Annotated in this window: 115 protein-coding genes and 2 tRNA genes (1 of these 117 cut by a window edge); 49 read left to right on the top strand and 68 right to left on the bottom strand. The window is 70.1% G+C overall.

Translation table 11 applies throughout. The features are described 5' to 3' along the window. The 7 genes from JJQ90_RS07505 to JJQ90_RS07475 form a co-directional block, all read left to right on the top strand. Positions 1–476 carry the final stretch of a zinc-binding dehydrogenase gene (locus JJQ90_RS07505; protein ID WP_216874025.1) on the top strand. 547 nt of this gene lie to the left of the window's left edge, so only the last 476 of its 1,023 coding nucleotides appear in the window; the start codon falls outside the window, past its left edge; it ends in the stop codon at positions 474–476. Positions 477–492: 16 nt separating this feature from the next. Next, positions 493–1,395 (top strand): lipid A biosynthesis lauroyl acyltransferase, encoded by a 903-nt coding sequence (locus JJQ90_RS07500; protein ID WP_216874023.1) that lies wholly within the window; start codon positions 493–495, stop codon positions 1,393–1,395. A gap of 86 nt (positions 1,396–1,481) precedes the next feature. After that, positions 1,482–2,087 (top strand): 2-hydroxychromene-2-carboxylate isomerase, encoded by a 606-nt coding sequence (locus JJQ90_RS07495; RefSeq protein WP_216874021.1) that lies wholly within the window; start codon positions 1,482–1,484, stop codon positions 2,085–2,087. Next, complete coding sequence (locus tag JJQ90_RS07490; protein ID WP_216874019.1) at positions 2,084–3,097, top strand: ABC transporter substrate-binding protein; 1,014 nt, start codon at positions 2,084–2,086, stop codon at positions 3,095–3,097. The genes JJQ90_RS07495 and JJQ90_RS07490 overlap by 4 nt, the downstream gene beginning before the upstream one ends. A 3-nt stretch (positions 3,098–3,100) precedes the next feature. After that, on the top strand, positions 3,101–3,892 hold the full coding sequence (locus JJQ90_RS07485; protein WP_230410475.1) for an ABC transporter ATP-binding protein: 792 nt from the start codon (positions 3,101–3,103) through the stop codon (positions 3,890–3,892). Further along, on the top strand, positions 3,889–4,782 hold the full coding sequence (locus tag JJQ90_RS07480; protein ID WP_216874018.1) for an ABC transporter permease: 894 nt from the start codon (positions 3,889–3,891) through the stop codon (positions 4,780–4,782). Before JJQ90_RS07485 ends, JJQ90_RS07480 begins: the two co-directional genes overlap by 4 nt. 46 nt (positions 4,783–4,828) lie before the next feature. After that, entirely contained in the window at positions 4,829–5,347 is a 519-nt protein-coding gene (locus JJQ90_RS07475) for an ArsR/SmtB family transcription factor (RefSeq protein WP_329959400.1), read from the top strand. Here JJQ90_RS07475 and JJQ90_RS07470 read toward each other — a convergent pair whose 3' ends face one another. The 8 genes from JJQ90_RS07470 to JJQ90_RS07435 all read right to left on the bottom strand — a co-directional run bounded on the left by JJQ90_RS07470 (position 5,348) and on the right by JJQ90_RS07435 (position 12,765). Further along, entirely contained in the window at positions 5,348–6,454 is a 1,107-nt protein-coding gene (locus tag JJQ90_RS07470; protein WP_216874017.1) for a THUMP domain-containing class I SAM-dependent RNA methyltransferase, read from the bottom strand. It abuts the gene before it with no gap. A gap of 153 nt (positions 6,455–6,607) precedes the next feature. Further along, entirely contained in the window at positions 6,608–7,702 is a 1,095-nt protein-coding gene (ychF, locus tag JJQ90_RS07465; RefSeq protein WP_216874016.1) for a redox-regulated ATPase YchF, read from the bottom strand. A 14-nt stretch (positions 7,703–7,716) separates the two neighbouring features. After that, a complete protein-coding gene (locus JJQ90_RS07460) occupies positions 7,717–8,196 on the bottom strand; it encodes a hypothetical protein (protein ID WP_216874015.1) in 480 nt (159 codons plus the stop codon). A gap of 5 nt (positions 8,197–8,201) precedes the next feature. Continuing rightward, entirely contained in the window at positions 8,202–8,771 is a 570-nt protein-coding gene (pth, locus tag JJQ90_RS07455) for an aminoacyl-tRNA hydrolase (RefSeq protein WP_216875166.1), read from the bottom strand. 74 nt (positions 8,772–8,845) lie between these two features. Next, the gene (locus JJQ90_RS07450) at positions 8,846–9,541 is read right to left on the bottom strand and encodes a 50S ribosomal protein L25/general stress protein Ctc (RefSeq protein ID WP_216874014.1); all 696 of its coding nucleotides are present in this window, start codon (positions 9,539–9,541) and stop codon (positions 8,846–8,848) included. Positions 9,542–9,705: 164 nt separating this feature from the next. Continuing rightward, the gene (locus JJQ90_RS07445) at positions 9,706–10,686 is read right to left on the bottom strand and encodes a Tim44 domain-containing protein (RefSeq protein WP_216874013.1); all 981 of its coding nucleotides are present in this window, start codon (positions 10,684–10,686) and stop codon (positions 9,706–9,708) included. Positions 10,687–10,786: 100 nt separating this feature from the next. Beyond that, the gene (locus tag JJQ90_RS07440; RefSeq protein WP_230410536.1) at positions 10,787–11,941 is read right to left on the bottom strand and encodes a sensor histidine kinase; all 1,155 of its coding nucleotides are present in this window, start codon (positions 11,939–11,941) and stop codon (positions 10,787–10,789) included. Positions 11,942–11,943: 2 nt separating this feature from the next. Continuing rightward, positions 11,944–12,765, bottom strand: coding sequence for an alpha/beta fold hydrolase (locus JJQ90_RS07435; protein ID WP_216874009.1), 822 nt, complete (start codon positions 12,763–12,765; stop codon positions 11,944–11,946). Between the two features lie 152 nt (positions 12,766–12,917). Between JJQ90_RS07435 and JJQ90_RS07430 the strand changes: the two genes are divergently transcribed. Beyond that, positions 12,918–14,537: an ABC transporter substrate-binding protein gene (locus JJQ90_RS07430; RefSeq protein WP_216874007.1), complete on the top strand. Its 1,620-nt coding sequence runs from the start codon at positions 12,918–12,920 to the stop codon at positions 14,535–14,537. Here the strand turns inward: JJQ90_RS07430 and JJQ90_RS07425 are convergent. The 7 genes from JJQ90_RS07425 to thrC all read right to left on the bottom strand — a co-directional run bounded on the left by JJQ90_RS07425 (position 14,534) and on the right by thrC (position 23,502). Continuing rightward, positions 14,534–14,950 (bottom strand): type II toxin-antitoxin system VapC family toxin, encoded by a 417-nt coding sequence (locus tag JJQ90_RS07425; protein WP_216874005.1) that lies wholly within the window; start codon positions 14,948–14,950, stop codon positions 14,534–14,536. The two genes, JJQ90_RS07430 and JJQ90_RS07425, sit on opposite strands and share 4 nt — an antisense overlap. Continuing rightward, on the bottom strand, positions 14,947–15,192 hold the full coding sequence (locus JJQ90_RS07420; RefSeq protein ID WP_216874003.1) for a type II toxin-antitoxin system Phd/YefM family antitoxin: 246 nt from the start codon (positions 15,190–15,192) through the stop codon (positions 14,947–14,949). The genes JJQ90_RS07425 and JJQ90_RS07420 overlap by 4 nt, the downstream gene beginning before the upstream one ends. A 32-nt stretch (positions 15,193–15,224) precedes the next feature. Then, positions 15,225–16,556 (bottom strand): TldD/PmbA family protein, encoded by a 1,332-nt coding sequence (locus JJQ90_RS07415; protein WP_216874001.1) that lies wholly within the window; start codon positions 16,554–16,556, stop codon positions 15,225–15,227. A gap of 125 nt (positions 16,557–16,681) precedes the next feature. Next, a complete protein-coding gene (locus JJQ90_RS07410) occupies positions 16,682–19,681 on the bottom strand; it encodes a non-ribosomal peptide synthetase (RefSeq protein WP_216873999.1) in 3,000 nt (999 codons plus the stop codon). Further along, complete coding sequence (locus JJQ90_RS07405) at positions 19,678–20,757, bottom strand: hypothetical protein (protein ID WP_216873997.1); 1,080 nt, start codon at positions 20,755–20,757, stop codon at positions 19,678–19,680. The genes JJQ90_RS07410 and JJQ90_RS07405 overlap by 4 nt, the downstream gene beginning before the upstream one ends. A 57-nt stretch (positions 20,758–20,814) precedes the next feature. Then, positions 20,815–22,080 (bottom strand): M16 family metallopeptidase, encoded by a 1,266-nt coding sequence (locus tag JJQ90_RS07400; protein ID WP_216873995.1) that lies wholly within the window; start codon positions 22,078–22,080, stop codon positions 20,815–20,817. An 18-nt stretch (positions 22,081–22,098) separates the two neighbouring features. Then, positions 22,099–23,502 (bottom strand): threonine synthase, encoded by a 1,404-nt coding sequence (gene thrC, locus JJQ90_RS07395; protein WP_216873993.1) that lies wholly within the window; start codon positions 23,500–23,502, stop codon positions 22,099–22,101. 135 nt (positions 23,503–23,637) lie between these two features. Here thrC and JJQ90_RS07390 point away from each other — a divergent pair, with 135 nt between their 5' ends. After that, positions 23,638–24,240 carry a YqgE/AlgH family protein gene (locus JJQ90_RS07390; protein WP_216873991.1) on the top strand — a complete coding sequence of 201 codons (603 nt, stop codon included), beginning with the start codon at positions 23,638–23,640 and terminating at the stop codon, positions 24,238–24,240. Between the two features lie 38 nt (positions 24,241–24,278). On the opposite strand, the gene JJQ90_RS07385 is transcribed toward JJQ90_RS07390, so the two are convergent. Next, positions 24,279–24,551: a hypothetical protein gene (locus JJQ90_RS07385; RefSeq protein WP_216873989.1), complete on the bottom strand. Its 273-nt coding sequence runs from the start codon at positions 24,549–24,551 to the stop codon at positions 24,279–24,281. 166 nt (positions 24,552–24,717) lie between these two features. Between JJQ90_RS07385 and JJQ90_RS07380 the strand changes: the two genes are divergently transcribed. Next, a complete protein-coding gene (locus JJQ90_RS07380; protein ID WP_216873987.1) occupies positions 24,718–25,791 on the top strand; it encodes an AbrB family transcriptional regulator in 1,074 nt (357 codons plus the stop codon). Between the two features lie 14 nt (positions 25,792–25,805). Here JJQ90_RS07380 and JJQ90_RS07375 read toward each other — a convergent pair whose 3' ends face one another. After that, the gene (locus JJQ90_RS07375) at positions 25,806–26,840 is read right to left on the bottom strand and encodes a hypothetical protein (RefSeq protein ID WP_216873985.1); all 1,035 of its coding nucleotides are present in this window, start codon (positions 26,838–26,840) and stop codon (positions 25,806–25,808) included. A 76-nt stretch (positions 26,841–26,916) separates the two neighbouring features. Beyond that, entirely contained in the window at positions 26,917–27,432 is a 516-nt protein-coding gene (locus JJQ90_RS07370) for an adenine phosphoribosyltransferase (RefSeq protein WP_216875163.1), read from the bottom strand. 207 nt (positions 27,433–27,639) lie between these two features. Here JJQ90_RS07370 and JJQ90_RS07365 point away from each other — a divergent pair, with 207 nt between their 5' ends. Further along, positions 27,640–27,834, top strand: coding sequence for a DUF2842 domain-containing protein (locus tag JJQ90_RS07365; protein ID WP_216873983.1), 195 nt, complete (start codon positions 27,640–27,642; stop codon positions 27,832–27,834). A 61-nt stretch (positions 27,835–27,895) separates the two neighbouring features. Here JJQ90_RS07365 and JJQ90_RS07360 read toward each other — a convergent pair whose 3' ends face one another. Together JJQ90_RS07360 and JJQ90_RS07355 are read right to left on the bottom strand one after the other, a co-directional pair. Then, a complete protein-coding gene (locus JJQ90_RS07360) occupies positions 27,896–28,663 on the bottom strand; it encodes a TorF family putative porin (RefSeq protein WP_216873981.1) in 768 nt (255 codons plus the stop codon). 230 nt (positions 28,664–28,893) lie between these two features. Then, a tRNA-Pro gene (locus tag JJQ90_RS07355) sits at positions 28,894–28,970 on the bottom strand. 137 nt (positions 28,971–29,107) lie between these two features. On the opposite strand from JJQ90_RS07355, the gene JJQ90_RS07350 reads away from it, so the two are divergent. The 4 genes from JJQ90_RS07350 (at position 29,108) to JJQ90_RS07335 (ending at position 34,500) form a co-directional block, all read left to right on the top strand. Further along, positions 29,108–30,541 (top strand): ABC transporter substrate-binding protein, encoded by a 1,434-nt coding sequence (locus tag JJQ90_RS07350; protein ID WP_216873979.1) that lies wholly within the window; start codon positions 29,108–29,110, stop codon positions 30,539–30,541. A gap of 460 nt (positions 30,542–31,001) precedes the next feature. Then, the gene (locus JJQ90_RS07345) at positions 31,002–31,988 is read left to right on the top strand and encodes an alpha/beta fold hydrolase (protein WP_216873977.1); all 987 of its coding nucleotides are present in this window, start codon (positions 31,002–31,004) and stop codon (positions 31,986–31,988) included. A gap of 82 nt (positions 31,989–32,070) precedes the next feature. Then, on the top strand, positions 32,071–34,140 hold the full coding sequence (locus JJQ90_RS07340) for a protein-disulfide reductase DsbD family protein (RefSeq protein ID WP_216873975.1): 2,070 nt from the start codon (positions 32,071–32,073) through the stop codon (positions 34,138–34,140). A gap of 51 nt (positions 34,141–34,191) precedes the next feature. Then, positions 34,192–34,500, top strand: coding sequence for a hypothetical protein (locus tag JJQ90_RS07335; RefSeq protein ID WP_216873973.1), 309 nt, complete (start codon positions 34,192–34,194; stop codon positions 34,498–34,500). A gap of 16 nt (positions 34,501–34,516) precedes the next feature. Here JJQ90_RS07335 and JJQ90_RS07330 read toward each other — a convergent pair whose 3' ends face one another. Beyond that, on the bottom strand, positions 34,517–34,765 hold the full coding sequence (locus JJQ90_RS07330) for a DUF3126 family protein (protein ID WP_216873971.1): 249 nt from the start codon (positions 34,763–34,765) through the stop codon (positions 34,517–34,519). Positions 34,766–34,853: 88 nt separating this feature from the next. Further along, entirely contained in the window at positions 34,854–35,177 is a 324-nt protein-coding gene (locus JJQ90_RS07325; protein WP_216873969.1) for a hypothetical protein, read from the bottom strand. A gap of 153 nt (positions 35,178–35,330) precedes the next feature. Between JJQ90_RS07325 and JJQ90_RS07320 the strand changes: the two genes are divergently transcribed. Then, positions 35,331–35,420: transfer RNA gene (locus JJQ90_RS07320), tRNA-Ser, on the top strand. Positions 35,421–36,209: 789 nt separating this feature from the next. Further along, positions 36,210–36,560 carry a DUF6968 family protein gene (locus JJQ90_RS07315; protein ID WP_216873967.1) on the top strand — a complete coding sequence of 117 codons (351 nt, stop codon included), beginning with the start codon at positions 36,210–36,212 and terminating at the stop codon, positions 36,558–36,560. Between the two features lie 231 nt (positions 36,561–36,791). Here JJQ90_RS07315 and JJQ90_RS07310 read toward each other — a convergent pair whose 3' ends face one another. Further along, positions 36,792–37,514: a hypothetical protein gene (locus JJQ90_RS07310; RefSeq protein WP_216873965.1), complete on the bottom strand. Its 723-nt coding sequence runs from the start codon at positions 37,512–37,514 to the stop codon at positions 36,792–36,794. Between the two features lie 536 nt (positions 37,515–38,050). Between JJQ90_RS07310 and tnpA the strand changes: the two genes are divergently transcribed. The 3 genes from tnpA (at position 38,051) to tnpC (ending at position 40,466) form a co-directional block, all read left to right on the top strand. Then, positions 38,051–38,461 (top strand): IS66-like element accessory protein TnpA, encoded by a 411-nt coding sequence (gene tnpA, locus JJQ90_RS07305; RefSeq protein ID WP_216873963.1) that lies wholly within the window; start codon positions 38,051–38,053, stop codon positions 38,459–38,461. 20 nt (positions 38,462–38,481) lie between these two features. Continuing rightward, positions 38,482–38,811: an IS66 family insertion sequence element accessory protein TnpB gene (gene tnpB, locus JJQ90_RS07300; protein ID WP_457851880.1), complete on the top strand. Its 330-nt coding sequence runs from the start codon at positions 38,482–38,484 to the stop codon at positions 38,809–38,811. A gap of 116 nt (positions 38,812–38,927) precedes the next feature. Further along, positions 38,928–40,466 carry an IS66 family transposase gene (gene tnpC / locus JJQ90_RS07295; protein WP_216875161.1) on the top strand — a complete coding sequence of 513 codons (1,539 nt, stop codon included), beginning with the start codon at positions 38,928–38,930 and terminating at the stop codon, positions 40,464–40,466. Positions 40,467–40,642: 176 nt separating this feature from the next. On the opposite strand, the gene JJQ90_RS07290 is transcribed toward tnpC, so the two are convergent. Beyond that, positions 40,643–41,365, bottom strand: coding sequence for a hypothetical protein (locus tag JJQ90_RS07290; RefSeq protein ID WP_216873959.1), 723 nt, complete (start codon positions 41,363–41,365; stop codon positions 40,643–40,645). A gap of 2 nt (positions 41,366–41,367) precedes the next feature. Then, on the bottom strand, positions 41,368–42,444 hold the full coding sequence (locus tag JJQ90_RS07285) for a hypothetical protein (RefSeq protein WP_216873957.1): 1,077 nt from the start codon (positions 42,442–42,444) through the stop codon (positions 41,368–41,370). A gap of 319 nt (positions 42,445–42,763) precedes the next feature. On the opposite strand from JJQ90_RS07285, the gene JJQ90_RS07280 reads away from it, so the two are divergent. Then, complete coding sequence (locus tag JJQ90_RS07280) at positions 42,764–43,192, top strand: VOC family protein (RefSeq protein ID WP_216873955.1); 429 nt, start codon at positions 42,764–42,766, stop codon at positions 43,190–43,192. Here the strand turns inward: JJQ90_RS07280 and JJQ90_RS07275 are convergent. After that, positions 43,172–43,729 carry a ClbS/DfsB family four-helix bundle protein gene (locus JJQ90_RS07275; RefSeq protein ID WP_329959399.1) on the bottom strand — a complete coding sequence of 186 codons (558 nt, stop codon included), beginning with the start codon at positions 43,727–43,729 and terminating at the stop codon, positions 43,172–43,174. The two genes, JJQ90_RS07280 and JJQ90_RS07275, sit on opposite strands and share 21 nt — an antisense overlap. 239 nt (positions 43,730–43,968) lie before the next feature. Next, complete coding sequence (locus tag JJQ90_RS07270) at positions 43,969–44,421, bottom strand: GNAT family N-acetyltransferase (protein ID WP_230410473.1); 453 nt, start codon at positions 44,419–44,421, stop codon at positions 43,969–43,971. 207 nt (positions 44,422–44,628) lie between these two features. Between JJQ90_RS07270 and JJQ90_RS07265 the strand changes: the two genes are divergently transcribed. Beyond that, a complete protein-coding gene (locus JJQ90_RS07265) occupies positions 44,629–45,066 on the top strand; it encodes a MarR family winged helix-turn-helix transcriptional regulator (RefSeq protein ID WP_216873951.1) in 438 nt (145 codons plus the stop codon). Continuing rightward, positions 45,060–45,395 carry a DUF3147 family protein gene (locus JJQ90_RS07260; RefSeq protein ID WP_216873949.1) on the top strand — a complete coding sequence of 112 codons (336 nt, stop codon included), beginning with the start codon at positions 45,060–45,062 and terminating at the stop codon, positions 45,393–45,395. The genes JJQ90_RS07265 and JJQ90_RS07260 overlap by 7 nt, the downstream gene beginning before the upstream one ends. Here the strand turns inward: JJQ90_RS07260 and JJQ90_RS07255 are convergent. The 6 genes from JJQ90_RS07255 to JJQ90_RS07230 all read right to left on the bottom strand — a co-directional run bounded on the left by JJQ90_RS07255 (position 45,384) and on the right by JJQ90_RS07230 (position 52,097). Continuing rightward, entirely contained in the window at positions 45,384–46,229 is an 846-nt protein-coding gene (locus JJQ90_RS07255; RefSeq protein ID WP_216873947.1) for an alpha/beta fold hydrolase, read from the bottom strand. The two genes, JJQ90_RS07260 and JJQ90_RS07255, sit on opposite strands and share 12 nt — an antisense overlap. A gap of 58 nt (positions 46,230–46,287) precedes the next feature. Then, complete coding sequence (locus JJQ90_RS07250; protein WP_216873945.1) at positions 46,288–46,833, bottom strand: papain-like cysteine protease family protein; 546 nt, start codon at positions 46,831–46,833, stop codon at positions 46,288–46,290. A 138-nt stretch (positions 46,834–46,971) separates the two neighbouring features. Next, positions 46,972–47,445: a GNAT family N-acetyltransferase gene (locus tag JJQ90_RS26860; RefSeq protein ID WP_216873943.1), complete on the bottom strand. Its 474-nt coding sequence runs from the start codon at positions 47,443–47,445 to the stop codon at positions 46,972–46,974. 5 nt (positions 47,446–47,450) lie between these two features. Next, on the bottom strand, positions 47,451–50,099 hold the full coding sequence (locus JJQ90_RS07240; protein WP_216873941.1) for a DUF4175 domain-containing protein: 2,649 nt from the start codon (positions 50,097–50,099) through the stop codon (positions 47,451–47,453). Continuing rightward, positions 50,096–51,439, bottom strand: a complete 1,344-nt coding sequence (gene lysA / locus JJQ90_RS07235; protein WP_216873939.1) for a diaminopimelate decarboxylase — start codon at positions 51,437–51,439, stop codon at positions 50,096–50,098. The genes JJQ90_RS07240 and lysA overlap by 4 nt, the downstream gene beginning before the upstream one ends. A 49-nt stretch (positions 51,440–51,488) precedes the next feature. Then, positions 51,489–52,097 (bottom strand): NAD(P)-dependent oxidoreductase, encoded by a 609-nt coding sequence (locus JJQ90_RS07230; protein WP_216873938.1) that lies wholly within the window; start codon positions 52,095–52,097, stop codon positions 51,489–51,491. Positions 52,098–52,202: 105 nt separating this feature from the next. On the opposite strand from JJQ90_RS07230, the gene JJQ90_RS07225 reads away from it, so the two are divergent. Next, positions 52,203–52,604 (top strand): winged helix-turn-helix transcriptional regulator, encoded by a 402-nt coding sequence (locus tag JJQ90_RS07225; protein WP_377098122.1) that lies wholly within the window; start codon positions 52,203–52,205, stop codon positions 52,602–52,604. Here JJQ90_RS07225 and JJQ90_RS27260 read toward each other — a convergent pair. Continuing rightward, positions 52,594–52,719 carry a hypothetical protein gene (locus JJQ90_RS27260; protein ID WP_268958605.1) on the bottom strand — a complete coding sequence of 42 codons (126 nt, stop codon included), beginning with the start codon at positions 52,717–52,719 and terminating at the stop codon, positions 52,594–52,596. The genes JJQ90_RS07225 and JJQ90_RS27260 overlap by 11 nt on opposite strands. Then, the gene (gene argH, locus JJQ90_RS07220) at positions 52,716–54,110 is read right to left on the bottom strand and encodes an argininosuccinate lyase (RefSeq protein ID WP_409349069.1); all 1,395 of its coding nucleotides are present in this window, start codon (positions 54,108–54,110) and stop codon (positions 52,716–52,718) included. Before argH ends, JJQ90_RS27260 begins: the two co-directional genes overlap by 4 nt. A gap of 17 nt (positions 54,111–54,127) precedes the next feature. Between argH and JJQ90_RS07215 the strand changes: the two genes are divergently transcribed. Next, on the top strand, positions 54,128–54,706 hold the full coding sequence (locus JJQ90_RS07215) for a TlpA disulfide reductase family protein (protein WP_329959398.1): 579 nt from the start codon (positions 54,128–54,130) through the stop codon (positions 54,704–54,706). 12 nt (positions 54,707–54,718) lie between these two features. Further along, positions 54,719–55,954: an aminopeptidase gene (locus JJQ90_RS07210; RefSeq protein WP_216873936.1), complete on the top strand. Its 1,236-nt coding sequence runs from the start codon at positions 54,719–54,721 to the stop codon at positions 55,952–55,954. Positions 55,955–55,956: 2 nt separating this feature from the next. On the opposite strand, the gene JJQ90_RS07205 is transcribed toward JJQ90_RS07210, so the two are convergent. From JJQ90_RS07205 to JJQ90_RS07185, 5 genes are all read right to left on the bottom strand, one after another. Beyond that, positions 55,957–56,274: a helix-turn-helix domain-containing protein gene (locus JJQ90_RS07205; protein ID WP_216873934.1), complete on the bottom strand. Its 318-nt coding sequence runs from the start codon at positions 56,272–56,274 to the stop codon at positions 55,957–55,959. Beyond that, on the bottom strand, positions 56,264–56,539 hold the full coding sequence (locus JJQ90_RS07200; protein WP_216873932.1) for a hypothetical protein: 276 nt from the start codon (positions 56,537–56,539) through the stop codon (positions 56,264–56,266). Before JJQ90_RS07200 ends, JJQ90_RS07205 begins: the two co-directional genes overlap by 11 nt. Before the next feature lie 112 nt (positions 56,540–56,651). Then, a complete protein-coding gene (locus JJQ90_RS07195) occupies positions 56,652–57,392 on the bottom strand; it encodes an SDR family NAD(P)-dependent oxidoreductase (RefSeq protein ID WP_216873930.1) in 741 nt (246 codons plus the stop codon). 22 nt (positions 57,393–57,414) lie between these two features. Beyond that, positions 57,415–59,001: a GMC family oxidoreductase gene (locus JJQ90_RS07190; RefSeq protein WP_216873928.1), complete on the bottom strand. Its 1,587-nt coding sequence runs from the start codon at positions 58,999–59,001 to the stop codon at positions 57,415–57,417. 2 nt (positions 59,002–59,003) lie between these two features. Next, complete coding sequence (locus JJQ90_RS07185; RefSeq protein ID WP_216873926.1) at positions 59,004–59,999, bottom strand: Bug family tripartite tricarboxylate transporter substrate binding protein; 996 nt, start codon at positions 59,997–59,999, stop codon at positions 59,004–59,006. Between the two features lie 192 nt (positions 60,000–60,191). Here JJQ90_RS07185 and JJQ90_RS07180 point away from each other — a divergent pair, with 192 nt between their 5' ends. Beyond that, positions 60,192–60,644 carry a cytochrome c gene (locus JJQ90_RS07180; protein ID WP_216873924.1) on the top strand — a complete coding sequence of 151 codons (453 nt, stop codon included), beginning with the start codon at positions 60,192–60,194 and terminating at the stop codon, positions 60,642–60,644. Positions 60,645–60,784: 140 nt separating this feature from the next. On the opposite strand, the gene JJQ90_RS07175 is transcribed toward JJQ90_RS07180, so the two are convergent. Then, a complete protein-coding gene (locus JJQ90_RS07175) occupies positions 60,785–61,501 on the bottom strand; it encodes a cytochrome b/b6 domain-containing protein (protein WP_216873922.1) in 717 nt (238 codons plus the stop codon). Positions 61,502–61,605: 104 nt separating this feature from the next. On the opposite strand from JJQ90_RS07175, the gene JJQ90_RS07170 reads away from it, so the two are divergent. Together JJQ90_RS07170 and JJQ90_RS07165 are read left to right on the top strand one after the other, a co-directional pair. Beyond that, the gene (locus tag JJQ90_RS07170; protein WP_216873920.1) at positions 61,606–62,280 is read left to right on the top strand and encodes a hypothetical protein; all 675 of its coding nucleotides are present in this window, start codon (positions 61,606–61,608) and stop codon (positions 62,278–62,280) included. 132 nt (positions 62,281–62,412) lie between these two features. Then, the gene (locus JJQ90_RS07165) at positions 62,413–64,038 is read left to right on the top strand and encodes an ankyrin repeat domain-containing protein (RefSeq protein ID WP_216873918.1); all 1,626 of its coding nucleotides are present in this window, start codon (positions 62,413–62,415) and stop codon (positions 64,036–64,038) included. Positions 64,039–64,040: 2 nt separating this feature from the next. On the opposite strand, the gene JJQ90_RS07160 is transcribed toward JJQ90_RS07165, so the two are convergent. Beyond that, the gene (locus tag JJQ90_RS07160; RefSeq protein ID WP_216873916.1) at positions 64,041–64,838 is read right to left on the bottom strand and encodes an alpha/beta fold hydrolase; all 798 of its coding nucleotides are present in this window, start codon (positions 64,836–64,838) and stop codon (positions 64,041–64,043) included. A gap of 11 nt (positions 64,839–64,849) precedes the next feature. Then, a complete protein-coding gene (locus JJQ90_RS07155) occupies positions 64,850–65,638 on the bottom strand; it encodes an SDR family NAD(P)-dependent oxidoreductase (RefSeq protein ID WP_216873914.1) in 789 nt (262 codons plus the stop codon). A gap of 112 nt (positions 65,639–65,750) precedes the next feature. Between JJQ90_RS07155 and JJQ90_RS07150 the strand changes: the two genes are divergently transcribed. From JJQ90_RS07150 to JJQ90_RS07130, 5 genes are all read left to right on the top strand, one after another. Continuing rightward, the gene (locus tag JJQ90_RS07150) at positions 65,751–66,536 is read left to right on the top strand and encodes a DUF3750 domain-containing protein (protein ID WP_216873912.1); all 786 of its coding nucleotides are present in this window, start codon (positions 65,751–65,753) and stop codon (positions 66,534–66,536) included. Positions 66,537–66,635: 99 nt separating this feature from the next. After that, a complete protein-coding gene (locus JJQ90_RS07145; RefSeq protein ID WP_216873910.1) occupies positions 66,636–67,076 on the top strand; it encodes a Rap1a/Tai family immunity protein in 441 nt (146 codons plus the stop codon). A 17-nt stretch (positions 67,077–67,093) separates the two neighbouring features. Beyond that, entirely contained in the window at positions 67,094–67,372 is a 279-nt protein-coding gene (locus JJQ90_RS07140; protein WP_216873908.1) for a glycine zipper domain-containing protein, read from the top strand. Between the two features lie 59 nt (positions 67,373–67,431). Further along, complete coding sequence (locus JJQ90_RS07135; RefSeq protein ID WP_216873906.1) at positions 67,432–67,944, top strand: M23 family metallopeptidase; 513 nt, start codon at positions 67,432–67,434, stop codon at positions 67,942–67,944. 109 nt (positions 67,945–68,053) lie between these two features. After that, positions 68,054–68,257 (top strand): DUF4170 domain-containing protein, encoded by a 204-nt coding sequence (locus tag JJQ90_RS07130; RefSeq protein WP_216873905.1) that lies wholly within the window; start codon positions 68,054–68,056, stop codon positions 68,255–68,257. Here JJQ90_RS07130 and JJQ90_RS07125 read toward each other — a convergent pair. The 12 genes from JJQ90_RS07125 to rplM form a co-directional block, all read right to left on the bottom strand. Further along, positions 68,225–69,187, bottom strand: coding sequence for a sterol desaturase family protein (locus JJQ90_RS07125; protein ID WP_216873904.1), 963 nt, complete (start codon positions 69,185–69,187; stop codon positions 68,225–68,227). The two genes, JJQ90_RS07130 and JJQ90_RS07125, sit on opposite strands and share 33 nt — an antisense overlap. Beyond that, positions 69,184–69,642, bottom strand: a complete 459-nt coding sequence (gene mntR, locus JJQ90_RS07120; protein ID WP_216873903.1) for a manganese-binding transcriptional regulator MntR — start codon at positions 69,640–69,642, stop codon at positions 69,184–69,186. Before mntR ends, JJQ90_RS07125 begins: the two co-directional genes overlap by 4 nt. A gap of 95 nt (positions 69,643–69,737) precedes the next feature. Next, the gene (locus tag JJQ90_RS07115; protein ID WP_230410472.1) at positions 69,738–70,583 is read right to left on the bottom strand and encodes a metal ABC transporter permease; all 846 of its coding nucleotides are present in this window, start codon (positions 70,581–70,583) and stop codon (positions 69,738–69,740) included. After that, positions 70,580–71,437 carry a metal ABC transporter permease gene (locus tag JJQ90_RS07110; protein WP_216873902.1) on the bottom strand — a complete coding sequence of 286 codons (858 nt, stop codon included), beginning with the start codon at positions 71,435–71,437 and terminating at the stop codon, positions 70,580–70,582. Before JJQ90_RS07110 ends, JJQ90_RS07115 begins: the two co-directional genes overlap by 4 nt. Positions 71,438–71,471: 34 nt before the next feature. Further along, positions 71,472–72,344: an ATP-binding cassette domain-containing protein gene (locus tag JJQ90_RS07105; RefSeq protein WP_329959397.1), complete on the bottom strand. Its 873-nt coding sequence runs from the start codon at positions 72,342–72,344 to the stop codon at positions 71,472–71,474. Continuing rightward, positions 72,344–73,270: a metal ABC transporter substrate-binding protein gene (locus JJQ90_RS07100; protein ID WP_216873901.1), complete on the bottom strand. Its 927-nt coding sequence runs from the start codon at positions 73,268–73,270 to the stop codon at positions 72,344–72,346. Before JJQ90_RS07100 ends, JJQ90_RS07105 begins: the two co-directional genes overlap by 1 nt. 138 nt (positions 73,271–73,408) lie before the next feature. Then, the gene (locus JJQ90_RS07095; protein WP_216873899.1) at positions 73,409–73,906 is read right to left on the bottom strand and encodes a hypothetical protein; all 498 of its coding nucleotides are present in this window, start codon (positions 73,904–73,906) and stop codon (positions 73,409–73,411) included. A gap of 31 nt (positions 73,907–73,937) precedes the next feature. Continuing rightward, positions 73,938–74,516: a hypothetical protein gene (locus JJQ90_RS07090; RefSeq protein WP_216873897.1), complete on the bottom strand. Its 579-nt coding sequence runs from the start codon at positions 74,514–74,516 to the stop codon at positions 73,938–73,940. Between the two features lie 75 nt (positions 74,517–74,591). After that, a complete protein-coding gene (locus tag JJQ90_RS07085; protein WP_216873895.1) occupies positions 74,592–75,119 on the bottom strand; it encodes a gamma carbonic anhydrase family protein in 528 nt (175 codons plus the stop codon). Positions 75,120–75,138: 19 nt separating this feature from the next. Next, complete coding sequence (argC, locus tag JJQ90_RS07080; RefSeq protein ID WP_216873893.1) at positions 75,139–76,098, bottom strand: N-acetyl-gamma-glutamyl-phosphate reductase; 960 nt, start codon at positions 76,096–76,098, stop codon at positions 75,139–75,141. Between the two features lie 133 nt (positions 76,099–76,231). Beyond that, positions 76,232–76,738 carry a 30S ribosomal protein S9 gene (rpsI, locus tag JJQ90_RS07075; protein WP_216873891.1) on the bottom strand — a complete coding sequence of 169 codons (507 nt, stop codon included), beginning with the start codon at positions 76,736–76,738 and terminating at the stop codon, positions 76,232–76,234. Between the two features lie 2 nt (positions 76,739–76,740). Beyond that, on the bottom strand, positions 76,741–77,244 hold the full coding sequence (gene rplM / locus JJQ90_RS07070) for a 50S ribosomal protein L13 (RefSeq protein WP_216873889.1): 504 nt from the start codon (positions 77,242–77,244) through the stop codon (positions 76,741–76,743). Positions 77,245–77,421: 177 nt separating this feature from the next. Here rplM and JJQ90_RS07065 point away from each other — a divergent pair, with 177 nt between their 5' ends. Beyond that, positions 77,422–77,814 carry a VOC family protein gene (locus JJQ90_RS07065; RefSeq protein ID WP_216873887.1) on the top strand — a complete coding sequence of 131 codons (393 nt, stop codon included), beginning with the start codon at positions 77,422–77,424 and terminating at the stop codon, positions 77,812–77,814. 16 nt (positions 77,815–77,830) lie between these two features. Here JJQ90_RS07065 and JJQ90_RS07060 read toward each other — a convergent pair whose 3' ends face one another. Beyond that, the gene (locus tag JJQ90_RS07060) at positions 77,831–78,052 is read right to left on the bottom strand and encodes a hypothetical protein (RefSeq protein WP_216873885.1); all 222 of its coding nucleotides are present in this window, start codon (positions 78,050–78,052) and stop codon (positions 77,831–77,833) included. A 163-nt stretch (positions 78,053–78,215) separates the two neighbouring features. Between JJQ90_RS07060 and JJQ90_RS07055 the strand changes: the two genes are divergently transcribed. The 3 genes from JJQ90_RS07055 to JJQ90_RS07045 are packed head-to-tail and all read left to right on the top strand — an operon-like array spanning position 78,216 to position 84,200. Continuing rightward, positions 78,216–81,206, top strand: coding sequence for an N-6 DNA methylase (locus JJQ90_RS07055; RefSeq protein ID WP_216873883.1), 2,991 nt, complete (start codon positions 78,216–78,218; stop codon positions 81,204–81,206). 46 nt (positions 81,207–81,252) lie between these two features. Beyond that, positions 81,253–82,959 carry a dihydroxy-acid dehydratase gene (locus JJQ90_RS07050; RefSeq protein WP_216873881.1) on the top strand — a complete coding sequence of 569 codons (1,707 nt, stop codon included), beginning with the start codon at positions 81,253–81,255 and terminating at the stop codon, positions 82,957–82,959. Between the two features lie 59 nt (positions 82,960–83,018). Further along, complete coding sequence (locus tag JJQ90_RS07045; RefSeq protein WP_216873879.1) at positions 83,019–84,200, top strand: M20 aminoacylase family protein; 1,182 nt, start codon at positions 83,019–83,021, stop codon at positions 84,198–84,200. A 180-nt stretch (positions 84,201–84,380) separates the two neighbouring features. On the opposite strand, the gene JJQ90_RS07040 is transcribed toward JJQ90_RS07045, so the two are convergent. Continuing rightward, a complete protein-coding gene (locus JJQ90_RS07040) occupies positions 84,381–85,667 on the bottom strand; it encodes a methyl-accepting chemotaxis protein (protein WP_216873877.1) in 1,287 nt (428 codons plus the stop codon). 121 nt (positions 85,668–85,788) lie between these two features. Between JJQ90_RS07040 and JJQ90_RS07035 the strand changes: the two genes are divergently transcribed. Next, positions 85,789–86,745, top strand: coding sequence for an acetyl-CoA carboxylase carboxyltransferase subunit alpha (locus tag JJQ90_RS07035; protein WP_216873875.1), 957 nt, complete (start codon positions 85,789–85,791; stop codon positions 86,743–86,745). Positions 86,746–86,775: 30 nt separating this feature from the next. Continuing rightward, positions 86,776–88,287, top strand: coding sequence for an MFS transporter (locus JJQ90_RS07030; protein ID WP_216873873.1), 1,512 nt, complete (start codon positions 86,776–86,778; stop codon positions 88,285–88,287). 653 nt (positions 88,288–88,940) lie between these two features. Here JJQ90_RS07030 and secA read toward each other — a convergent pair. Further along, a complete protein-coding gene (gene secA / locus JJQ90_RS07025; RefSeq protein ID WP_216873871.1) occupies positions 88,941–91,670 on the bottom strand; it encodes a preprotein translocase subunit SecA in 2,730 nt (909 codons plus the stop codon). A 238-nt stretch (positions 91,671–91,908) separates the two neighbouring features. Here secA and JJQ90_RS07020 point away from each other — a divergent pair, with 238 nt between their 5' ends. Continuing rightward, on the top strand, positions 91,909–92,829 hold the full coding sequence (locus JJQ90_RS07020; RefSeq protein WP_216873869.1) for a peptidylprolyl isomerase: 921 nt from the start codon (positions 91,909–91,911) through the stop codon (positions 92,827–92,829). 13 nt (positions 92,830–92,842) lie between these two features. Continuing rightward, positions 92,843–94,081, top strand: a complete 1,239-nt coding sequence (gene argJ / locus JJQ90_RS07015) for a bifunctional glutamate N-acetyltransferase/amino-acid acetyltransferase ArgJ (protein ID WP_216873867.1) — start codon at positions 92,843–92,845, stop codon at positions 94,079–94,081. Here argJ and JJQ90_RS07010 read toward each other — a convergent pair. Further along, on the bottom strand, positions 94,078–95,181 hold the full coding sequence (locus tag JJQ90_RS07010) for a chemotaxis protein CheB (RefSeq protein WP_216873865.1): 1,104 nt from the start codon (positions 95,179–95,181) through the stop codon (positions 94,078–94,080). The genes argJ and JJQ90_RS07010 overlap by 4 nt on opposite strands. A 154-nt stretch (positions 95,182–95,335) precedes the next feature. Here JJQ90_RS07010 and JJQ90_RS27465 point away from each other — a divergent pair, with 154 nt between their 5' ends. From JJQ90_RS27465 to folE, 5 genes are all read left to right on the top strand, one after another. Then, positions 95,336–96,373: a bifunctional GNAT family N-acetyltransferase/(deoxy)nucleoside triphosphate pyrophosphohydrolase gene (locus JJQ90_RS27465; RefSeq protein WP_216873863.1), complete on the top strand. Its 1,038-nt coding sequence runs from the start codon at positions 95,336–95,338 to the stop codon at positions 96,371–96,373. Positions 96,374–96,430: 57 nt separating this feature from the next. Continuing rightward, the gene (locus JJQ90_RS07000; RefSeq protein WP_216873861.1) at positions 96,431–96,709 is read left to right on the top strand and encodes a FitA-like ribbon-helix-helix domain-containing protein; all 279 of its coding nucleotides are present in this window, start codon (positions 96,431–96,433) and stop codon (positions 96,707–96,709) included. Further along, positions 96,706–97,125, top strand: a complete 420-nt coding sequence (locus JJQ90_RS06995; RefSeq protein WP_216873859.1) for a type II toxin-antitoxin system VapC family toxin — start codon at positions 96,706–96,708, stop codon at positions 97,123–97,125. The genes JJQ90_RS07000 and JJQ90_RS06995 overlap by 4 nt, the downstream gene beginning before the upstream one ends. After that, positions 97,122–97,889 carry a competence/damage-inducible protein A gene (locus JJQ90_RS06990; RefSeq protein ID WP_216873857.1) on the top strand — a complete coding sequence of 256 codons (768 nt, stop codon included), beginning with the start codon at positions 97,122–97,124 and terminating at the stop codon, positions 97,887–97,889. The genes JJQ90_RS06995 and JJQ90_RS06990 overlap by 4 nt, the downstream gene beginning before the upstream one ends. Positions 97,890–98,064: 175 nt before the next feature. Further along, on the top strand, positions 98,065–98,706 hold the full coding sequence (folE, locus tag JJQ90_RS06985; RefSeq protein ID WP_216873855.1) for a GTP cyclohydrolase I FolE: 642 nt from the start codon (positions 98,065–98,067) through the stop codon (positions 98,704–98,706). Positions 98,707–98,883: 177 nt separating this feature from the next. On the opposite strand, the gene JJQ90_RS06980 is transcribed toward folE, so the two are convergent. The 9 genes from JJQ90_RS06980 to JJQ90_RS06940 form a co-directional block, all read right to left on the bottom strand. Next, entirely contained in the window at positions 98,884–99,270 is a 387-nt protein-coding gene (locus JJQ90_RS06980; RefSeq protein ID WP_216873853.1) for a RidA family protein, read from the bottom strand. Then, the gene (locus tag JJQ90_RS06975) at positions 99,267–99,932 is read right to left on the bottom strand and encodes a hypothetical protein (RefSeq protein ID WP_216873851.1); all 666 of its coding nucleotides are present in this window, start codon (positions 99,930–99,932) and stop codon (positions 99,267–99,269) included. The genes JJQ90_RS06980 and JJQ90_RS06975 overlap by 4 nt, the downstream gene beginning before the upstream one ends. A gap of 70 nt (positions 99,933–100,002) precedes the next feature. After that, a complete protein-coding gene (locus JJQ90_RS06970) occupies positions 100,003–100,992 on the bottom strand; it encodes an Hsp33 family molecular chaperone HslO (protein WP_216873849.1) in 990 nt (329 codons plus the stop codon). A gap of 178 nt (positions 100,993–101,170) precedes the next feature. After that, positions 101,171–101,719 (bottom strand): DUF3035 domain-containing protein, encoded by a 549-nt coding sequence (locus JJQ90_RS06965; protein WP_216873847.1) that lies wholly within the window; start codon positions 101,717–101,719, stop codon positions 101,171–101,173. Next, positions 101,716–102,213, bottom strand: coding sequence for a signal peptidase II (gene lspA, locus JJQ90_RS06960; RefSeq protein ID WP_216873845.1), 498 nt, complete (start codon positions 102,211–102,213; stop codon positions 101,716–101,718). The genes JJQ90_RS06965 and lspA overlap by 4 nt, the downstream gene beginning before the upstream one ends. A gap of 31 nt (positions 102,214–102,244) precedes the next feature. Further along, positions 102,245–105,055 (bottom strand): isoleucine--tRNA ligase, encoded by a 2,811-nt coding sequence (gene ileS, locus JJQ90_RS06955; protein ID WP_216873844.1) that lies wholly within the window; start codon positions 105,053–105,055, stop codon positions 102,245–102,247. Positions 105,056–105,202: 147 nt separating this feature from the next. Next, positions 105,203–105,526 (bottom strand): AzlD family protein, encoded by a 324-nt coding sequence (locus JJQ90_RS06950; RefSeq protein WP_216873843.1) that lies wholly within the window; start codon positions 105,524–105,526, stop codon positions 105,203–105,205. After that, positions 105,517–106,254 (bottom strand): AzlC family ABC transporter permease, encoded by a 738-nt coding sequence (locus JJQ90_RS06945; protein WP_216873842.1) that lies wholly within the window; start codon positions 106,252–106,254, stop codon positions 105,517–105,519. The genes JJQ90_RS06950 and JJQ90_RS06945 overlap by 10 nt, the downstream gene beginning before the upstream one ends. 4 nt (positions 106,255–106,258) lie before the next feature. Then, positions 106,259–106,879, bottom strand: a complete 621-nt coding sequence (locus JJQ90_RS06940; RefSeq protein ID WP_216873841.1) for a RecX family transcriptional regulator — start codon at positions 106,877–106,879, stop codon at positions 106,259–106,261. A gap of 185 nt (positions 106,880–107,064) precedes the next feature. Here JJQ90_RS06940 and JJQ90_RS06935 point away from each other — a divergent pair, with 185 nt between their 5' ends. Together JJQ90_RS06935 and JJQ90_RS27255 are read left to right on the top strand one after the other, a co-directional pair. Beyond that, positions 107,065–107,685: a PRC-barrel domain-containing protein gene (locus JJQ90_RS06935; RefSeq protein ID WP_216873840.1), complete on the top strand. Its 621-nt coding sequence runs from the start codon at positions 107,065–107,067 to the stop codon at positions 107,683–107,685. Positions 107,686–107,713: 28 nt separating this feature from the next. Further along, positions 107,714–108,073 (top strand): hypothetical protein, encoded by a 360-nt coding sequence (locus tag JJQ90_RS27255; protein ID WP_216873839.1) that lies wholly within the window; start codon positions 107,714–107,716, stop codon positions 108,071–108,073. Positions 108,074–108,253 lie beyond the last annotated feature (180 nt).

The raw sequence follows: 108,253 nt of genomic DNA, 5'->3' as shown, positions 1-108,253 counted from the left end.
TCCGCGTCGCCAAGGCCCATGGCTGCACCGTGATCGCCACGGCCGGCGATGACGAGAAATGCGCCAAGGCGCAGGCGCTCGGCGCCGACCATGTGGTGAACTACACCGACAAGAACTTTTCGACGGTGGCGCGCCGGGTGACGGGCAAGCGCGGCGTCGATGTGGTGTTCGAGCATGTGGGCGCGACCACCTGGGCGGGATCGCTGCTGTCGCTGCGCCCAGGTGGGCGGCTGGTGACCTGCGGCAGCACCTCCGGCGTCTCGGCCGAGACGAACCTGATGATGATCTTCCAGCGCCAGCTCCGCATTTTTGGGAGTTTCGGCTGCGCCATCCGCAACGTCGGCGATGCGCTGGGCAAGATGTCGCAGGGCATCCTGCCGGTGCTGGACACCGTGGTGCCGCTGGAACGCTTCACGGAAGGCCTGGAGCGGCTGGAATCGCGCCGCGTCTTCGGCAAGATCGTGGTGAAGTTCTGATTTTTTGCCGGTTTCCATGAAGGCCGCGCTGAAACGCGCCGCGGACGAAACGCTGGCCGCCCTGGTCCGGGGCGGCTTCGCGTTGATTCGCGCGCTGGGGCCGGACCGCGCGGGGCGCATCGGCGCCGCGGTGGCGCGAACCCTCGGCCCGCTGACCTCCGCCAACCGGATCGCGCGCGAGAATATCGACGCGGCCTTTCCCGAGAAGACCGCCGCCGAACGCGCCGCGATCCTGCGCGAGAGCTGGGCGAATCTCGGCCGCACCGCCAGCGAATATGTGCATCTCGGCGATCTCTGGGATTTCGATCCGGAGAATCCGAATACCGGCCGCATCGAGCTGGACGCCGACAGCATGGCGCGCTTCGAGCGCCTGCGCGATGACGGCAAGCCCGCCATCATCTTCGCCGCCCACCTGGCGAATTGGGAACTGCCCGCCGTTGCCGCGCTGCGTCACGGCCTGCCGGCGGCGGCGCTCTACCGCACCCCCAACAACGCCGCCATCGCCCGCGACATCCTGGCGCTGCGCCGCGGCGTGATGGGCGCGCTGATCCCCGCCGGCCCCGCCGCGCCGATCCGCATGATGGAGGCGCTGGATGAGGGGATGCATCTCGGCATGCTGGTGGACCAGCGCTTCGGCCGCGGCCCGCGCATCCGCTTCCTGGGGCGCGAGGCCAGCGCCATCCCGATCCTGGCCCGCCTCGCCCGGCGCTTCGATTGCCCGATCCACGGCGCGCGGGCCATCCGCCTGCCCGGCGGCCGCTTCCGGCTGGAACTGACGGAGGCCGTGGACCTCGTGCGGGACGCGAAGGGCCAGATCGACATCCAGGCAGCGACCCAGCAGGTGAACGACATCGTCGAGGGCTGGGTGCGCGAATATCCGGGCCAGTGGCTGTGGCAGCACCGGCGCTGGCGGCTGTAGGGCAGCCACATCCGCAAACATTATGGATTTACTAATTCTCTAATTCATTCCAGGCTGCCCGCCGAGCCCAATGGCAGGCAGGCGGCATGCGCATCGACTATTTCTATTCCCTGGGTTCCCCCTTCTCCTTCCTCGGCCATGCCGCCTTCCAGGCGCTCGCCGCGCGCCACGACGCGGAGGTCCGGCACCTCCCGGTCAATCTGGAGCCGATCTTCGCCGCCACCGGCGGGCTGAAGCTGCCGGACCGCGCCCCGGCCCGGCAGGTCTATCGCCTGGTGGAGCTGGCGCGCTGGGGTCGCCGCCGCGGCATTCCCATCCTGCTGGACCCGCATTGCCATGGCGTCTCCCGCGAATTGGGCGCGGGCCTCGTCATCGCGGCGCAGCGGGCCGGGCGGGACCCCTTCCCGATCGCCGAGTGGGTGATGTCCGCCTGCTGGCTGCGCGACCGCGACATCGCCGCGCCCGACATGCTGGCCGAATTCACCGACCGCTTCGATGGCGCGGCGCTGGTCGCCGCCGCCACCAGCCCCGCGATCCTGGAGGAATGGCACGCCAATACGCGCCAGGCGCTGGCCGCCGGCGTCTTCGGCGCGCCGACCTACGCCCTCGCGGGGGAAATATTCTGGGGCCAGGACCAACTGGCCCAGCTCGAGGAAGCGCTGCAGCACCCTTCCAGCGGGAGAGACACATGATGACGACGACCCGACGCGCGCTGACCGCCGCCGGCCTGCTCAGCCTCGCTGCCCCGCGCCTGGCGCGCGCCGAAGTCGGCGAGGTGCGCTTCGCCGAGGGCTTCGGCCTCAGCTACCTGCCGATCACCGTCATGGTGAAGGAAGGCCTGGTGGACCGCAGAGCCCGCCAGCTCGGCGTCGGGCCGGTCGCGGCGCGACTGCTGAAGATCACCGGCGGCCCGGCCATGATCGACGCGATGCTGGCGGGGCAGGTGGATTTCATCTCCGGCGGCGTGCCGCCGATGATCAACCTCTGGGACAAGACGCGCAGCTCGCTGCAGGTGCGGGCCATCGCCTCCATGGGCAATTCGCCGCTGCATCTCAACACAGTGGTGCCGGATGTGCGCGATCTGGCGGGCCTCATCGGCAAGGGCCGCATCGCGCTGCCGGCGGTGCGCATCTCGGTCCAGGCGCTGACGCTTCAGATGGCCTGCGAAAAGGCCTTCGGCGAAAGCGGCTTCGACCGGCTGGACCGCCAGACCGTCTCCATGCCGCATCCGGAGGCGATGCAGGCGCTGCTCTCCGGCCAGACCGAGATCACCTCCCACTTCGCCAATATGCCCTTCGCCTGGTACGAGGCGAAGGACTCCCGCATCACCCGCGTGATCTCGTCGGAGGATGTGCTGGGCGGGCCGCATGCGGGCGCCGTGCTCTACAACACCGGCCGCTGGCGCAACGCCAATCCGAAGGTCTTCGATGCCGTCGCCCTGGCGATCGAGGATGCGATGCAGCTGATCAACGAGGAGCCGCGCCGGGCCGCCGAGATCTACGCCAGCAGCAATCCCGGGCGGATCGACCTGGCGGAGACGGAGGCGATGATCCGCGACAAGTCGGTGCTGGAATTCACCTCCACGCCGATGGGCGTGATGCCCTATGTCAGCTTCATGCATCGCCGCGGCCAGATCCGCACCCTGCCGCCCAGCTTCAAGGATCTGTTCTGGGACAATATGCACGACCGGGCGGGCGGCTGATCGATGGCTGAGGCAAGCGCCGCGCCGCTGCTCGACGTGCAGGGCGTCACCCTGCGCTTCACCACGCCGGAACGGCAGGTGACCGCCACCTCCCGCGTCAGCTTCCAGGTGCAGGATGGCGACCGTTTCGTGCTGCTGGGCCCCTCCGGCTGCGGCAAGTCCAGCCTGCTGAAGGCGGTGGGCGGCTTCCTGAAGCCGGAGGAGGGCCGCATCCTGCTGCATGGCCGGCCGGTGGAACGGCCCGGCCCCGACCGCATGATGGTCTTCCAGGAATTCGACCAGCTGCTGCCCTGGAAGACCGTGCTCGGCAATGTCGCCTTCCCGATGAAGGTCGGCGGCGGGCTCAGCGGGCGGGAGGTGGAGGAGCGCGCGCGGCACTATATCGCCAAGGTCGGCCTGGCCGCCTTCGCCGATGCCTATCCGCATACCCTCTCGGGCGGCATGAAGCAGCGCGTCGCCATCGCCCGCGCCATGGCGATGAAGCCCGACATCCTGCTGATGGACGAGCCCTATGCGGCGCTGGATGCGCTGACGCGGCGGCGGATGCAGGAGGAGTTCCTGGCGCTGTGGCACGACATCGGCTTCACCGCGCTGTTCGTGACGCATTCGATCGAGGAGGCGATCATCGTCGGCTCCCGCATCCTGGTGCTGTCGCCGCATCCGGGCCGGGTGCGGGCGGAGCTGGATGCGGCGGGGCTCGACCAGCAGCAGCAGGGCAGCCCTGAATTCCAGCGCCTGCACCAGCGCATCCACAGCATGCTCTTCGCCGAGCCGGTCGAGGAAGTTCCCGCATGAGCCTGTCCGCCACCGCGCCGCGCCGCGCCACCGCCGCGCGTCCCGAACGTGAGGAAGCGCCCATCGCCGCCAGCGCCATCACCGAGCCGGTGGTGCGCCCCCTGCCCTTCGCGCAGCGGCTGGCCGCGCAGGGCTGGTTCCGGCGCGCCATCGTGCTGGTCTGCATCGCGGCGCTGTGGGAGCTGAATGCGCGGCTCTACGACAACCCGCTGCTGTTCCCGAGCTTCGGCGAGACGGCGGCGGCATTGTTGCGGCTGATGCTGGATGGCACGCTGCCGGACCGCATCGGCACCTCGCTGGAGATCCTGCTGATGGGCTATGCCGTCGGCATCCTGCTCGCGGCGGTGCTGACCTCGCTGGCCATCGGCAGCCGCTGGGGCGCGGATCTGCTCTCCACCCTGACCGCCATGTTCAACCCGCTGCCGGCCATCGCGCTGCTGCCGCTGGCGCTGATGTGGTTCGGCCTGGGCTCCGGCAGCATCATCTTCGTCATCGTCCATTCCGTGCTCTGGGCGGTGGCGCTGAACACGCTGGCCGGCTTCCGCGCCGTGCCGGATGCGCAGCGCATGGCCGGGCAGAATTACGGGCTGCGTGGCATCCGCTACGTCCTGCTGATCCTGGTGCCGGCGGCGCTGCCATCCATCGTCTCGGGCCTGAAGATCGGCTGGGCCTTCGCCTGGCGCACGCTGATCGCGGCGGAGCTGGTCTTCGGCGTCTCCGCCGGCTCCGGCGGCCTCGGCTGGTTCATCTTCGAGCGCCGCAATTCGCTGGAGACGGCGGAGGTCTTCGCCGGGCTGATGGCGGTGATCGTCATCGGATTGCTGATGGAAGGCGTGGTGTTCCGTACGCTGGAGGCGCGGACGGTGGTAAGATGGGGCATGCAACGCTGAACCGCCGCGCCATGGGGCAGCGTCGGTCGTAAGGGGCAAGGAAATCGTGGACGAGACCCAGCGCTCCCTGGATCTGGCCGAACTGGCGCAGCGCGCCGATGCCGCGGCGGCGCTGCTGCGGACATTGGCGAACCGCACGCGCATCATGATCATGTGCGAGCTCGCGCTCGGCGAGCGCTCTGTCTCCGACCTCGCCGCGATGCTGGAACTGAGCCAGTCCGCCCTGTCGCAGCACCTAGCGCGGCTGCGGCAGGAGAAGCTGGTGGAGACGCGGCGCGCGGCGCATCACATCTTCTACCGCATCGGCGACCAATCCGTGCGGGACATCATGACCGTGCTCTACCATGTCTATTGCCGGAAGGTGGAAGCCATGGCGGCGGAGCACGGCATGCAGATGCGCGCCGCGCCAATGCCGGGCGCAGCGATGCCGTCTGCGCCAATGGGCGGGATGCCCCCAGCCATGGGGATGCCCATGCAGCCCATGCGGATGCCGATGTCCGCGCCCATGCCCGACGCCGCACCGCCCCCCCCTGCCAGGAAGCGGGCGCCGCGCCGCGGCGGCTGATCACGCCAGCGGCAGCGTCCGGTACAGCGCGACCCGCAGCCCGCCATGCGGCACCGGCGCGGTGTTCGGCAGGAAGGGCAGCCGCGTCGCATGGGCCAGCTTCGGCTCGCTGGTCACCATGCCGACGCGCCAGCCGGCGAAGCGCCGCAGCATCACCTGGCCGAAGGCGGCGTAGAGGGGCGCGAGGTCCGTGCCCTCCCCCATCCGGCTGCCATAGGGCGGGTTGACCATGACGAGGCCCGGCGGGCCTTCCGGCGGGGTCAGCTCGCTGATCGGCGCCTGGGCGAAATCGGTGTTCTCGGCGACGCCGGCACGTTCCGCATTGGCCCGGCTCATCGCGATGGCGCCCGCATCGCGGTCCCGGCCATGGCAGCGCGCGGCCGAGGCCGGGGCGCGGCGCACCGCGCGCATCGCCTGCCAGGCCGCGTCGTCGAAACTCGCGAGGCGCTCAAAGGCGAAGGCGCGGGACCGGCCGGGATTCAGCCGCGCGGTGATCTCCGCCGCCTCGATGACGAAGGTGCCGGCGCCGCACATCGGGTCCACCACCGGCTCCGTGCCGTCATGGCCGCAGGCCTGCAGGAACAGCGAGGCCATGGTCTCGCGCAGCGGCGCCGGGTTGATCGCTTCCTTGTAGCCACGCTTGTGCAGCGGCTCCCCCGATGTATCGACGCTGATGGTGCACTGGTCGTTCTCCAGCCGGACCATCACCAGCACGCCGTCCTCCGACGGCTTCGCGCCCAGCGTCTCCCGAATCGCCGTCTCGATCCGCTGCGCCGCGGCGCCGGAATGGTAGATGCGGGATGCGGCGCAGCTCGCCTCCACCCGGAAGGGCACATCGGCGCGCAGCACGCTGGCCCAGTCCACCCGCCGCGCCTTGGCGTCGAGCTGCGCCAGATGCACCGCCCGGAAACTGTCGATCCGCGCCAGCACGCGCCCAGCGCCGCGCAGCCAGAGATTGGCGCGCCAGACTTCCGGCCAGCCACCCGCGATGGTCACGCCGCCCGGCACCGCCTTGGGGCGCTTGAAACCCTTGGTGCGGACTTCCTCGAACAGCAGGGGTTCCAGGCCGGGGGCGGTGGCCAGGAAGATCTCGAAGGACTGGATCATGCCGCATCTCCTGAAGCACGACCTGCGCCCGCCGCAGGCGGGCGAGCGCCCGAATGGGCGCCGCCGCTCATGCGTCGTGCCAAAGGCACGCCTTCGGCGTGACGAAGCCAAGCGCGCGGATGCGCGCGCCGGCGTCTGAGGACAAGAAAATCTTCAAACGTTGAAGCGGAACAGCAGGACGTCGCCGTCCTTCACCACGTATTCCTTGCCCTCGACGCGCATCCTGCCGGCTTCCTTGGCGCCCTGCTCGCCGCCGAGGCTGGTATAGTCGTCATAGGCGGTGGTCTCGCAGGCGATGAAGCCGCGCTCGAAATCGCCATGGATGACGCCGGCCGCGCCCGGGGCCTTGGTGCCGCGGGTGATGGTCCAGGCCCGCGTCTCCTTCGGCCCCACGGTGAAGTAGGTGATCAGGCCGAGTAGCTCGTAGCCCGCGCGGATGATGCGATCGAGCCCGCTATCGCCGAGACCGAGGCTTTCCAGGAACTCGGCCCGGTCGGCCTCGGCCATCATGCTGATCTCGGCCTCGATGGCGGCGGAGACGATCACCGCCTTGGCACCCTGCGCCTTCGCCATCGCGAAGACCTTTTCCGAATGCGCATTGCCGGTGGCGGCGGAGGATTCCTCCACATTGCAGACGTAGAGCACGGGCTTGCTGGTCATGAGCTGAAGCCGGCGCACCGCCTCCTCCTCGCCCTTCGGGATCGCCGTGCGGGCGGCGCGGCCCTCGGTCAGGGCGGCCAGGATCGGCTCGATCAGCGCAAGCTGCGCGCTGGCCTCCTTGTCGCCGCCGCGGGCGCGCTTGTTCAGGCCGTAGGCGCGCTTCTCCAGGCTGTCCAGGTCGGCGAGCATCAGCTCCGTCTCGACCGTCTCGGCATCCCGCACCGGATCGACATTGCCCTCCACATGGGTGACGTCGTCATCCTCGAAGCAGCGCAGCACATGGACGATGGCGTCCACCTCCCGGATGTTCGCCAGGAACTGGTTGCCCAGCCCCTCGCCCTTGGAGGCGCCGCGCACCAGGCCGGCGATGTCGACGAATTCCAGGCTGGTCGGCACGATCTTCTGCGACTTGCCCACCTTGGACAGCACCGCCAGGCGCGGGTCCGGGACCGCCACGCGGCCGACATTCGGCTCGATGGTGCAGAAGGGATAATTCGCCGCCTGGGCGCTGGCGGTGGCCGTCAGCGCGTTGAAAAGCGTGGACTTGCCGACATTGGGCAGGCCGACGATGCCGCAGTTGAAACCCATGGGAAGTTATCCGTTCAGCTGGAAGCGGCGTCGAGCAGCGCGCAGAGGTCGTTGGCGAGGGTGGAGGCGGCGATGCGGGCCGCCGCGTCATCCGTCCGAAAATCCAGCGCCGCGCTGCGCAGGAAGGGGGCGAGGGTGGCGGGCGGCAGCCCGACCTTCTTGGCTGCCTCCGCGATGCGGGCGGCCTGTTCGGCCGGCGCGCGGGATTCAGCCAGCAGGGCCGCGGCATCCAGCGCCAGGGCGGCGCGCATCGCGGCCTCTCCGGCGGTGTGCAGCACCATGCGCTGGCGGCGGATGTCGGACACCGGCTCGCCACCCGGAACGCCGGGCGCGTTCGGCGCGGCGACGCTGCGCAGCGCGGCGGCGGCCTGGGCAAGGCCCTGGGCTTCGCGGATCAGCCCGGCGGCCAGGGCGGCGGCGCCATTGGCAAAATCCTCGGGGCCGGGGCCGCCGAAATCGCCGTCGAACACGCTGTCTTCGTCCAGGCCGCTCATCGGAGTCATCCTTCCTGCGTCAACAGCGCCACGCGCGTCATGAAGGCCTCGTGCTGGCCCTCCGCGAGCAGCGGCGCGGCATCGGCCACCGCATCCAGCAGCGGTTCCACCCAGGTTTCCACCTTGGCGAAATTGCCGAGCACATGGCCGGTGACGCGGTCCTTGTGGCCGGGATGGCCGATGCCGAGGCGGACGCGCCAGAAATCCGCATTGCCGAAGGCGCGCTGCATGTCGCGCAGCCCGTTATGGCCGGCGGTGCCGCCGCCCTTCTTCACCTTGAGCTTGCCGGGCGCCAGGTCCAGCTCGTCGTGGAAGGCCCAGATATCGGGCGTGCCCAGCTTCAGGAAGGCCGCGGCCTGCTGCACGGCGTCGCCACTCGCATTCATATAGGTCTCGGGCTTCAGGGCCAGGATCTTCTGGCCGCCGAGCATGCCCTCCGCCACCTGCCCCTTGAAGCGCTTGCGCCAGGCCGAAAAACCGTGGCGCCGGGCGATGGCGTCCATCGCCATGAAGCCGATGTTGTGGCGCTGCCGCGCATGTTCCTGCCCCGGATTGCCGAGGCCGACCCAAAGCAGCGCCACAGCGACGGACCCCTTTTGCTGTCAGTGGAGCGCGATCCGCCCTTCCGGGCAGGTCGCGCTCCGGCTGATCACTTCTTCTTGGCGGGCGCGGCGGGGGCCGCGGCGGCCGGCTTGGCGGCGGCCTTGGCCGGGGCCTTGCCCTTGCCCTTCACCGGCTCCGGCGCGGCGACCACAACGGGGGCCAGGCTCTCGTCGATGGTCGGCGCGGCGATCGAGGCGATCATGAAGTCGCGGCCGGCGATGCCGGGGCGCGCACCCTGATGGTCCTTGATGGCGGACCAGCGCAGGCCGTCGCCGATCTTGGCCTCGGCCAGGTCGATCTCGAACTGGTCCGGCACCTTGTCGGTCTCGGCCAGAACCTCAACCTCGCGGCGGACCACGTTCAGCACGCCACCGGCCTTGATGCCGACCGAGGTTTCCTCGTTCAGGAACACCACCGGCACGCGGACGCGGATACGCGCACCGGGGGCCACGCGCTGGAAGTCGATGTGGATGGGGCGATCCGTCACCGGGTGGAACTGCACCTCGCGCATGATGGTGCGCTCGGTCGGGCCGTCCTTCACGACGACCTCATAGAGGTGCGACTGCCAGCCACCCTTGGTGAGTTCCTTCATGATGTCGCGCGGGTCGAAGGCCACCAGCGTCGCCGCCTGCTTCGCACCATACACAACACCGGGGACCAGCCCCTCCCGCCGGGTCGCGCGCGCTGCCCCCTTACCTGCATCTGCGCGCGCCACGGCTTCGATCCGCACTGTCTGGACCATTGCCAGGCTCCTTCAAGAATGAATGCGCCCCTCGCCGTTGCCGGCGGGATGGGCGCAAAGAAAATGCGCCGGCCTCCAGGGGTGCCGACGCAGCGGGGACGCCTAGCCGATGCAGGGTGCGGAGTCCAGGGCGAAGGGGGTTTTCGCCCCTTCGCCCCGGGGATTCAGGCGGTCTGCTGGATCGCCGACAGGCGCCAGGCCTCGCCCGGGAAGCGGGTATAGGTCAGCAGTTCCGTCACCGTCTGCGGCGCCGTGGCATCACCCTCGACCACCTTGCCGGCGGCGTCCGTGGTCACGTCGACGATGGAATAGCGCATCGCCACCGTGGCGAAATGCTGGCCATTCTCCTGCCAGGCCTCGGAGAGGTCGCCGGCAAGAAGCTGCGTGCCGCTGGTCGCATTGGTCCAGCCGCGGGCGCGCAGGTCCTTCAGGTCATTGGCGAAGTAGTTGGTCATCTCCGGCGTCGACAGACGGCGCAGCGCCTCCAGGTCCTGGCGGGTCCAGGCGTCGTTCACCGCGTGCAGGTTCTGCTCGAATTCCTGGTAGTCGGATTCGACGATCTGCAACGGCTGGGTGGCCACCTCGGGCTCGGCCGCGGCCGGCATCGCGCCGCGCGGCGCGCCCATGGTACCACCGGTCATCGGCCGTGGGCCGACGCCCTGCTGCATGTCGCGCGCATAGGCATTGGGCGGGCCGCCCGCAGTCGCCTCGCGGCGGCCGCGGATCATGCGCATCACCAGCCAGATCACGCCACCGATCAGCGCCACCTGAAGCAGCAGGCCGAGGATGGAGGCGAAGCCGCCCAGGCCGCCGAACAGGCCGGCACCCAGGAACATGCCGAACAAACCAGCGCCGAGCAGGCCACCCATCAGCCCACCCCGCATGCCGGTGCGCGCGGCGGCGGCACCGGCCGCGGCCGTGCCAGCCGTGGCGGCGCCGGCCGTCGCGGCGGTCGGCGCGGCCTGGGTGCGCTGCATCTGCGTCGCACCGCCGGGGGCGGTGGAGGTCGGAGGCGGCGCCTGATAGGTGCGCGCGCCGCGGCTGCCGGAGGAGAAACCACCACCACGGCGCGCTTCCGCGAAGGCCGGGGCGAGCGCCAGCGCCACGACGGCGACGGCGGCGAGAATGGATGCTTTGCGGCGCATGTTGGGGTTCCGTGGCTCCGGTTGGGTTTCCTGGCTGTAATATAGGCATGGCTGGTGGGAATTGCGATGCCTTGTCGGAGGGCGGTTCAGCGCCCGCGGTTCAGCTTTCCTGCGGCAGGTCCAGCGCCAGCATCAGCCCGCCCAGCGGCGGCGCCTCGATCCGCAGGCTGCCCTGGTGCAGTTCCGCGATGCGCTGGGCCACCGCGATGGCAAGGCCGGAGCCTTGCAGCCCACGCGACAGCAGGGCGGAAGGGGCCAGCGGTGCGCGCAGATCGGCCAGGGCGGCCTCGCCCATCTCCAGCTTCGGGCAGGTCAGTCGGATGCTGGCCAGCCCGCCTTCGAACGCATTCTCGATCAGGATATGCGCGCCCTGCGGTGCCATCCGCGCCATCTCGCGCAGCCCGCAGGCCAGCGCCTCCGCCGCCAGGGCCGGATCGGCGCGGAGGCTGGGCGCGCCCTCCACATCCGGTGCGCTGGCATGAATGCCCAGCCGCTGAAGCACCGGCGCGGCCAGCACCATGGCCGAATCGACCAGGCGGCGCAGCGCCACCGGCCGCACCACCATGCGGCGCGCCATGTCATCCAGCCGGGCGAAGAGCGTCGCATCCTCCAGCAGCACCAGCAGGTGCTCGGAGGCTGCCTCCACATCGCGCAGCCAGTCGAGTCGCGCGGCACCCGGCCCGCCGGCCTCCGCCTCCGCCCGCAGCAGTCCGGTGAAGCCGGAGACGATGCCGATCGGCGTGCGGAATTCATGGTTCATCGCCGCCAGGAAGCCGGTCTTGGCCCGCGCCGCCGCCTCGGCCGCCACCAGCGCCCGGCGGGCCTCGGCCTCCGCCTGCTCCGCCCGTCGCCGCGCCGCGACCAGCCCTTCCTCGTAACGGCGATACACGGTGGCGTCGAACAGGGAGGTGCGCACCACGGACCCGCCATCGGGGCCATCTGCCAGAAGCTGGGAATGCGCCAGAACCGGCAGGCGCTGGCCATCGGCACAGGCCAGTTCCAGCGCCACCGCCTCCACCGCCCCGCCTGCCCGCAGCCGGGGCGTGTGGCGGGTTTCGTGCATGATCCGGCCGGGCGGGGTCAGCAGGTCGCGGAAGCGCCCGGCGCCCTTGATGGCCTCCCACGGCCCGATCCAGCGCAGCAAGGTCCGGTTGGCCCGGAGCAAGGCACCATCCTCGATCCGCCAGGACAGGTAGCCACAGGGTGCATCCTCATAGAAATCCTGGAGATTCTCCACCAGCACGCCCTGCGGCATGGTCACCTCCGATCCGATTGGACATGGTCGGCCAGGAAGGCGCGGATCGCGGCCGCGGTTTCGACCGGGGCCGAGAGATGCGGGCAATGGCCGGCAACGGCCAGAGTCTGCAGCGACCCGTTGGGCAGCCGGTCGCGCACGAAGCTGCCGACGCCGGCGGGCGCAAGGGAATCATCCTCGCATTGCAGGACCAGCGTCCGGGTCCGGACCCGTGCCAGGTCGGCGCGGTTGTCGGCGGTGAAGGTGACGCGGGCGAAGCTGAGCGCCACGGCGGGGTCCAGCCTGCAGAAGCGCGCCTCCAGCTCCTCCGCCAGTGCAGGGCGGTCGGGGTTGCCCATGACGGTGGGCGCCATGGCGGCGGCCCAACCCTCCTGGTCCGCCTCCAGCAGCGCCAGCAGCGATTCGATATCCTCCGCCGTGAAGCCGCCGATATAGTCGCCGTCATTGATGTAGCGTGGCGAGGGCGTCAGCAGAACCAGCCGGGCGAAGCATTCCGGCGCCATCGCCGCGGCCAGCACGCCGATGCTGGCGCTGACGGAATGACCGACGAAGACCAGCGGCTCCGGCCCCAGCGCCCGGCAGATCGCCAGCACATCCTCGGCATAGCCCTGGAGCCCGGCATGGCGATGCGGATCGTAAAGGGCGGTGGCGCTGCCGGCGCCGACATGGTCGAACAGCACCACCTCGAAATCCCGCGCCAGCAGCGGGGCCACAAGGCGCCAGATGGACTGGTCGCACCCATAGCCATGGGCCAGGAGGATGCGCAGGGGTCCTTGGCCGAGGCGCCGGACATTGTGGAGGGCCAGGGCTGGGTCAGGCTGCAACCGGGGGATTCCTACCGCGCGGGGCGCACCCCTCCCCTAACGCAGAAGTTCTTAAAATAGGACGGACGGACGGACAGACCCATCACGACGGCGCGCTTGCCCTTGCGCCGGCCATTGCGCAGTCTGTTCGCCTTCGAGACATGGGGTTTGCGATGCAGCGGGCGGGACGGATCTGGACAATCGCGGCAGGCCTGGCGCTGGCCGCGCAGGTGGCGGGCGCACAAAGCGCGGCGGCGCAGGGCAACACGCCGGCCCGGGTCTTCCGCATGGCCACCAGCGTCGATGCCGCGACGCTGGACCCGCATGCGACCAATGCGCTGTTCACCTACCTCGTGGTCAGCCAGGTCTATGAGACCCTGACGCATCGCGCCGACGACCTGAAGGTGCAGCCCGGCCTGGCGCTGCGCTGGGAACAGGTGGAAGCCACGCGCTGGCGCTTCCACCTGCGCCCGGATGTGCGCTTCGCCGGCGGCGAGACCTTCGATTCCGACGACGTGGTGTTCAGCATCACCCGGGCGCTGACCCCCACCTCCAACTACGGCATCTATGTCGACACCGTGGCCTCCGTCGTCGCGGTGGACGCGCTGACGGTCGATATCGTGACCCGCGTGCCCGACCCGGTGGTGCCGGACAAGCTGACCCGCGTGCTGATGATGGATCGCGGCTGGTCGGAGGCGAACCGCGCCACCGCGCCGCAGAACTTCGCGCAGCGGGAGGAGACCTTCACCGTCCGCAACGCCAATGGCACCGGCCCCTTCGTGATCCGGAGCCGGGAGGCCGAGCAGCGCACCGTCATGGTCCGCAACCCGAACTGGTGGGGCAATGGCCAGGGAAGCAACGGCCAGGCGGGCGGCAACGTCACCGAATACCACCACATCACCCTGAATTCGGATGCGACGCGCGTCGCCGCCCTGCTGTCCGGTGAGGTGGACATGGTGCATGTCGTGCCGGTGCAGGATGTCGCCCGCATCCGGCGCGACCCGCGCCTGCGCATCCTGGAGGGGCAGGAGAACCGCACCGTCTGGCTCGGCCTGCGCCAGGATGTGGAGGAGCTGGCCGGGTCCGATGTGCGCGGCCGCAATCCCTTCAAGGACCTGCGGGTGCGCCAGGCCATCGCCCATGCGCTGGATGTGGAGGCGATGCGCCGCACCACGCTTCGTGGCCAGGGCGTGCCCACGGCCAGCATGTGGACGCAATTCGTCAATGGCTGGTCGGCCGAGGCGGATCGGCGCCTGCCCCACGACCCGGCGCGGTCGCGCGCGCTGCTGGCCGAGGCGGGCTATCCGAACGGCTTCTCGGTGCCCTTCGAATGCCCGACCGGCACCTATGACGAGGCCTGCCAGGCGGTGGCCGGCATGCTGGCCCGCGTCGGCATCCGGGCGCAGCTCAACATCCTGCCCAATGCCCAGTTCTCCCAGCGCATCCGGCGGCAGGAGCCGATGATGTATGCGCTGTCCTGGGGCGTGCCGACCTTCGATGCCAGCTACACGATCCGCGCCGTCATGGCCTCCCGCGCCGTGGGCAGGGCGGCGACCTGGAATGCCGGCGGCTGGTCCAACCCCGCCTTCGACGCGCTGATCCCGCGCATCGACGCGGAACAGGACCCGGAGGCGCGGCGCGGCCTGATCCGCCAGGCGCATGCGCTGCACAATGCCGATCTCGGCCACATCCCGATGTATCACATGATGATCCCCTGGGCGCACCGGGCCGGGGTGACGGTGACGCACCGGGCGGACAACCAGGTGCAGGTGCGGGAAATCCGGGTGGATTAGGCTGGCAGCAGCGCCACGCCCTCCGCCGTCGCGGCGCGGATCAGTGCCGCGTCGCGGGTCGCCAGCGGCAGGGCGCGGCGCTGGGCGAGTTCGAGATAGGCGGCGTCATAAGGGGTGAGCCCATGCTGCCGCGCCAACCGGTGCAGACGGCCGGCAAGCGTACCGAGCGCCGGCGCATCTGTGGCAATGGGCATGCGGGCCAGCTTGAGATAGACGGCATCGGCAAAGTCGGGGGTGAGACGCGAGCGTCGTTCAGCGCTTCGCAGGATGCTGGCCACCTCGAAATGCCAGATTGCCGGCACAACGGCACCCTGCTGCGCGACCTGGATCAGAAGGGCCGCAGAGGCTGCATCAGCTTCGTCAATCAGGAACCAGGGCGCCGTCGCCGATGCGTCGAGCACCAGCGCCGTCACGGGTATCGCTTCCCCTCATCCTTGATGTCAGACCACCGCAGGCCTCGGAGGTCCATACGATCGCGGAGGGCTGTCAACTCCGCGGCCGCCTGAAGCGCCGCGCCGACGTCATGTCCAGCCACCTCCGCCGGCCCCAGCCGCGCCACCGGCCTGCCGCCTTCCGTGATGGTCAGCGTCTCCCCCCGCCGGACGCGGTCCAGCAGGTCAGACAGTTCGGGCCGCGCTTCGATGGTGCCGTCCATGGGGCCAGACTAGGCCCCGCCCCGCCCCCGCTTCAAGCACCGGCGAGGGTCAGCCCCTCCACGCGAACCGTCGGCGCATCCGTGCCGCGCCGGAACACCAGGTCGTCCGCCGCCGTCATGTTGAGGAAAATGTCCTTCAGGTTGCCGGCGATGGTGATCTCGCTCACCGCCTCGGCCAGGACGCCGTCGCGGATCATGAATCCGGCGGCGCCGCGGCTGTAGTCGCCGGTGATGCCGTTCACCCCCATGCCGATCAGGTCGGTGACGTAGAGACCTTCCTTGATATCGGCCATCAGCGCCGCCGGGCTCAGCACGCCCGGCGCCAGCCACAGGTTGCTCGCCGCCGGGCCGGGCGGGCCGCCGGTGCCGCGGCTGGCATGGCCGGTGCTGGCCAGGCCGAGCTGCCGGGCGCTGCGCCAGTCCATGATCCAGGTGGTCAGCACCCCGTCCTCGACGATGGCGCGCGGCGCGCCGGCCATGCCCTCCCCGTCGAAGGGGCGGGAGCGCAACCCGCGCGGGCGCCAGGGGTCGTCGCGCACCGTCAGGCCCTTGGCCAACACCTGGCTGCCCACCCGATCGGCGAGGAAGGAGGTGCCGCGCGCCACGGAGGCGCCGTTGATCGCCCCCAGCAGATGCCCAAGCAGGGAAGACGCCACGCGCGGCCCATAGACCACCGGGATGCGCGCCGTCTTCGCCCGCACCGGGTTCAGCCGCGCCACCGCCTGCTGTCCGGCGCGCCGGCCCATGGCCTCGGCATCCTCCAGATCGGCCAGGTGCACGACGGAGGAATAGTCGTAATCCCGCTCCATCGCCGTCCCCTGCCCCGCCAGCGCGGTGCAGGACAGGCTGTGGGAGGTGCGGACATAGTGGCCGGCGAAGCCCGCGCTGGTGGCGAGCGCGATGCGCACCCGGCCCCAGCCGGCATCGGCGCCCTCGCTGTTTGTCACGCCGCGCACCGCCAGCGCCGCCTCCTCCGCCGCCGCGGCGCGGGCGATCAGCTCCTCCGCATCCGGCTCGGTGGGGTCGTGCAGGTCCAGCTCGGCGGCGTCGCGCGGCGGGTCGAACTGGTCGGCGAGGCCGCCGAAGGGATCCTCCGGCACCACCTTCGCCATCGCCACGGCGCGTTCGGCCAGCGCCGCGAAGCCGGCAGGGTCCGCCACCGTGGTCGAGACAATGGCCTGGCGTTTGCCGAGGAAGACGCGCAGCCCGATGTCGAAGCCTTCCGACCGCTCCAACTGTTCGATCCGCCCAAGGCGGCGGGAGACGGAGAGGGATTCATTGCGGACCAGCAGCGCATCCGCCGAATCCGCGCCGGCCTTCCGGGCGGCGGCGACGAGGTCGGAAAGATGGTTCAGGTCGCTCATGCTCGCTCCGCATCATGGCCCTTCGGGGCCGTCCGGCCGGCCGGCTTGCCGTGGTTGCCTTGCCGCGCAGCCCCAACAACCACGATCCGCGCGGCCAGGCCAGCCCGGTCCTGCGGGGCAGGTGCTCAGGCCGGCCCCACGCCCTCACGCGCCGCCATCCAATCCAGCGCCAGGTCGACCATCGCGACACTGGCCATCGGGTGCCGGGCCAGCGCGGCCCAGGGCTGCGGTGGGCGGAAAACCGGCAGGACACGCTGTCGCATCTCCGCATTCTCGCCGCAGGCCCGGCACCAGGATTCGGCGATAGCCGTGGCCTGCGCCACCTCGCCCTTCATGCTGAGCAGCCCGACGAGGGCATGGGTGTGGGTCCGGCGATGGCCAACCGGCCTGGCACAGTGCCGCGCCAGTTCCAGCGCCATGGCATGCTCCCCCCCCACGATCACGAGGAACAGCAGCGCCACCATGGAACGCAGGTTGTCGGCCAGTGGCACATCCGCCAGCAGGTCGCGCAACTGGTCTGGCCGGGGCGGCGCGCCCTCGGTGAGCATCCGGTGAAGCCGGCAGCCGCAGGTGGTGGAGGAGAAGTCCTCGGGCAGCGTCAACGCCGGAGCCTGGCCGGTTTCCACGAAGGCCGCGATCGAAGGGGCCAGGACGCGGACGACCTCCGCGCGGTTGAAGTCGCCATGGTCGATCGTCGGCAGGTTCAGGGGCTGGAAGGGAACACCGAGCGCCCGCCAGCGCGCCGGAATCTCGTCCAATGGCATGAAAGGATCGGGCGGGCGTCGGCAGACCAGCAGCATCTCAGCGGGGCGGTCCTCGCTGCCCGGGAGCAGCGCCTTCGCTTCGGTCTCCACCGCGCCCTGTCCGGCATGCAGAGGCGCCGCATCCAGGGCGACGATCCGGCCTGGCCGCCAAGGCCCGCCGGCCAGAAGTCCGTGGACCAGCCAGGCGAGGTAGCCGGCGACGGAGAAGCCGACCATGGCGCAGGGCCGCAGCCAGGGCGTCGCGGCCAGTTGCCCGGCGATCTCCTGCGCGCAGGCCAGCCACGCCCCGTCCTGCAGGATGTTGCGATCGCCGATATCGGCATCGAAACCCCAGATCTCATGATCGGGTAGGACATGCTGGGCGAACATGGCGAGCGGCGCGAGATGGCCCTTGTAGCTTGGCATTCCCAGGATGATGCCCTTCGAAATGCCCCGCGCATGGCGCAGCCGCTTCAGCGTCACACGCCCGCGCGCATCGAAGCGCCCGGCTGCGGGCGCAGCCCCGGTCCAGGCAGACTTTTGCTGCATTCGCATCAAGGCCAGCAGGCCCCGGATCGTCGGCTGTTCGAGGAAGGCGGCCGGGCTGAGCGGCCGCGCCGTCCGCCGCTCCATCGCCAGGGTCAGCTCGAGCAGTTTCACGGAGTCGCCGCCCAGGGCGAAGAAATCCGCATCCGGATCGGGCGCCTCGACGCCGAGGATCCGCACCCAGTCGGCGCGAAGCTGGGCCTCCAGCCCTTCCCCCTCGGCCGCATCCGGTTCGGACAGCTCCGGGGCCGCCGCCGCCGGCAGAAGTGCCAGCAGCGCCCGGCCATCCACCTTGCCGCCGGGCAACAGCGGCAGCGCCGGCACGGGCCAGAAGCGGGCCGGCACCATGTAGCGTGGCAGCCGGGCCGCCAGCCAGGCGCCGGGGTCGGCCGGCGCGCCCTGCTCCGTCACCAGGAAGGCCACGAGCTGCGTCGCGCCATCCTGTTCCCGCGGCTGCACCGAGACCTGGGCGCAGCCGGGCATGCCGCGCAACGTCGCCTCGATCTCCAGCAGGGAGACACGCTGGCCGTTCACCTTCAGCAGCCGGTCGCGCCGCCCCTGGACCACCATGCAGCCATCCGGCAGCAGCCGCACCACGTCGCCGGTGTGGTACAGCCGGCGCCCGCCGCCGCGCGGGTCGGGCGGGAATCGTTCCGGGTCCACCCGCCCCTCCACCCAGTCGCCCAGCGCATGCAGGCGGGAGCTGATGACCAGCTCCCCCGCCGCGCCTTCCGCCGCCGGGCGGCCGGCCTCGTCCAGCAGCAGGAATTCCGCCACCGGGTAGATGCGGCCGTTCGGCACCAGGGCGCCGGGGGGCAGCGCCTCGGTCCGGTCGGACCAGAAGAAGATCATGCTCTCCGTGCTGCCATACAGGTTCTGCACCTCGCAGCCCGGCGGCAGGTGGGTGCGGGCCAGCGCGATATCATCGCGCAGCAGCGGCTCCCCGGCGAAGCGGATGCAGGCCGCCTGGCGCAGCGCCGGCGCCGCCTCCGGCATCGCCGCCACGCTGCGAAACAGCGAAGGGGTGAAGCGCAGGTGATTCACCCCGAAGCGCGCGATGGCGCCGAACATGCCCGAGAGCCCGCCTTCCCGCATGTCGTGCAGGCACAGCGTGCCACCCCGGAACAGGAAGACCAGCGCGTGGTGCAGCACGCCGAAATTGGCGTGGGAGCCGGCGATCATCACCGTGTCGCCCGGCCCCACCCCCATGACCAAAGCGGAGCACTGCACCTTCGCCTGCACCGTTGCCTGGGCATAGACCACCAGCTTCGGCTGGCCGGAGGAGCCGGAGGTGGCGAAGAGGAAGGCCGGCGCCGCCGATTCCAGCCCGCCCGGCGGGAACGGGTCAGACGGCAGCGGGCCGGGCACCAGCGGGAACGACAGGCAGAGGCCCGGCAGGTCGCCCATCGCCTCCACAGCCGCCGCGTCGCCATCATGCAGGACCAGTGCCGCGCCCGCCGCCGCCAGCAGCGCGGCGTTGCGGGCGGGTGGGTTGGCCAGTTCCACCATCAGCATCGGCCGCCCCGCCGCCGCGCAGGCGAACCAGGCGGCAATGTAGCCCATGCCGGCCGGCAGCAGCAGCGCCACCGGCCCAGGCGGCGCGGCGGCCGCGCGGATCGCCGCCGCCAGCGCGCCGACCTGGCCGAGCAGTTCAGCGAAACTTACCCGCTCAGTCGCGGAGAGGATGGCCGGCCGGTCCGGATGGCGCGCGGCGATCCAGGCCAGGCTTTCGCACAGGGTCATCGCCAGCACTTCGGCCGGCGGCGCCGGCAGGGTGGAGCGGCGCCAATGCGTGTCCTCCGCCAGCGGATCGGCCGCCAGGACCGCCGCCGTCATGCCGCGGCGGAATCCGGCCAGGCGAGGCTCAGGGGCCAGCGCACCGGCACCGGCACGACACCCGCGCCGGCGAAGGTGGCGGTGGTGATGAGCATCGGCACCGGCTTGCCGCCCTGCAGGCGGAAACCCACCTGCCCGGTCTGCGCCCGGGTCGCGGCGCCGGGAAAGGGACGGAAGGACAGGAAATCCGCGCTCGCCACCTGCAGCAGGCGAATGCCCCCCGCCGCATCGACGATGCCGCGCAGCTCCTGCCACCAGGCGGACTCGGCCGGGGCGTAGCGGGCCAGGCGCAGCCGGGCCTCCGCCGCCGTGCAGGGACGGCCGAGGAAGCGTTCGATGTTGTGATGCGTGGCGGGGTCGATCTCCGCCGCCGGGGCGATCGGCACCTGGCGCATGCGGGCCGCGAAATCGCCGAGATGCGATTGCACCAGCAGGCGCACCTGCCCTGCCGCGCCCAGCGCCGCCGCCATGCCCTCCAGCGCCCGCGCATAGGCTTCCGTGCGGGCGGTCGGAATGTCGTTCACCCAGTCGGCGACACCGTTGTTCAGGACGATGTGGTAGACCATGCCCGGCGGGTAGACGGCGGCGAGCCGGCGCTTGAGCCGCGCGATCATGTGCAGGAACAGCAGTTCCGCGATCCCGGCCTCGAAGCCGAGGGGGCGGGAAAAATCGGGCCGCGTGGTGGCGTGGTAGCCGCCATTGTAGCTCATGAAGAAGGGGATGGGCGCGGCGCGCTGGACCTGTGCCTGCAGCCGCTGACGCAGGCCGGGCAGCAGATGCGCGACGCGGCCCCGGGATTGGTGGTTGAATTCGTGGCGCAGCAGGACGCCGAGGATCGCCTCGACCGGGTCCAGAGGTGGCGCCGGGTCCACCGGCGCCTCGGCGAATGCCGCGCGGGCCAGACCGGCGCAATCCGCCAGGTAGTCCGATATCCGGGCGCCCGCCTCGGCCGCTTCGCCGCCCGGAACCGTCCCGGCCTCCCCGTACAGCACCGGCTCGTGGACCGTGTCGGGGGCACCGGTGGCCAGGCCGGGTTCGGAGAACGTCCGGTCAGCAGTGGATAACGTAGCAGTCATGTCGTGAAAGTAACTGTCCCACGACGCCGACGTCAAATGCGGGCCGGCCAGCCCGTTTCAGGCCGCCAGCTTCTCGATGATCGCCGGCAGCCCCGGCACCTTGCCAGCAGGTCCCAGCGCCGCCAGCGTCGGCGCGCCCCGGAAGGCCAGCGCCGCGGCTTCCTGGATCTGCTCCACCGTCACGGCGGCGATGCGGGCCTTGGTTTCCTCGGTGGGGATGATGCGGCCATGCACCTGGAGCTGGCGGGCGAGCTGTTCGCAGCGGCTGCCGGTGGATTCCAGGCTCATCAGCAGGCTGGCGCGAAGCTGCGCCTTGGCGCGGTTCAGCTCGTCCTCCGTCACGTCCCGCTGCACGCGGCGCAGTTCCTCCAGCGTCACCGGCACCAGCTCTTCCGCCTGGTCCTCGCCGGTGCCGGCATAGATGCCGAACAGCCCGCCATCCTGGAATGGCGAGGCAAAGGAATAGATGGAATAGACCAGCCCGCGCTTCTCCCGGATTTCCTGGAAGAGGCGGGAGGACATGCCACCGCCGAGCAGGGTCGACAGAAGCTGCGTCGCCATGTGCAGCCGGTGGGTGGAGGCGACGGAGGGGAAGCCGAAGCAGAGATGCACCTGGTCCAGGTCCCGCTCCTCCCGGAACTCCCCGCCGGTGTAGCGGGCGGGTTCCGGCACGGCCGCGACGGCGTCGGGAAGCTCCGAAAAATGCCGCTGGGCGAGGTCCAGCAGGTCCTCATGCTCCAGCGCCCCGGCGGCGGCGACCACCATGCGGCTGGGGCCGTAGTGACGGCGCATATAGCCGGTCAGCGCCTCCCGGCTCATCGCCGCGACGGTTTCCTCGGTGCCGAGCACCGGGCGGCCCATCGCCTGGGACCCGTAGGCGGTGGCCTGGAAATGGTCGAAGACGATGTCGTCCGGCGTGTCGTTGGCCTGGCCGATCTCCTGCAGGATCACGCCGCGCTCACGCTCCAGCTCCTCCGGCACGAAGGTGCTGTGGGACAGGATGTCGCCCAGGATGTCGGCGGCGAGGCCGACATCCTCCTTCAGGATCTTGGCGTAGAAGGCGGTGTTCTCGCGGGAGGTATAGGCGTTCAGGTGGCCGCCGACATTCTCGATCTCCCGCGCGATGGCGGCGGCGTCGCGGCGTTCGGTGCCCTTGAAGGCCATGTGTTCCAGGAAGTGGGAGACGCCGTTCTCCGGCGCCGCCTCATGCCGCGTGCCGGCATCGACATAGGCGCCGATGGAGACGGTCTCGACCCGGGGCATCTTCTCGGACACCACGGTCAGGCCGCTCGGCAGCCGGGTCAGGCGAATGGCGTCGTTCATGGGCTTCCTTCGCCGCAGTCAGGCGACGTTGCGCAGGGTGTGGCGTCGCACGAAGGCCTCGATCTGGCCGAGATCGGCCGGCAGGCGGGTGAAACGCTCGGGACGGTCATATAGGTCGGCGAGGCGCGAAGGCAGAGGGGCCTCGATGCCGGTCGCCTGGCGCACCGCATCGGGGAATTTCGCGGGATGCGCGGTGGCCGCCACCACGATGGGGATGGCGGGGTCGGAAGGCGGGCTGGCCATGGCGGCGGCGGTGCCGATGGCGGTGTGCGGGTCGGCCAGGTAGCCCTGCCCGTGCAGCCGCCGGATTTCCGCCAGCGTGCCGGCATCGTCCAGGGCAAAGCCGCGAAACACCTGGGTGGCGCTGCGCCAGGCGGCATCGGGCACCGGCATGCGGCCCTCCGCCCGGAAACGCCGCATGGTGTCGGCCGTCGCCGCCGGGTCGCGCCCCAGCAGTTCGAACAGCAGGCGCTCGAAATTGGAGGACACCTGGATGTCCATGGAGGGGGAGAAGGAGGGTTCGACGCTCCGCATGGTCATGTCGTTGGAGGACAGAAAGCGGGTCAGGATGTCGTTGCGGTTGGAGGCGATCAGCAGTTGCGCGATCGGCAGCCCCATCCGCCGCGCGGCCCAGGCCGCCAGCACATTGCCGAAATTGCCGGTGGGCACTGCGAAGGCCACTTCCCGGTCCGGCGCACCGAGCGCCAGAGCGGAGGCGACGTAGTATGGGATCTGCAGCGCGATCCGCGCCCAGTTGATCGAATTCACCGCCGACAGGTGCATCTCCGCCCGGAAGGGCGCATCGGAAAACATCTCCTTCACCAGGTCCTGGCAATCGTCGAAGGAGCCCTGGATGGCGAGGTTGGCGATATTGGGCGACAGCACCGTGGTCATCTGCCGGCGCTGCACCACGCTGGTGCGGCCTTCCGGATGCAGGATCACCACATCCACGGCCGCACGGTCGCGCAGCGCCTCGATGGCGGCGGAGCCGGTATCGCCGGAGGTGGCGCCGACCACCGTCACCCTCTCCCCACGCCGGGTCAGCACATGGTCGAAGAGCGGGCCCAGGGCCTGCATCGCCATGTCCTTGAAGGCCAGCGTCGGGCCATGGAACAGCTCCAGCGCATGGACCCGCGTGTCGAGCTGCACCAGCGGCGCGATGGCGGGATGGCCGAAGCTGGCATAGGCCTGGCGCAGCATCGGCCGCAGCACCGCCTCATCCGGCTGGCCGCCGGTGAACAGCGACAGGATGCGGGCGGCGAGGTCCGGATAGGGCAGGCCGCGCAGCGCGCGCCATTCGGCGCTGGTCAGCACCGGCCAGCTTTCCGGCACGAACAGCCCGCCATCCTCGGCCAGGCCGGCCAGCAGGACGCCTTCGAAATCGCGCGACGGGGCATCGCCGCGGGTTGAGATATAGCGCATGCGCTCAGACTAGCCCGGCGGAACGCCGTCCGCGAGGGGGCGCCATGCGCCAGCCGCGAGAGGGCGCCACGCGCCTGCCGCTACGCGGCTTGCCGCTTGCGGCGCCCGGAGGGCAGCGCCATCTTGGGGGGCATCATGGCAAGCCGAGACACCTCCCCCCTCACCGAAGACGATCCCGGCGCGGATGGCTACCTGGCCGGCCAGTTGCTGGTCGCCATGCCGGGCATGTCCGACCCGCGCTTCGCCCGCAGCGTCATCTGCCTCTGCGCCCATTCGGCCGAGGGCGCGATGGGGCTGGTGCTGAACCAGCCGCTCGACAACCTCACCTTCGACCAGTTGCTGAGCCAGCTGGGGCTGGACCCGGTGCCGCCGGCGCGGCGCATCCGCCTGACGCAGGGCGGGCCGGTGGAAGGCAGCCGCGGCTTCGTGCTGCACACGGCGGATTGGGAGACGGAAGGCAGCCTGGAGGTGATGCCCGGCCTCGCACTCACCGCCAATGTCGAGATCCTGAAGGCAATCGCCGAGGGCGGCGGGCCGCGGGAGGGGCTGCTGGCGCTGGGCTATGCCGGCTGGGGACCAGGGCAGCTCGACAGCGAATTGCAGCAGAATGCCTGGCTGAGCGTGCCGGCGGATGAGGCCCTGCTGTTCGAGGGCGCGCCGGACCAGCTCTGGCGCCGCGCACTGGCCAAGCTGCGGGTGGACCCGAGCGCGCTGTCCGGCGCGGCGGGCCACGCCTGACGGCCCATAGCTGATGGGCACCGGCGGCGCCGCGCCGCTCAGCTCTTGACGTCCACCCCGGCATCGGCCGCCTTGTCGGGGGAGGGCAGCGGCGGGTTGCGATAGGCGTCGATCTCCCGCGGCGTCGGGATGCTCTGCCGCACCTCCCCGTCCGGCGTGCGGAATTCGGTCACCACCAGCTGCAGCGCGGGCTCGATGCGCAGTTGCTTCGCCGGCGCCAGGGGAGGTTTCGGGGGTTCGGCGGTGGGCGCGGCACGTGGCGTTTCGGGCACGGGACGCACGGCGCCGACGGGTGAGGTGGCACTCAGCATCTCGGGATTCCTCTCAGGAAATATATCAACGTCGCATCTAATGCGGCGAAGCTTGAGAAAGCATGAATCGCGCGAAGGCTTCCGTTGCGCGCCCGCGAAACCGCCCGCCGGGGGTTGCCGAGGCCGATCCGGGGGTCGATGGTGTGGTGCAGCAAGACGGCGCCCAGTGACCATCAGCACCCCCTCCGCCTCCACCGTCTACAACCACCTCCTCACCGCCGCGGTGGCCTCGGGGGGCGGGGCCATTGCCTGGCTCCTGCACATTCCGCTGCCCTGGATGCTGGGCGCCATGGCCGCGACCGGCGTGCTGGCCTGGCATGAGCGTGCGGCGGTCGCCGCCCCGGTGCGGCCGGTGGCGCTGCTGTTCCTCGGCCTCGGGCTCGGCCAGACCTTCACCACGCCGGTGCTGGCGGCGCTGGCCGCGGCCCTGCCCTGGCTGATCCTGGCGGCGCTGGTCAGCATCATCGTCGGCGCGCTGGTGGCGCGGATTTTCGCCCGCATGGCGGGGACGGATGCGCGGACCGGCTATTTTTCGGCGGTGCCCGGCGGGATCATTGTCATGGTCGTTCTGGCGCAGCGCGCCGGGGTTTCGGTGCCGTCGGTGACATTGGCGCAGACCATCCGCGTGATGGTCGTGGTGGTGATCTTCCCGCCGCTGATCACATGGCTGGCACCGCGTGGTGGCGCCGGGGCTTTCTTCGCGGAACGTCCACCGGTGGATATGGCCGGGCTGGCGCTGCTGATGGTGGCGGGCCTTGGTGTCGCGCTGTTGATCCGCCTTTTGAAGCTGGCCAATCCCTGGATGCTCGGCCCCTGCCTTCTGGTGATCCTGCTCTCGGCCTTCGAGATGCTGCCATCCGGCGTGCCGCTCTGGATGATCGATGTGGCGCAGATCGGCATGGGGGCCGGGCTGGGGGCGCGGATGAACCGGCGGTTCCTGCTGAGTTCCCGCCGCCTGGCGCTGGCCTCGGTGGGGTCCACCTTCCTTCTGTCGGCGCTGATGGCCCTGCTGGGAATTGGCCTCGGCCTGATCTCCGGCCTGCCGCCGGCCGCCGTGGTTCTGGGCATGGCGCCGGGCGGGATGCCGGAGATGACCATCACGGCCAAGGCGCTGGATCTCGCGGTGCCGCTGGTGCTGGGGTTCCACCTGGTGCGGACGGTGGCCTGCAACCTGCTGGTCGGCCCGGTCTGGAACGTCGCGGAACGGATCGGGCTGGGCGGTCCCCGCGAGAAAGAGTGAGTGATACCCTTCGCTCAACCCGCCTGGAAATTCAGGCGGCGCAGCAGCCAGAGCCGATAGGCCAGCGCCGCCTCCGGCCCCGGGCAGAGCGTACTGAGCAGGACGGTGGCCTCGCCCGGGCCTATGCGCCGGGTGCCGGCCTCCGGCGTGTCCGGCGCCTCCTCCGGCCAGGTCTGGGCCGCGCCGCGCCAAAGGGCGACGACATTGGCCGATGTCAGCGCCGGCAGCACCAGCAGCGCCCGGCAGCGCAAGGCGGCGCCGGCGCCGCGGGCGGCCTCCAGCAGCTCCGGCCGCGAGGGGTCGGCCAGCAATTCCCCCAGGGCCGGCACCTCCGGCAGCGCCACGTCGCGGGCATGGCCCGGGGCGTCGAAGGCGAAAAGCGGCACCAGCCCCAGCGCGGCGGCCCGCAGGGCCGCATCGCTGCCGCAAAGCACCACCGCATCCGCCGAACCTTCCCGCAGCGCCGCCTCGGCCAGTGCCGGGCGCGGGCCGCCCTCGGCGGCCAGGCCGAAGACCGGCGTGGCGGGGCGGCGCAGCAGGTCCAGCGCCAGCAGCGCCCCTGCCTCCGGCGCCGCCGGCCCCGGCAGCGCCAGGCGCAGCGGGGTATCGGGCGCCAGGCCGCGGCGGATGGCCAGCAAGGCGGGCTGCACATTGCCGCAGATCGCCGGCCAGTGGCGCGGTTCGAAGCGGGCGCGGGCATCGCCGACGAGCTGAGCCTGGGCGGCGAGCCCCGACAGCAGCAGCAGCATGGGCCCGTCGCGGGCGGTGGAGGTGGCGAAGCGGTTGGCGGCGGTGATGCCATCCGGCCCGCCGAGCACTGAAACCCGTAGCGCTGCGGCCTGCACCAGGCCGCGCGCCAGCGCCGCGGCCGCGCGGGCCGCGAGATGGGCGGCCGTGCCCTGCTCCGGCCCCGGTGCCAGCAGGGTGGCGGCCTCGGGCACGTTGATGGCGGCGATCGCCGCGCCGCCGGCACTCGGACATGCGAAGGCGGCGAGCGCCGCCGCGATCCCGCGGCCGACTGCCCGCCGGGTCGGGTCCCTGTCTCCCATCCCACCGGCCTTCATGCCTGCCACCTAGCGGCCCGAATGGGGCAGAAACGTGGCAAGCCTGCGGAACGCCCCCGGATCAACTGTCGTAGGTCATCAGCGACTCGAAGGGCACGTCGAGACGCGCACGGCCGTTCAGGAAGCTGAGTTCGATCAATGTTGCCGCGCAGGGCACCTCCGCACCCGCCTGGCGCAGCAGGGAGATGCCGGCGGCCAGGGTGCCGCCGGTGGCCAGAAGGTCGTCCAGCACCACCACCCGGTCGCCCTTCTTCACCGCATCGGCCTGCATCTCGATGCGATCGGTGCCGTATTCCAGCGCGTAGTTCAGGCCGATGGTCAGCCCCGGCAGCTTGCGCGGCTTGCGCAGCATGACGAAGCCCAGGCCGAGTTCCAGCGCCAGCGGCGCCGCCACCAGGAAGCCGCGGCTTTCGATGCCGGCCAGCATGTCCGGCTTGTAGGGGCGGATGATGTCGGCCAGCCGGGCCATGGCGCTGCGCCAGGCCGCGCCGTGCCGCAGCAGGGTGGATATATCCAGGAACATGATGCCGGGCTTGGGGAAGTCCGGGATGCCGCGGATATGGTCCTTCAGGTCGATGCTGGGATCGACGGCGAGGCGGGTGGAGGAGGTATCGGCCATGCTGCGGTTCGGGTGCTCCCTGCCGCGGCGCTGCGGCCGGTCGGGGCCGTGCTGCCGCGCGGCGGGCAAACTAGGCGGGGCAAGCGGGGCCGGCAACCTTCGCGTGGCAAGGCAGGGTTGGGTCGGGGGCTTGGCGCGGCGGGCAGGCTGGGCCACATCCCCGACATGTCCCGCATCACCATCGCCCTGCTGGGCGGACTTCTCGGCTTCGCCCTGTATGTGATGGCGGGGGTGGCGCTGGCCGACCATGTGCTGGGGCGGCACTGGCTGCTGCAATTCGCCTATTTCGTCGTCGTCGGCATGGCCTGGGCCTGGCCGGCCAAATGGCTGATGTTCTGGGCCGCGCGCGGCCGCGGCTGATCGGCCGGCGCCCCTTCCAGGGCGCCCGGCCTGATCCCGGCTTCGATCAGCCAGCCTTCGATCAGAAGGTGCGGCTGAGGGTGAAGATCACCCGGTTGTCGCAGACCTTGGAACCGCCGAAGCAATCCTGGCGCTGGTCGAGCGAGGTGAACACGCCGGACAGCGTGCCGGTCACGCCGCCGATGATCTCCCGCGACACGAAGAGGGAGACATTGGCGTAGTCCTCGGCACCGAAGGCGCCCTCGTTGCGGCCGGGCGTGGCGAAGTTGCGCTCGACCCACTGGTAGCCGTAGCGGCCGCCGATGGTGAAGCCGTAGTCGAGCGTGACGTCCACGCCGCCCTCGAGATAAACGCCGAGGCCGGATTCGCCGGTGAAGTCCGGGGAGACGGCGGCGAGGCCGACGAACTTCAGCGGTGCGATCTCATAGGAGGCGCGCAGGGCGAATTCGTAGAAGTTCAGCTCGTAGCCGCCGGTCGGCGCGTCATAGCCCGGATAGGCATAGTAGGTGGCGCCGAGGTCCAGCTTCACGCCCGCCAGTTCGAAACGGTAGCCGGCGTTCAGGTCCACTTCCTGCCGCGCATTGGTGCCGGCGAAGGCGACGTTGCTGACGAAGGCACCGACATAGAGGCCGGAGCTGTGCTCGACATCCAGGGTGAGCTGGGCGGCGGGGCGGTTCCGCGTCTGGCTCATGCCGCGGAAAGAATAGTCCGAGGCGATCGTCGGGGTCGTGGTGATGGTCAACCCCGCACCCTCGATGGTCTGCTGGGCATGGCCTGCACCGGATGCAAGCAAGATGCCCCCAAACAAGGCAGTCGAAGCCAGGGTCATGGAGCGAATCATGGGCAATCCTCGCGTCTCGCGTTCGGCTGCGTGTTTTGTAAGCAGTCACGCAACAAGTAGCAGGGCGCGCGGCGGACGGAAGCGATTTCCGCGAAGTTGCAGAAATTCGACAGCCCCTGTGGCAGTTTTGCATCGCACAAAGGCGGCACCGTCCCGAGGGCATGAAAAAACCCCGCCAGGACCAGGTCCTGGCGGGGTTTCCCTCGCCGCCGCGCGTTTGGTCGGAGTGAGAGGATTCGAACCTCCGGCCCCTGCGTCCCGAACACAGTGCTCTACCAGGCTGAGCTACACTCCGGCGGCTGGCGGCGAGGCCTGCGCTATAGCGAAGCGCCCGCCGGCCGGCAAGCGGGCGCCCGGCAGATGCTGCGCCGGCGGTGACGAATCCATCACCCCGGCCCTTCCCACCCTGGCAGACCGCGGCGAGACTGGCCCATGCGCCTGCACCTGCTGTTCAACCACGAGCCGATCTCCCTCGCCCCCAATACCCATGAGGGCGATTCCAGCTCCGCCACCGTCATCCTGAAGCTCGCCTGCCCCAGCCTGCTGCGGCTGGACCCTGCGATGCGACCGCAGCCGGACCTGGCCGAATCCTGGCGCGTCTCGGACGGCCATCGCATCTTCGACTTCACGCTGCGGCCGGGCCTGACCTTCCACAACGGCCGGGCGCTGGAGGCGGAGGCCGCCGCCGCCTGCTTCCACCGCATCTTCGACCCCCGGGTGCAAAGCCCGCTCCAGGGCGATTTCGCGGGGCTGGAGGCGGTGGAGGCGACCGGCCGGCTGACGCTGCGCTTCCGCTTCGCCGAACCCCACCTGGCCTTCCTGCCGGCGCTGGCCTGGCGCTGCTTCCTGGCCGATGATGTCGCCGTGCAACCGGTCGGCGCTGGGCCCTATGAGGTGCTGGAATGGCGCCGCGGCAGCCATCTGCGCCTGCGCAAATTCCCCGGCCACTACGCCGCCCACCGCTTCGCGGCGGAGGAGCTGGTGATCCGCTTCGCGCCCCGCGCCGCCGACCGCATCGCCGCCATCGAGGCCGGCGCCGCCGACATCATCGAGACCCTGCCCGCCGGCGCCGCCGCCGATCTTGTCGCGCGCGGCCTGGTGCAGGCCCTGGTGGCGAATTCCCCGCGCAAGACCGTCATCGCCTTCCGCACCACCGAGCCGCCCTTCGACGACCCCCGCATGCGCCAGGCCGTGGCGCATGCGCTGGACCTGGAGGCGATCCGCGCCCGCCATCTGGGCGATCGTGGCCGGCTGGTGGTGGGGGTGCTGCCGGAGGACGATCCCTGGGCGGAGAAGCTGGAGCCGCTGCCCTTCGATCCGGACCGCGCCCGGGCGCTGGTGCGTGAAGCCGGCCATGGCGACGGGGTGCGCGTGCAGGTCTCCACCACCGCCATGCCGCCGGTGCCCGGCGTGGCGGCGCAGGTGGCGGCCGGGCTCGCGGCCATCGGCATCGAGCTCGACCTGCGGCATTATTGGGACCCGCCCTGGTGGCCGGCGGTCTATCTCCAGGGCGGCTGGCAGATGGCGATCCAGGGCGCATCCGCCCGGCCGCATCCGCATATCCTGTTCCAGCGCGACCTTTGCACCGGCGGCGCCTTCAATGCCGGCGGCTATTCCAACCCCCGCCTCGACACGCTGGTGGCCGAGGCCCGGCGCAGCGCCGATCCGGCGCGGCAGCGCGAGACCTATGCGGAGGCGCAGCGCCTGGTGCATGCCGAATTGCCGGTCCTGCCGCTCTATGCCGCCGATGTCCTGGCCGGTGCGCGCCCCGGCCTGCGCGGCTTCCGGCCGCATCCGCTCGGCTATGTGGAGCTGGAGGATGTGCGGCTGCGTGAGACGGGGGAGGACGCCGCCGCTTTTCCGTGAAGCCCGCGCAGACGGGCAACGAGATGCCTCAGGACGACATGACCCGATAGTATGAAATAGTGTTGATTACATGCTGATTTCGGCCTTAACTGCGGATTGCGCTGAGATCATGGGGTTTGGAACGGCCCTCTGGGCAGCATGGAGTTGCCCCGTTGCGTCATTCGCGAATGCGTCGCATTTTGCCTGGGCATGCCGGTGAACCGCACCCTGCGCCAGCCGTGACGGGATCCAGCCGGCATGGTTCGTGGTGTCGGGGACCCGTCTTGCCGCGCAGTGGATGGCAACGAAGCCGGGACATGAGCAGGGACGCTGAAGATGACCGAGCCTGGCCGGACGCCTCGGCCGCAGCGCCTGCCATGCCGCTGCGACCGCCGGTCCGCGCGCCGCGACCGGCCATGACGCCCCCGAACGCCCGACACGCCTCAACGAGACAGCGTCGTCACCAGCCATGATGGCGGCCATGTTGACAGTGCTGGTCGTGGCCCTGCTCGGCCTGATCGGGATGGCATGGGAGAGCTGGGCCGCCGCCCGTGATCGCGGCCGCATCGCCAAAGCCGGAGAGGTCGTGGCGCTGGGCGAGGCCCTGCTGCATGCCGACCTCCAGGGCCGCCGCCGCAGCATCGACCAGCCCGTGGTGGTGATGGATGGCGGGCTGACCAATGGCAGCCTGACCTGGCCCGGCGTGGTGCGCGAATTGGGGCCGGACTGGCTGGTGCTGACCTATGACCGCGGCGGCCATCTGTGGAGCAGCCTGGGACCGGGCAAGCCATCACGGGGGGTGGAGGCGCTGCTGGCCGAACAGCGGGCGCTGCTCGCCGCGATGCACCTGGCACCGCCCTGGCTGCTGGTGGCGCATTCCTGCTCCGGCCATACCGCCCGGCTGCATGCGGCACGCTACCCCGAGGATGTCGCCGCCCTGCTGCTGGTGGAGACCATCTCGGCGAGCCAGGCGGGGTCCATCGTACGCTCCAGCTTCGCGCGGTCGCTGTGGTGGAAGGTGCCGGCGGCGCGCCTGGGCCTCTGGCGGCTGTGGCGCTGGCGCAAGGGGCTGCCGCCCCGCCCGGCCCGGGTGACGCCGGAGAGCATGGTGGCGGCCTGGACGCGACTTTCGCAATCCGCGCGCGGCCTGCGGGCCACCCGCGCCGAACTGGCGCAGTTGGCCGCCGACACCGCTGCCATCGATGCCGCGCCGCCGCCGCGCCAGCCCTGCATCGTCCTCGCCTCCACCCATGGTGCCGTGGTGGTGCCGAAGGGGATGGCGGCGCCCGTGGCGCAGGCGGAAGCCCTGGCGGCGCAGCGGGCCCTGGCGGCCGGGCTGCCGCAGGCGGAGCTGCGCGTGACCGACCAGGCGGACCATGACATTCCCTGGCAGGCGCCGGGGCTGGTGGCGCAGGCCATCCGCGACCTGGCCGCGCGCCTGCCGCCCGCGCCAGTCCGGCGTTTCTGAACCAGCCACTCCGACCAGGTGCCCTGTTCGCGGCCCGCGCCGGCGGGGGCGCAATCGGCGCCGCACATGCTATATCCCCATCATGCTGCGCCGCACCGCCCTCCTGCTCGGGCTTCTGCTCACCACCCCGGCCTTGGCGGTGGAGAGTGAGGCCGTCCGTTCCCCCCGCGCCACCGCGACACTGGTGACGGATGTGGCGGCGGTGGCACCCGGCCAGGAATTCCAGGCCGGGTTGCGGCTGCGCCTCGCCCCGGGCTGGCACAGCTATTGGCGCAATGCCGGCGATGCCGGTGCCGCGCCGGAGATCACCTGGACCCTGCCGGAAGGCGCCAGTGCCGGCCCCTTCGCCTGGCCGGCGCCGGAGCGCATCCCCTACGGCCCCCTGGTCAATTTCGGCTACAAGAACGAGGTGCTGCTGCCGCTGCGGATCGCCGTGCCGGCCGGGCTGGCGCCGGGCGCGGCCTTCACCCTGTCGGCCGAGGCGACGTGGCTGGTCTGCGCCGATGTCTGCATCCCGGAGGAGGGCAGCTTCCGCCTGACCCTGCCGGTGGCGGAGACGCCCATCCCCTCCCCCCTCACCACCGAGCTGTTCGAGGCCGCCAGCGCGCGCCTGCCACGCGCCCTGCCCTGGACCGCCCAGGCCGGGGTGAGCGCCGCGGCCGAGGCGCCGGGCCGTGCCAGCCTGACCCTGGCCGCGACCGGGCTGACGGCGGAAATGGTGCGGGACGCCTTCTTTTTCCCCAACGCGCCGGGGCTGATCGACAACACCGCGCCGCAGCCCCTGGCGCTGCGGGATGGCACCCTGACCCTCGGCCTGGCGCTGCTGCCCGGCGTCGCCCCGGCAGCGCTGGAGGGGACGCTGCTGCTGCACGATGCGGGCGGCCAGAGCGCGGCTTTCGAGGTCGCCGCCACCGCCACTGGCCCCGCCTCCTCCATCGGGGGGATGGGGCTGTGGCAGGCGATGCTGCTGGCGCTGGCCGGCGGGCTGGTGCTGAACCTGATGCCCTGCGTCTTCCCGGTGCTGGCGATGAAGGCCATGGCGCTGGCGCGGCTGGGCGGCGCGGCGCGCGGCACCATCCGCCTGCATGCCGCCGCCTATACCGCCGGCGTGCTGGTGAGCTTCGCCGCCATTGGCGGGCTGCTGGTGGCGCTGCGCGCGGCGGGCCTGGCCGCCGGCTGGGGCTTCCAGTTCACCGAACCCGCCTTCGTCGCCGCCATGGCCTGGCTGATGCTGGCGGTTGGGCTCAACCTGTCGGGCGTCTTCGCCTTCGGCGGCACGGTGGGCGCCGGCCAGGCGGTGGCGGGGCGCGGCGGGCTGCCCGGGGCCTTCGCCACGGGCGGGCTGGCGGTGCTGCTGGCCACGCCCTGCACCGCGCCCTTCATGGCCGCCGCCCTCGGCGCCGCCATGGTGATGCCGCCGGCCGCGACCATGGCGGTGTTCCTGGCCCTCGGGCTGGGGCTGGCGCTGCCCTATGCGCTGCTCGGGCTGTTTCCGGGGCTGGCGCGCGCCCTGCCCCGGCCCGGCGCCTGGATGGAGCGGCTGCGCCAGGCGCTGGCCTTCCCGATCTATGCCACCGCCGCCTGGCTGGTCTGGGTGCTGGCGCTTCAGGTCGGGCCGGATGGGGTGTTGTTCGGCCTGGCCGGTGCCGTGGTGCTGGCGGCCGGCCTCTGGGGGCTCGGGCTGGCGCAGCGGGCCGGCGCGGGCCGGTGGCGGATCGCCGGGGTGACGGCGGCGGGGGTCGCGGTGCTGGTGGCGCTGGCGCTGCTGCCGCGCCTTTCCGCCTCGCCGGCCGTGGCCGCCGCGGCCGATACCAATGCGGAGCCATGGTCCGCGGCGCGGGTGGAGGCGCTGCGGGCGGCGGGACGGCCGGTTTTCGTCAATGCCACCGCCGCCTGGTGCATCACCTGCCAGGTGAATGACCGGGTGGCGCTGCGCGCCGCCGCCGTGCGGGACGCCTTCGCGGCGCGGGACGTGGCCTATCTCAAGGCCGACTGGACCCGCGGCGACCCGGCCATCGGCGCCCTGCTGCGCGAACAGGGGCGGGAGGGTGTGCCGCTGTATCTCTACTGGGCGCCGGGCGCCGCCGCGCCGATGGTGCTGCCGCAGATCCTGACCGAGGGGCTGGTGATCGGCGCGCTCAACGGCGGCTGACAGGCGGCTGCGTCAAGCCCTGCTTCATGAATACGGGCGCAATCTGCCGGGATGTGGCGCATCCTGGCTGTTCTTCTGCTCCTGCTGACCGCACCGCCCGCGTGGGCGGAAGCGCCGCCGCCCGCCTGCACGGCCGCGCGGGAGGGGACGGTGGCCTGCATCGCCGGCAAGCTTTGTACCTGCGGCTTCGTCCGCGGCGGCAGCATGACGGGCAGGCCGGATCGCTTCACCTGGGATTGCGGCATCCTGCGCCCGGCCTGCGGCAGCGGCCTGGTGCCGCCTTCCGCCACGCCGCAGCCGATGCCCATGCCGGACCTGCTGCTTCAGCCGGGCTGGGGCAACGAGCGCCGGTATCGCTGAGACCGGGCCTCGCCCTTCAGCGCCGACCGCGGGCCGGCGGCGACGGGGCGGTCTCGGGCGGCAGGTCTTCCTCCAGCACCGTCAGCATGACGGCGTAGGAGACCTCGCCTTCCTCATCATCGCGATGCACCGTGCCAATGACCTCGTCCTGCACCGCGACCTCGACCGACAGGCCTGGGCGGGCGGGGGCCAGAAGGGTGATGCGGTCCGTGGCCAGCAGGCGGCGCAGATAGGCTTGCACGCGGGCGATCTCGGCTGGCTTCATCCGTAGTACTCTCCGGTCGGATTAAGGGCGCCCCCTATGCACCCGGCGGCGGCGCAGGTCGAGGCTTGGGGCGCGCCTGCCGAGGTTTTCAGGGCGCGCCGCCGGTCATCCGGGCGAAGACCTGGCGGTCCTTGTTGTCCTGCATGAGCATGGTGAAGCCGGTGATGGTGTCCAGCCCAAGGCCGATGGGCAGGCCGGTATCGGGGTCCGGCTGGATGTCGCCATAGGCGGCGCCGGTCATCTTTTCCCACTTCCCGGCGGGCTTCTTCACCTCAACATGCACCACGGTGGCCTTCAGCACCAGGCGCACGATCGCCTCCTTCGGTGACCGGGGCTTGGTGAGGCTCGGATGGCCCGCGAGCATCTGCCAGCCGCTGGCCAGGGCCCAGCGCGTCAGTTCATCCTTGTCCACGCCGAAATCTCCTTCGCCGCCATGCACCTTGGCTATGGGCCGGCGGCAGGGCGGCTGGCAACCGCCAGGGTGCGCCGCCGCGCAAAATGCGCCGGACAACAGGTGGCGGGGTTGCGGCGAGCGGGACGTCTGGTAGATAGCCGGCCTTGCGCGGGACGGGTGGCCGAGTGGTCGATGGCGCACGCCTGGAAAGTGTGTAGACGTGAAAGCGTCTCGTGGGTTCGAATCCCACCCCGTCCGCCAGTTTCGCCCCGGTTCGCACCGCTACGCTGCTTTTCGCTCTGGCTCGCGCAGCCTCGCGGCGAAGCCGAGCAGGAACCTACGCAAAGCCATCCAACTGAGCGCCCCTCCTTCGCTCATGAGGGCCACAGTGGCTAGTTTCCTCATGACGAATACCCTAGGCAGCCCCAACCGGCAGTGATCGGGTTTGGGCTGTCTACCTTGGCCCTTGTGCGGCAAGCGTTGGGGGAGGCCATAGCATTTGCACAGATGCAGAGTTCTAATTTTGTTCTTGACTATTTTCCTATATTGATGCAGGATGCGTCTTCGAACACGGAGACCTCTCATGGGCGGGCTGTCATCTGTTGCAATTCCAGACCGCGCGGCAGCTACCCAAAGCTCCCCAGCGCTCGCCAGAAGACCGCTTCTCGGTACCGACCCACCCTCACGCAGCGCGTCGACACGTCGTGGCATCGGGAGCGAGGCCGGCATTGTAAATGTGCGGAGCTACGTCAGAACGGTAGACGGCAAACCCGTGACCGTCTCTGCCCACACGCGCGCTGATCCCCCGGGCGGGGACAACGAAGATCTGGATGTAGCCATCGCCGAAGGCGGCGAGGCGGACCGCTACATCGCCGTTGCCTACAGAAGAAGCGCTGCATGCGACGGGCAGCTTGTGCGCGATCAAAGGGTCTGCGATGCCTTGGCCACACCCGGTGTGAGGCGGTCTTGCTGGGCCAGCGCCATGGACGTTATGCGCAATGTGGTCGCGATGCCTACATCCCACCGCTCGTAATCGGGAGGTAGCTCAAGATGGTTGGCATTCCAGCGGACGATCTCACGGAAATCATCGCCTCCAGGGTCATGGAGGTAGATGGCAAGCCACAGTTCCACGTCAGGATTGGCCGCCCGAAGCTTGCGCCAGAGGGTAGATCCTGGTTCTGCGCCTATGAAATTGTCGGACCGCTGACAAACCGCAGGGGGCGATTTGGCGGTGAGGATGCCATGCAGGCGCTGGTGAACGCGATCTACTGCATTTCCGTTGACGTGGAGATTTGTGCAGAGAACGCGCAGGGCAGGTTGTCCTGGTTTGGGGACTTCAAGGATTTCGGGCTGCCCTCGCCACCGATACGCTCCGAAGGAGAGGTCAGCGGGCCGAAGTGATCCATCGCCGTCTGTCGGGTCGCCCCGGCATCCGACAGCGGGCCGATAGGTTTGCAGAGACCGTCGATTTCCGGCTCGTCTCGCACCGCCAGTTTCGCTCCGGTTCGCACCGCTAAGCGGCTTTTCGCTCCAACACGCTCCTCCCCACCGCCAATCTTGCCTTTGCTGGGAACCGATAGGACTTTCGTCCCGGCGCGTGACCATACTGGGTACATCGATTGGCAGCCGAAGCTACGCGTTCTCGAAAGGAAATGGCGTCCGGCGCCAGAAGCGCTGCAGGCGGTGATGGGTGATCGTCCGCTCCTCCATCTCGTGCAGAAAGGCGGCGATACCCACCCTGTCGCCGGTCTGAAGCGCATCCAGAAGCACTCCGCGTTGCTGATGCTCCTGAATGCCAAGAGGCGACGACGGTGTGCCTGCCCTTTTAATATACGCATTTAGCCTGTCAGCGGCCGTGGCGAAGTCGCCCCGCATCGCAGCCAGCCAGCCGTCGATGAGGTCGATCGGCCCACTGTCGAAGAGCGATCCACGAAGGGAGCTGACCCAGGACAGCACATCGGCGAATTCTCTTACCGAATTCAGAAACGGTGACACTTTGGCATTGAAATTGCGCACCAGATGCGCCTGATATTCCGCTGCAAACATGTCCTGGAAGATGCGCGGGGGACCTTCGTCCCCGCCTCGAACCCAACGTCCGGGTGGCGGTACGCCAATGACGCGTTCGACTTCGAAGCCCCGCCTGTCGCCAAGCGCTGAGGGTGGCGCGAAGCGCGATAGCGGAATCACTGACAGAGCCATGTCCGAGCTGCCGGCACAGGCTGCCCGGCCAATGTAAAGCCCAATAATGGCCGTCTCGATGGGCGGGTGGAACAACCAGCGGCCGCGTAGCACCAGATCAGGATGCTCGACCAGGATCGGGGCGAAGATTTCGCGAAGTTGCTTTAGCGTTGCCATGATCAGGGCGTCCGCCGCAGTTCGATGACGAGAACGCGCGGATTAGGGATGTTCCCGCTCCGTTGGCCGAATGCATGCGCTGTTGCGTAGATGCGCGCCGCCTGCGTCGCGCTCAACCCCGTCGTCTCAGTCTTGATGTCATAGGCGCAAATTGTGTCTGTTCCCTCGACGCGGTGATAGATATCGAGGCGCGTTGCTCCTGCTGTACCGTAGGGACGAACTAGATTTTCGACCAAGGACAACTCCGACCTGACCACGCTTGAGGTCGTACCATATTGCCGTCGCAAGCCGTGGTGCATCGCCGTATGGACATCCATTCCCATCGCTGCGGCGAGCGTCCTTCGCGTGGCAGCCCCGCGGCGATCTCGCTCAGCCTTTCCTCGAATTCCACGGTCTTCGGGCAGAAATCGGTAAGCGTCCTCTGCTGACTGCCTTGTGGCGGTATCGCGGATCGGCTGATCTCCTGTGATGCTGGGCGACGCGGATGTCCGTTGGCGCCCTTACGCCTAGGGGTAAGGTCGGTGCCGGACGGTCGTGTGAGCGAGGTGATCAGCGTGGTGGCGCGTCGTCGGCGGTGGCCGGTCGAGCAGAAGCTTGCGTTGGTTGAGGAGCTGTCGCGGCCTGGGGCATCGGTCGCGGCTGTGGCGGACCGGCACGGGATGAGCCGCAGCCTGCTGTTTGATTGGCGGCGCCAGGTGCGAGAAGGAACGATGCCTGGGGTGGTGCGCGCTGATGGAGCCCCGACGTTGGTCCCAGTGCGTGTGGTCGAGGCTGCGGCCTCCAGGCAGGCACCGTGCGCGCCATTGCCGTCGCGCGGGCCTGTCGTGCGACCAGGCAAGGCCGCGGCGATGGTCGAGGTGGTGCTGACGAACGGCCGGGTGCTGCGCGTCTCCGAGATGATCCGGCCTGAGGTGCTAGGGCGTCTGGCGGCGGCGCTCGACGCCTGATGCTATCGCTGCATGCCGGGATGCGCGTGCACCTCGCGCTCGGTGCGACAGACATGCGCAAGGGTTTCGACGGGCTGGCCGCGCAGGTGCAGACGGTGCTGAAGGCCGACCCCTTCTCCGGCCACCTGTTCCTGTTCCGCGGCAGGCGCGGTGATCTCCTCAAGGCTTTGTGGTGGGACGGCCAAGGGCTGGTGCTGCTGGCCAAGCGGCTCGAGAAGGGCCGATTCATCTGGCCGACGATCGCGCGCGAGGGTGCGGTGACGTTGACGACGGCGCAGATGGCGATGCTGCTGGAGGGGCTGGACTGGCGCACGCCGACGCCGAGCTGGAAGCCCGAGATCGCGGTATAGAAATGCGGCGTTCCAGCAGTTTCACCTTGCCCCGACGCGGCTGCGTTTGGGACGATTCCGGCGTGACGCCGCACCCGAACAGCGCGCCGCCTGAGGATCCCGCCGCCCTGGCGGCGATGATCGCGGCGCTGCGCGGTGAGCTGGCCGAGGAGCGCGCGGCCCGTCGCATCGCGGAGCTTGGCCTGCAGGCCAAGACGCTCGAGGCGGAGCGGCTGCGGGTGCAGATTGCGCGTCTCCGGCATGAGCGGTTCGGGCGATCGTCGGAGCGCCTGGCCGCTGAGGTCGCGCAGCTGGAGCTGCGGCTCGACGAGGTGCTCGCCGACATCGCCGTCGCGGGTGGTGCCGGTGACGAGGAGGACGGCGCCGCCAGCAGCCCGGCATCGGAGGAGAAGGCGCAGCGCCGCGGCCGCCGCCCGCTGCCGGAGAATCTGCCGCGACGGGATGTCGAGCATCTACCTGTCGGAGGCTGCGCCTGCCGGTCCTGCGGCGGGGTGCTGCGCAAGGTGGGCGAGGATGTGACGGAAATTCTGGAATACCGCCCCGGCCGGTTCGAGGTGGTGCGCCATGTCCGGCCTGCGTTCTCCTGCCGGACCTGCGAGGCGATGACGCAGGCGCCGATGCCATCCCTGCCGATCGAGCGTGGCAGGCCCGGCCCGGGTCTGCTGGCCCATGTGCTGGTCTCGAAGTACTGCGACCACCTGCCCCTCTACCGCCAGGCGGAGATCTACGCCCGGGACGGGCTGGACCTGCCCAGGGGACTGTTGGCGGGCTGGGTTGGCAGGTCGGCCGCACTGGCCGAGCCGATGGCGTCGTTCATCTGTCGCCATGCGCTGTCCGGCCCGCGCATCCATGCCGACGATACCCCAATGCCGATGCTGGCACCGGGCCGCGGCAAGACGCAGACGGCAATGGTCTGGGCCTATCTCCGCGACGATCGGCCGTTCGGCGGGCGCGACCCGCCCGCTGTGTTCTACGAGTTCACGCCGGACCGGAAGGGCGAGCATCCGCAGCGGCGCCTGCGCGACTTCCAGGGCATCCTGCAAGCCGATGCCTACTCCGGGTTCAACGCGCTCTACGAAAGCGGCCGCGTGGTCGAGGCGGCGTGCTGGACGCATGCGCGGCGCTACTTCCACGATGAGATGCTGGCCAACGGCAGCCTGCTCGCGCGCGAGGCGATCGAGCGGATGGGGCCGCTGTTCGCCATCGAGGCCGACATCCATGGACAGCCGCCGGAGGCCCGCCTCGCCGCCCGCCAGGCCCGCTCGGCGCCGGTGATGGCGGACCTGCATGCCTGGCTGGAGGCGACGCTGCGGCGGATCTCCGGCAAGTCGGACCTGGCCAAGGCCATCCGCTACGCGCTGGCGCAATGGGACGCGCTGACGACGGTGTTGCGCGACGGCCGCGCCTGCCTGCACAACAACGCCGCCGAGCGCCGGATGCGCCCGCTCGCCCTGGGCCGGAAAAACTACCTGTTCGCCGGGTCGCTCGAGGGCGGCAGGCGGGCCGCGATCATCTACACCCTGGTTGGCACCGCCGAGCTCAACGGCTGGGATCCGCAGGCCTACCTGCGCGTGCTCCTCGACCGCATCGCCGACCACCCGATCAACCGCATCGGCGAACTCGCACCCTGGAACCTCCGGCCCGACGCCACCTGAGCCGCGTCAAGCCGCCACGGCCGCAGCCGTCAGCGGACGCTTACCCGGTTCGCACCGCTACCCAGCTTCTCGCTCCCTTACCCTCATCCTCGCCGCTACCTTCGATCCTTGCTCGGAATAGATCGGGCTGTTTCCTAGCATGCCCCCATACGGAGCATAGCGATTAGCAGCCAAAGCTACGCTCTCTCGAAAGGGAATGGCGTGCGGCGCCAGAAGCGCTGGAGGCGGTTTTGCGAGATCGTGCGCTCCTCCATCGCGTGCAGAAAGGCGGCGATATGCGCTCTGTCGCCGGTGCGCAGGACGTCTCGGATCGCTCTCTCTTCACGCCCGCTGTCTGCGCCGAATGCTGACCAGGATGGCGTCATCCAGTCTATGTGGGCTTGAAGCCTGTTGGCGGCGGTCACGAAGTCCCCTTGCATCGTTGCAAGCCAAGCACTGAATTTATCGATGTCCCCTCGACCGTCGGGCGGCTGACAGAAACGGCGAACCCAGGCAGCGACATCGTCGAAGTTGCGGAACGCATCGAAAAACGCCGGTACCTTTGCGTTGAAATTGCGCAAGAGTTCCGTTTGGTACTCTGGCGCGAACATGTCCTGAAAGATGCGTGGGGGACCTTCCTCCTCGCTCCGCACCCACCGGTTGGGAGCAGGCACGCCAATGACACGCTCCACTTCAAACGGTTCGTCAAATCCAAGCGTCAAGGGATGATCGAAGCGTGATAGCGGGATGACCGACAGTGCCATTACAGAGTCGCTGGCTGACGAAGTTCGGCCGATATACAAACCCACAATCGCACTCTCGATCGGCGGGCGGAACAGCCAGCGGCCACGCAAAACCAGGTCGGGATGCTCGACCAGGATCGGGGCGAAGATTTCGCGAAGTTGCTTCAGCGTTGCCATGATCAGGGCGTCCGGCGGAGTTCGATGACCAGGACACGCGGATTGCTGATGTTGTTGCTGCGACCGAAAGCATGGGCGCCAGCATAGATCCGCGCGGCCTGGCTTGCGCTTAAGCCCGCCGTGCCCGTTTTGATGTCATAGGCGCAGATCGTGTCGGTTCTCTCTACGCGGTGATAGATATCGAGACGCGTCGACCCTGCCGTTCCATAGCGTTGTCCCACGCCACCGACCACGGACAACTCCGGCCTGACCACGCTCGAAGTCGTGCCATATTGCCGCCGCAAGCTGTGATGCATCGCTGTGTGGACATCAGTGCCCCATTGCTGAGGCGAACGTCCTTCGCGAGGCAGCCCCGCGGCGATCTCGCTCAGCCTTTCCTCGAACTCCGCGGTCTTCGGACAGAAGTCGCGCACACGCTGCTCTGAAAGCTGGCCGACAGTGACCCGCACGCCGGCCTCGGTTCCCTCGAAGCCGCGATAGAAATACAGGAAGGGCGTATCCGCCTCGGCGCTGCCAGGTGGCGCTGTCAGCGGCCGATTGGGCAAGTAGTTGTAGAGCCCTGTGGCAGCGCCGAGCAACGCCGGGAAGGCATAGGCAGCCGCTGGGGCGGCGACGGGCACGAACGCGCCGTCGCCAGCCCGCAAACCCTGCACGAGGATACCGCCATCCGGCATAGCCATGGTGCAAATCTGGCCGTCATCTGAGAGGGTCTCGCAACGACCGATGAGGCGTCCCGAGCGGTCGCGCACAGTGGTGCGGCGCGCGACGCCGCGACCCGGCTCGTTCTCGACCGAAACGGCGCCCTGGGCTGCATCGCCACTTGGATCGCCCAGGCCACCTTGCCTGCCCGAGTGGCGGAAATGGCCGCTGACTTCCTCGGTTTCGCCGTCCCGCGTGCGCGTATAGGGGTTGACCCAAACGAGGCTGTCCAAGTTGGCCGAGCCTTCTTGAAGCTGTCGAAAGGCGCCTTCAACCCATTTGGTGTAGTCTCCACGCTCCGGATGGCCCGACTGCCAGTATCGCGGATCGCGCATCGCCTGGCGCAGATCGGAGGCGCTCACGGGGATCGGGTCGGGCATGGCCACCTCCTGTGATGTGACCATATTCCCAACCGCGCTCCGAGGTCAAGAACAAACCGCGAATACACTGGTTTGCCTCGGCGGCTGGCACCGGCCGCTCGCCCAGCGACCGTTGATATCGGGCTCGTCCCGCCCCGCCATTTTCCGCCGATTGTCCTCTGTGGCGCGATGTTGTGCGCGACGGCTACACAAACGCCGCCGGCATCGAGACCCTATTCCAGTCGTTTGTATTCTTCGTTGAGAATGGCGGCTTTGAAACTTACCGGTCACTCCCGACTGTGCGAAGGTCTGTCCGCCTCTCATTCGACGGAAAAAAGACATGGAAGCAAACCGACTGCACCGTGGACGCTTGATCGATCATATCCAGCTTGTCGTGCGCGACCTCGCCGCGAGCGAAATTTTCTACAAGGCAGTCATGTCTGTGCTGGATATACCAGTTCTCAGCACGGACAACGGCTACTTCTTGGCCGATGAACTCATTATATCCTCGGGAGACAGCTCCACAGCAGCGGGCGAATTGACGGGGCGACATCACCTGGCTTTCCAGGCGAAAAATCGCGCAACTGTCGATGCCTTCTATAGCGCGGCGTTGGCCCACGGAGGGCGCGACAACGGCGCACCCGGAGTGCGAGCCTATCATCCGGGATACTACGCCGCTTTCGTCCTTGATCCCGATGGGAATAACATTGAGGCCGTATATCAAGGCGAGGCGAGGCGAAGCGCGCCGTCAGTCACGATCGAGTTCTAGCGGCGCTGCCCGAATCCGGGCTCGAGCATTGGCGTAGGCGGATGAGGTATTGAACTGGATCATACGACCCTTGGTCCATTTCCCGTACCAGGCGCTGCCATAAAGTTCCTCATCTGATCGGACCGTGATCGTCGCGATCAATCCTGCTTTCGCATCCTCCAGACGGGCGAGCAGTTCGTGCCATGGCATTGCGTTGTAATCTGCGTAGAATTTCTGAGCCAGCACGCCGAGCTGGTTCCATTTGAAGCCGGCCTCGGGATAATCAACCGGTTCATCCCGGTCGTCGCGATCCAGCCATTTCAGAACCAACTCGTTCCATCCGATCAGATATGCCACCAGATCGGCCGGGCTCATGGTGGTTCCGTCGGCATGGCCCTTCATCGTGGCCTCACCTGCGCGGTCGGGCCGAACCTTCGCTAAGTCCGCCATCAACTTTTCGAATGTCGTCGTAATCGCAGCCAGCAATTCCACCTTGGACGTTGGAACAGCCATGTGTTTCCCTTTTTTGCAAGCATCGCCCTGGAAAGATCCGGCCATTGTCGCTTATCGCCAAGAATCCCACCGTTGCTCGGAATGACGCCAAGACGCGGCGTCAGGGGGCTATAGCGTAGACATAGTGCTCATCATCGTCGGGCGCGGCCCGCCAGACCCTATTCCTAACAACCTCTCGCCGCCCAGGTGGGACATATTGTAGTACTGGCCGCTGCTGAACCCGAACCGCATCGGCGGGACCTTCAGCCTGTCGCCGGCGTAGCGTCACCCCGCAGCAATTTTGCTCACGGCTGCAGCGCTCCCGTCCACCATGTCGACGCCAAGGAAAGATCGGTCTGGCTCAGAAAAGCCATCTTTGCCGCATCCTGGCGCGCGCCCACCACGACGACCTGCGCATAAGCCCTGTTCTTCAGCTCCGACTTCGCTTCCCGCAGCAATGCGGCACCGACATCCAGCCAGCGGCTCTTTGACGCAACGCAGAAGTCGTCGATCAGGGCGGTTGCGCCGCCGGGGTCGTAGACAGGCGGCGTTGGAAATTCACGCGCGATGACAAAGCCGACGACCACCTCATCCTCCACGGCCACCAGGGACACATTTCGCGAGTCCGAGAACAACTGCTCGAACCAGGGCAAGGTCGAGGCTACCGAACCGGGCGCCTTCTTCCAGAATACGGGCTCATAGGCCTGGTATTCCAAACGTCGCGCTTCAACGAGTTCCACGCAGCGTGGCGCATCCATTGGGGTCGCTCTTTTGATTCGCATGGCCGATCATCTCTCTCTGGCGAAAGCACGCGGAGGCATACCATGCCCCCAACGACGGCGACGTCCGCGCTGCCGGTCGGAGGGATGGCGCTGGCAGGCTGGCAGGAGATCACCGTCGACATCTGGCGCAGGTGCTGAGATTTTGCGCTGGAAAAATATCGTATCAAACGACATATTCGTCATATGCGAAGTGATACCAGCACGACCTTGGCGCGCCGGCTCTCCGACCACCACGCGGCGATCTATCGCCACTGCCACGCCCCCTATACGACCCCGCTCAGTCATCAGGCCGTGCGCGCGCTGCAATATGCGGCAGAGGGTGGCGCGACCATCCGATCCCTCGGCCAGGCCATCGGCTGCGCCACCAACACCGCCTCCGAAATCACCCGCCGGCTGGCGGACAAGGGTCTCATCACCAAGACGCGGCGATCCTCGGATGAGCGCGTTGTGGAGGTGTCGGTGACTTCACAGGGCATGGTGGTGCTCAGGGAGCATACAGGCCTCGACGAGGCGCGCCTGGCCGCCTGTCTTGCCCGGCTGACGCAGGCCGAGCGCGACCGGATCGCGGAGGGGATGGCGCTGCTGCTGCGCTGCGTGACGGGGGGCGAGCCGCCATGTTGATGCTCTTCAAGATCGCCGCCTCCGCCGCGGTGATCGGCGGCATCAACCTGCTGGCGCGGCACAATCCGCAGCTCGGCGGCTGGATCGCGGCCCTGCCGCTGATCTCCATCCTGTCGATGATCTGGCTCGGCGTGGATGGCGCGCCACCGGCGGAAATCCGCGCCTTCACCGTCACCGTGCTCTGGGGGCTGGTGCCGACGGCGACCGTGCTCGGCATCATCGCCGTCGCCATGGGCCAGGGGCTGTCGCTGCCCCTGGCGCTGGGCTGCGGCGCCGTCGCCTGGGGCTTCTACACCCTGGCCGCCCGGCATTACGGCCTATTGGGGTGAGTGGCCGACCTCGATCAGGAAGGCCTCGACCAAAGCGTTGAAGGCGGCGGGGGTCTCGAAATAGGCGGAATGGGCGGCATCGGGGATGCGCGCCACGCGGGCGCCGGGAATCTCGGGCGCCATCGCCTCCAGCGCGAAGGGCGGGATCACCTGGTCCTGGCCGTTCGGCATGAACAGCACCGGGCAATTGCCGCCAGCGAGGTCGGCGGGCGGGCGGCGGCGCATCTCCGTCATCCGCGCGCGCAGCGCCTCCTTGTCCAGCCCGGCGCTCAGCCGGTCGAGCGCGGCGTAGAGGTGGTGGTGCGCAGGCTGGCGCTCCGCCATGGCCGGGCCGCCGGCCGGGTGGATATGGGCGGCCTGCATGGCGGCGCGGGCCGCGGCCGAGTCCCGGTTCCAACCCTCCAGCCGGCCCCGCGCGGGCTCCCGCATCTGGCGGGGGTCGAGCGAGCCGGTGGTCGCGGCCAGCACCAGGGCGCGCAGCCGCCCCGGCCGGGCCAGCGCATATTCCACACCCGTCCAGCCGCCCATGGACTGGCAGACCAAAGCGATGTCGCCGAGCTCCAGATGGTCGACCAGCGCCGCCAGGTCCCCCGCATAGTCGCGCGGATCCGGCCCGCCGGCCGGCGCGGTGGAGGGGAAGAAGCCGCGATGGGAGAAGCTGACGCAGGTGTAGCGCGGCGCGAAATACGCCACCTGCTGGAACCAGGACAGGTAGCAGCCGCCCAGCCCATGGGCGAAGACGATGGGCGGGCCGCTGCCCGTCACCTCATAAGCGATGCGGCAATCCGGGCGGTCGAGCGTGCCGAGCCGGCGCGGGGGGGCGGTGAAGGACATGGCGGGCCTCTCTCTCGGTTGCGCCCAGCCTCGCAGCCCGCGTCACCGCTGCAAAGGGTCAGGGCCAGCCGAATCCCGCATCGGCGCCGCCGGCGGCCGCCTGGTGCAGCTGGTTGACGCCGAAGCTCTTGTTCAGCCGGGCATAGCAATCCGCCGGGCTGACATAGGTGGCGTGGTTGCCGAAGATCGCCTTCATGCCGATCAGGAAGGGGTCGAGATAGGCCACCTTGTTCGACCCGCTGATGCCGACGATCAGCACGATATGCCCGCCGACGATCCGCGCCGGCCCATAGGTGCCGGAGGCGAGGATCGGCCCGCCGGCCCGCAGCGCCGCCTGCCAGCCGCCGATCTGGGCGGAGATGTCGTTGCTGGTGACCTGGCGCAGCCCGTAGTCGTTGATGTTGTCGATGCTGTAGCCGCGGTTGCGCGCCTTGGCCGTCTGCACCTGGGCGGTATGGGCGGTGCGATTGGCCCCGGTGCCGGGATCGACGCCGTAGATGCAGCCATGACGCCACTGCATCAGCATCTCCAGCGCCGTCATCCAGCAATGCAGGCTGATGCCCTGCCAGCGATAGGCGACGTTGTAGCCCATGCGAATGGCCATATGCGTTTCCTTCCCCCGGTTCCTGCCCGGCGGCGAAGCTTGTCGCATGTGCAGGGGCGTCGGCCATCCCTTCCGGCCTTGCAATTTTTCCACATTGTTTCGTCGCATTTTTGGCGCGGGCCGCCAGCGCGAGGGCGTTCAGGGGCGTTCGAAAAGCTGTTCCCGCACCGCCACGCCCCAGCTTTCCGCCACGACCTCCTCGACCAGTCGGAAGCCGTGCCCCTCATACAGCCGCCGCGCCGCATCCAGCCCGGCGAAGCTGGTCAGCCAGAGCCTTTCGAAGCCGCGCGCCCCGGCGAAATCCAGCGCGGAGCCCAGCAGCCGGCGTCCCACGCCGCCCCGGGCGCCTTCCGCCACGATGAACCAGCGAATGCGGGCCGCCGGGCGGTCACGACCATCCAGCGCGATGCCGCCAATCACCTCGCCGGCCTCGGACAGCGCCAGGAACAGCCGCGCATCGGGATGCGGCAGCGCCGTGGCGAAGGCCCCCAGCTCCGCCGCCACCTTGGCCTCGAAGGGCAGCCCAAAGCCCCAGTGGCGGCCGTACCAGTCGGCGTGCAGGGCGATGATCCGGGCGAGGCCGCCCGGGACCGGGGTCTCCGTGATGACCACAGCCGTCAGAAGCGCCGCAGCAGCCGGTCGATATAGTCCAGCTCCTCCTGCGGCCGGGTGCGTTCGGCGCCGCGCTTGCGCAGTTCCTCCTGGATCCGGCGGGTGCGCAGCAGTTCGGCCTCATCCGGCACGCGGGTGTCGCTGCCATTGTCCTGGGCGCCGGGGGCTTCGCGGGTGCGGCGGCCGAGCGGGTCGCGGCCGGGACCCTGGTTCTGGGCCTGGTCGCTGCCCTCCCCCTGGCCCTGGCCCTCGCCCATCATCTGGCCCTGCCCCTCGCCCTCGCCGTCCTCCTCGCCCTCGCCGGGCTCGCCCTGGCCGAACTGGCGCTGCATCTGCTGCGCCATCTGGCGGCTGCCCTCCTGCAATTCGCGGATCGCGGTCTGCTGCGCCTCGCGGGCATCGCGGCCCTCGGCCAGCGCCTCCTGCGCCTGCCGCATCGCCTGGTCGGCGCGGCCGAGGGGGGCGGGGATCTCGCCGGTCAGGTCGCCGAATTGCTGCATCACCTCGCCGAGCGCCCGGCGCAGGGCGCGCTGGGTGCGGGCTTCACGGGCTGCTTCCTCCCGCGCCGCGGCGTCGGCCTCGCGGCGCTGCTGCTGCTGCGGGTCCGTCTGCTGCGGCACCTGCTGCTGCGGGCGCGCCCAGGGCGCGCGGTTCAGCAATTGCTGGGCGCGGCGCTCCGCCTCCTGCCGCTGGCTCTCGGCCTCCGCCCGGCGATGGCCGCTGTCGAGCATCTGGGTCTCGCGGCGCACCATGTCCTGCACCACGCCCATCTGCTGCTGGCCGCGTTCGCGCTGCTGGCGCTGGCGCTCCCGCGCCTCGGCCTGGGCGGAGCGGCCTTCCTCCAGCGCGCGCAGCATCTCCTCCAGCTCCGCCAATTCGCGCTCGGCGTCCTGAGGGCGGTTCTCCCGGTTCGCCTCCCGCATCCGCTCCGTCCGGCGGTCCAGGTCGCGGCGGTTCATCAGGCGGTTCTGCGGATCGGTGGTCATCGATTCCGCATTTTCCTGCTGCAGGCGCTCGGCCAGCGCCTCCAGGTGCCGGCGGATGGCGTCGCGCAGCTCCTGGATGCGGCGATCGGCCTCGGCGCGCTGTTCCTGGTTCTGCTCCGGCGACTGCTCCGCATTCTGCTCCTGCTGGCGAAGCTGTTCCTCCAGCGCCTCCCGCAAGGCGGCGCGGGCCTGTTCCAGGGCGCGGGCGGTGCGATCGGCGCGGCCTTCCTCCAGCGCCAAGGCGGTTTCCCACATCGTCTCCTGCGACTCGCCCACCGCCTCCGGCCGCAGGTCCAGCTCCAGCCGGTGGCGCGCACTGCGCAAGGCGAGGAAGGTGGTGGTGTCGTGCTCGAAGGCCTCCGGCGCCTCGGCCAGCCCGTCCAGCTCCACCATCGCCGCCATGCGCGCGGTGGGGTCGAGCGACAGGGCCTTGCGGATGGCGATCAGCGCCTGGGCCACCGGATGGCTGAAGGCGCGTTCCGGCAGGGTGACGGTGGCGGCGTCGGAGCGACCCTCCTGCCCCGCCCCGTCCCGCGCCAGAAGCTGCACCTGCACCTCCAGCCCCGCCCAGGGATGGGCCGAGAGATCGGGGCCGGAGACGCCATTCGCCTCGCGCGGCTGCACGCTGGGCAGATTGATGTCGAGCAGATGGGCCGGCGCCTGCGGCCGCGCCGCCAGCCGGATTTCCGTGACGAGGCTGGCGAGGCCCCAGTCATCCTCCGCCTGCCAGGGCAGGCGCAGCGCCAGGCCGCGCGCGGCGCGGGCGGGCGCCTCGGTGAAGCGGGCGATGGGGGGCTGGTCGGCCTGCACCGTCAGGGTCCAGCCCGCCACCTCGAAGCCGCCCCGGCGGATGGCGAGGCGGGTGCCATGGTCAAGCTGGGCCTCCGCCGCCCAGGACCGGGCATCGAGCGCGCGGAAGGGCGTCGCCGCGCTGCCGATCTGGAGTTCCGGCGTGCCGCCGCTGCCGCCCGACAGCGCCACCTGCAACTGGCTGCCCTGCGGCACGGTCAGGCTGCCGCCGGCGGCATCGAGGAAGATCGGCGCGGCGCCGGTATAGGCCGGTGGCGTCACCCAGGCCTCCAGCCGCAGCGCCGGCACCGGGGTGGCCAGGCCGAGATGCGGCAGGAAGGCGCGGCGCAGCCGTTCCGGCGCCTCCGGCCCCGCGACCACCAGCGCGGCGCCCAGCGCCAGGCCCAGTCCGGCGCGCAGCGCGATCGGGTCGCGCCGCGCCAGCCCCGGATGCGGCAGGCCGACGCGCAAGGCGCGGATGGAGGCGCTTGCCCGGCGGCGATGCGCCGCCCAGACCGCCAGCGCCACCGGGTCATCCCCCGCCGGCCGGTCGGCCAAGGCGGCGAGCGGGCGGTGGGCGAGGCCGGAGGCGGATTCCAGCCGGCGGTCGGCCTCCTCCACCCGCGGCACCGCCAGCCCACGAAAGCCCTGGCGCGCGGCGAGGATCACACCGGCCAGGAAGGCCAGGGAGAGCAAGGCCTGCCCCCAGCCCGGCAGCATCAGCGGCAGGCCCAGCAGCGCCACCAGCAGGAACAGCCCGAAGACTCCGAGCGGCGGCCACAGGGCGGGCCAGAGCCGTTCCCAGCCCAGCGCCAGCCTCGCCAGGCGGCGGCGGCGCCTCAGGCCGCGAAGCGGGGAGGCAGCCGCCGGATCCGTCATGCGTCGAGCCACTCCGGCACATGCTGCCCGGCGAGCAGCGCTTCCTGCGTCTGGCGTTCCCGCACCAGGGCGAATCGGTCCCCATCGACCAGCACTTCGGCGGCCAGAGGTCGGCTGTTGTAGGTGCTGCTCATCGCCGCGCCGTAAGCCCCCGCATCCAGGATGGCGACCAGACTAGCCGGGGCGAGGCTGGGAATGCCACGACCTCGGGCAAATGTGTCCCCGCTTTCGCAGATCGGCCCGACGATATCGGCCGGCGCCAGGGGGGCGGCGAAATCCGCCGGCGCGACCGGAACAATGCCATGCCAGGCTTCATACATGGCGGGCCTGACCAGATCGTTCATCGCCGCGTCCAGCACGACGAATCGCCGCGCCTCGCCCAGCTTCTGCAGCACGACGGAGGTGACCAGCACGCCGGCCGGCCCGGCGATCCAGCGCCCCGGCTCCACCATCAGCTCCACGCCGAGATTGCCCAAGGTGGCGGAAATGGCGCCGGCCAGGGCGGCCGGGCTCGGCGCCGGCTCGTCGCGATAGGGGATGCCGAGGCCGCCGCCGCAATCGACGCGCTCCACGCTCAGCCCCTGGGCGCGCAGGGTGCGGACCAGGTCGGCCAGATGGCCATAGGCGGTGCGATAGGCGCCGACCCCGGCGGTGATCTGGCTGCCGATATGCACGGCGACGCCGATCGGCTGGATGCCAGGCAGGCTGGACATGCGGGCATAGAGCGCCGGGGCCTCCCCGATCGCGATGCCGAACTTGTTCTCCGACTTGCCGGTGGTGATCTTGGCGTGGGTCTTGGCGTCCACATCCGGATTCACCCGCAGGGCGACGCGGGCGACACGGCCCATGGCGGTCGCCACGGCGGAGATCATCTCCACCTCCTCCGCGCTTTCGGCATTGATCTGCTGGATGTCCTCGGCCAGGGCCAGGCGGATTTCGGCCAGGGTCTTGCCGACGCCGGAGAAGACGATGTGGGCGGCCGGGATGCCGGCGGCGCGGGCGGCGCGCAACTCGCCCTCACTCACCACATCGGCGCCGGCGCCCTGTTGGCCGAGCAGCCGCAGCACGGCGAGGTTGGGATTGGCCTTGACCGCGAAATGCACCTGCGCGCCCAGCCGCGCCTCCTTCAAGGCACCCTGCAGCGCGGCCAGGCGCCGGCGCAGCGCCCCGGCGGAATAGGCCCAGACCGGGGTGCCATGGGCCGCAGCGATGCGCGCCAGCGGCACCTCCTCCATCATCAGGCCCGCCAGCGGGTCCATGCGCAGATGCGGGCGGAGGGCGAGCAGCTCGGCGAAGCTGGGGTCGGGGTCCGGGTGAAGCAGGGGAGCGGGTGCGGCCATGCCCCTATTCTGGGGGTCCGGGCCGCACTCGCCAAGCTTTTGCTGGCGCTCAGTAGCCGACGGTAAAGCGCTGGCGCGAATGGGCCGGGCGCTCCACCTCATCCACCATCGCAATGGCGTAGTCCGCGAAGCTGATGCTGCTGCCTTCCGGCGTGCTCAGCAACTGGTCGCCGCCGAGGCGGAAGCTGCCGGTGCGCGGGCCGGGGATGAACATCAGGGAGGGGGAGAGGAAGCTCCAATCCAGCACCGTCTCGCCGCGCAGCAGGTCGAGGAAGGCGGCGCCGCCAGTGGCCTCCGGGCGATATTCCTCCGGGAAGCCGGGGGCATCGAGCAGCCGCAGGCCCGGCGCCACTTCCAGGCTGCCGGCACCCCCCACCACCAGGTAGCGTGGCACGCCGGAGCGGCGCACGGCCTCGATCAGCTTCGATGGGTCGCTGGTGGTGAACAGCACGGCGCTGATAACCGCATCATGCCCGGCCAGCAGGGCGGCCAGGCCCGCCACGTCGCCGGCATCGCCCTGGCGGGCGGTGACATGCGGCAGCGCCGGCACGCGGTCCGGGTTGCGGACGATGGCGGTGACGGCATGGCCGCGCGCCACGAGTTCCTTGAGGATTTCGGAGCCGGCCTGGCCGGTGGCACCGATGAGGGCGATCTTCATGGTCTGGTCTCCAGAGTGGTTTCTGTTGGAGACCAGATGCCAATTCTCCTACCAAGTGAAAAGAAGGCACTTTTCACTCACCTGGTTGCCTCGGGGAAACCGGCCATGCCCACGATCGAGATGCCCCTGACGGACATGATGACGATGACGCCCGATACCTATGCGGTGAATTGCCCGACCCGCGTGGTGCTGGATCGGATCGCCGACAAATGGGCCGTGCTGCTGCTGGGGCTGCTGGCGGAAGCGCCGATGCGCTTCAACGCGCTGCGTCGGCGGGTGCAGGGCCTGTCGCAGAAGATGCTGTCCCAGACCCTGAAGGGGCTGGAGCGGGACGGGCTGGTGCGCCGTACCGCCTTCCCCACCGTGCCGGTCACGGTGGAATACGCCATCACCCCGCTCGGCGCGACGCTGGCGGAGCGGCTGGACCTGCTGCGCGATTGGGCCGAACGCCACATCGCGGAGGTCCAGGCCGCCCAGACCCGCTACGATCAGGCCCTCAGCGGCTAGGGTAGCTCCGCGGATAGGTGATGTTCTCCGCCGGGCCGGGGGCGCGGATGCCGCCCGAGCGACCACAGGCGGCCAGCGTGCCGGCCACCAGCAGCAGGGCGATGAACAGCTTCATGCGAGCTTCTCCTGCCATTCGGCCGCCATCCGCGCGACGTTTTCGGGCGCCGTGCCGCCGAAGGAGGTGCGCGACCGGACGGAGGCGTCCACCGTCAGCACATTGAAGACGCCCTGGCTGATCCGCGGTTCCACCTGCTGCATCTGGGCGAGGCTCAGCCCGGCCAGGTCCACGCCCGCCGCCTCCGCCATCGCCACCAGCTTGCCGGTGACGTGGTGCGCGTCGCGGAAGGGGAATTTCAGCTCCCGCACCAGCCAGTCCGCCAGGTCCGTCGCGGTGGAGAAGCCAGCGCCGGCGGCGACCTTCAGCCGCTCCGGCTGCGGCTGCATGTCGCGCACCATGCCGCCGGTGGCCGCGAGGCACAGCGCGAGAGTCTCGGCGGCATCAAAAATGCCTTCCTTGTCCTCCTGCATGTCCTTGCCATAGGTCAGCGCCAGGCCCTTCAGCACGGTCAGCATGCCCACCAGCGCGCCGAACACACGGCCGGTCTTGCCGCGCACCAGCTCCGCCGCATCCGGGTTGCGTTTTTGGGGCATGATGGAGCTGCCGGTGGTGAAGGCGTCGGACAGCTTCACGAAGCCGAAGTACGGGTTGGTCCAGATCACCACCTCCTCCGCCAGGCGGGACAGGTGCGTCACGCACATGGCGCAGGCGAACAGGAACTCGGCGGCGAAGTCGCGGGAGGCCACGGCATCCAGGCTGTTGCGCATCGGCTGATCGAAGCCCAGCGCGGCGGCCGTCATGTGCCGGTCGATCGGGAAGCCGGTGCCGCAGAGCGCGGCGGAGCCCAGGGGGCTTTCGTTCAGCCGCTTGCGGCAATCGGCCAGCCGGCCGCGGTCGCGGGACAGCATCTCGACATAGGCCAGCAAATGGTGGCCGAAGGTGGTGGGCTGGGCGGGCTGCAGGTGGGTGAAGCCGGGCATGACCGTGCCGGCATGTTCCGCCGCGCGCGCCACCAGCGCCCGCATCACATCGGCAATCTGCCGGTCCAGCCCATCGATCGCATCCCGCGTCCAGAGCCGCACATCCAGCGCCACCTGGTCGTTGCGGCTGCGCGCGGTGTGCAGGCGCTTGCCGGCCTCCCCGATCCGCTCCGTCAGCCGAGCCTCGATGTTCATGTGGATGTCTTCCAGCGCATCGCTGAAGACAAATTTTTCGGATTCGATCTCCTCGGCGATATCCGCGAGGCCCTGGCGGATGGCAGCCTCGTCCTCCGCGCTGATGATCCCCACATGCTTCAGCATCGCCGCATGGGCGAGGCTGCCGGTGATATCCTGCCGCCACATCTTGCGGTCGAAGCCGATGCTGGCATTGATCTCCCGCATGATGGCGGAGGGGCCTTCGGCATAACGCCCGCCCCAGAGGTCATGGCTCGCACGCTGTTCGGTCACGGAGGAGGTCTTTCGTAGTGCAGAGGATATATGGCGGCCGCCGCGGGTTCCTGCAGCTTGCCGCGGGCGCGACCCTACTCGCCACGGCGGGGGGACGCCAAGCCACGGCCAACGGCCTGCAGCGCCTGACCGAGCATCCCGAGCCCCAACCCCTGCCCGAGGGCCTGTCCTTCACCGATGCGGAGGGCCGCCAGACCGGCTTCGATGCCTTCCGCGGCAAGGCCCTGGTGGTGAATTTCTGGGCCACCTGGTGCCCCCCCTGCGTGGCGGAGATGCCGGCGCTCGACCGGCTGCATGCACAACTGGCAACGGAGGGGGTGGAGGTGCTGGCCCTGTCCAACGACCGCGGCGGACGCGCCCAGGTGGAGCCCTTCTACCGGCGCACCAATCTGCGCCATATGGCCATCTGGCTCGACCCACGCGGCGCGACCGGCCGGGCGCTGGGCGTGCGGGTGCTGCCCACCACCCTCCTGATCGACCGGCGCGGGCTGGAAGTGGCACGGCTGATGGGGGAGGCCGAATGGGACCAGCCGCCCGTGGTCGCCGCTATCCGCCGGTTGACCCGCACGCCCGCGCCCACGACGACACGTAGCTAGGATAAAGCTGACATGACCGATTTCGCCACGCGGCTCGACAGACTGGCGGCGCTCGCCGTGCGCGTCGGGCTGAACCTCCAGCCGGGGCAGGAGCTGGTGATGACCAGCCCGGTGGAGGCACTGCCGCTGGTCCGCCGCATCGCCGTCCACGCCTACCAGGCCGGCGCCACGCTGGTGACGCCGCTGATCGGCGATGACGAGGTGGCGCTCGCCCGCTACCGCCACGCCGCGCCGGACGCCTTCGATGTCGCCCCCGGCTGGCTGTTCGAGGGTATGGCCCAGGCGTTTCGCGGCAATGCGGCGCGGCTGGCCGTGGTGGGCGAAAGCCCGACCCTGCTGGCCGGCCAGGACCCGGAGAAGGTGGCACGGTCGAACCGCGCGCGCTCCATCGCCTATCGCCCGGCGCTGGAGCTCATCACCAGCTTCGCCATCAACTGGAACCTCGTTCCCGCCTCCACCCCCGGCTGGGCGAAGGAGGTGTTTCCGGGCCTGCCGGAGGAGGAGGCCGTGGCGAAGCTGTGGGACGCCATCTTTGCCGCCTGCCGCGTCGATGTGGCCGATCCCGTGGCCGAATGGGCGGCGCATAATGCGCGGCTGCACGCGCGCACGAAGTATCTCAACGACAAGGACTTTCTTGAATTGCGCTATCGCGGGCCGGGCACCGACCTGACCCTCGGCCTGGCGGACGGCCATCTCTGGGCGGGCGGGGCGGAGCCGGCGAAGAACGGCATCACCTGCAACCCCAACATCCCGACCGAGGAGGTATTCACCACCCCGCACCGCCTGCGCGTCCACGGCACCGTCCGCTCCACCAAGCCGCTCGCCTATGCCGGCACGCTGATCGAGGACATCGTGGTGCGTTTTGCGGAAGGCCGGATCGTCGAGGCGCATGCCTCCAGGGGCGAGGAAGTGCTGAAAAAGGTACTGGAGACGGATGAGGGGGCGGCGCGGCTGGGGGAGGTGGCGCTGGTGCCGCATTCCTCGCCGATCAGCGCGAGCGGGCTGCTGTTCCGCAACACGCTGTTCGACGAGAACGCCGCCAGCCACATCGCCCTCGGCCAGGCCTATACGACCTGCCTGCGGGATTCGGTGGGCGTGCCGATGGACCGGCTGGCGGCACGCGGCGCCAATGCCTCGCTGATCCACATCGACTGGATGATCGGCAGCGGGGAGTTGGATGTGGACGGCGTGACGAAGGACGGGGCGGTGGAGCCGCTGATGCGGGCGGGGGAATTCGTGGCGGTGTGAGATCAGCGCGGGGTGGTGGCGGCGACGGCCCGTTCCACCGCCTCCGGCTCACGCTCCATCACTTCCAACAGCAGGCGCGCCGCAGGGTCCGGCGCGCGGCGACCCTGTTCCCAGTTGTTCAGCGTGGCGGCGGGGATGCCGAATTTTTCCTCAAAGGCGCGTGCGGTCTTTGCCAGGCGTTTGCGGATGGTGCGTATCCGCTCCGGCGGCATCGGGTTGCGATTGACCACATGCAGGGCACCGCGGCCCTGTTGCCAGTCCCGCACCTCCTGAAGCGCCTCGACCAGGCCGGCGCCAAAACCCTCACGATCATCCGCCATCCTCGATCTCCTTCAGCAAGGCGATGACTTGGCGACGCTCGTCCGGTGTCAGGTCATCCGCCTCGTTCTTGGCGTAGGCGCGCAGAAGGGCGACCAGCCCGCCCTCCAGCAACAGGGCGTAGATGCAACGCCCTCCACCCCGCTTGCCGCGCCCACCGAAGCCAAAGCGCAACTTACGCAGGCCTTTCAGGCCCGGTACCACGTCACCAGCCGTCGGCCGGGTGGCAATCGTGGCTTCCAGCGCTTCAAGCTCGACCTCCGTCATGGCCAGCCTCTTCACATCCTTCATGAAGCGGCGGGTGCGGAGGAATTGCACGCGGATCAGATATACGCCATTGGCGGGTCAGGGCAAGGAAAATACGCCACTGGCGCTATTTCTACGTCTCCGTGCCGCCATTCACCTGCAGCATCTGTCCATTGATGAACCCGCCATCCGCCGAGACCAGCAGCCGCACCATCGCCGCCACTTCCCGCGGCTGGCCCATGCGCCCCACCGGCACGCGAGACACCATCTTCTGGCGGTATTCCGACGGGTTGGTATCCTCGTCGTCGGAGGCGATCGGCCCCGGGGAGATGGCGTTGACGGTGATGCCCTTCGGCCCGAACTCCTTGCCCAGCGACTTGGTCAGGCCCCAGAGCCCGTGCTTGGAGACGGAAACCGGCGCGCGGCCGGCATAGCCGTGGATGGCATTCATCCCGGTGAAGTTGACGATGCGGCCCCAGCCGCGGTCCAGCATGCCCGGCAGGCAGGCCTGGGACAGCCAGATCGCGGCCTCCAGATCCACCGACATCACCCGGCGCCAATCCTCGGCGGTGGTTTCCAGGAAGGCCTTGGCGGGGCGCAGCGCGGCGTTGTTCACCAGCACGTCCACCGCCCCGAATTCGGACAAGGCGGCGGCAGCGATGCGGCCGCAGGCGGCGGGGTCGCCGACATCGCCCATGGCCACCAGTGCCTGAACGCCCAGGGCCCGCGCCTCCGCCGCCACAGCCTCGGCCGCCGCCTGGTTGGAGGAGCCGTTGATGACGACGTTGAAGCCATCCCCGGCCAAGGCCAGCGCCACGGCGCGGCCGATGTTGCGGCCCGCGCCGGTGATGAGGGCGGTTTTGCGGTCTGTCATTCTGGTCTTGTCTCCCGGATCGTCATGCGGCGCGTCGTAGGAAGTCGGCGCAACGCTCGCCTACCATCAAGGCCGCCGGCTGGATATTCGGGGAGGGGATCAGCGGGAAGACGCTGGCATCCGCCACCCGCAGCCCGGTGACGCCGCGCACCCGCAATTCCGGGTCCAGCACCGCCCGGCTGTCCGTGCCCATCCGCGCCGTGCCGCAGGGGTGGAACACCGTGCCGGCCGTCGCCCGGATGTTCTCCTCGAGCGCCGCATCGCTGGTGCCCTGCGGGCCGGGGCGCAGTTCTTCCTCGATCAGCCCGGCAAAGGGCGCGCTGGCGGCGATGCGCTGCGACAGGCGGGCGGCGCCGAGCATCACCCGCAGATCGTTCGGATGATCCAGGTAGTTCGGCCGGATCACCGGCCGGTCCGCCGGATCGGGCGTGGCCAGCGTCAGCCAGCCACGGCTGTCCGGCCGGCAAGGCCCGTAATTCCACATCACGCCGGGGAAGGGGTGCAGCCCCTGGCTGTAGTCGAACGTCGAAAAGTTGACGAAGAGAATCTGCGCCTCCGCCTCCTCCGCGCCCGGGGTGATGCGGGCGAAGGCCGTCGCCTCCCCGGCGCCGATGGCCAGCGGCCCGGCACGCCGCAACAGCCAGTCGAGCCCCATGGCGCCTTTTCGGAAATTGCTGCCCAGGATCTCGTTCAGCGTGCCGCAGGGTTTCGTGCGAAAGATGAACTTGGAGATCAGATGGTCCTGGAGGTTGCGGCCGACATCGGGGCTGTGCGCCACGCTCTCGATGCCGAAGTCCCGCAACGCCGCCGCATCGCCGATGCCCGACAGCATCAGCAGCTTCGGTGATTCGATCGCCCCCGCGCTCAGCACGATTTCCCGGGCGGCGCCAAACACCCCCTGCCCCGTCTGCACCCCCACCGCGCGGCCATCCTCGAACAGGATTCGCTGCACGGTGATTCCGGTCTCCACCCGCAGGTTCGGCCGCCGCATGGCCGGATGCAGATAGGTGCGGGCGGAGGAGGATCGAAAGCCGTTGCCGACATTGAGCTGGATCGGCCCGGCGCCCTCGATCGGCCCACCGCCATTCACATCGGTGAAGCGCGGCAGCCCGGCGGCGACACAGGCCTCCACGAAGGCCCGCGCCGCCGGCGCCAGCCGCTTCGGCTCACTGACCCGGATCGGCCCATCCTTGCCGCGCGCCTCCGAAGGCGGCCCCTCCCAGCTTTCCAGCTTGCGGAAGAAGGGCGCCACCTCCTCATGCGACCAGCCGCGCGCGCCGGATTGCGCCCAGCGGTCATAGTCGTTCGGGCTGCCGCGCAGGAAGACCAGCCCGTTCACCGAGCCCGACCCGCCCAGCACCCGCCCGCGCGGCCAGTGGATGGCGCGGCCCGCCAGCGCCGCCTCCGGCTCCGTCATGAAGCGCGGATCGTAGCGGCCGGTGCCGTACAGCTTGGCATAGCCCATGGGCAGCCGGATCCAGGGGTCGCGATCCGGCGGCCCCGCCTCCAGCAACAGCACGCGGCAGGACGGATCCTCCGACATCCTGGCGGCAACGACGCAGCCGGCGGAGCCGCCGCCAATGACGATGATATCGGCGGCGGCGTCCATGCTCAGGGCTCCAGCCGCACGCCGGTGCGTTCCACCACCTGGCGGAATTTTGCGAGTTCCGCCTGGAAGAAGGCGGCGGCATCGGCCGGGCTGTTCGGCCGGGTCCAGGGCGCGACGCCCGCGGTCAGCAGGCGGTCGCGCAATTGCGGCTGGGCGATCGCCTCCCGGATCGCGCGGTTGATCTGCGCGGTCACCGCCTCCGGCATGCCCTTCGGGCCGATCACGGCGAACCAGTTCTCCAGGTCGAAGCCGGGCAGCGCCGTCTCGTTCAGGGTGGGGATGTCGGGGAAGGAGGGAAAGCGCTCCATCCCCGTCACCGCGATGCCGCGCACCCGCCCGTCCCGCACCTGGCCGGCGGCGGAGGCCAGCACCGCGACGCCCCATTGGGTCTCCGCCTTGGCGATGCTCTCCACCATCTGCCCGCCGGAACGGTAGGAGATATGCGGGAAGCGACCACCCAGGCCGATGACATGGGTCAGCATCTCCCCCGACAGATGCGGCATGGAGGCGACGCCGGAGGAGGCGAAGGGCATCTGTTCCGCCTGCCCCTCTCGCATCCGCGCCACCATCTCCGCCGGGTTGCGCACCGGCAGGTTCGGCTGTGCCACCACGATCATCGGGGCCGTGCCAACCACGGCGACATGGGTGAAGTCCGCGACCGGGTCGTAGCGCGTGCCGCCGACCACGGCATTCGGCGCCAAGGCGTGGGACGACGCCTCCACCAGCATCAGCACATGCCCATCCGTCGCCTGCCGCCGCAGCCAGTCGCTGGCGATCATGCCGGAGGCGCCGGGCCGGTTTTCCACCACCACGCGTCCGCTGGCGCCCAGCGCCGCCCCCATGCGGTCCGCCAGGAGGCGGGAGGTGATGTCGGTGGACCCACCGGGCGCGTAGCCGACCACGAGGTTGATGGTCCTGTCGGGAAAGGCCAGGGCCGGCGGGGCCAGTGCGGTGGTCAGGCCGGCGGCCATCGCCAGGCCGAGAAGGCTGCGTCGCATCGTCATTCACGATCCTCCCAGATCTTGTTGCGATCAGCCTCGCGCCGCCGCGCGGGGCGCGCAAGTCCCGCGCCCCGCCACGACCGGCATTGGTTGCGAAGTGCAACAGGCGGCATGGTCACACAGCGATGCGTTGTGGCGCCGGGCCAGTGCTGGCAGTCTCATCCTTCGAGAACCGAAAGGATGTCACGCATGCGCGTTTGGTTGACGGCAGCCGTTGCCCTGGTTTCGCTGGGCATCACCGGTGCCGCCATGTCCCAGGATGTGGTGGCGGAACGCCGCGCGGGTCTGCGCGGCCTCGGCCAGGGCATGGAGGCTGTGGCGCAGGCCGTGCAGTCGCGCGGCGACACGCGGGCGCTGGTGCCGCGGATCGAGGCGATGTCGGCCTTCATCGCGACCCTGCCGACCCTGGTGCCGACCGCCAGCCTGACCCCGCCACAGCCCCAGGGCACCCAGCCGGGCCAGACCCGCGCTTTGGCGGCCATCGAGGCCGACCGCGCCGGCTTCCAGACCCGCGCCACCAACATGGTGACCGCCTTCGCCGCGCTGAAGACGGCGGCCGAATCCGGCACCATCCCCGCCGACCTGCTGCGCAGCACCGGCGGCACCTGCGGCGCCTGCCATCAGCAGTTCCGCGCGAGGTAAACCTCGCGCCCCTCAGGCGCCGGGCGCGGCCTCCGGCCGCTTGGCTCGCCGCATAGGCGGCGGGCCGCATTCGCGGCCTCGGCCGGCGGAAGAAGCCGGCCGCAGGTGGTGCAGACATCGACTCGGTTGAGACGGATACCTCACCCGAACGCGCTGGCGCTGCCCTGGGCCGAGCCCCAGCTCACCAGCGCCCAGACCGCGCCCGCCGCCGCCGCCAGCAGCGCCAGGGCCAGCCAGTTGCTGCCCATGCGCGGCTGCGGGCCGCGATAGACCACGGGCAGGCGCAGCGCGCCGGTGATCATCGGCCCCACCAGATTCTGCTTGCGCACCAGGCGATACAGCAGGATCGCCAGGATATGCAGCACCGCCGCCGCGACGATTCCCCAGAACACCCGCAGATGGATGGAGGTCGCCAGCGCGCTGGTCGCCGGGTCCACCGCGCGGGCCAGCGGGCCGCGGGTGAAGATCTCATCATCGGCGAACAGCCCGCTGACCGCCTGGGCCAGCAGCAGCCCCAGCAGCACCAGCACCATCCAGCCACCGGCCGCATTATGGCCGATTTCCACCGCCGCCTGCCGCCGGCGGAAATGGCCGAGATGGCGGATCGCCTCCAGGGGGGAGGCCAGGAAGTTGCGGAAGCGTGCGGTCTGGCTGCCGACAAAGCCCCAGGCGATGCGGAAGATCAGCAGCGTCAGGATCGTGTAGCCGGACAGCACGTGCAGGTCGAAGCGATGCGTCTCCGCCGACCACCAGGAAAGCGGAATCAGCAGGACGATGGCCCAGTGCACCAGCCGGATCCACGGGTCCCAGACCTTCAGGCGACGCGTTCCGGGCAGGGGCGTGGTCTCGCGGGCCATGGCGGGTCCTCGGCTTGGCAACGATGGCGATTAGGCCGGCCGGTCGCGCCGCCGCAAGTTTCGGAAGGTGACGCGGAGCGTCACGGAACAACAGGTGACGCGGCATGATGGCGCAAGCGATGCCAGGGCTGCTCGCCCTGCTGGTGGCAGGCGCGCTGGCGCTGGCCGGGCGGCGTTGGCGTGGGGCAGCGATGCTCGCACTTGGCGCGGGGGTACTGGCGGGCTGGTGGTGGCTGTTCGGCGCCCTGCCCGCCTCCCCCCGGCAATTGCCCGAAAGGCTGCCACTGCTGGCGCTGGCCATGCTTGTGCTGGTCGGGCTCGGCATGGTCTGGCGACTGGCGCCGGCCTGGCTGCTGCCGGGCCTCGGGGTGCTGGGCACCGGCTGGTGGATGGCCGGCGCGCCGCGCAACCTGGCCGACCTGGCACAGGCCGCTCCGGTCGTGGTAGCGGTCGCGCTCTATGCCCTGCCGGCGCTGCGGGCGACGCGCGGGGCGGCGGTGCTGGCGGCGGGGCTGCTCTGGGCCGGACTGGCGCTGGCCGGGCCGCCGGGGCCGGCGGCGCTGCTGGCCCTCGGGCTTTGGGGCGCCAGCCTGGGCGCGGCGGCCGCCCCGCCGGGCACGCGGCTGGCCAGCCTGCCCTTCGCCGCCGCCTTGGCCGCCCTCGCCGCCCTGCCGGTGCTGGCGCGCGGCGCGGCGGTGGATGGGGCGGTCGCGTTGCTGCCGCTGGCGGCATTGCTGCTCTGGCCGCGCATCTTGACCCTCCGCCACCGTCGCCGGTAGCGTCGCCACGCGGAGCAAGCCGCATCCGGGCCCGCGGGCAGGGTTCAACCCACTTGCAGCGCTGACCTCGCGCCAGACCTTTGTGCCGCCGGCATTGCGGGCCTTCGGCGATCCTGTGCACGGAGGTTTCGCATGCCCATCCTGCCCGACCGGGTGAATCTCGACCATTTGCGCAAACAGGCGAAGGCGCTGCTGCGCGCCCTGCGCGACGGCGAGGCCGAGGCCATCGCCCGCTTCCGGCGCGCCTTGCCCGCCGCCGCCGGCCTGTCGCCCGAGGCCCTCGCCGCGCTTCGCCTGCATGACGCGCAATCCTGCCTCGCCCGCGACCACGGCTTCGCCAGTTGGGCGGAGCTGAAAAGCCATGCCGAAGCGCAGGGCGATGGCGGCGCCCGACAGCGGCTCTGGCTGGAACGGGTCTATGCCGGCGACGTCACCGGCAGCACCAACCCCGCCCGCCCCGCCGTCGCCGCCCGGATGCTGGCCGAGACCCCCGATCTGGCGGCAGGAGACCCCTGGCTCGCCTGCGCCATCGGCGATGTCGCGGCGCTGCGCCGGGCGACCGAGGCCGATCCCGCCTGGGTGAACCGCCCGGGCGGCCCGCTGCGCCTGCCACCGCTGGTCGCCGTCACCCATTCCAGCCTGCTGCGCCTGCCGGATTTTCACGAGCGGCTACGGGACAGCGCCCGCCTGCTGCTGGCGGCCGGCGCCGATCCCAACCAGCGCATCGGCAATCGCTTCCCCCCGGCCTCCCTTACCGTGCCGGATGCGGCGCAACCACTTTCCGCCCTCTACGGCGCCGCCGGGTCCCAGCGGGACGCGGCAATGACGCGGCTGCTGCTGGCGGCGGGCGCCGATCCGGATGACGGCGAATCGCTCTATCACGCGCTCGAAAACCCGGACTGCACGCGGCTGCTGCTGGCGCATGGCGCGCGCATCCCAGGCACCAATGCCATCTACCGCGCCCTCGACCTCGCCGATGCCACGCCGCTGGAACTGTTGCTGGCCGCCGGCGGCAATGCGCGGGAGCCGGCGCGCAACCCGCCGCTGAGCGACTATGGCTCGCCGCTGCTCTGGGCGATCCGCCGGCGGCGGTCGCCGCGCCATGTCGCGGCGCTCCTGGCGGCCGGCGCCGATCCGCGGGACCGCACACCTTCCGGCATCAGCGCCTGGCGCCTCGCCATGCAATTTGGCCTCGCGGAGGTCGCCGCGCTGCTGGCCGAACAGGGCGCGGCCGAGAGCCTGACGGAGGAAGAGGCCTTCCTCGCCGCCTGCGCCAGTGCCGACGAAGCCGCCGCGCGCGCCATCGCCGCACGGCGCCCGGACCTGCCGGCCGCGCTATCCGCGCAGCAGCTCCGCCTGCTGCCCGACCTGGCGGCGGAGGGCGCCGATGCGGCCGTGCGGCTGATGGTCGGGATGGGCTGGCCCATCGCGGTGCCGGGCGGCGACTGGAACGCCTCCGCCCTCAACCTCGCGGTGTTTCGCGGCGATGCGGCGCTGGCGCGCTTTCTTCTGGCGCATGGCGCGCATTGGACCGAGCGGCATGGCCATGGCGACGATGTCCGCGGCACCCTCTCCTGGGCCTCGGTCAACGAGCCCGTGGCGGGCGGCGACTGGCCCGGCTGCGCCCAGGCCCTGCGCGACCACGGCCTGCCACAGGGCCGGCGCGATCCGGCCGCGCCCGGGATGGTGGTGATCGAGGGGCGCGGCCGCGTCTTTTCGGAGGATGTGGCGGAGGTTCTGCTGGGCGACTCCGACTGATCTCAGCCGAAGAAGAAGTCCCGCACCAGCGCCGCCGTCGCTTCGGGGTCGGAGGCGGCGACGTGGTAGCTGTCATTCTCCACCACGACGAGGCGGGAGCCGGCGATGCGCTCCTGCCAGGCCTTCACCTCATCGACGGAGCCCAGGCCGCTGCCGGTCGTCGTCACCACCAGCGTCGGCGCCTGGATGCGGTCCACCTCCGCCGTCACATCGACGGAGGGCACCATCTGCAGAAAACCCTCCAGCGTCGAGGCGGCGGTGCGGCCCATCATGGCCGTCCACCAGGCCAGCGCCTCCGGCGACATGCGCGTGCCCATGCGGCCTTCGTTGGAGGCAGCGACCCAGGCGGGCACGCCCTCCGCCGCGATCTGCGCCCGCCAGCCGGGGGTGCGGCCGGCCATGTTGGTGAGGGAGGCGGGGCCGCCGAGCACCGCCAGCTTCTCCACCAGTTCCGGATGCCGCGCGGCGACGGCCATGGCGATGGTGCCGCCGATCTTGCCGCCCGCCAGCAGCACCCGCCCTGCGCCGAGATGGCCGATCAGCGCCACCACATCGGCGACGAGCTGGTCGAAGCGCCAGGGGTGGTCCGCCGGCATCGGCGTCGATCCGCCATAGCCGCGCAGGTCCAGCCGCACCACGCGGGCCTGGCGTGCCAAGGCGGGGACGAAGGCGCGAAACGCCTCCCCGCTTTCCGCCAGCCCGTGCAGCAGCAGCACGGTGGGCGGCGTGGTCCAGCCATCGGTGAAGTCATCCACGGAATAGGCCAGCGTCGCGCCGGCCGAGACCTCGAAATGGGGCATTCGAAAAACCTTCAGATGCAGCGGGTGCCGCCGCCGTCGATGTCGATATTGGTGCCGGTGATGAAGCCGGCCCGGTCGGAGCAGAGGAAGGCGACGAGGCCCGACACCTCCTCCGCCGTGCCCAGCCGCCCCATGGCGACGGAGCCGATGGCCGCCGCGTTCTCGGCCTCCGGGTCCCGCCCGCTGCCGGCCGCGCCTTGCGCCACCAGCGCGTCCCAGCGCGGGGTCGCGATCGGGCCAGGATTCACCCCCACCACCAGCACATTGTCCGGCGCGCAATCCTGCGCCAGGGCATGGGTGAAGCTGAGCAGGGAGGCATTGACGCTGGAGCCCACGATATAGGTGGCGCGCGGCTGGTGGCCGGATCGGCCGATGATGTTGATCACGCGCCCCCAGCGCCGCGCCCGCATCGGCAGCACCAGCAGCCGGGCGCAGCGCATATAGCCCATCAGCTTCAGGTCGAGGGATTTGCGCCAGGTGGCGTCGTCGCTGTCGGCGATGCGGCCCATCGGCGTGGCGCCGGCATTGTTCACCAGGATGTCGATAACGCCGAGCGCCGATTCGGCCTGCGCCACCGCTGCCTCCAGCGCCGCCGGGTCCACCAGGTCGGCGGCGATCGGCACGGTGCGGCTGCCGGTCTCCGCGGCAATGGCGGCGGCCGCTTCCGCCAGCCTTTCGGCGCCGCGCGCCACCATGGCGACGGCCACGCCCTCCGCCGCCAGTTCCCGCGCGATGGCGCGGCCGATGCCCATGGAGGCGCCGGTGACCAGCGCCGTCCTGCCCTTCAGGCCCAGTTCCATCCTGCCCGCTTCCCCAATTTCTGGCCGTGAACAGGCCGCCACCCTGCCGTGCTGTCAATCCGGGGTGGTTGGGTTGCGAGCGCGCCGGTCCGACCAAAGATGTGGGTCCACCATGAAAATCCTCCGCTGGTCCCTGGCGCTCTTCGCGCTGTTCTTCCTGCTGCCGCTGGCGATCTCGGCGCTGCTGTATCAGTTCAACGGCGTCGGCACCGCCTGGCGCACCGCCGATCGCGGCAGCGCCGGGCTGTTGCCGGCGGCAAGCCAGCACCGCCCGGCCGTGGTGCGCGTCTTCGCCGCCCCCACGGTGCGCTGGCGCGGCATCTTCGCCGTGCATTCCTGGCTGGTCATCAAGCCGGAGGGCGCGGACAGCTACACCCGCTACGACTACACCGCCTGGGGCGCGCCGATCCGGGTGAACGGCTTCGCCGCCGATGGCCGCTGGTTCGGCCGGATGCCGGAGCTGGTCTTCGCCGCCGATGGGGCGGAGGCGGCGCGGATGATCCCGGCCATGCAGGCCGCCATCGCGGATTACGCCTGGGCCAACCAGGGCGACTACCGGGTCTGGCCCGGCCCCAACTCCAACACCTTCGTCGCCGCGGTGCTGGATGCCGTGCCCGGGCTGCCGGCCGCCCTGCCACCGAACGCCATCGGCAAGGATTTTCCGCATGACGGGCGCTGGCTGCGGCTCACCGGCTCGGGCACCGGCCTGCGCCTGTCGCTCGGCGGCTATGCCGGGCTGACCCTGGGCTGGGTCGAGGGCGTGGAGGTGAACCTCCTCGGCGCCGTCGCCGGCCTCGATCTGCGCCGCCCGGCGGTGAAACTGCCGGGGCTGGGGCGGATCGGCATGGCGCCCGTGGCCACGGCGCAGGCCGGCCAGGCTTTTTCCGCGCAGCACTGAACGGAACCGCCCGGCGGGCGTTGTCACTGGGATGCTTGCGCCCGGGTCACCCCCGGCCAGGCAGACTCTGCCGCTTCACTTCCGAAGGGAGGAACGACGATGCGCCTTGTGGCAACCGTCGCCATGCTGGGCCTGCTGGGCCTTTCCACCGCACACGCCCAGGGACCGCGCGGCCCCGACCGTGACAACGACCTGACCGACCATGTGCAGACCGTGGCCGACCTCGCCGCCGTCTGCGATCCGCGGGTCCAGGGCATGCGCCGCTACGAGGCCATCGCCTATTGCCAGGGCTTCGTGACCGCGGCCGGGCAGTATCATGCGCTGTTGCACCCCACGGGTGGGCCGGTGCGGCCGCTGTATTGCGTGCCGAGCCCGGGGCCGAGCGTGGCCGAGACCGGCATCGGCTTCGCCGCCTGGGCGCGCGAAAACCCGTCCTATGCGCGGGAACCGGCGCTGGACGGCTTCCTGCGCTACGCGCAGGCGCAGTTCCCCTGCCCGCCGATGACGCCCCCGGCCCGTCGCGGCCGGCCGACACGCTGAGCGAAAGGACCCCGATCATGCGCTTCATGCGCCTCGTTCTTCCCCTCGCCGCCGGCCTTGGCCTGGCAGCCTGCGGTGACCTCAACCCGACGCAGCAGCGGGTCGCCACCGGCGCCCTCGGCGGTGGTGCCGTCGGCGGCGTCCTCGGCTCCTTCAGCGGCAATGCCGGGCTCGGCGCCCTGCTCGGGGCCGGTGTCGGCAGTGCGGGTGGCTACCTGTATGACCAGTCGCAGCCGCGCTACGACAACCGCCGAGCCCCGCCGCGGCGTGGCGATGGCCGCAACTACCGCCGCTGAGGCTTGCCCATTGCCGGGTGGCGCGGGTAACCCGCCGCCCGGCTCGGACAGGATTCGGCATGCGACTTTTCATCCTGCTGGCGGCGCTGATGGCGGCGCCAGCCACGGCGCAGACCCTGCCCCCTACGCTTCGGCTGCCCCCCGAGCTTCGCCTGCCCATCGAATTGCGGCTGCCGGTCAGCCCGGCCTGCATCTCCTCCCCCTTCGGCCCGCGGGCGGAAGGCGCCGCTGGCCCGCGGGCCTCCCGCAACCACCGTGGCATGGACATGCCGGCGCCGGCCGGCGCCTGGGTGGTGGCCGCCGCCGCCGGGCAGGTGGTGGCGATCCGGCGCCAGGGCGCGGCGGGTCTCACGGTCGAGCTCCGTCATGAAGGCGGGGTCACCACCCGCTATGTCCATCTCGGCACCGTCGCCCCCGCCCTGGCGTCCGGCCGCCGTCGCGTGGCGCAGGGCGAGCGCCTTGGCCGCATCGGGCGCACCGGCATCACCTATGGCACGCATCTGCATTTCGAACTGGTGGTGAATGGCGTGGTCGTGGACCCGGCGCCACATCTGCCGATCCGGCCCTGCTGATCCCTTCATGAAATTGTAGGGCCGGCGGTCCAATTTACCCGGGCCTGGCGATACCGCCACGCAGCCGGATGCTCTAATGCTGCACCGCGGCATGATGAAGGGACCAAGGATGACCGAGCAGCAGATCTGGGTGGTCTGGGGCGGCGTCTTCACCGACACCAGCTTCACGGTGCTGGAGAAGGGCACCGAGGAATTGCACGGCCCCTATCACAGCGAGGCCGAGGCCGATCGCGCCTGGCAGGACCATACCCGCCGCAAGGTCGATATCGCCACGCACCGCCTATTCGTGCTGCTCGCGCGTCGGACGGGCTGAGCGGGGGCGCAGCCGGGCCAGAGCTGCGCGCAGCCCGGCCACCTGCTGCGCCAGGAAGCCGCCGCTGACGATGGCCGCATCCGCCCCCGGCACGCCGGTGGCCGGATAGTCGCGCCGGTTCCAGTCGGCGGTCCCGAACATCCAGTCCCAGACCGGCAGCAGCACGCCGTAGTTCACGCCCTTGGCCTCGGTGGAGAGCACGCCGTGATGGGCGCGGTGGAAGCGCGGCGAGACCAGCAGCCTTTCGCCGACCGCGCCGAAATCCACCCGCGCATTGGCATGCGACAGCGATTCGACGATGCGCGTGACCAGCACGATCACCGGGAACTGCGCCGGCGGCACGCCGATGGCGAGCGCCAGCAGGCCGAGCCAGATGGCGGCGATGACGTCATCCACCAGATGGTTGCGGTCATCGGTCCAGAAGGTCATCTGGGTCTGGGCGTGGTGCACGGCATGCAGTTCCCACCACCAGGGAATGCTGTGCTGAAGCCGGTGGCGCCAGTATTCGCCGAAATCCAGCACCACCACATAGATCGCCAGCGCGATCAGCGGGTAGTCGCGCAGCGGCGGGATCAGGCTTTCCAGCGTTGGCGGCACCATGCCGAAATCGACGATGGTGCCATGCAGCCAGACCTGCAAAGGCCGGAACAGCACGAAGACCGCCAGCGGCAGGATGCCGAGGCGGATCAGCAGCGTGTAGAGGATATCCGTCCGCACCGCCGCGCTGTCCTTCCAGCGCTCCACCGGCCGCCACAGCTCCAGCCCGCCGCAGAGCGCGATGCAGACCGCGATCTGCACCAGGCCGAGCAGGGCGAAGCCCAGCCAGTCGAAGGCCTCCTCCTCCCAGGCCATCAGGCCGAGGTCATAGAGGGCGGGGATCAGCCAGGCCTCATGGATGCTGGCGCGGATGCCGTCGAGGAATTCGATCATGGCGTCCTGCCACGCTCCGACAGGAAACGCTCGAAGGCGGCGAGGGTCTCGGCGCTAACATGATGCTCGATGCCCTCGGCATCCTGTTCCGCGACATCGGCCGGCACGCCGAGCGCGGCGAGGAAGGCCACCACGGTCTGGTGCCGGGCGCGCACCCGGCGGGCGAGCTCGTGCCCGGCCTCCGTCAGGAAGACGCCGCGATAGGGTTTGGAATGCGCCAGCCCATCGCGCTTCAGCCGGCCGATGGTCTTGATGGCGGTGGCATGGGTGACGCCGAGGCGGCGGGCGATGTCGGTGGGCCGCGCCTCCGCATCGCGTTCCAGCAGGTCGGCGATGATCTCGACATAATCCTCCGCCAGCGCGGCGGCGCGGGCGGTGCGGGCGGAGGCATGGCGCGCGGCCTCATCCGGCGGTTCGGATGGGCAGGGCTCCGGGCTGGAATCGGCCGTGGTCATTCGCACCTACTAGCATCGTGGAATGACCGGTGCCAATTTGAAGCACGGGCTACAGCTTGATCCGAAAGGCAGCGGCTACCGCTGGCCGCTCGGCCTCATCCCGGCTGCGCGGCCGGCCGCCGCCGCAGCAAGCCGTGGCGTGGGGAGGCCAGCAGCGCGAGGACGAAGATCGCCGACAGCGCCAGCACGATCGACCCGGCGGTGGAGGCGTTCAGCATGAAGCTGAGCTGGATGCCCACCACCGTCGCCGTGCAGGCCGCCGCCACCGAGACCATCACCATCCGCCCGAAGCGGTCCGTCATCAGCAGGCCGATGGCGCCCGGCGTGATCAGCAGCGCCACCACCAGGATGACGCCCACTGCCTGCACCCCCGCCACGATGCTCGCCGCCAGCACCGTCAGCAGCAGCAGCCGCAGCCGGCCGACATGCAGCCCGACGATGCGCGCCTGCCCCGGGTCGAAGCAGTACAGCACCAGGTCCCGCCCGCGCACCGCCAGCACCAGCAGGGCGGCCGTCGTGATGCCGAGCGTCGTCCAGAAATCCTCGGCCTCGATGCCGAGGATGCTGCCGAACAGCACATGGGAGAGATGCACGTTGGACCGCACCTGCGACAGCAGGATCAGCCCGACGGCGAACATGCCGCTGAACACCACCCCCATCGCCGCATCCTCCTTGACGCGGGAGGTGGCCTTGATGGCGCCGGAGGCGATGGCGCAAGTGAGGCCGGCGACGAAGGCGCCGATCACCAGCGGAATGCCGAGCAGCCAGGCGCCGACCACGCCGGGCAGGATGGCATGGCTGACCGCATCGCCCATCAGCGACCAGCCCTTCAGCACCACGAAGCAGGACAGGATGGCCGAAAGGGCGGCGACCATCAGCCCGACGAACAGCGCCTGGATCATGAAGCCATGCATCCAGGGGGCGAGCAGGGCCTCGATCATGCGGGGGACTCCACGGCTTTCGCGGCGGCACGGCGGCTGGCGCGGATGCCGTGCTTCGGGGCGAAGACCAGCACGACCACGAAGATCGCCGCCTGCAGGGCGACGATGCTGCCGCCGGTCGAGCCATCCAGGAAATAGCTGGCATAGGCGCCCAGGAAGCCGGTGCTGGCCCCGATGGCCGATGCGATGGCCGCCATCCGCCCGAAGCGATCGGCCAGCAGATAGGCGGTGGCACCGGGCGTCACCAGCATGCCGATCACCAGCACCGCCCCCACCGCCTGCAACCCGGCCACGGCGGTCGCCGCCAGCAGGGTCAGCAGCAGCACCCGCATCCGCCCCGGGCTGCCGCCGGCGGCGACCAGTTGCACCGGGTCGAACAGCGACAGCATCAGGTCGCGCCCACGGATGGCGATGACCAGCGCCACCACCACGGCGATGATCGCCATCTGGATGATATCGGCATCGGCGATGCCCAGCACATTGCCGAAGATGATGGTCTGAAGCCGCACATTCGACGGGAACAGCGACAGCAGGAACAGTCCCAGCCCGAAGAAACCCGTAAAAACCACGCCGATCACCGCATCCTCCCGGATCGGGGTGCGGCCGCGCAGCCCGGCCATGGCCAGCGCCGCCAGCATGCCGGAGGCGAAGGCCCCGATGGCGAAGGGAATGCCGCCCAGCCAGGCCAGCACCACGCCCGGCACGATGGCATGGCTCAGCGCATCGCCCATCAGCGACCAGCCCTTCAGCACCACGTAGCAGGAGAGCAGCCCGGCGACGGCGCCGACCAGCACGCTGATGCCCATGGCGCGCAGCATGTAGTCGTATTCGAAGGGGATCAGGAGTTCGGTCATCGGCGGGTACCCACGACACGCAGCTTCGCCACCCTCACAGATCCTGCGTCAGCCGGCCGAGCACCCGCCCGTCCGGCGCCATCACCAGCGGCCGCTCGTCATCCGACAGCACCACCACATGCCCCGCTTCCAGCGGCGCATGGGCCTTGGCCTGTTCCGGCAGGCTGTGCTGGCGCAGCGCGCCGCCGAAGGCGTGCAGCAGGTTGGGGCCGGTGAAAACCTCCGCCGTCGGACCCGCCGCCAGAACGGTTCGGTTCACCAGCACCACATGGTCGCAGAAGGTCGGCACGGAGCCGAGGTTGTGGGTGGAGACCAGGATGATCTTCCCCTCCTCCCGCAATGCCTTCAGCAGGTCGATGATCGCGTCCTCGGTGGTCACATCCACCCCGGTGAAGGGCTCGTCCAGCAGCAGAAGCTGGCCGCCCTGCGCCAGGGCACGCGCCAGGAAGACGCGCTTGCGCTGGCCGCCCGACAACTCGCCGATCTGCCGCTCCGCGAGGTCCGACATGCCGACCCGCGCCAGCGCGGCATCCACCGCCTTGTGGTCAGCCGCGCGTGGGATTCGAAGAATGCTCATGTGGCCATAGCGGCCCATCATCACCACGTCGCGCACGCCGACGGGGAAGGACCAGTCCACCTCCTCCGCCTGCGGCACATAGGCGACGAGGTTGCGCCGCAGCGCCGCCTGCACCGGCTCCCCGCCGATGCGCACGCTGCCGGCGCTGGGCCGGACCAGTCCCATGATGGATTTGAACAGCGTCGACTTGCCGCTGCCATTGATGCCCACCAGCCCGCAGACCGTCCCCGGGGCCAGGATGAAGCTGGCATCGCGCAGTGCCAGGTGGCCGTTGGGATAGGTGACGGTGACGCCCTGCACCACCAGCCCCGGCATCGCCCCGCCATCCATCAGCGGGGTGCCTGCGTGCCGAGCAGGCCGCGCAGGATGACCTCCGCATTCGCCTCCAGCAGCTTGAGATAGGTGGGCGCGGGGCCGTCATCCGGTGTCAGGCTGTCGACGAACAGGGCGCCGCCGTAGCGCGCGCCGGCCTCCCGCGCCACCTGGCGCATCGGGCGGTCGTTCACCGTGCTTTCGCAGAACACCGCCGGCACGCGGGAACGTCGCACCGTGTCGATCATGGCGCGGATCTGCCGGGGCGAGCCCTCATCCTCGGAATTGATCGGCCAGAGATAGGCCTCCCGCAGGCCGTAGTCGCGGGTCAGGTAGCTGAAGGCGCCCTCGCAACTCGCCAGCACGCGGCGATCGGCCGGCAGCCGCGCCAGGCTTTCGCGCATCCGCGCATCCACCGCGCGGATTTGTCCCGAGTAGCGTTCCGCATTGGCGGCGAAGGTGGTGGCGTTGGCGGGATCGAGTTCCGACAGCGCCTTGCGGATGTTCTCGACATAGACGAGCGCCAGGGTCGGCGACATCCAGGCATGCGGGTTGGGCTGGTTGGCATAGGGGCCCTCGCCGATGCCGATCGGGGTGATGCCCTCGGTCAGCACGGCCTGGCGGGTATTGCCGGCGCGGCTGAAAAACCGCTCGAACCAGCGCTCCAGCCCCATGCCGTTCCACAGCACCAGATCGGCGGCGCGGGCGCGCACCACATCCAGCGGCGTCGGCTCGTAGTCATGGATCTCGGCGCCGGGACGGGTGAGGCTTTCCACCAGCACCGCCTCCCCGGCCACGTTCTGCGCCATGTCGGCCAGCACGGTGAAGGTGGCGACGACGCGCTTCGGCGCCTGGGCGCGGGCCGGCAGCGCGGGCAAGGCAAGAAGTGCCGGCAAGGCAAGACTGGCGGCCAGCAGGCGGCGGCGGGTTGCAGGTCCGGTCATGGCATCCCTATCGGCTGTTGGAGTCGGTGGATGTCGTATGAGGTTGAACATCAGGCTCGACCGTCAGTATGTAGCCAAGGCTACACACCGCGCAAGCCACCAGGATCCCAGGGCGGTCAACCCTGCGCCATCAGCCGTTCAGTCGACGTCCCAGCGTCCGTCGCCGGTGAGTTCGGATTGCGCCAAGGCAGTGGCCCGCGCGGCATGCGGCAAGGGCGGCAGCGTGGCGAGACGGGCAAGCATGCTGCCGCCCTGCCCCACCGCGTCCAGTGCCGCCGCAGCGCGCGCGGGCTCCCCTGCCTCCAGCGCGGCCGCGGCATCGAGGAGGGCGCCGGCCACCGCGGCCGGCGCGGCGGCGGATGGGATGCCCAGCGCCCCGCGCAATTCATCCCGGCCCTGGATCAGGAAGAGCCCGAGCAAGGGCGAGGCGCGGCGCCATTCGGGCAGATGCACCAGTGTCGCCGCCAGCCATTCCAACCGCGCCGCCTGCCGCGCGGCCTCCGCCGGCCTGCCGGCCAGGGTGGTGGTATCCGCGAAAGCCGGCGTGGCGGCGAGGACGGCGGCGCGGGCCGGATCGCCCAGCCCGGCCGGCATGGCCAGCGGCACCTCCGCCGGCGGTGGCACGGGCTGCGCCATGCAGCCCGCCAGGATCAGGACGGGAAGAAGTCTAGAAAAACCGCTCACGCTGGTTCCGGTCGTTGTCGCGCCGGTTCAGCGCATCCCGTGCCCGGGCCGTCGCCGAAGCGGCACGCGGCAAGGGCGGCAGGTCCGAAAGCCGGGCCAGCGCCGCATCCGGGCCACCCTGCGGGGCCAGGGCGGCCAGCGCCGTGCCAGCCGCCGCCCGGTCGTTGCGGCGCAGCGCGGCGGCCGCGTCATACAGCGCATTCACCGCCACCTGCGGCGGGGCATCGCCCCGGAAGCCCAGCGCCTGCCGCGTCTCCGCCCGCGCCTGGCGCAGTTCGACCGAGACCAGCGGCTGCATGTCCCGCCACGGCCCGCCGAAGCCCAGCTCCACGGTGAGGTATTCCAGCTGCGCCAGGGCCTGCGCCGCCGCCGCCGGGTCACCGGCGAGGGAGGAGGGTGTGCCGAAGGCGTAGGAGGAGGCGAGAATGGCCCCGCGCGTGGGGTCGCCGAGTCCGGCCCGCTCGGCGCTGACCGGCAGGTTCACATATTCCGGCGGCGGGCTCGGTGTGCAGGCCCCGGCCAGCAGGGCGGTCACGGCCAGGGTGGCGAGTGCGGGTCGCATGTCGGGCATCCTCACCTTGCGTTAGCCGGAAATGGGGCGCGCCAAGGCGCCCCACAAGTCAGGCCCTGTGGCGGCTCAACGCGCGAGCGACGCGCGATGCCGCTTCGCCAGCGCCACATAATTCGGCGCCGTGCGGTCGAACTTGCCCCGCTCCTCCGCCGACATCACCCGCACCAGCTTGGCCGGGCTGCCCATCCACAGCTCGTTGGGGCCGATCACCTTGCCGGGCGGCAGCATGCCGCCAGCGCCGAGCATCCCGCCCTCCTCGATCACCGCGCGGTCCAGCACCGTCGCGCCCATGCCGACGAAGGCACGGTTCTTCAGAGTGCAGGCATGCACGATGCAGGCATGGCCGATGGTGACGTCATCGCCGATGATCAGCGGCTCTGCCCCCGCATTCAGGTGCAGCACGCTGCCATCCTGGATATTGGTGCGGGCGCCGATGCGCATGATGTTGGTGTCGCCACGCAGCACACAGTGATACCAGACGCTGCTGTCCTCGCCGATCTCGACATCACCGATGACAATGGCGGTCGGCGCCACCCACGCCTCCGGATGGATCTTTGGGTGTTTGTCCTCGAAGGGGATGACGGGACCGGTCATTCGTTTTCTCCCAGCTATTTCAAGCGGCCAGCGGCAGTGCGGCGCTCACGTCCACACCGAGCATCAGCCCGATATTCTGCACCGCCGCGCCGGATGCACCCTTGCCCAGATTGTCCAGCTTGGCCACCAGCACCGCCTGCCCGAGCGCCGCATTCCCGTAGATGCGCAATTCAAGAAAATTGCTGCCGTTCAACTCCTCCGGCGCCAGCCGCGCCTTGGCGTCGGCCGCTTCCACCCGCACCCAGCCACTGCCGGCATAGGCGGCGCGGAGGCAGGCTTCGAGGTCGGCGGGCGTCGGCTTGCCGTTCAGCAGGTCGAGATGCAGCGGCAGGGACACCAGCATGCCCTGCGCGAAGTCACCCACCGAAGGGACAAAGACAGGCCGCCGCGTCAGCGCGCCGTACTTCTGCAACTCCGGCACATGCTTGTGCTCGAGGTTCAGGCCATAGAGGAAAAACGGCGCGGCGCTGCGGGTCGGCTCGAATTCCGCGATCATCTGCTTGCCGCCGCCCGAATAGCCGGAGACGGCATTGACGGTCACCGGATAATCCGGCGGCAGCAGCCCGGCCTCGACCAGCGGACGGATCAGCGCGATGCCGCCAGTGGGGTAGCAGCCGGGATTGGAGACGCGCGTGGCGCCGGCCACGGCGGCCGCCTGCGCCGCGTTCAACTCCGGAAAACCATAGACCCAGTCCGGGTCCACCCGATGCGCGGTGGAGGCATCGATCAGCTTGGGCGCATCGGCGCCAAGGGCCTGCGCCATGGCGGCGCTTTCCTTGGCCGCGGCGTCCGGCAGGCAGAGGACCACCAGGTCCACCTCCGCCATCAGGGCGCGCTTCGCCTCGGCGTCCTTGCGCTGGGCGTCGGGGATGCTGCGCAGGGCGATGCCGGGGAAACGGGCCAGGCGCTCACGGATCTGCAATCCGGTGGTGCCGGCCTCGCCGTCGATGAAAACGCTGGGGATGGGTCCCTTGGCCATGGTCATGTTCCCTCGGATCGCAGCCATGCCGCCCTCCGGCGGCCGAAAAAGCAAGAGGGGCAGGCCCTTGCGGACCTGCCCCTCTCGGATAACCAGCCATGCAGGCCGGGCGTGACGCCCGGTCCGCCCGGCGTCAGCGCTTGGAGAACTGGAAGGATCGGCGGGCCTTCGCCTTGCCGTACTTCTTGCGCTCGACCACGCGGCTGTCGCGCGTCAGGAAGCCGGCCTTCTTCAGGATGCCGCGCAGGCCCGGCTCGTAATAGGTCAGCGCGCGGGTGATGCCGTGGCGCAGCGCACCGGCCTGGCCGGACAGGCCGCCGCCGACGACCGTCGCGAAGACATCGAACTGCTGGTCGCGATCGGCCACCAGGAAGGGCTGGCCAATCACCATCCGCAGCACGGGGCGCGCGAAATAGGTGGTGGAGGGCTTGCCGTTCACTTCGATCTTGCCGCTGCCGGGCTTCACCCAGACGCGGGCGATCGCGTTCTTCCGGCGACCGGTGGCGTAGGACCGGCCGAGGCTGTCACGCTTCGGGGCGACGATCGCTGCCGGCTCGGCGGCGGGGCCACCGGCGGCCGCGACCAGGTCCTTGAGTTCGGCCAGGGACCCGCCGCTGCGGGGGGATTCAGTCTCGCTCATGCTCAGGCGGCCTTACCAGCGGCGGCCTTCGCGGGCGCGCCGAAGACGTTCTTGCGGTTCATCGCGCCGACATCCAGCGCGGCCGGGGTATTGCCGGCATGGGGATGCTCGGGGCCGGCATAGACATGCAGGTTGCGCATCTGCGCGCGGCCGAGCGGGCCACGGGTGATCATGCGCTCCACCGCCTTCTCCAGCACCCGCTCGGGGTGCGGGCTGGCCAGGCGCTCGGCGACCGTGCGGCCCTTGATGCCGCCGGCATAGCCGGTGTGCCAGTAGAAGACGGACTGCTCGGCCTTCTGGCCGGTGACCTTGACCTTCTTCGCGTTGATGACGACGACATGGTCGCCGCAATCCACATGCGGGGTGAAGGTCGGCTTGTGCTTGCCGCGCAGGCGATTGGCGATGACGCTGGCCAGACGGCCGAGCACCAGGCCCTCCGCGTCGATCAGCACCCAGTTCTTGGTGACCTCCGCCGGCTTGATGGAGGTGGTTTGCCGAGTAAGCATCTGCTTCGTAATTCCGACTATCGGTCTGGCGCGCCTTATCCGGCGGCAGGGTCGGAAAGTCAAGGCAAACCGGGGTTTTTCGCTGGCGGTATCGGGATACCGCCACCCATCGCCAGGACCGCAAGACGCATCAAGCGCCGCCATGGCAAACCGCCCCGGCAACCGGAGGCCACGACGATGTTCAGCCACGCCTCCCTCGGCACCAACGACTTCGACCGCGCCCTGGCCTTCTACGACGCCCTGCTCGTCCCGCTCGGCCTGACCCGCTTCCATACCGATGCGGCACAGGGCCAGGCCGGCTATGCCGCGAACCCCGAGGCGAGCCCGCAATTCTGGCTGATGCGCCCGATCGACGGCCGCCCCGCCACCGCCGGCAATGGCGTCACCCTGGCCTTCGAGGCGCCGGACCGCACCGCCGTCCGCGCCTTCCACGCCACCGGCCTCGCCCAGGGCGGGACGGAGGAGGGTAGCCCTGGGCTGCGGCCGCATTATCATGCCGATTATTACGGGGCCTATCTGCGCGACCCCGATGGCAACAAGCTCTGCTGCGTCTGCCACCGCCCGGCGTGAGCGCGGCGGCGCGCGCCTATTCCGGCGCCTCGGCTGCCAGGCGGGCGTTCATCACGGCGTAGAGCCGGTCCATCTCCACATCGAAGGCGGCCCATAGCGCGGCCGCCTCCGCCGCCGGCAGCAGGTCCTTGCCGTAGCGGAAGGCATTATCCTCCCGGATGATGGCCAGATGGTCGTCCCAGGGCATGTCCTCGGCCGCCCGCACCAGGGCGAGCGTGGCCTGCAGCCGCGCGCGCATGATCCGCACGACCTCCTCGCTCGGCCCTTCGGCGGCGGGTTTCGGTTCGGATGCGAAGAGATCGGCTTGTCCGTGCATGGCCTAGCGATAGCAGGGAACCGGCGAGTCGGCACAGCGGCCAGTGCCACTAGGCAGCCCGCCCCCGATCACGCATCCTGGCGCAATGCCGTGGCGCAACAATAGATTGCCGGACGTGGTGGCCGCCCTCGCCACCCGGCCGCGGCACGAGACTCTGCGCATGATGCTCGGCGAGCTGCTGCGCGAGGGTTTCGGCGCGGCCTGGCACGAAATGCAGCAGGAAGCCTGGCTGCTGGACGGCACCGGCCGGATCGACACGCTGTGGGGCGCCACGGTCATCGAGCTGAAATCCGACCTGCGGCGCGAGGAAACGGACGTGCTGCGCCGCATGCCGGACTATCTGCGCGACGCCGCCGCCCGCGCCGCCTCCCCGCGCCCGGTCACCGGCATCGCCACCGATGGCGCCACCTTCGTCGCCTATGCCCTGCGCGACGGCGCGCTGCATGAACTGGCCCGCCACCAGACCGACCCTGCCCGGCCGGCGGAGCTGATGGCCTGGCTGGAGCCGCTGCTCTCCGACACGCCGGACCTGATTCCGGACCCGCGCAGCATCGCCCAGGCCTTTGGCCGCGCCAGCCTGACCTTCGGCCGCGCCCGCCTCTCGCTCGAAGCCCTCTGGGCGCGGCTGCGCGACGATCCGGAGGTGCGGCTGAAGCGGGATCTGTGGGACGGGCTGCTGCGCGAGGCCTATGGCGAGGCGGTCGGCCAGGATTCGCTGTTCCTCCAGCACACCTATCTGGTGATCGTGGTGAAGGCGATCGCCGCCCGGGTCCTGGGCCTGTCGGTGGACGACCCCGCCGCGCTGCTCTCCGGCTCCGCCTTGGCGGATGAGGGTATCCAGGGCGCGGTGGAGGCCGATTTCTTCGACTGGCCGCTGCGCGAGGCCGAGGGCGCGGCGCTGGTGCGCCAGGTGGCGCGCGGCGCCGACCGCTTCCGGCTGCGCGATGTCGAGACCGACGTGCTGAAGATCCTCTACGAAAGCCTGGTGGACCCGGAGGAGCGGCACGACCTCGGCGAATACTACACGCCGGACTGGCTCGCCTTCCGGGTGGTGGAGGCGGCCGTCCCCCGGCCGCTGGAACAGCGCGTGCTGGACCCGGCCTGCGGATCGGGCACCTTCCTGTTCCATGCGCTGCGCCGGCTGGTGGCGGCCGGCCGCGCGGCGGGGTGGGAGGATCGGCGTATCCTGGAAGCGGCGGCGGAGGGGGTGCGCGGGCTGGATGTGCACCCCGTCGCCGTCACGCTGGCGCGCGTCACCTGGCTGCTGGCGCTGGGGGAGGTGCTGGCCGGGCGGTCCGCGCGGCTGACCGTGCCGGTCTTCCTGGGCGATGCGCTGCAATGGGGGCTGCGGCGCTACCTGGACCAGGCGGATGTGCTGATCGAGGTGCCGGGCGAGGCGCCGCTCCAGGTGCCCACCGGCTTCGCCGAGGAGCAGGAGCTGTTCGAGCAGGGGCTGGAGACGCTGAACCAGGGGCTGCGCGACGGCGCCTCCGCCGTGCAGGTCACCCGCCGCCTGGCCCGGCTGGAGGGGGCGGCGCCGGCCGATGTGGAACGGCTCGGCCAGACCTATGCGCATCTCAAGCGGCTCTACGATGCCGGGCGCAACGGCATCTGGACCTTCGTGCTGCGCAACCTGCGCCGGCCGATCTTCCTGTCGCGGGATGACCAGCGGGCGGATGTGCTGGTCGGCAACCCGCCCTGGATCGTCTACCGCCACCTCAGCCCGGCGATGAAGGACCGGGTGAAGGAGGGGCTTTCGGAATACGGCCTCTGGGTCGGCGGCAACCTGGCGACGCAGCAGGATATCTGGGCGCTGTTCTGGGCGCGCGGGGCGGAACGCTACCTGCGGCCGGGCGGCACTCTGGCCTTCGTGGTGCCCTTCGCGGCGCTGAACGCGCCGGTCTTCGCGCCGCTGCGGGCGGGGGTGTTCGGCGGGGTGGAGGTGCGGCTGACCGGCGCCTGGGCGCTGGAACGGGTCTGGCCGATCTTCGGCGCGCAATCCGGCAGCAGCACCACCAGCACCTGCGTGCTGTTCGGCCAGCGCGCCCCGGCCGGGCCGGTGCCGGCGGAGGTGGATCGTTTTGCGGGACGGCTGGCGCGGCGCGATGCGACGGATGCGGAAGCCGCGATGGTCCTGCAAAGGACGCGGGCGCCCTGGCCGCGGGCGCGGACACTTTTGGGGGTTTCGCCGTATCGGGCGCGGTTTCGGCAGGGCGCGACGGTGGTGCCGCGGCGGTTCTTTGTCGTGGACCCGGAACCGGAGACGCGACTTGGGAGGAACCGTAACGCGCCGAGAGTCCGCGGGCGAGTTGGGTCGCTCGACAAGGCGCCGTGGAAGGACATCGAGCCGCCACGCGGCCCGGTGGAGGCGATCTTCCTGCGACCGCTTGCTCTTGGAGAATCGGTGGCGCCATACCGCATGCTGGACACCGCGACGGCCGTTATTCCGCTTGCCGGAAGCGAGCTACTTGACGCGGCGGCTGCGGCGGATCGCGGCTACCGTTATCTCGCTGCCTGGCTTGGCGACTGCGAAAAAAAATGGGCCGAGCACAGCAATAGAAATAGTGTCGGCCAACAGCGGATGACGCTGCGCGGAAGGCTCGATCACATGCGAGGAACTTCCGCACAGACGGTCAACGCGGAACTCCGGGTCCTCTACACCGCATCTGGCACGCGCCTCAGCGCCGCTCGTGTGAACGATCCTGCCTTCATCGTCGAGCACAAAGCCTATTGGGCGCCCGCCCGGTCCGCCGAGGAAGCCGGCTACCTTCTCGCCCTGCTCAACAGCGCCGCCGTACTGGCAAAAATCACCGACCTCCAGCCGCATGGGCAGCGCGACAAGCGGGACTTCGACAACCTCGTCTGGACCCTCCCCATCCCCGAATACGACCCGGCCGAGCCGCTGCATCGCGACCTCGCCGCCGCCGCCACCCAGGCCGAGGCGGTCGCGGCCAGCGTCCCGCTCGACCCCGCCGCGCATTTCACCGGCCATCGCCGCGCCATCCGCGCCGCCCTGGCGGCGGATGGCATCGCCGCGGAGATCGAGGCGCTGGTGGACGCGCTGCTGCCGCCCTGAAAGACACCTCTGGACAGGCCACGCGCCGCGAAGGAGTCTCCCACCCATGGAAACGACCCCCAAGCCGCAAGGCCTCGCCAATCGCTCCTCGAACTACGGGGACCGCGACTTCGCCCTCTATCTCCGCCGGTCCTTCGCCAAGTCCATGGGCTATTCCCAGGCGATGCTGGACAAGCCCGTGGTCGGCATCGCCGATACGGGCTCGGATTACAACAACTGCCACCGCACGGCGCCCGAGCTGATCGAGGCGGTGAAGCGCGGCGTGTTGGCGGCCGGTGGCCTGCCGCTTGCCTTCCCGACCATCAGCATCTGCGAACCCTCCCTCACCCCCTGTTCCATGCACTATCGCAACCTGATGGCGCTGGACACGGAGGCGATGCTGGCGAACCAACCGATGGATGCCGCCGTGCTGGTGGGCGGCTGCGACAAGACCGTGCCGGCCCAGCTCATGGCTGCCATTTCCTCCGGCACGCCCAGCGTCATGCTGGTGGTGGGGCCGATGCTGGCGCAGTCCTTCGCGGGCGAACGGCTTTCCGCCTGCACCGATTGCCGCCGCTACTGGGCGCGCTACCGCGCCGGGGAAGTCTCGGGCGAGCGGATCAAGACCCTTGAGGGAAAACTGGCCACCACCGCCGGCACCTGCGGCGTGATGGGCACGGCCAGCACCATGGCCTGCATCGCCAGCGTGCTCGGCTTCATGCCGCTGGATGCCGCCTCCGCCCCCGCGGTGCATGCCGACCGGCTGCGCATGGCCGAGGAGGCCGGCGCCCAGGCGGTGCGGCTGATCCAGAAGCCGGTCACGCCGCTGTCGCTGATGACCCAGGGCAACCTCGACAACGCTGTCCGAGTCTTGCTGTCCATCGGCGGCTCCACCAATGCGGTGGTGCATCTGGCGGCCATCGCCGGCCGCGCCGGGCTGAAGCTGGACCTGCGGCGCCTGGACGAGCTCAGCGAGACCACCCCCGTGCTGGTCGATCTGAAGCCGACCGGCGAGGGCTATATGGAAGACTTCCACAGCGCCGGCGGCATGCAGGCGCTGCTGTGGGAAATCCGCGACCTGCTGGACCTCGACACGCTGGACCTGGATGGGGTGACGCTGCGCGACCGGATCGGCGATGGCAGCCATTTCGTGGACCGCAAGATCATCCGCGCCCGCGAAACGCCGGTCTCGCCGGTGGGCGGGCTGGTCACCCTCTACGGCTCGCTCGCGCCGGACGGCGCCATCCTCAAGCGCAGCGCCGCCACCGCATCGCTGTTCGAGACGGAGGCGCGCTGCCTGGTGTTCGACGGGCTGGAAGACCTGGCCAACCGGATCGACGACCCGGAGCTCGACGTGCTGGCCACCGATATTCTCGTCCTCAAGAATGCCGGCCCGCGTTCCCCGGCCGGCATGCCGGAGGCCGGCTACCTGCCGATCCCCAAGAAGCTGGCGCGGGCCGGCGTGAAGGACATGGTGCGGATTTCCGACTGCCGCATGTCCGGCACCGCCTTCGGCACCATCGTGCTGCATGTGGCGCCCGAGGCCTCGGTCGGCGGCCCGCTGGCCCTGGCCGAGACCGGCGACCGTATCCGCCTCTCGGTCAAGGACCGCCGGATCGAACTGCTGGTGGATGAGGCGGAAATGACCCGCCGCCGCGCCCTCTGGTCCCCCGCCCCCGCCCCGGCGCGCGGCTGGGACCGGCTGGTGCATGAACAGGTGACCCAGGCGCCGCAGGGCGCCGACCTCGCCTTCATGCTGCCGCCCGTCGCGTAAACCTTGCGCGGTCCGGTGACCCGTCCCAAACAGGGAGGGTCAAGCCGGAGGCCGCGCCCATGCCCGTCATCAACCGCATCGCCGAATTCCATCCCGAGATGACGGAATGGCGCCACGACCTGCACCGCCATCCGGAGCTGGGCTTCCAGGAGACCCGGACCAGCGGCGTGGTCGCCGCGAAGCTCCGCGAATTCGGCTGCGACGAGGTCGTGACCGGCATTGCCACCACCGGCGTGGTCGGCGTGATCCACGGCCAGGGCGGCCCGAATGGCCGCGCCGTCGGCTTCCGGGCGGATATGGACGCGCTGCCGATCGAGGAGGCCACGGGCAAGCCCTATGCCTCCCGGACGCCCGGCATCATGCATGCCTGCGGCCATGACGGCCACACCACCATGCTGCTCGGCGCGGCCAAGTACCTGGCCGAGACCCGCAACTTCGCCGGCACCGTCTACCTGGTGTTCCAGCCGGCCGAGGAGAACCTGGCCGGCGGCGAGGTGATGGTGAAGGAGGGGCTGTTCCAGCGCTTCCCGATGGATCGCATCTTCGGCCTGCACAACTGGCCCGGCGCGCCCGCCGGCATCTTTCTGCACGCGCCCGGCCCGGTGATGGCGGCGGTGGCCAATCTGGAAGCGACCATCACCGGTCGCGGCGCGCATGGCGCCATGCCGCATAACGGCATCGACCCGATCCTCATCGCCTCCCACATCGTCACCGCGCTGCAATCCGTGGTGGCGCGCAACGTGAATCCGCTGGAGGCGGGGGTCATCACCATCGCCCATATCAAGGGCGGCTTCACCTTCAACGTCATCCCCGAAAGCGTGCAGATGCAGGGCACCGCGCGCTGGTTCCTGCCGGAGGTCGGCGACCTTCTGGAGGCGAATTTCCTGCGCATCGTGAGCGGCGTCGCCGCCAGCTTCGGCGCCACGGCGGAGGCCAGCTTCACCCGCGCCTACCCCGCCACGGTGAACGAGCCGGAGAGCACGGTGGCCGCCGCCCGCGCCGCCGCCCTGGTGGTCGGCGAGGCCCGCGCCCGCCCGCTGCCGCAGCCCACCATGGGCGGCGAGGATTTCAGCTTCATGCTGAACGAGAAGCCCGGCGCCTATCTGTTCCTGGGAGGCGGCAAGGGCGAGGGCGACGCCATGGTCCACCACCCGAAATACGACTTCAACGACGAGATCCTGCCCATCGGCGCCTCCTGGTTCGCCACGCTGGCGGAGCAGGAACTGCCGCGCCAGGGGTAAGGCCGGGCAGCTTCGGCCGCATCAGACCAACCGCACGAAGTGCCGACCTGCGGCCCGAAGGGCCGAGCGCGCGAATGCGCGCCGCGGCTCATGCCGCGAAGCCAAGGGCCGCGGATGCGGCCCGCCCGGCGTCTGAGGGGCACAAAGGTGAAACCTTTGTGCGCTGAGTATCAGCCACCCTCACGCGGCGCGGATGCGGCCGAGGAAGCTGTTCACCTGGTCGCGCAGCGCGCCGGCCTGGCCGGAGAGCGACCGCGCATCCTCCACGATCCGCCCGGCCACCGAACCCGTCTCCCGCGCCGCCTCATCCACCGTGGCGATGGCGGAGGACACCTCGTCGGTGCCGCCGGCCGCCTGCTGCACGCTGCGCGCGATCTCCCGCGTCGCGGCGCCCTGCTGTTCCACGGCGGCGGCGATGGCGGAGGCGCTTTCATTCAGGTTGACGATGGTCGCCGCCACCTGCTGGATCGCCAAGGCAACGCTGTCGGTCGCCACCTGCACGGCATGAATGCGGGCGGTGATGTCCTCCGTCGCCTTGCCGGTCTGGGCGGCCAGGGTCTTCACCTCGCTGGCCACCACGGCAAAGCCCTTCCCGGCCTCCCCGGCGCGGGCGGCCTCGATGGTGGCGTTCAGGGCCAGAAGGTTGGTCTGGCCGGCGATGTCGGAGATCAGCTTCACCACATCGCCGATCCGCCGCACATCGGCGATCAGGCTTTCCACCACCAGCGTCGCACCCCGCGCCTGTTCGGTGGCGGAGCCGGTGGCGCTGGTGGACCGCACCACCTGGCTGCCGATTTCCTGGATCGAGGCGGTCACCTGCTCCGTCGTCTCCGCCACCGAGCGGACATTGCCGCTGGTATTCGCGGCGGCGCCGGCCACCGTGCCGGTCTGGTCCAGGGTGCGGGCGGCGGCGGCGTTCATCGCCCTGGCATCCTGTTCCAGGCGCGCGGTGCCATTGGCCACCTGGCCGACCAGGGCCATCACCTCCGCCTCGAAGCTGTCGGCCATCCGGCGCATCATCGACCGGTTGGCGGCCTCCGCCTCCTTCGCCGCATGGATATCGACCAGGGACCCGCAGGCGCGGCGCGGCTTGCGGTTGGCATCCAGGATGACGCCGCCCGTCGCGCGGAACCAGCGATAGCTGCCATCCTTCACCTTGAGGCGATAGGTGGTGTCATAGGTGCTGCCGCTGGCCAGGGCCGCGCCGAAGGCGGCGAAGGTGCCGTCGATATCCTCCGGATGCAGGCGGTCGGACCAGCTCTGCACCTTGTCGGGGAATTCGGCGGCGCTGGCGAAGCCGCAGAGCCGGCGGAATTCCGCCGACCAGGTCCAGCGCGACAGGGGGTGCATCGCATCCCCCTCATGCAGTATGGCGTCCCAGAGTCCGACGCCCGCATGGCTCGACAGCGTGTCGAGCCATTCGGCCTTCACCGACAGATCCGATGGGTCGCGGCGGAAGAATGACATTTGTTTTGGCCTTCGCGGGCGGCGGGGATTGCAGCCCCAGCCTGCCACAAGGCGGTTTCCATCGGCTTAATCCGACCCCACCCTTACGCAGCCACCACTTTTCGGGTAACCCGCCTGCGCCATGCGCCAATTCCTGGATTTCGAAAAACCCATCGCCGAACTCGAAGGCAAGATCGAGGAGCTGCGCCGCACCACGGATGCCGGCGGCATCGACGTGGCCGAGGAGGTCAGCAAGCTGCGCGACAAGGCGCATAAGCTGCTTCTCGCCACCTATGCCAAGCTGACGCCGTGGCAGAAGGCGCAGATCGCCCGCCACTCGGAACGCCCCCACGCCTCCGACTACATCAAGGGCCTCATCGAGGACTTCTTGCCACTTGCCGGCGACCGGGCCTTCGCCGATGACCTGGCGGTGACCGGGGGCATGGGGCGGTTCCGTGGCCGTGCCGTCATGGTCATCGGCACGGAACGGGGCCACGACACCGAAAGCCGGGTCAAACACAATTTCGGCATGGCCCGCCCGGAGGGCTACCGCAAGGCGCGCCGCCTGATGGAGCTCGCCGGCCGCTTCGGCCTGCCAATCCTGTCCTTCGTCGACACCGCCGGCGCCTTCCCGGGCATCGAGGCGGAGGCGCGCGGCCAGGCGGAAGCCATCGCGCGCTCGATCGAGGCCGGGCTGGACGCGCCGGTGCCCTTCATCGCCACCATCATCGGGGAGGGCGGGTCGGGCGGCGCCATCGCGCTCGCCGCCGCCGACCGCATCCTGATGCTGGAACATTCGATCTATTCGGTGATCTCGCCGGAGGGCTGCGCCAGCATCCTGTGGCGCGACGCCGCCCAGGCCGCGACGGCGGCCGAGGCGCTGCGCCTGACCGCCGAGGACCTGCGCAAGCTGGCATTGGTGGATGCGGTGGTGGCGGAGCCGCTGGGCGGCGCGCATCGCGACCCGGCGGCGATGCTGGCCGCCGTGTCCCGCCAGATCTGGGACAGCCTGGAGCCCCTGCTGGCCCTGGATGGCGCCACGCTGCGCGCGCGCCGGCGCGAGAAGTTTCTGGATATGGGCCGCGCGGGGGTCGTCTGACCGCCCCGCGGGTGGTTTGATCCCGCCCGCATGACCCCTCCCCCTGACAGCGGCGCGCCGGCCCAAACGGTGCCGCCGGCCGAACTGCGGCGCCTGTTCTTCCGGGTCTTTCCCGCCGTCGGCCTGGCGATGTTCGGCGCCGCGCTGGACCAGACCCTGGTCGCCGCCGCCCTGCCCGCCATCGCGCGCGGCCTGGGCGATGTCGAGCGGCTGTCCTGGATCATCGTGCTGTATCTGGTGGCCAATACCGTGGCCGCCCCGGTCTATGGCCGGCTTGGCGACGCCTTCGGGCGGCAGCGCATGCTTCTGGTGGCCTTGGCCGTCTATGCCACGGGCGCCACGCTCTGCGCCTTCGCGGGCTCGCTCGGCACGCTGGCCGCGGCGCGGGTGGTGCAGGGAATCGGCGGCGGCGGCCTGATAAGCCTGTCCGTCGCCCTGATCGCGGAGGTGGTGCCGGCGCGGGAGCGCGGCCGCTTCCAGGCCTATATCGCCGCTGTCTTCACCACCGCCAGCGCGCTGGGCCCGGTGCTGGGCGGGTTGCTGGCCGAGCATTTCGGCTGGCGCAGCATTTTCGCGCTGCAACTGCCGCTGTCCTGCCTCGCCGCCTGGCTGGCGGTGACCCGGCTGGGCGATGCCTCCCGCGGCCAGTCCAAGGGGTTCAGCTTCGACTGGTGGGGGCTGGTGCTCTTCGCGGTCTTCGTCGCGCCGGCGCTGATGGCGCTGGACCAGGCGCGGCGGCTGACGCCGGGGCCGCTGCTGGTGGCGCTGGGGCTCGCGGCGGTGGCGGGCACGGCGCTGTGGCTGCTGCTGCGGCAGGAAAAGCGGGCGCCGGACCCGCTGCTGCCGCTGGACGTGCTGGGCCATCCGACCATCTGGCGCGCCAACCTCATGTCCTCCTGCGTCGCGGGTGCCTTCGTGGGCAGTATCGCCTTCCTGCCGATCTATTTCGCGGCGGTGCGCGGGCTGTCGCCGGCCCAGCTCGGCCTGGCGCTGCTGCCGCTGTCGGCCTGCGCCGGCTTCGGGGCGATGACCTCCGGCGCGCTGCTGGCCCGCACCGGCCATGTCATGCGCTGGCCGGGCATCGGGCTGAGCCTGTCGTCCAGCCTGCTTCTGGTACTGACCATCGGCCTGCCGGCCCTGTCCCTGCCGGTGATGGCCGGGCTGCTGGGGCTGATCTCGGTCGGCTTCGGCATGTCCTTCCCGATGGTGCAGGTCTCGGTGCAGGTCGCGGCGGGGCCGAAGCGGCTTGGCTCCGCCACCGCCTCGGTCCAGTTCACCCGGTCGCTCGGCGCGGCGACGGGCACGGCGCTGCTGGGGGCCGTGCTGTTCGGTTCTCTGACCGTGATGGGCGAGGATGCGACGCGGCTGTTCGTCGCCCTGGTCAACCAGGGGCCGGCGGCGCTGGCGGGGCTGGATGCGGCGGCGGAGGCGGTGTTCCGGGCGCAGATGACCACGGCCTTCCGCGCCAGCTTCGGCACCGCGACGCTGCTGGTGGCCTTCGCCGCCTGGATGTCCACGCGGGTGCCGCTGCGCCGGGTGTGAGGCACCGGGTCTGAGGCAGCGCGGAAGATGGCCCCGAATTCATTCGGCCAGCCGTCATGCGCCTTGCCCGAAGCCGGCCTTCGCTCCACCATCGGAACGCGAAGGGAACGGCCAGAACGATGTCGAAAATGGATCCCCCCAGGCCGGGACGACGGCTGTTCGTTTTGCGTCTCGGCGCCTTGTTGCCAGGCATGGCCTGGGCAAAAGGCAGCGGGGCGGCACCCGCCGCCAGCCCAGCGCGCCCAGCAACCGATATCGGGGATCAGGGACAGCCGGCTCAGTACCGCAGCGGCATTACCGATTCAGACCCCTCCGATGGCCCCGGCTATGGGCGCGGGCGGCGGCGCGGCACCGGGATCACGGATAGCGATCCCTCTGACGGCCCGGGCAATGGACGCGGCGGCAATCGTCGCCGCGGGACCGGCATCACCGACAGCGACCCCTCTGACGGCCCGGGCAATGGCAGGGGCGGCTACCGGCGCGGCGGTACCGGCATCACCGATAGCGATCCTTCCGATGGCCCCGGCAATGGCAGGGGCGGCAGGCGCCGGCAGACCGGGCTGACGGATTCGGACCCCAGCGACGGGCCGGGCCAGGGACGGCGTGGCAAGTAGCGGCGGCGCTCCGTCCAGGGACGGAGCGGCCCTGCCTCCTCACACCCGCCCGTGGCAGTGCTTGTATTTCTTCCCCGACCCGCAGGGGCAGGGCGCGTTGCGCGGGGTGGCGGCCCAGGTGGCCTGGTCGTTCGGGTCCACCGCCTGGGCCAGCATCGGCTGGCGGGCCGGCTGCGCGGCGCCATAGGCGGGTGGCGGGGCGTCGGCGTATTCCAGCTCGGCCATGCCGTTCGGGTCCGGGTGGCGCAGGTCCATCACCTGCACCGGCTCCGGCATCGGCGGCGGTGCATCGGGGCGGATGTCGATGCGCATCAGCACCGTGGTCGTCCGCTCCCGCAGATCTTCCAGCATGCTGTTGAACAGGTTGAAGGCTTCGGACTTGTACTCGTTCAGCGGGTCGCGCTGGCCATAGGCGCGCAGGCCGATGCCCTGGCGCAGATGGTCGAGCGCCAGAAGGTGCTCCTTCCAAACCGCGTCGAAGATCTGAAGCAGCAGCGACTTCTCGACCATCCGCATCAGGTCGGTGCCGATATTGGCGACGCGGGCAGCGTAGCTTTCATCGGCCGCCTTGATGAGGCGTTCGCGCACCTGCGTCTCGTCGATACCCTCCTCCCCCGCCCATTCGGCGACGGGCAGGTCCAGGCCGAGAAGGTCCAGAACCTTCGCCTGCAGACCCACCGTGTCCCATTGCTCGGGATAGGCATTCTCCGGGATCGCGACATCGACCAGCTTGCCGATCGTCTCCCGCCGCATTTCGGCGACCGTCTCGGCCACATCCGGCGCCATCATGAAGGACTTGCGCTGGGCATAGACCTCCTTGCGCTGGTTGTTCATGACGTCGTCGTATTTCAGCAGGTTCTTGCGGGTGTCGAAGTTGCGGGCTTCGACCTTCTTCTGGGCCTTCTCGAGCGCCTTGTTGATCCAGGGGTGAACAATGGCTTCACCCTCCTTGAGGCCCAACTTCTGCAGCATCCCGCCCATGCGGTCGCTGCCGAAGATGCGCATCAGGTCGTCTTCCAGGCTCAGGAAGAAGCGGCTGGCGCCCGGGTCGCCCTGGCGGCCGGACCGGCCGCGAAGCTGGTTGTCGATTCGGCGGCTTTCATGCCGTTCCGTGCCGATCACCAGCAAGCCGCCGGCGGCCTTCACGGCCGGGCGGATCGCTTCCACCTCCGCCTTGTGGCGGGCCAGCACCGTCTCGTATTCCGGGCTGTCGCTGTTGCCGACCTCGGCGCGGGCCAGCATGTCGGCATTGCCGCCGAGCTGGATGTCGGTGCCGCGGCCGGCCATGTTGGTGGCGATGGTGACGGAGCCGGGGCGGCCGGCCTGGGCCACGATGCCGGCTTCCTGTTCGTGGAAGCGGGCATTCAGCACCTGGTGCGGCACGCCCTTCTGCTTCAGCAGTTCGGAGATCAGCTCCGACTTTTCGATGCTGGTGGTGCCGACCAGTGTCGGCTGGCCGCGCTCCCGCGCCTCGGCGATCAGCACGGCCACCGCTTCGTACTTCTCGCGCGCGGATTTGTAGACTTCATCGTCCGAGTCCAGGCGGGCCACCGGAACATTGGTGGGGATTTCCACCACTTCCAGCTTGTAGATCTCGGCGAATTCATCGGCCTCGGTCGAGGCCGTGCCCGTCATGCCGGCAAGCTTGGGATACAGCCGAAAATAGTTCTGGAAGGTGATGGAAGCGAGCGTCTGGTTTTCCGGCTGGACGGTGACGCCTTCCTTGGCTTCCAGCGCCTGGTGCAGGCCTTCCGAATAGCGGCGGCCTTCCATCATGCGGCCGGTGAATTCATCGATGATGACCACCTTGTCCTGCCGGACGATGTAGTCGACATCCCTGGTGAACAGCACATGCGCGCGCAGGGACTGGTTGGCGTGGTGCACCAGGGTCACATTGGCGCTGTCATACAGCGCGCCCTCGGTCAGCAGCCCGGCCTCGGTCAGCGCCGCCTCCAGCGCCTCCGTCCCCGCTTCGATCATGTGGACGGTCTTGAATTTCTCGTCCTTTTCGAACAGGGACGAATCCTTCACCAGCTCCTTCATCACCGCATCGACGCGGCTGTACAGGTCGCTGCTGTCGTCGGAGGGGCCGGAGATGATGAGCGGCGTCCGCGCCTCATCCACCAGGATGCTGTCGACCTCGTCGACGATGGCATAGGCGAAGTCGCGCTGGACCATGTCCTCCAGCCGGTACTTCATGTTGTCGCGCAGATAGTCGAAGCCGAATTCGTTGTTGGTGCCGTAGGTGATGTCGCAGTGATAGGCGTCGCGCCGTTCCTCGTCCGACTTGCCATGCACGATGGTGCCGGTGGTCAGGCCGAGGAAGCCGTAGAGCTTGCCCATCCATTCCGCGTCGCGGCTGGCCAGGTAGTCGTTCACGGTCACCACATGCACGCCCTTGGCGGGCAGGGCGTTCAGGTAGACCGGCAGGGTGGCGACCAGGGTCTTGCCCTCGCCGGTCTTCATCTCGGCGATGCGGCCATCATGCAGCACCATGCCGCCGATCATCTGCACGTCGAAATGCCGCATGCCGAGGGCGCGCTTCGCACCCTCCCGCACCGTGGCGAAGGCTTCGGGCAGGATGTCGTCCAGCGTTCGCCCGGCGGCGAGCTGGGCACGGAATTCCGCGGTTTTGCCGCGCAGCGCCTCATCGGACAAGGCGGCCAGCGTGGGCTCCAGCGCATTGATCGCGGGCACCCGTGCCTGGAAGCGCTTCAGCGCCCGGTCATTGGTGTTGCCGAATACGGCGCGGACGAGGCGTTGGAACATGTCTGGCAGTTGTCTCCGACCCGCAGCTTGCGACCAGCGGCAGCGCCGATGCGATCACGCCCGGCGGTCGGGGGCGCAAAGGCCCGGCCCGGGCAAAGCGCGGCGGCCGAGAGATAGGCGCGCGGCCCTGCCACGTCAACGCAGCCGGCATTCCGACATGGCTCCATGGCGGAGCCCCTGCCTTGTGGCGCCCCCCCGCATCGGCCATCTTCCGCCGAACATGACGAGAATCCCCGCGATGCGCCGCACGGCTCCCCTCCTCGCCGCCCTGCTGCTTTCCACCGCCCTGGTGGCCGCCCCGGCTTTGGCCCAGGCACCGGCCCCAGCGGCGTCCCCAGCCTCGGACCCCGTGGTGGCCCGGGTGGAAGGCGCGGAAATCCGCCTGTCCGAGCTGCAATCGGAGATGGAGCGCCTGCCGGCGGAGCTGCGCTCCATGCCGCAGCCCATGCTGATGCCGCTGCTGCTGGACCAGCTCATCACCCAGAAGGCCATCACCGCCGCCGCCCGCGCCCAGGGCCTGGCGAATGACCCGGAGGTCCAGGCCCGCCTGCGCCGGGCGGAGGAGGAGGCGCTGCAGCAGGCCCTCATCACCCGCGCCGTCGCCCCGCAGATGACCGAGGAATCGCTGCGCGCCCGCTACCAGCGCGACGTCGCCGGCCGCCCGGCGGAGGAGGAGGTGCGCGCCCGCCACATCCTGGTCCCGACCGAGGCCGAGGCCCGCACGGCCCTGGCCGAGGCCCGCGCCGCCGGCGCCGATTTCGCCGAGGTCGCCCGCCGCCGCTCCACCGGCCCGGGGTCGCGGGAGGGTGGCGACCTGGGCTTCTTCAAGCGCGGCGACATGATTCCCGAATTCGCCACCGCCGCCTTCGCCATGCAGCCCGGCCAGATCTCCGAAAGCCCGGTGCGGACGCAGTTCGGCTGGCATGTCATCAAGGTGGAGGCACGCCGCGCCGTGCCGCCGCCGCCCTTCGAGGAAGCCCAGGAAGCCCTGCGCCAGCGCGCCTTCGAGGAAGCCGTGACGGCGGAGGTGGAGCGCATCCGCGGCGCCGCCCGGATCGAGCGCTTCGCCATGGATGGCAGCCCCCTGCCCGCCCCGGCCGCGCCCTCCCTGCTCGACGGTGCCGCGCCGCCGCCCGCCTCCCCCCAACCCCGCCGCTAGAAAAGACCCGACCATGGCCGGCAAGGATCTTCCCGTCTCTCCGCTCGCGCTGCCGCTGCCCGCAATGCCGCCGGTGGCGGGGCTGCGCCTCGGCTCCGGCCGGGCGGAGATCCGCTACAAGGCGCGGGAGGATGTGACCATGATGGTCTTCCCCGCCGGGACCACCGTGGCGGGGGTGTTCACCAAGAACAAATGCCCGGGCGCGCCGATCGACTGGTGCCGCGCCGCGCTGAAGGGCGGCAAGGCCCGCGCTTTGGTCGTCACCGCCGGCAATTCCAACGTCTTTACGGGCAAGGCGGGGCGCCAGACCTGTAGCGACACCGCGAAGGCCATGGCCGGGCTGGCGGGTTGCAAGCCGACCGAGGTGTTCCTCGCCTCCACGGGTGTGATCGGCGAGAAGCTGCCGACCGAGAAGCTGCTCGCCGCCCTGCCGCCCCTGTTCGGGAAGCTGGACGAGGATGGCTGGGCCGGCGCCGCCAGCGCCATCATGACCACCGACACCTTCCCCAAGGGCGCCACCCGCACGGCGCAGATCGGCGACACCACGGTGACCGTCAGCGGCATCGCCAAGGGCAGCGGCATGATCGCCCCCGACATGGCGACCATGCTGTGCTTCCTGGCCACCGACGCCAAGGTGCCGGCCGCGGCGCTCCAGGCGATCCTGGCCAAGGGCACCCAGAAATCCTTCAACTGCGTCACGGTGGACAGCGACACCTCCACCAGCGACACGGTGCTGCTGTTCGCCACGGGCGCCGCCAGGCATCCCCGCGTGCCCGCCGAGGGCGGCAAGATGCTGAAGGATTTTGCACGCGCCGTTCACGAAGTCCTCATGGACCTGGCCCTGATGGTCGCCCGCGACGGCGAGGGCGCCCAGAAGCTGATCCAGATCGACGTGACCGGGGCGGTCAGCGCCAAATCGGCGCATCGCATCGCCATGAGCATCGCCAATTCGCCTCTGGTGAAAACCGCGATCGCCGGCGAGGACGCCAATTGGGGCCGCATCGTCATGGCCGTCGGCAAGGCCGGGGAGCCTGCAGATCGCGACCTGCTCTCCGTCGCCATCGGCGGCACCTGGATGGCGCGGGAGGGCGCCGTCGTCACCGGCTACGACGAGACGCCCGTCATCGCCCATATGAAGGGCCGCGACGTGCGGATCGAGGTGGACTTGGCGCTCGGCCGCGGCAAGGCGACCGCCTGGACCTGCGACCTGACGCATGGGTACATCGACATCAACGGATCCTATCGGAGTTAGGCGTCGGCGCCTTCCGTCGGCGGCATGCCGCTCTGCCGCAATTCATCGACAGCGGTGCCGATGAGATCCGCGAAGCGCTGGGCCTCGTCGGCCGATTTCTGCCACCGCGCCGCCTCCTGCATCCGGTTGCGCTGCCGGGCGGCGCGTTCCATCGACAGGTACAGGTTCCGCCGGTCCCGCTGCGTCCGGTAGGCAACACCCAGCGCCTTGTCGAGCGATTCGGCCTGATGCGCGGCCAGCGTCTTCGGGCCATAGGCATGGCCCACCTGGCAGCGGAAGCGGGGCGCTGTCGCCTCCCCCACCACGTTCAGCACGCCGCCGCATTCGGGGCAGCCCAGCGCGCTCGGCTTGCCGACCGTGGTGATGTCCTCGCTCATGACCGTAAGCTCCTGGCGGGAGATGCGTGCCTCGAGCACGAGTTCGGCGGGAATGGGGACCGCAGGCCCGGCGGCACTTCGCGCCAGGCGCAGCAACAGGGCCGGCAGGTCGGCCGCCGGCAGGCAATGTTCCGCACCGGCGCGCTCCCGCGCATTGCAAGGCATGTCGGGCCATTCGGCGTCCGCCGGGTCCTGGACCACGGTGACGCCGCCGCAGCGGCGTATCGCATCAAGTCCCTCCGCCCCATCATCCAGCATGCCGCTCAATACAACGCCGATCACCCTCGAACCGCAGGCCACGGCGGCGGATCGGAACAGCGCATCCACCGCCGGCCGAGCCCGGTTTTCCTGCGGACCGCGACGCAGCAGGACCCGGTCGCCACCGTCGTCGAGAAGCAGGTGGCGGTCGGGCAGTGCGACGTAGATCCGCCCTAGCTCGACCCGCTCCCCCTCCACGGCATGATGCGCCTTCAGCGGCCCCGCCCGGCTCAATATCTCCGGAAGCCTGCTGAGCCCGCCGGGGGAAACGTGCTGAACGACGAACACGGCAGCCGGGAGATCGTCCGCCAGGCCCCGACAGACCGTGCTGAGCACCTCCACGCCGCCAGCCGATGCCCCCAATACGATGATGCTGTGATTCACGTGGCTGGCCCCCGGGGACGGCATCCCCCGACCAGAACCCCGGATGCGCCTGGGGGGTTGCCGAAAGCGGAGCGCGACCATCCTGCCACACTGCGGCATTGATGCCGCAAAAGCCGCATCGGGCCATGACGCGGCGGATTTTCAGGCCCATACAGGGGCTTGAGTATCCGGTTCTTTTGCCGGCACTCGCCTGACACAGGGACCTGCGACTTCCCGCATGGCGATATCGACATCCATGGCGCCTGACGACTCTCCCCGGGAGGACCCTCTGGCGCCTCCGCCCTTCGCGCCGCTGCGCACGGACCGACTGACGCTGCGGCCACTGCGGCCCGAGGATGCGGCCGAGCTCCACCGCCTGGTGAATGACTGGGAGGTCGCAAAAACCCTGGCGAGGGTGCCCTTCCCCTATCCGCGCGCCCTGGCGGATGACTGGATCGCCTCCACCCGCGCCCAGCTCGCCGCCGGCACCGCCTGGCACCTGGCCATCACCGGCGTGGAACATGCCGGGGAGCCGGAGGAGCGGGAAGTGCTGGTCGGCTGCATCGGCCTGACGCGAGACGCCGCGAAGCGCCAGGCGGAACTCGGCTATTGGATCGGCCGGCGCTTCTGGGGCCATGGCGTGGGGCCGGAGGCCGCGCTGCGGCTGGCAAGCTGGGCGCTGGCGCATCTCGACCTCGACAGGCTGGTCGCCTCCGCCTTGATCGAGAACAGCCGCAGCCAGGCCGTGCTGCGCCGCATCGGCTTCCGCGAGACCGGCGAGGGGGTGCGGGATTTCGTGGCGCGCGGCGGCACCATGCCGGTGAAGCTGTTCGAACTGACCCGCGCCGACCTGCCCGCGGCCACGGCGGAGAAGAAGGCCGAACCCCCACAGGGCACCAATATCCTGCTGGTCGCCGCCTGCGCCCTGATCGACCCGGATGGCCGCGTGCTGCTGGCCCGCCGTCCGGAGGGCAAGCCCATGGCCGGCCTGTGGGAATTCCCCGGCGGCAAGGTGCAGGCCGGCGAAACGCCGGAGGCGGCCCTGATCCGGGAGCTGAAGGAGGAACTGGGGATCGACGTGGCGGCGAGCTGCCTCGCCCCCTTCACCTTCGCCAGCCATCCCCTGGGCGAGCGCCACCTGCTGATGCCCCTGTATCTCTGCCGCCGCTGGGAAGGCCGGATGCAGCCGCTGGAAGGCCAGGCGCTGTCCTGGGTGCGGCCGAACAAGCTGGGCGACTACCCCATGCCGCCGGCGGACAAGCCGCTGGTCGCGCTGCTGCGGGATTTCCTGTAGCGGAGGCCAGATCTGGATGATATCATTCTGTGATATCATCTGGAAGCTTGCGCGAAGATGGGCCAGATCCTGATACGGAACCTGGATGAAGCGGTGATCGAACGGCTCAAGGGCAAGGCGCTGGAACGCGGAACCTCCCTGGAGCATCTGGCCCGAGAGACGCTGACCGAGGCCTCCAACGCCTCCGACCGTGAGGCCTGGATCGCGCGAAGCCGTGCCCTTCGCGCGCAGACGACGCCCGATCCCGACTGGGACAGTACCGCCGAAATCCGCAGGGCGCGTGATGCGCTCGCGGCGCGATGGGCGGATGACGACGCGAGCGCTGCCGGTTCGTGACGCGCATCGTCGTCGACGCCTCGGTCGCCGTGGCCTGGTTCGTCGCCGAGGCCGCCAGCGACAGGGCGGAAGAGGTGCAGAGCAGTGGAGCCGAGCTTCTGGCCCCAAGCCTGCTGCTGGCCGAGATCGGCAATGCCCTGCTGACCAAGGCGCGGCGCAAGACCGTGCCCCAGGGCCATGCCCAGGCGGTATTGGCCGAACTGCGACGCAGCGGCATGCTGACGCTGTTCGACATGGACATTCTGGCTGTATCAGCCTGCATCATCGCCGAGCGGCTCTCCCACCCGATCTATGACTGCCTCTATCTTGCCTTGGCGCAACGGGAACAGGCGGAGGTCGCCACGTTCGACCGGCGCATGGCCGAATTGGCCACACGCCTCGCCATCCCCCTCTGGTATCCGGACCCCACCCGATGACCGCCGCCACGCCCAACCCCACCGCCGCCCTGCTGGTCATCGGCAATGAGGTGCTCTCCGGCCGCACCAAGGACGCCAATATCAATTTCCTGGCGACTCGCCTGGGCGAGATCGGCATTCCGCTGCGCGAGGTGCGGATCATCCCGGATGTGCGGGCGACGATCATCGCCACGCTGAATGACGTCCGGCAAAAATACGATCATGTCTTCACCACCGGCGGCATCGGCCCAACGCATGATGACATCACCAGCGAATGCGTCGCCGGCGCCTTCGGCGTGCCCTGGGAACCGCAGCCGGAGGCCTGGGCGCGGCTGGAACGCCACTACAAGCCGGGCGATTTCAACGCCGCCCGGCAGCGCATGGCCACCATGCCGCGTGGCGCCACGCTGATCGACAACGCCATCTCCATCGCCCCCGGCTTCACCATCGGCAATGTCCATGTGCTTGCAGGCGTGCCCCGCATCATGCAGGCGATGTTCGAATCCCTGGCGCCCACGCTGGCCGGCGGCCCGCCCATCGCCTCCCGCGCCGTGCATGCCGATGGGGTGATGGAGGGCCGCATCGCGGAGGGGCTGGCGGCGATCCAGGCGCGCTGGCCGGAACTGGATATCGGCAGCTATCCCTATTACCGCATGGGCGGCGGCGGCGTCGCTTTGGTCGCCAAGGGCAGCGATGCCGATGCGGTGGAGGCGGCGGCGCGCGCCATCACCACCCTGCTGCGCGCCATGGGCAGCCAACCCGTGCAGGGTGAACCACCGGTCTGAGGAACCGACATGGCTTGCCATCGATCCGCGCCCCGACTCACCATTGCGCGATTTCCGACCGCCCCCATCTGACTTTTCGAGCCTCTGCTTTCCAGCCTCTGCCTCCACAGGGCGCGATGATGCGACGGCAGGACCTCTGCCTTCGACGCGTCGAGATGCCGATAGGACCTTACCCGTGAACATTCAGACCCCTGCCCGCAGCCTGGGCGCCCCGTCTCCCGCCACCCCCATCCGCCCGACGCGGGAGGAGGCGGAAGCCGCCGTCCGCACCCTGCTGCTCTGGGCCGGGGACGACCCCACCCGCGAGGGCCTGGTGGATACCCCCGCCCGCGTCGCCCGCGCCTATGGCGAATTCTTCGGCGGCTATGAGACCGACCCGGTGGAGCTGCTCGCCCGTTCCTTCGAGGAAACGGACGGCTATGACGAGATGGTGGTGCTGCGCGACATCCGGCTGGAAAGCCATTGCGAGCACCATCTGGTGCCGATCATCGGCCGCGCGCATATCGCCTATATCCCGGATGGCCGGGTGGTCGGCATCTCCAAGCTCGCCCGGGTGCTGGAAGCCTATGCCAAGCGCCTGCAGATCCAGGAAAAGCTGACGGCCCAGGTGGCCAATACCATCGAGCAGGTGCTGAAGCCCAAGGGCGTCGCCGTGGTGATCGAGGCGCAGCACCAGTGCATGACCACCCGCGGCATCCACAAGCCGGGCGTCTCCATGGTCACCAGCCGCATGCTCGGCGCCTTCCGGGACGACGCCGCCACCCGCCGGGAATTCCTGGCGATGATCGGCAGCCCGCGCAGCGGCGCGGAGGCATAGGGCGCCCCAGGGCGCGCAACCTGCGGGCCGGTCGAAGACCGGTCCGAGCGGCCGAACGGCCGCCGCCGCTTATGCGTCGCGCCGAAGGCGCGCCTTCGGCGCGACGAGCCAAGCCGCCGGCGGCGGCGCCCGGCGCCTGAGGGCGGCCCGGAGCGGTTACGCGAAAGGGCCGGTTGTTTACGCGACCGCTTCCGCCTCCACCTCGAAGACGAAGCGCGGGTCGGCCAGGCCCGCGACCAGCAGCAGCGTGCTGCAGGGCGCGATCGGCCCCAGCACCCGGTCCCGCTCCGTGCGCCAGACCGGGATCAGCGCCCGGTCGGTCAGGAAGACGCCGAGCTTCACCAGGTTGCCCGGCCCCATGCCATGCGCCGACAGCACGGCCGCGAGATTTTCCAGCGCCTGGCCGATCTGCGCCGCGCCGGCGGGAAGGATGGTGCCATCCGGCGCCACGCCGATCTGGCCGGAGATCACCAGCCGGCGCTGCGCGCCCTCCACCAGCGCGGCATGGGCATAGCGGGCGCCGGGGGTGTGCACGCCCGGCGGGTTGCTGAAGGTCACGGTCATGGGCTTGGTGCTCCGCCGGGCAGGTCCTCACGCTCCACCGGCACGGGCGCCGGGGCGGTCGGGGTCAGCCCCTCCGCCAGCCAGGCACGCAGGGTTCGGCGAAGCTGGAATTCGAATTCCACATTCATGTCGTCCATGGACTGGCGCACCAGATCCTCGGCCGCCTGAAGCCGTGTGCTGGCGGTGGCGCCATCGGCGACGGATTGCTGGCGCTGCACCTGCGCCTCGACGAAGGCGACGCGGTTGCCCTCGCCGGAGATGATCTCCACCCGGCAGGCCAGCTCGCAGGCCAGGCGTTCGCCAGGCTCCCCGGCGAGGAAGCCGCTCAACCCGCCCTGTGCCGCCAGGGGCTGGCGCGCGAAGCGGGCATTGGTGATGAGAAAACGGGCCTTGCCCGTGGTGCCGATCGGCACCAGCCGGTGTTCCGCCATGCGGCGCAACTCCACATCCGGCCGCATCGGCGCGGGCAGGATGACCTGCACAGTGCCCGGCAGCGGCTCCGCCTGCTCGATCTCCAGCACGTTCAGCCGCAGCGGCGTCAGGTGGCGGTAGCCGGTGACCAGCGGGCGCAGCGGCGGCAGGCTGTCCTCCGTGGTCGCACAGGCGGCGGCGACCAGCGGCAGGGCCAGCGAGGCCTTCAGCAAATGGCGGCGTGTCGGCATGGCCCATCTCCCTGCGGCGCGTTGTTCCGGTACTGCAGCATGGCTCGGCGGTCCAGGCCGAAGCAGGGCGTCAGGCACGCCCCGCCTTGCCCCCGACCTCGTCGCGTTCGAAGCGGAATTCCACCGCGCAGAACTCGCAGGTCATGCTGATGGCGCCCGAATCCGCCATGTGGTCCAGGTCGTCCTGGGTGAAATTCTCCAGCACCGTGGCGAGCCGGGCGCGGGAGCAGCGGCAGCCATAGGACAGCGGGCGGGGCCGGTCGGTTTCCAGCCCCTCTGCATGGAACAGCCGGTGCAGCAGACGTTCCGCGGGAAGGGCATCGTCCAGCATCTCCTCCGCCTTCAGCGTGCCGATCAGCGCCTGGGCGGTGCGCCAGGCGTCGTCCTGCTCCTCCGCCGTCGTCACGTCGCCGATGCCGCCTTCGCTGGCCACCCGCTCCATCACCAAAGCGGTGGCGCGCCAGCCGGCCAGGCTGCGGCCGCAGGCCAGGCGGACCTCGGTCTGCAACTGTTCGGATGTGCGGAAATAGGTGTCGGTCATGGCCGCCAGCGTCTCGCCCTCGATGGGGACGATGCCCTGGTAGCGCTCCATGTCGTCGCCCTGGTCGCAGGTGAAGGCGAAGTAGCCCTGGCCGAGCAGGGCCGCGGCGCTGGGCTGCGGGTTGCCGGCGAGCAGCGCCTCCAGCCGCTCGGCATCCACCTTGGCCGTGCCGCGCAGCGCGCCGGAATCGGTGCAATCGACCAGCAGCAGGGTCACCGGACCATCGCCCTTGGCCTGAAGGCTGAAGGATCCCTTGAATTTCAGGGCGGTGGCGAGGGCGGCGGTCAGCGCCAGCGCCTCCCCCAGCAGGCGCAGCACCACCGGATGCTGGGCGTGGCGGCCGAGCAGCGCATCCGCCAGCGGCCCCAGCTTCACCAGCCGGCCGCGCACCGGGCGCTGGTCCAGGTGAAAGGGCAGCACGCCGCGCGGCACGACCAGGTCGGGCACCGGCGGGCGGTCGTGGTTCAGGAAGGCGGGCGTGGCGGAGGGCTGGGTCGGATCGGTCACGGGCGGAACCATGCATAAGCGCGGCCCGGATGCCACCCCCTAATCGGGGGCGCCAGGGACATTGCGCGGCGAGCGGGAACGCTGCCGGGGTTCCGACAACGCGATTGGCCGGGCACACCGCGAGGCGGTGTCCCGGCCAGGATCGGCATCAGATAGGCATGAGCCCTGCGTTCGGCCACCCTCGCGGGTGTCAGAACAGCCAGTCGAACAGGCTGCGGCGCGGCGGCTGGGCGACGGGGGTCACACCCTCCGTCGTTTCCCGGCCGAGCGCGGCATTCTCACGCAGGCGCTGGGCCTCCCGCTGCGGATCGACGGCGGTGCCGGCGGCGGGTGTCGTACCGCGCCAGAACATCAGCCGGTCCACCACGCTGCGATCGGGGCGATCGAGCCGCAGGCTCTCGGCATCCACCTGGTCGCGGATGCTGTCCGGCACCGGCTGGCCGGCCTGGGCCAGCAGCGCCCGCTCCCCGCCCGAGACGGGGCGGGCCGCCGCCGCGGCGGGGCTGCCGCCGAGAATGGCGCTGGCCGGCGCGCGCTGATCCTGCGGGCGCGGGGCGCCCGGGGTCGGCGGCGGCAGTTCGGTCAGGCGTGGCGGCACCGAGAGCGGCGCGCGGGTGGTGACCTGGAATTCGTCCGGCGGGTCCCGGGTGAAACCGAGGGACCGGGCGGTATCGCCGCCACACCCCGCGAGCACCGCGAGGAGAGGCAGGCCGAGCAGGATCGTGCGGAACTGGGTCATGGCGTGGAACCCTTAGCCTTGGGCGATGGCCGGAACAAGGCATCGCCGATCAGAGCAACGACGCCGAGCACAATGGCGGCGTCGGCCGGATTGAACACATACCAATGCCAGCCCCAGGCATGGGCATCGAAGAAATCCGCCACCGCGCCGAAGCGGAAGCGGTCGATGACATTGCCGACGGCCCCGCCGACCACGGCGCCGAGGGCCAGGGCGGTCAGCCGGTTCTCGGCCCGGGCCATCCAGCGCAGCAGGAAGCCGGCGATGGCCAGGGCGAGCAGCCCCAGCACGGCCTGCGACCAGGGGCCGTCGCCGGCCAGCATCCCGAAGGTGACGCCGCGATTCCAGACCATGGTCAGGTCGAAGCCGAAGGGGCCGAGGGCCACCAGGGGGATGTGCCCGATGCTGGGCAGGTCCAGCACGAACAGCATGTACCATTTTGAGAGCTGGTCGATGGCGAGGACGGCCAGGGCCAGGGTGAGGCCGAGGCGCATCATGGCGTGCGAACCTGGACCGGCAGGTGCTGCATCATCCCACCACCGCTTCGCAGCGGCGGCAGAGGCCTGGATGCGCCGGGGAAAGCCCGACCTCCGGCAGCACGCGCCAGCAGCGGTCGCATTTCTGGCCGGGGGCGACAGCCACTTGGCCCACCAATTCTCCAGGCGCTGCGAAACTCACTTGAGACACGATCAAGACCTCGGCCCATTGCTCCGCAGTCAATACATTGGCCGGTTCGTCGGCCTTTAGCGCAATGGTAACAGCCGCCTGAAGCGACGAGCCAATCGTACCGACACGGCGCAGATCTTCAATCTCGGCCGTGACAAGGCGCCGATATTGCCGAATTTCATTCCACTTGGTCGCAAGCCGCCCGAACTTCCACTCTGGCGGGATAATCGGCCAAGTCTGGAGATGAACGCTGTCCGCGTCATTCGGAAAGCGCGCCAGCCAAGCTTCCTCAGCCGTCGAGACTAGCACCGGCGCCAGCCAAACGGTCAGACAGCGATGCAATTGGTCAATGACAGTGCGCGCGGCGCGACGCCTCAAGCTTTCGGGCGCGTCGCAATACAGCGTGTCCTTGCGAACATCGAAGTAGAACGCGGAGAGGTCGGTGGCGCAAAAGGCGTGGAGATCGGGATATACGCCACTCCAATCATGGCTTTGCTGAGCCTCTCGTAGCCGCGTATCCAGTTCCGACAGCCTGTAGAGAACCCAGCGTTCCAGCTCCGGCAGCTCCGCATGCGGCACGATCTCCTCCTCGGAGAAGCCGTGCAGATTGCCCAGCAGCCAGCGCAGGGTGTTGCGGATGCGGCGGTACAGCTCGGCCTGCTGCTTCAGGATTTCCTTGCCGATGCGCTGGTCCTCGGTGACGTCGGTGTTCATCACCCAGAGCCGCAGGATATCGGCGCCGTACTCCTTCACCACATCCTGCGGCGCGACCACGTTGCCCAGCGACTTCGACATCTTTCGGCCCTGCTCATCGAGCACGAAGCCATGCGTCAGGATCGCCTTGAAAGGCGCGACGCCGCGGGAGCCCACCGATTCCAGCAGGGAAGAATGGAACCAGCCGCGATGCTGGTCGGAGCCTTCCAGATAGAGGTCCGCCGGGAAGGGCAGGCCGCGCTCCGGCGTCAGGACGAAGGCGTGGGTGGAGCCGGATTCGAACCAGACATCGACGATGTCCATCACCTGCTCGAAGTGCTCCGCATCCCGATCCGCGCCGAGGAAGCGCTGCGCGGCGCCGGGCTGGTACCAGGCATCGGCGCCCTCCGCGCGGAAGGCGGCGATGATGCGCTCCATCACCGCCGGGTCGCGCAGCGGCTCGCCGGACTGTTTCGCGACGAAGACCGGGATCGGCACGCCCCAGGCGCGCTGGCGGCTGATGCACCAGTCGGGGCGCACGGCGACCATGCCGCCGATGCGGTTGCGGCCGATATCGGGGACGAAATGCGTTTTCCCGAGTGCCGCCATGGATTTCTCGCGAATGGCATTCGCATCGTCCATGGCGATGAACCATTGCGGCGTGGCCCGGAAGATCACCGGCTTCTTGGACCGCCAGCTATGCGGATAGCTGTGCGTCAACTTCGACTTCGCCACCAGCGTGCCCGTCGCCTCGCAGGCCGCATAGACCGCGTCATGTGCCTTGAAGACATGCTGGCCGGTGAAGCCCGGCGCCTGGAGGGTGAAGGTGCCGTCATCGCCGACGGTCTCCGGCACCGGCAACCCATTGGCCTTGCCAAGTGCAAAATCGTCCTCGCCATGGCCCGGGGCGATATGGACAAAACCCGTGCCGGCCTCGGTGGTCACGAAATCGCCCGGCAGCAGCGGCACCGCAAAGCCGTAGCCGCCCTTGGCGCCGTCCCAGCCGGCCAGCGGATGCGCCGAGATGGCGCCTTCCAGCTCCGCGCCCTTCAGCAGGCGCTTGACGCTATGCGCGCCGAGTCCGGCGTCCTTCTCGAATTGCGGCAGCAGCGGCAGGGCAACGAGCAGGAACTCGCCCGACACCAGGGCGCTGCCCTCCGCCACGCCTTCCACATGCACCAGCGCGTAGTCGATCTCCGGCCCATAGGCGACGGCGCGGTTGCCCGGGATGGTCCAGGGCGTCGTGGTCCAGATGACGACGGAGGCGCCGACCAGGTCCTCGGCCCCCGCGCTTTTCAGCCGGAAGCGCGCCCAGAGCGTCGGCGAGACATGGTCGTGATACTCGATCTCCGCCTCGGCCAGCGCGGTCTTCTCGACCGGGCTCCACATGACGGGGCGCAGGCCGCGATACAGCGACCCGTTCATCAGGAATTTTCCGATCTCGCCGGCGATGGCGGCCTCGCTGGAGAAATCCATGGTGGCATAGCGCCCAGCCCAGTCGCCGAGCACGCCCAGCCGCCGGAACTCCTCGCTCTGCACGCCGAGCCAATGGGTCGCGTAGTCGCGGCATTCGGCCCGGAAATCCAGGATCGGCACGGCGTCCTTGTCGCGGCCCTTGGCGCGGTACTGTTCCTCGATCTTCCACTCGATCGGCAGGCCGTGGCAGTCCCAGCCCGGCACGTAATCCGCATCGCGGCCCGACATCTGCGCGGCGCGGTTGATGACGTCCTTGAGGATCTTGTTCAGCGCGTGGCCGATATGCAGGTTGCCATTGGCATAGGGCGGGCCGTCATGCAGGACGAATTTCTCGCGGCCGGCGGATTGCGCCCGCAGCTTGTCCCGCAGCCCCATCGCCTCCCACCGCGCCAGCCAGCCGGGCTCGCGCTTCGGCAGGTCGCCACGCATGGGAAACTCCGTCTTCGGCAGGAAGACGGTGCCGCGATAGTCGCGCGCGGGGGCCTCGGAGGGGGCATCGGTCATGGATCAGGGTCTCATATGGCCCGGCGGGGCCCGGATCGGGGAACGGCGTGCGAGGGGAACCCGGCCCTCAGCGGGCCGGGCGGATAATTCGGAGGCCGAAAATCCCGCGGAACATGCCGCTTATATGCGGATGCGGCCGGGTTCGGGTCAAGGCGTGAGCCCCAGCACCGGCAGCGCCCAATGCAGCCCCCAGACGCTGCCCACCCCGGCCAGGATGGCGATGCCGAGGTTCCGGCTGGCGATCTGCACCAGCACCACCACCACCGCACCGATCCAGGCCGGCCAGCCCCCCGCCAGCAGCGGCGGCGCGACATAGGCGACGAAGAGGCAGCCCGGCAGGTGGCGCAGCAGCACCTGCACGAAGTCCGGCGGCCGCACCGCCCGCAGCACCGCATAGCCGCCGGCCCGGCTGGCATAGGTCACCAGCGCCATGCCGAGGATGGCCAGCAGCACATCCAGCCTTACTTCCATCTGACAGCGCGCCCCCGGATTTCCAGCCAGGCGCCCAGCGTGGCGCCGGCAAAAGTGCCGGCCAGCAGCGGCAGCGGCACCGGAAGCGCCGCCCGATGCGCCGCCACGGCCACCAGCCCCGCCACCAGCCAGGGCAGCAGGTCCAGCCGCGCCCCGCGCCACAGCGGCACCAGGATGGAGAGGAAGGCGGCGATGGAGGCAAAGAACAGCGGATGCCCGGGCGACACCTGCAGCATCCCGCCCCCCAGATGCCCCATGGCGACGCAGGCCACCCAGGATATCCAGATCCCCAGCCCGATACCCAGCAGATAGCCCGCATCCCGCCCCCCGGCCCGCTGTTCCGCGATGGCCAAAGCGAAGGAATGGTCCACCAGGGTGGCCAGCGTGCCCCACAGCTTCCAGCCGCGCAGCTTGTCGAGCCATGGCGCCAGCGCCGCGCCCATCGGCGCCATGCGGATATTCACCACCAGCGTGGCGATGGTCGCTGCCAGGATCGGCGCCGGGTCGGTCCAGAGTTCCAGCGCCACAAGCTGCGCGGCGCCGGCGAAGACGATCGTGGTCATCAGCATGGTCTCGGCGAAGCTCAGCCCCTTGGCGGCGGAGAGCAGGCCGATCACGATCCCGAAGGGCAACATGCCGACCCAGAGCGGCATGCTGACGACGAAGCCGCGCCACACCCCCTGCCGGGTGAAGACGACGCGGTTGGGCCTGGGGCTGGAACCGGACATGCCCTCAGCCTTGCCGGAAGGCGAAAAGGCGCGTCTCGGCGGCCTCCGCCTCCATGCCCAAGGCGGCTTCCGCCGTGGCGCGGTCGAAGCCGGCGCGGGCCAGGGTGGCCAGCGCCTTGCGATGCGCCTCCGGCGGTACCTCCGCCGGGGCGAAGGGGCCGAAGCGGCGGCGGCGGCACAGCGCGAGGGCGGCATCCAGCTCCGCCCCCTCCCCCGCCGGCAGCGCGGCGGCGGCGGTCTCGGCATCCACGCCCTTCTGCGCCAGATGCGCCAAAGCGGCGCGGCGGGACCGGCCAGTGCGCAGCAGGCGGCGGATGCGGCTTTCGGCGAAGGCGACGTCTTCCGGAATGCCGGCCGCCGCCAGGCTGCGCGCCACCTCCGCCGCCGCCTGCTTCCCCGCGGCGATGGCGGGCGCCAGGTCGGTCAGGCCGAAGGCCTCCGCCGCGCGGGCCCAGCGATCGACCTTGCGCTGCAGTACCCGGCGCAGCCCGGCCTCGGTGGCGGCGAAGCGCGCCAGATGCGCCAGCGCCGCCTCCCGCAACCGTGCTGCCCCGGGGGGTGGGCCGGGCGGGCGCGGCGCGCGGTCCGGTCCAGGCGGCGCGGCGCGCCTTCGTTGCGATGACATCCTGACCATCCTGCCACGGTCAGGGCCGCGCTGGCGACCGCTTCGGCGGCAGAGCTGGCCCGCGCCGCAACCGCGGCGATTGGGAAACGGCGGCACCGCGAAACCTTCTGGCCGAAGTCTCGTTGAGGAGGACAGGCACGGATCGCGGTGCGAACCGGCCACAGGATGCAAGAGGAGACAGCCCGATGCTGACGACGAAGAACTTCCTGCAGATGACGACCGCCGCGGCCATCGCCATCGCGCCCGCCATGGCGTTCGGCCAGACCGCTGCCGTGCCGAATGAGGCGCGTGGCGGCATGACGGCCCAGGCCCCGGCCGACGGCACCCCGGGCAACCCGCCCTCCACCGCCACCCAGCGGGCCGCCGACGCCGTGACCGGCAACCGCACCGACCCCGATGGCACCGGCAACAACCCCCCCGGCACCGCCGCCGGCCGTGCGCTGGACCGCGCGACCACGCCGTCGACGACCGCGACCGGCGCTACCACGCCGGGCATGGCCGTGGACAGCATGAGCCTGAATCAGGGCCGCCGCGCCAGCCAGCTCGTGGGCTCGAACATCTACAACGAGGAAAACAACAGCATCGGCGAGATCGATGACCTGATCGTGCCGCCGCAGGGTGGCCAGCCGGTCGCGATCATCTCGGTCGGTGGCTTCCTGGGCATCGGCGCCAAGCTGGTTGCGATCCCCTATGAGCGCCTGACCCATGACGGCGAGCGCAACCGCTGGATGCTGCGCGGCGCCACCAAGGACAGCCTGGAGAGCCTGCCGGCCTTCTCCTACGACAGCAACGCGCGCCGCGGCTGAGCCGAAGATCGAACGAGGGCTGAATACCATGAAGAAGTCGCTTTTCGTGCTTGCGGCCCTCGTGCCGATCGTCGCCTGCACTCAGCAGGGGCCCCGGGACGGCATGGCGGGCAACCCGCCCTCCACCGCCACCCAGCGGGCCTATGACAGCGCCACCGGAAGCCCGCCGACCAGCCCGGACGGCACCGGCAACAACCCGACCGGCACCGCCGCCGAGCGGGCGCTGGACCGGGCCGCCGGCACCAACACCTCCGGCGCCTTCCCGCGCCAGTCGGATGGTCGCCCCGGCAACCCGCCGGGCACGGCGGCGGAGCGCGCCTATGACCGCGCCACCGGGTCCAACACTTCCGGCGCCTATCCGTCCAACAGCGGCGGCGTGCGGCAGTAATTCTCGTCCCGATTGACGAGACCGCGCGGCCGGGACCCTGTCCCGGCCGTTTTCGCATGCGCGGCATGCGTGCAGCGACACCGGGTAGTGGGTCAGTTTGACCGGCCCTGAATATATTCCGCTCAGGCAAGGCGTGCGTCGCGGCGGGCCGGGTGGCATACTGAGCACATGGCAGAGAAG

This window comes from Falsiroseomonas oleicola, assembly GCF_019029495.1.
Lineage (GTDB): Bacteria > Pseudomonadota > Alphaproteobacteria > Acetobacterales > Acetobacteraceae > Falsiroseomonas > Falsiroseomonas oleicola.
Note: the sequence above shows the minus strand (reverse complement) of the source record. Positions and strands in the feature narration are given on the sequence as shown.

What these genes read in the sequence shown, in the direction of transcription:
- JJQ90_RS07500 (WP_216874023.1), top strand. Translation starts at nt 493, where the DNA reads ATGAAGGCCGCGCTGAAACGCGCCGCGGACGAAACGCTGGCCGCCCTG.
- JJQ90_RS07495 (WP_216874021.1), top strand. Translation starts at nt 1,482, where the DNA reads ATGCGCATCGACTATTTCTATTCCCTGGGTTCCCCCTTCTCCTTCCTC.
- JJQ90_RS07490 (WP_216874019.1), top strand. Translation starts at nt 2,084, where the DNA reads ATGATGACGACGACCCGACGCGCGCTGACCGCCGCCGGCCTGCTCAGC.
- JJQ90_RS07485 (WP_230410475.1), top strand. Translation starts at nt 3,101, where the DNA reads ATGGCTGAGGCAAGCGCCGCGCCGCTGCTCGACGTGCAGGGCGTCACC.
- JJQ90_RS07480 (WP_216874018.1), top strand. Translation starts at nt 3,889, where the DNA reads ATGAGCCTGTCCGCCACCGCGCCGCGCCGCGCCACCGCCGCGCGTCCC.
- JJQ90_RS07470 (WP_216874017.1), bottom strand. Translation starts at nt 6,454, where the DNA reads ATGATCCAGTCCTTCGAGATCTTCCTGGCCACCGCCCCCGGCCTGGAA.
- ychF (WP_216874016.1), bottom strand. Translation starts at nt 7,702, where the DNA reads ATGGGTTTCAACTGCGGCATCGTCGGCCTGCCCAATGTCGGCAAGTCC.
- JJQ90_RS07460 (WP_216874015.1), bottom strand. Translation starts at nt 8,196, where the DNA reads ATGAGCGGCCTGGACGAAGACAGCGTGTTCGACGGCGATTTCGGCGGC.
- JJQ90_RS07450 (WP_216874014.1), bottom strand. Translation starts at nt 9,541, where the DNA reads ATGGTCCAGACAGTGCGGATCGAAGCCGTGGCGCGCGCAGATGCAGGT.
- JJQ90_RS07445 (WP_216874013.1), bottom strand. Translation starts at nt 10,686, where the DNA reads ATGCGCCGCAAAGCATCCATTCTCGCCGCCGTCGCCGTCGTGGCGCTG.
- JJQ90_RS07440 (WP_230410536.1), bottom strand. Translation starts at nt 11,941, where the DNA reads ATGCCGCAGGGCGTGCTGGTGGAGAATCTCCAGGATTTCTATGAGGAT.
- JJQ90_RS07430 (WP_216874007.1), top strand. Translation starts at nt 12,918, where the DNA reads ATGCAGCGGGCGGGACGGATCTGGACAATCGCGGCAGGCCTGGCGCTG.
- JJQ90_RS07420 (WP_216874003.1), bottom strand. Translation starts at nt 15,192, where the DNA reads ATGGACGGCACCATCGAAGCGCGGCCCGAACTGTCTGACCTGCTGGAC.
- JJQ90_RS07415 (WP_216874001.1), bottom strand. Translation starts at nt 16,556, where the DNA reads ATGAGCGACCTGAACCATCTTTCCGACCTCGTCGCCGCCGCCCGGAAG.
- JJQ90_RS07410 (WP_216873999.1), bottom strand. Translation starts at nt 19,681, where the DNA reads ATGACGGCGGCGGTCCTGGCGGCCGATCCGCTGGCGGAGGACACGCAT.
- JJQ90_RS07405 (WP_216873997.1), bottom strand. Translation starts at nt 20,757, where the DNA reads ATGACTGCTACGTTATCCACTGCTGACCGGACGTTCTCCGAACCCGGC.
- JJQ90_RS07400 (WP_216873995.1), bottom strand. Translation starts at nt 22,080, where the DNA reads ATGAACGACGCCATTCGCCTGACCCGGCTGCCGAGCGGCCTGACCGTG.
- thrC (WP_216873993.1), bottom strand. Translation starts at nt 23,502, where the DNA reads ATGCGCTATATCTCAACCCGCGGCGATGCCCCGTCGCGCGATTTCGAA.
- JJQ90_RS07390 (WP_216873991.1), top strand. Translation starts at nt 23,638, where the DNA reads ATGGCAAGCCGAGACACCTCCCCCCTCACCGAAGACGATCCCGGCGCG.
- JJQ90_RS07385 (WP_216873989.1), bottom strand. Translation starts at nt 24,551, where the DNA reads ATGCTGAGTGCCACCTCACCCGTCGGCGCCGTGCGTCCCGTGCCCGAA.
- JJQ90_RS07375 (WP_216873985.1), bottom strand. Translation starts at nt 26,840, where the DNA reads ATGGGAGACAGGGACCCGACCCGGCGGGCAGTCGGCCGCGGGATCGCG.
- JJQ90_RS07365 (WP_216873983.1), top strand. Translation starts at nt 27,640, where the DNA reads ATGTCCCGCATCACCATCGCCCTGCTGGGCGGACTTCTCGGCTTCGCC.
- JJQ90_RS07360 (WP_216873981.1), bottom strand. Translation starts at nt 28,663, where the DNA reads ATGACCCTGGCTTCGACTGCCTTGTTTGGGGGCATCTTGCTTGCATCC.
- JJQ90_RS07350 (WP_216873979.1), top strand. Translation starts at nt 29,108, where the DNA reads ATGCGCCTGCACCTGCTGTTCAACCACGAGCCGATCTCCCTCGCCCCC.
- JJQ90_RS07345 (WP_216873977.1), top strand. Translation starts at nt 31,002, where the DNA reads ATGTTGACAGTGCTGGTCGTGGCCCTGCTCGGCCTGATCGGGATGGCA.
- JJQ90_RS07340 (WP_216873975.1), top strand. Translation starts at nt 32,071, where the DNA reads ATGCTGCGCCGCACCGCCCTCCTGCTCGGGCTTCTGCTCACCACCCCG.
- JJQ90_RS07335 (WP_216873973.1), top strand. Translation starts at nt 34,192, where the DNA reads ATGTGGCGCATCCTGGCTGTTCTTCTGCTCCTGCTGACCGCACCGCCC.
- JJQ90_RS07330 (WP_216873971.1), bottom strand. Translation starts at nt 34,765, where the DNA reads ATGAAGCCAGCCGAGATCGCCCGCGTGCAAGCCTATCTGCGCCGCCTG.
- JJQ90_RS07315 (WP_216873967.1), top strand. Translation starts at nt 36,210, where the DNA reads ATGGTTGGCATTCCAGCGGACGATCTCACGGAAATCATCGCCTCCAGG.
- JJQ90_RS07310 (WP_216873965.1), bottom strand. Translation starts at nt 37,514, where the DNA reads ATGGCAACGCTAAAGCAACTTCGCGAAATCTTCGCCCCGATCCTGGTC.
- tnpB (WP_457851880.1), top strand. Translation starts at nt 38,482, where the DNA reads ATGCGCGTGCACCTCGCGCTCGGTGCGACAGACATGCGCAAGGGTTTC.
- tnpC (WP_216875161.1), top strand. Translation starts at nt 38,928, where the DNA reads ATGATCGCGGCGCTGCGCGGTGAGCTGGCCGAGGAGCGCGCGGCCCGT.
- JJQ90_RS07290 (WP_216873959.1), bottom strand. Translation starts at nt 41,365, where the DNA reads ATGGCAACGCTGAAGCAACTTCGCGAAATCTTCGCCCCGATCCTGGTC.
- JJQ90_RS07285 (WP_216873957.1), bottom strand. Translation starts at nt 42,444, where the DNA reads ATGCCCGACCCGATCCCCGTGAGCGCCTCCGATCTGCGCCAGGCGATG.
- JJQ90_RS07280 (WP_216873955.1), top strand. Translation starts at nt 42,764, where the DNA reads ATGGAAGCAAACCGACTGCACCGTGGACGCTTGATCGATCATATCCAG.
- JJQ90_RS07275 (WP_329959399.1), bottom strand. Translation starts at nt 43,729, where the DNA reads ATGGCCGGATCTTTCCAGGGCGATGCTTGCAAAAAAGGGAAACACATG.
- JJQ90_RS07270 (WP_230410473.1), bottom strand. Translation starts at nt 44,421, where the DNA reads ATGGATGCGCCACGCTGCGTGGAACTCGTTGAAGCGCGACGTTTGGAA.
- JJQ90_RS07265 (WP_216873951.1), top strand. Translation starts at nt 44,629, where the DNA reads ATGCGAAGTGATACCAGCACGACCTTGGCGCGCCGGCTCTCCGACCAC.
- JJQ90_RS07260 (WP_216873949.1), top strand. Translation starts at nt 45,060, where the DNA reads ATGTTGATGCTCTTCAAGATCGCCGCCTCCGCCGCGGTGATCGGCGGC.
- JJQ90_RS07255 (WP_216873947.1), bottom strand. Translation starts at nt 46,229, where the DNA reads ATGTCCTTCACCGCCCCCCCGCGCCGGCTCGGCACGCTCGACCGCCCG.
- JJQ90_RS07250 (WP_216873945.1), bottom strand. Translation starts at nt 46,833, where the DNA reads ATGGCCATTCGCATGGGCTACAACGTCGCCTATCGCTGGCAGGGCATC.
- JJQ90_RS07240 (WP_216873941.1), bottom strand. Translation starts at nt 50,099, where the DNA reads ATGACGGATCCGGCGGCTGCCTCCCCGCTTCGCGGCCTGAGGCGCCGC.
- lysA (WP_216873939.1), bottom strand. Translation starts at nt 51,439, where the DNA reads ATGGCCGCACCCGCTCCCCTGCTTCACCCGGACCCCGACCCCAGCTTC.
- JJQ90_RS07230 (WP_216873938.1), bottom strand. Translation starts at nt 52,097, where the DNA reads ATGAAGATCGCCCTCATCGGTGCCACCGGCCAGGCCGGCTCCGAAATC.
- JJQ90_RS07225 (WP_377098122.1), top strand. Translation starts at nt 52,203, where the DNA reads ATGCCCACGATCGAGATGCCCCTGACGGACATGATGACGATGACGCCC.
- JJQ90_RS27260 (WP_268958605.1), bottom strand. Translation starts at nt 52,719, where the DNA reads ATGAAGCTGTTCATCGCCCTGCTGCTGGTGGCCGGCACGCTGGCCGCC.
- JJQ90_RS07210 (WP_216873936.1), top strand. Translation starts at nt 54,719, where the DNA reads ATGACCGATTTCGCCACGCGGCTCGACAGACTGGCGGCGCTCGCCGTG.
- JJQ90_RS07205 (WP_216873934.1), bottom strand. Translation starts at nt 56,274, where the DNA reads ATGGCGGATGATCGTGAGGGTTTTGGCGCCGGCCTGGTCGAGGCGCTT.
- JJQ90_RS07200 (WP_216873932.1), bottom strand. Translation starts at nt 56,539, where the DNA reads ATGACGGAGGTCGAGCTTGAAGCGCTGGAAGCCACGATTGCCACCCGG.
- JJQ90_RS07195 (WP_216873930.1), bottom strand. Translation starts at nt 57,392, where the DNA reads ATGACAGACCGCAAAACCGCCCTCATCACCGGCGCGGGCCGCAACATC.
- JJQ90_RS07190 (WP_216873928.1), bottom strand. Translation starts at nt 59,001, where the DNA reads ATGGACGCCGCCGCCGATATCATCGTCATTGGCGGCGGCTCCGCCGGC.
- JJQ90_RS07185 (WP_216873926.1), bottom strand. Translation starts at nt 59,999, where the DNA reads ATGCGACGCAGCCTTCTCGGCCTGGCGATGGCCGCCGGCCTGACCACC.
- JJQ90_RS07180 (WP_216873924.1), top strand. Translation starts at nt 60,192, where the DNA reads ATGCGCGTTTGGTTGACGGCAGCCGTTGCCCTGGTTTCGCTGGGCATC.
- JJQ90_RS07175 (WP_216873922.1), bottom strand. Translation starts at nt 61,501, where the DNA reads ATGGCCCGCGAGACCACGCCCCTGCCCGGAACGCGTCGCCTGAAGGTC.
- JJQ90_RS07170 (WP_216873920.1), top strand. Translation starts at nt 61,606, where the DNA reads ATGATGGCGCAAGCGATGCCAGGGCTGCTCGCCCTGCTGGTGGCAGGC.
- JJQ90_RS07165 (WP_216873918.1), top strand. Translation starts at nt 62,413, where the DNA reads ATGCCCATCCTGCCCGACCGGGTGAATCTCGACCATTTGCGCAAACAG.
- JJQ90_RS07160 (WP_216873916.1), bottom strand. Translation starts at nt 64,838, where the DNA reads ATGCCCCATTTCGAGGTCTCGGCCGGCGCGACGCTGGCCTATTCCGTG.
- JJQ90_RS07155 (WP_216873914.1), bottom strand. Translation starts at nt 65,638, where the DNA reads ATGGAACTGGGCCTGAAGGGCAGGACGGCGCTGGTCACCGGCGCCTCC.
- JJQ90_RS07150 (WP_216873912.1), top strand. Translation starts at nt 65,751, where the DNA reads ATGAAAATCCTCCGCTGGTCCCTGGCGCTCTTCGCGCTGTTCTTCCTG.
- JJQ90_RS07145 (WP_216873910.1), top strand. Translation starts at nt 66,636, where the DNA reads ATGCGCCTTGTGGCAACCGTCGCCATGCTGGGCCTGCTGGGCCTTTCC.
- JJQ90_RS07140 (WP_216873908.1), top strand. Translation starts at nt 67,094, where the DNA reads ATGCGCTTCATGCGCCTCGTTCTTCCCCTCGCCGCCGGCCTTGGCCTG.
- JJQ90_RS07135 (WP_216873906.1), top strand. Translation starts at nt 67,432, where the DNA reads ATGCGACTTTTCATCCTGCTGGCGGCGCTGATGGCGGCGCCAGCCACG.
- JJQ90_RS07130 (WP_216873905.1), top strand. Translation starts at nt 68,054, where the DNA reads ATGACCGAGCAGCAGATCTGGGTGGTCTGGGGCGGCGTCTTCACCGAC.
- JJQ90_RS07125 (WP_216873904.1), bottom strand. Translation starts at nt 69,187, where the DNA reads ATGATCGAATTCCTCGACGGCATCCGCGCCAGCATCCATGAGGCCTGG.
- mntR (WP_216873903.1), bottom strand. Translation starts at nt 69,642, where the DNA reads ATGACCACGGCCGATTCCAGCCCGGAGCCCTGCCCATCCGAACCGCCG.
- JJQ90_RS07115 (WP_230410472.1), bottom strand. Translation starts at nt 70,583, where the DNA reads ATGATCGAGGCCCTGCTCGCCCCCTGGATGCATGGCTTCATGATCCAG.
- JJQ90_RS07110 (WP_216873902.1), bottom strand. Translation starts at nt 71,437, where the DNA reads ATGACCGAACTCCTGATCCCCTTCGAATACGACTACATGCTGCGCGCC.
- JJQ90_RS07105 (WP_329959397.1), bottom strand. Translation starts at nt 72,344, where the DNA reads ATGGATGGCGGGGCGATGCCGGGGCTGGTGGTGCAGGGCGTCACCGTC.
- JJQ90_RS07100 (WP_216873901.1), bottom strand. Translation starts at nt 73,270, where the DNA reads ATGACCGGACCTGCAACCCGCCGCCGCCTGCTGGCCGCCAGTCTTGCC.
- JJQ90_RS07095 (WP_216873899.1), bottom strand. Translation starts at nt 73,906, where the DNA reads ATGGCGCAGCCCGTGCCACCGCCGGCGGAGGTGCCGCTGGCCATGCCG.
- JJQ90_RS07090 (WP_216873897.1), bottom strand. Translation starts at nt 74,516, where the DNA reads ATGCGACCCGCACTCGCCACCCTGGCCGTGACCGCCCTGCTGGCCGGG.
- JJQ90_RS07085 (WP_216873895.1), bottom strand. Translation starts at nt 75,119, where the DNA reads ATGACCGGTCCCGTCATCCCCTTCGAGGACAAACACCCAAAGATCCAT.
- argC (WP_216873893.1), bottom strand. Translation starts at nt 76,098, where the DNA reads ATGGCCAAGGGACCCATCCCCAGCGTTTTCATCGACGGCGAGGCCGGC.
- rpsI (WP_216873891.1), bottom strand. Translation starts at nt 76,738, where the DNA reads ATGAGCGAGACTGAATCCCCCCGCAGCGGCGGGTCCCTGGCCGAACTC.
- rplM (WP_216873889.1), bottom strand. Translation starts at nt 77,244, where the DNA reads ATGCTTACTCGGCAAACCACCTCCATCAAGCCGGCGGAGGTCACCAAG.
- JJQ90_RS07065 (WP_216873887.1), top strand. Translation starts at nt 77,422, where the DNA reads ATGTTCAGCCACGCCTCCCTCGGCACCAACGACTTCGACCGCGCCCTG.
- JJQ90_RS07060 (WP_216873885.1), bottom strand. Translation starts at nt 78,052, where the DNA reads ATGCGCGCGCGGCTGCAGGCCACGCTCGCCCTGGTGCGGGCGGCCGAG.
- JJQ90_RS07055 (WP_216873883.1), top strand. Translation starts at nt 78,216, where the DNA reads ATGCCGTGGCGCAACAATAGATTGCCGGACGTGGTGGCCGCCCTCGCC.
- JJQ90_RS07050 (WP_216873881.1), top strand. Translation starts at nt 81,253, where the DNA reads ATGGAAACGACCCCCAAGCCGCAAGGCCTCGCCAATCGCTCCTCGAAC.
- JJQ90_RS07045 (WP_216873879.1), top strand. Translation starts at nt 83,019, where the DNA reads ATGCCCGTCATCAACCGCATCGCCGAATTCCATCCCGAGATGACGGAA.
- JJQ90_RS07040 (WP_216873877.1), bottom strand. Translation starts at nt 85,667, where the DNA reads ATGTCATTCTTCCGCCGCGACCCATCGGATCTGTCGGTGAAGGCCGAA.
- JJQ90_RS07035 (WP_216873875.1), top strand. Translation starts at nt 85,789, where the DNA reads ATGCGCCAATTCCTGGATTTCGAAAAACCCATCGCCGAACTCGAAGGC.
- JJQ90_RS07030 (WP_216873873.1), top strand. Translation starts at nt 86,776, where the DNA reads ATGACCCCTCCCCCTGACAGCGGCGCGCCGGCCCAAACGGTGCCGCCG.
- secA (WP_216873871.1), bottom strand. Translation starts at nt 91,670, where the DNA reads ATGTTCCAACGCCTCGTCCGCGCCGTATTCGGCAACACCAATGACCGG.
- JJQ90_RS07020 (WP_216873869.1), top strand. Translation starts at nt 91,909, where the DNA reads ATGCGCCGCACGGCTCCCCTCCTCGCCGCCCTGCTGCTTTCCACCGCC.
- argJ (WP_216873867.1), top strand. Translation starts at nt 92,843, where the DNA reads ATGGCCGGCAAGGATCTTCCCGTCTCTCCGCTCGCGCTGCCGCTGCCC.
- JJQ90_RS07010 (WP_216873865.1), bottom strand. Translation starts at nt 95,181, where the DNA reads ATGGTCGCGCTCCGCTTTCGGCAACCCCCCAGGCGCATCCGGGGTTCT.
- JJQ90_RS27465 (WP_216873863.1), top strand. Translation starts at nt 95,336, where the DNA reads ATGGCGCCTGACGACTCTCCCCGGGAGGACCCTCTGGCGCCTCCGCCC.
- JJQ90_RS07000 (WP_216873861.1), top strand. Translation starts at nt 96,431, where the DNA reads ATGGGCCAGATCCTGATACGGAACCTGGATGAAGCGGTGATCGAACGG.
- JJQ90_RS06990 (WP_216873857.1), top strand. Translation starts at nt 97,122, where the DNA reads ATGACCGCCGCCACGCCCAACCCCACCGCCGCCCTGCTGGTCATCGGC.
- JJQ90_RS06980 (WP_216873853.1), bottom strand. Translation starts at nt 99,270, where the DNA reads ATGACCGTGACCTTCAGCAACCCGCCGGGCGTGCACACCCCCGGCGCC.
- JJQ90_RS06975 (WP_216873851.1), bottom strand. Translation starts at nt 99,932, where the DNA reads ATGCCGACACGCCGCCATTTGCTGAAGGCCTCGCTGGCCCTGCCGCTG.
- JJQ90_RS06970 (WP_216873849.1), bottom strand. Translation starts at nt 100,992, where the DNA reads ATGGTTCCGCCCGTGACCGATCCGACCCAGCCCTCCGCCACGCCCGCC.
- JJQ90_RS06965 (WP_216873847.1), bottom strand. Translation starts at nt 101,719, where the DNA reads ATGACCCAGTTCCGCACGATCCTGCTCGGCCTGCCTCTCCTCGCGGTG.
- lspA (WP_216873845.1), bottom strand. Translation starts at nt 102,213, where the DNA reads ATGATGCGCCTCGGCCTCACCCTGGCCCTGGCCGTCCTCGCCATCGAC.
- ileS (WP_216873844.1), bottom strand. Translation starts at nt 105,055, where the DNA reads ATGACCGATGCCCCCTCCGAGGCCCCCGCGCGCGACTATCGCGGCACC.
- JJQ90_RS06950 (WP_216873843.1), bottom strand. Translation starts at nt 105,526, where the DNA reads ATGGAAGTAAGGCTGGATGTGCTGCTGGCCATCCTCGGCATGGCGCTG.
- JJQ90_RS06945 (WP_216873842.1), bottom strand. Translation starts at nt 106,254, where the DNA reads ATGTCCGGTTCCAGCCCCAGGCCCAACCGCGTCGTCTTCACCCGGCAG.
- JJQ90_RS06940 (WP_216873841.1), bottom strand. Translation starts at nt 106,879, where the DNA reads ATGTCATCGCAACGAAGGCGCGCCGCGCCGCCTGGACCGGACCGCGCG.
- JJQ90_RS06935 (WP_216873840.1), top strand. Translation starts at nt 107,065, where the DNA reads ATGCTGACGACGAAGAACTTCCTGCAGATGACGACCGCCGCGGCCATC.
- JJQ90_RS27255 (WP_216873839.1), top strand. Translation starts at nt 107,714, where the DNA reads ATGAAGAAGTCGCTTTTCGTGCTTGCGGCCCTCGTGCCGATCGTCGCC.